General features: G+C 63.9%; 107 protein-coding genes, 2 tRNA genes, 4 pseudogenes and 2 riboswitches (1 of these 115 only partly in view). Of the genes and pseudogenes, 63 read left to right on the forward strand and 50 right to left on the reverse strand.

All coding sequences use genetic code 11. The features are described 5' to 3' along the window. Positions 1–549: pseudogene (locus X728_RS163600) on the forward strand (KUP/HAK/KT family potassium transporter); the annotation flags it as partial. A 35-nt stretch (positions 550–584) separates the two neighbouring features. Next, positions 585–1,625 (forward strand): aldehyde reductase, encoded by a 1,041-nt coding sequence (locus X728_RS163595; RefSeq protein WP_023830484.1) that lies wholly within the window; start codon positions 585–587, stop codon positions 1,623–1,625. A gap of 50 nt (positions 1,626–1,675) precedes the next feature. On the opposite strand, the gene X728_RS163590 is transcribed toward X728_RS163595, so the two are convergent. Next, positions 1,676–2,566, reverse strand: coding sequence for an SDR family oxidoreductase (locus X728_RS163590; protein WP_023714294.1), 891 nt, complete (start codon positions 2,564–2,566; stop codon positions 1,676–1,678). Between the two features lie 138 nt (positions 2,567–2,704). Between X728_RS163590 and X728_RS163585 the strand changes: the two genes are divergently transcribed. Next, positions 2,705–3,112 (forward strand): helix-turn-helix domain-containing protein, encoded by a 408-nt coding sequence (locus tag X728_RS163585; protein WP_023690335.1) that lies wholly within the window; start codon positions 2,705–2,707, stop codon positions 3,110–3,112. Between the two features lie 75 nt (positions 3,113–3,187). Continuing rightward, positions 3,188–4,420, forward strand: a pseudogene (locus X728_RS163580) (NAD(P)/FAD-dependent oxidoreductase); the annotation flags it as partial. On the opposite strand, the gene X728_RS1000000168260 reads toward X728_RS163580, so the two are convergent. Then, entirely contained in the window at positions 4,386–5,144 is a 759-nt protein-coding gene (locus tag X728_RS1000000168260; RefSeq protein WP_155923914.1) for a glutathione S-transferase family protein, read from the reverse strand. The pseudogene X728_RS163580 and the gene X728_RS1000000168260 sit on opposite strands and share 35 nt — an antisense overlap. 1 nt (position 5,145) lies before the next feature. Continuing rightward, a complete protein-coding gene (locus tag X728_RS163575; protein ID WP_023830486.1) occupies positions 5,146–5,451 on the reverse strand; it encodes a Rieske (2Fe-2S) protein in 306 nt (101 codons plus the stop codon). 95 nt (positions 5,452–5,546) lie between these two features. Between X728_RS163575 and X728_RS163570 the strand changes: the two genes are divergently transcribed. The 3 genes from X728_RS163570 (at position 5,547) to ilvC (ending at position 7,857) form a co-directional block, all read left to right on the forward strand. Beyond that, entirely contained in the window at positions 5,547–6,005 is a 459-nt protein-coding gene (locus X728_RS163570) for a MarR family transcriptional regulator (protein WP_023690331.1), read from the forward strand. 155 nt (positions 6,006–6,160) lie between these two features. After that, positions 6,161–6,814: a TetR/AcrR family transcriptional regulator gene (locus X728_RS163565; RefSeq protein WP_023690330.1), complete on the forward strand. Its 654-nt coding sequence runs from the start codon at positions 6,161–6,163 to the stop codon at positions 6,812–6,814. A 23-nt stretch (positions 6,815–6,837) separates the two neighbouring features. Continuing rightward, entirely contained in the window at positions 6,838–7,857 is a 1,020-nt protein-coding gene (ilvC, locus tag X728_RS163560) for a ketol-acid reductoisomerase (RefSeq protein WP_013531065.1), read from the forward strand. Between the two features lie 80 nt (positions 7,858–7,937). On the opposite strand, the gene X728_RS163555 is transcribed toward ilvC, so the two are convergent. Continuing rightward, positions 7,938–8,222, reverse strand: a complete 285-nt coding sequence (locus tag X728_RS163555) for a PilZ domain-containing protein (protein WP_023685169.1) — start codon at positions 8,220–8,222, stop codon at positions 7,938–7,940. A gap of 169 nt (positions 8,223–8,391) precedes the next feature. Then, on the reverse strand, positions 8,392–8,985 hold the full coding sequence (locus tag X728_RS163550) for a BA14K family protein (protein WP_023830487.1): 594 nt from the start codon (positions 8,983–8,985) through the stop codon (positions 8,392–8,394). Between the two features lie 157 nt (positions 8,986–9,142). Here X728_RS163550 and X728_RS163545 point away from each other — a divergent pair, with 157 nt between their 5' ends. Both X728_RS163545 and X728_RS163540 read left to right on the forward strand, forming a co-directional pair. Next, positions 9,143–10,255, forward strand: coding sequence for an endonuclease/exonuclease/phosphatase family protein (locus X728_RS163545; RefSeq protein ID WP_023830488.1), 1,113 nt, complete (start codon positions 9,143–9,145; stop codon positions 10,253–10,255). Positions 10,256–10,260: 5 nt separating this feature from the next. Next, positions 10,261–10,980 (forward strand): hypothetical protein, encoded by a 720-nt coding sequence (locus X728_RS163540; RefSeq protein WP_023830489.1) that lies wholly within the window; start codon positions 10,261–10,263, stop codon positions 10,978–10,980. On the opposite strand, the gene X728_RS163535 is transcribed toward X728_RS163540, so the two are convergent. The 4 genes from X728_RS163535 to X728_RS163520 form a co-directional block, all read right to left on the reverse strand. Beyond that, complete coding sequence (locus X728_RS163535) at positions 10,977–11,219, reverse strand: hypothetical protein (protein WP_023690325.1); 243 nt, start codon at positions 11,217–11,219, stop codon at positions 10,977–10,979. The two genes, X728_RS163540 and X728_RS163535, sit on opposite strands and share 4 nt — an antisense overlap. Before the next feature lie 68 nt (positions 11,220–11,287). Next, positions 11,288–12,505, reverse strand: a complete 1,218-nt coding sequence (locus X728_RS163530; RefSeq protein WP_023685173.1) for an ABC transporter permease — start codon at positions 12,503–12,505, stop codon at positions 11,288–11,290. Further along, a complete protein-coding gene (locus X728_RS163525) occupies positions 12,502–13,206 on the reverse strand; it encodes an ABC transporter ATP-binding protein (RefSeq protein ID WP_023685174.1) in 705 nt (234 codons plus the stop codon). Before X728_RS163525 ends, X728_RS163530 begins: the two co-directional genes overlap by 4 nt. 4 nt (positions 13,207–13,210) lie before the next feature. Further along, positions 13,211–14,497 (reverse strand): efflux RND transporter periplasmic adaptor subunit, encoded by a 1,287-nt coding sequence (locus X728_RS163520; protein ID WP_023805503.1) that lies wholly within the window; start codon positions 14,495–14,497, stop codon positions 13,211–13,213. Positions 14,498–14,610: 113 nt separating this feature from the next. Between X728_RS163520 and X728_RS163515 the strand changes: the two genes are divergently transcribed. After that, the gene (locus X728_RS163515) at positions 14,611–15,519 is read left to right on the forward strand and encodes a PhzF family phenazine biosynthesis protein (protein WP_023685176.1); all 909 of its coding nucleotides are present in this window, start codon (positions 14,611–14,613) and stop codon (positions 15,517–15,519) included. Positions 15,520–15,625: 106 nt separating this feature from the next. Continuing rightward, a tRNA-Lys gene (locus X728_RS163510) sits at positions 15,626–15,701 on the forward strand. Positions 15,702–15,870: 169 nt separating this feature from the next. Here X728_RS163510 and X728_RS1000000170055 read toward each other — a convergent pair. From X728_RS1000000170055 to X728_RS163475, 8 genes are all read right to left on the reverse strand, one after another. Continuing rightward, positions 15,871–16,143 carry a hypothetical protein gene (locus X728_RS1000000170055; RefSeq protein WP_155923538.1) on the reverse strand — a complete coding sequence of 91 codons (273 nt, stop codon included), beginning with the start codon at positions 16,141–16,143 and terminating at the stop codon, positions 15,871–15,873. 250 nt (positions 16,144–16,393) lie between these two features. Next, positions 16,394–17,404 carry a nicotinate-nucleotide--dimethylbenzimidazole phosphoribosyltransferase gene (gene cobT, locus X728_RS163505; RefSeq protein WP_023830490.1) on the reverse strand — a complete coding sequence of 337 codons (1,011 nt, stop codon included), beginning with the start codon at positions 17,402–17,404 and terminating at the stop codon, positions 16,394–16,396. Between the two features lie 24 nt (positions 17,405–17,428). Continuing rightward, a complete protein-coding gene (cobS, locus tag X728_RS163500; RefSeq protein ID WP_031194701.1) occupies positions 17,429–18,196 on the reverse strand; it encodes an adenosylcobinamide-GDP ribazoletransferase in 768 nt (255 codons plus the stop codon). Next, entirely contained in the window at positions 18,193–19,506 is a 1,314-nt protein-coding gene (locus X728_RS163495; protein WP_023830491.1) for a cobyrinate a,c-diamide synthase, read from the reverse strand. Before X728_RS163495 ends, cobS begins: the two co-directional genes overlap by 4 nt. Continuing rightward, positions 19,503–20,315 carry a uroporphyrinogen-III C-methyltransferase gene (gene cobA / locus X728_RS163490; protein ID WP_023744660.1) on the reverse strand — a complete coding sequence of 271 codons (813 nt, stop codon included), beginning with the start codon at positions 20,313–20,315 and terminating at the stop codon, positions 19,503–19,505. Before cobA ends, X728_RS163495 begins: the two co-directional genes overlap by 4 nt. Next, positions 20,312–21,076: a precorrin-4 C(11)-methyltransferase gene (gene cobM, locus X728_RS163485; RefSeq protein ID WP_023830492.1), complete on the reverse strand. Its 765-nt coding sequence runs from the start codon at positions 21,074–21,076 to the stop codon at positions 20,312–20,314. The genes cobA and cobM overlap by 4 nt, the downstream gene beginning before the upstream one ends. Then, on the reverse strand, positions 21,073–21,459 hold the full coding sequence (locus X728_RS163480) for a cobalamin biosynthesis protein (protein ID WP_023685183.1): 387 nt from the start codon (positions 21,457–21,459) through the stop codon (positions 21,073–21,075). The genes cobM and X728_RS163480 overlap by 4 nt, the downstream gene beginning before the upstream one ends. After that, positions 21,456–22,682 (reverse strand): bifunctional cobalt-precorrin-7 (C(5))-methyltransferase/cobalt-precorrin-6B (C(15))-methyltransferase, encoded by a 1,227-nt coding sequence (locus X728_RS163475; protein WP_023830493.1) that lies wholly within the window; start codon positions 22,680–22,682, stop codon positions 21,456–21,458. Before X728_RS163475 ends, X728_RS163480 begins: the two co-directional genes overlap by 4 nt. Before the next feature lie 208 nt (positions 22,683–22,890). Here X728_RS163475 and X728_RS163470 point away from each other — a divergent pair, with 208 nt between their 5' ends. Then, positions 22,891–23,649, forward strand: a complete 759-nt coding sequence (locus tag X728_RS163470; RefSeq protein ID WP_031247073.1) for a cobalt-precorrin-6A reductase — start codon at positions 22,891–22,893, stop codon at positions 23,647–23,649. On the opposite strand, the gene X728_RS163465 is transcribed toward X728_RS163470, so the two are convergent. The 9 genes from X728_RS163465 to X728_RS163425 all read right to left on the reverse strand — a co-directional run bounded on the left by X728_RS163465 (position 23,613) and on the right by X728_RS163425 (position 34,679). Then, positions 23,613–24,377: a precorrin-3B C(17)-methyltransferase gene (locus tag X728_RS163465; protein WP_023830494.1), complete on the reverse strand. Its 765-nt coding sequence runs from the start codon at positions 24,375–24,377 to the stop codon at positions 23,613–23,615. The genes X728_RS163470 and X728_RS163465 overlap by 37 nt on opposite strands. Continuing rightward, positions 24,374–25,147, reverse strand: coding sequence for a precorrin-2 C(20)-methyltransferase (locus X728_RS163460; protein ID WP_031194705.1), 774 nt, complete (start codon positions 25,145–25,147; stop codon positions 24,374–24,376). The genes X728_RS163465 and X728_RS163460 overlap by 4 nt, the downstream gene beginning before the upstream one ends. Continuing rightward, positions 25,144–25,776, reverse strand: a complete 633-nt coding sequence (locus tag X728_RS163455; protein WP_023830495.1) for a precorrin-8X methylmutase — start codon at positions 25,774–25,776, stop codon at positions 25,144–25,146. The genes X728_RS163460 and X728_RS163455 overlap by 4 nt, the downstream gene beginning before the upstream one ends. A 2-nt stretch (positions 25,777–25,778) precedes the next feature. Then, complete coding sequence (cobG, locus tag X728_RS163450) at positions 25,779–27,266, reverse strand: precorrin-3B synthase (RefSeq protein ID WP_023830496.1); 1,488 nt, start codon at positions 27,264–27,266, stop codon at positions 25,779–25,781. Beyond that, positions 27,263–30,943: a cobaltochelatase subunit CobN gene (gene cobN, locus X728_RS163445; RefSeq protein WP_023830497.1), complete on the reverse strand. Its 3,681-nt coding sequence runs from the start codon at positions 30,941–30,943 to the stop codon at positions 27,263–27,265. Before cobN ends, cobG begins: the two co-directional genes overlap by 4 nt. An 18-nt stretch (positions 30,944–30,961) precedes the next feature. Beyond that, the gene (gene cobW / locus X728_RS163440; protein WP_023830498.1) at positions 30,962–32,014 is read right to left on the reverse strand and encodes a cobalamin biosynthesis protein CobW; all 1,053 of its coding nucleotides are present in this window, start codon (positions 32,012–32,014) and stop codon (positions 30,962–30,964) included. Between the two features lie 2 nt (positions 32,015–32,016). Beyond that, entirely contained in the window at positions 32,017–32,442 is a 426-nt protein-coding gene (locus X728_RS163435; RefSeq protein WP_023700378.1) for a DUF1636 family protein, read from the reverse strand. A gap of 37 nt (positions 32,443–32,479) precedes the next feature. Continuing rightward, positions 32,480–32,687, reverse strand: a riboswitch (cobalamin riboswitch). Between the two features lie 58 nt (positions 32,688–32,745). Further along, a complete protein-coding gene (locus X728_RS163430; RefSeq protein WP_023690307.1) occupies positions 32,746–33,438 on the reverse strand; it encodes a DUF6348 family protein in 693 nt (230 codons plus the stop codon). A 29-nt stretch (positions 33,439–33,467) separates the two neighbouring features. Further along, positions 33,468–34,679: a winged helix-turn-helix domain-containing protein gene (locus X728_RS163425; protein ID WP_023830499.1), complete on the reverse strand. Its 1,212-nt coding sequence runs from the start codon at positions 34,677–34,679 to the stop codon at positions 33,468–33,470. Between the two features lie 327 nt (positions 34,680–35,006). Here X728_RS163425 and X728_RS163420 point away from each other — a divergent pair, with 327 nt between their 5' ends. From X728_RS163420 to X728_RS163320, 23 genes and pseudogenes are all read left to right on the forward strand, one after another. Then, the gene (locus X728_RS163420) at positions 35,007–35,372 is read left to right on the forward strand and encodes an NADH-quinone oxidoreductase subunit A (RefSeq protein ID WP_023670825.1); all 366 of its coding nucleotides are present in this window, start codon (positions 35,007–35,009) and stop codon (positions 35,370–35,372) included. Then, positions 35,363–35,944, forward strand: coding sequence for an NADH-quinone oxidoreductase subunit B (locus tag X728_RS163415; protein WP_023670824.1), 582 nt, complete (start codon positions 35,363–35,365; stop codon positions 35,942–35,944). Before X728_RS163420 ends, X728_RS163415 begins: the two co-directional genes overlap by 10 nt. A gap of 4 nt (positions 35,945–35,948) precedes the next feature. Next, positions 35,949–36,551: an NADH-quinone oxidoreductase subunit C gene (locus tag X728_RS163410; RefSeq protein ID WP_023700377.1), complete on the forward strand. Its 603-nt coding sequence runs from the start codon at positions 35,949–35,951 to the stop codon at positions 36,549–36,551. A 33-nt stretch (positions 36,552–36,584) separates the two neighbouring features. Then, a complete protein-coding gene (locus X728_RS163405; RefSeq protein ID WP_031193090.1) occupies positions 36,585–36,962 on the forward strand; it encodes a four helix bundle protein in 378 nt (125 codons plus the stop codon). A gap of 66 nt (positions 36,963–37,028) precedes the next feature. Next, the gene (locus X728_RS163400; RefSeq protein ID WP_023670822.1) at positions 37,029–38,219 is read left to right on the forward strand and encodes an NADH-quinone oxidoreductase subunit D; all 1,191 of its coding nucleotides are present in this window, start codon (positions 37,029–37,031) and stop codon (positions 38,217–38,219) included. Next, complete coding sequence (locus tag X728_RS1000000167600; protein WP_023700376.1) at positions 38,219–38,731, forward strand: hypothetical protein; 513 nt, start codon at positions 38,219–38,221, stop codon at positions 38,729–38,731. Before X728_RS163400 ends, X728_RS1000000167600 begins: the two co-directional genes overlap by 1 nt. Further along, entirely contained in the window at positions 38,732–40,063 is a 1,332-nt protein-coding gene (locus X728_RS163395; protein ID WP_023830500.1) for an NADH-quinone oxidoreductase subunit E, read from the forward strand. Continuing rightward, a complete protein-coding gene (locus X728_RS163390; protein ID WP_023830501.1) occupies positions 40,063–40,266 on the forward strand; it encodes a hypothetical protein in 204 nt (67 codons plus the stop codon). Before X728_RS163395 ends, X728_RS163390 begins: the two co-directional genes overlap by 1 nt. Positions 40,267–40,269: 3 nt before the next feature. After that, complete coding sequence (gene nuoF / locus X728_RS163385) at positions 40,270–41,574, forward strand: NADH-quinone oxidoreductase subunit NuoF (RefSeq protein WP_023670819.1); 1,305 nt, start codon at positions 40,270–40,272, stop codon at positions 41,572–41,574. A gap of 74 nt (positions 41,575–41,648) precedes the next feature. Further along, positions 41,649–42,341: an NADH-ubiquinone dehydrogenase subunit gene (locus X728_RS163380; protein ID WP_023830502.1), complete on the forward strand. Its 693-nt coding sequence runs from the start codon at positions 41,649–41,651 to the stop codon at positions 42,339–42,341. 11 nt (positions 42,342–42,352) lie between these two features. Beyond that, the gene (locus X728_RS163375) at positions 42,353–42,634 is read left to right on the forward strand and encodes a pentapeptide repeat-containing protein (protein ID WP_023830503.1); all 282 of its coding nucleotides are present in this window, start codon (positions 42,353–42,355) and stop codon (positions 42,632–42,634) included. Beyond that, positions 42,634–44,715 (forward strand): NADH-quinone oxidoreductase subunit NuoG, encoded by a 2,082-nt coding sequence (nuoG, locus tag X728_RS163370; protein WP_023830504.1) that lies wholly within the window; start codon positions 42,634–42,636, stop codon positions 44,713–44,715. Before X728_RS163375 ends, nuoG begins: the two co-directional genes overlap by 1 nt. 2 nt (positions 44,716–44,717) lie before the next feature. Further along, positions 44,718–45,761 (forward strand): NADH-quinone oxidoreductase subunit NuoH, encoded by a 1,044-nt coding sequence (gene nuoH, locus X728_RS163365; RefSeq protein ID WP_023685202.1) that lies wholly within the window; start codon positions 44,718–44,720, stop codon positions 45,759–45,761. Continuing rightward, positions 45,761–46,252: an NADH-quinone oxidoreductase subunit NuoI gene (gene nuoI / locus X728_RS163360; protein WP_023690956.1), complete on the forward strand. Its 492-nt coding sequence runs from the start codon at positions 45,761–45,763 to the stop codon at positions 46,250–46,252. The genes nuoH and nuoI overlap by 1 nt, the downstream gene beginning before the upstream one ends. 123 nt (positions 46,253–46,375) lie before the next feature. After that, entirely contained in the window at positions 46,376–46,996 is a 621-nt protein-coding gene (locus tag X728_RS163355) for an NADH-quinone oxidoreductase subunit J (RefSeq protein WP_023830505.1), read from the forward strand. Between the two features lies 1 nt (position 46,997). After that, the gene (nuoK, locus tag X728_RS163350; protein WP_023670810.1) at positions 46,998–47,306 is read left to right on the forward strand and encodes an NADH-quinone oxidoreductase subunit NuoK; all 309 of its coding nucleotides are present in this window, start codon (positions 46,998–47,000) and stop codon (positions 47,304–47,306) included. Between the two features lie 10 nt (positions 47,307–47,316). After that, on the forward strand, positions 47,317–49,290 hold the full coding sequence (gene nuoL / locus X728_RS163345) for an NADH-quinone oxidoreductase subunit L (RefSeq protein ID WP_023830506.1): 1,974 nt from the start codon (positions 47,317–47,319) through the stop codon (positions 49,288–49,290). Continuing rightward, entirely contained in the window at positions 49,290–50,795 is a 1,506-nt protein-coding gene (locus tag X728_RS163340; protein ID WP_023830507.1) for an NADH-quinone oxidoreductase subunit M, read from the forward strand. Before nuoL ends, X728_RS163340 begins: the two co-directional genes overlap by 1 nt. 18 nt (positions 50,796–50,813) lie before the next feature. Then, positions 50,814–52,250 carry an NADH-quinone oxidoreductase subunit NuoN gene (nuoN, locus tag X728_RS163335; RefSeq protein ID WP_023830508.1) on the forward strand — a complete coding sequence of 479 codons (1,437 nt, stop codon included), beginning with the start codon at positions 50,814–50,816 and terminating at the stop codon, positions 52,248–52,250. Positions 52,251–52,254: 4 nt separating this feature from the next. Next, positions 52,255–53,150 (forward strand): annotated as a pseudogene (locus tag X728_RS01000000166135) (biotin--[acetyl-CoA-carboxylase] ligase). Between the two features lie 32 nt (positions 53,151–53,182). Then, positions 53,183–54,856 (forward strand): ribonuclease J, encoded by a 1,674-nt coding sequence (locus X728_RS163330; protein WP_023753471.1) that lies wholly within the window; start codon positions 53,183–53,185, stop codon positions 54,854–54,856. 97 nt (positions 54,857–54,953) lie between these two features. Beyond that, positions 54,954–55,358, forward strand: a complete 405-nt coding sequence (gene mce / locus X728_RS163325; RefSeq protein WP_023739140.1) for a methylmalonyl-CoA epimerase — start codon at positions 54,954–54,956, stop codon at positions 55,356–55,358. Then, positions 55,355–55,639 (forward strand): DUF1467 family protein, encoded by a 285-nt coding sequence (locus X728_RS163320; protein ID WP_023823104.1) that lies wholly within the window; start codon positions 55,355–55,357, stop codon positions 55,637–55,639. Before mce ends, X728_RS163320 begins: the two co-directional genes overlap by 4 nt. A 536-nt stretch (positions 55,640–56,175) precedes the next feature. Here X728_RS163320 and X728_RS163315 read toward each other — a convergent pair. Further along, entirely contained in the window at positions 56,176–56,370 is a 195-nt protein-coding gene (locus tag X728_RS163315) for a hypothetical protein (protein WP_023830509.1), read from the reverse strand. Between X728_RS163315 and proS the strand changes: the two genes are divergently transcribed. From proS to X728_RS163295, 4 genes are all read left to right on the forward strand, one after another. Then, positions 56,369–57,697 (forward strand): proline--tRNA ligase, encoded by a 1,329-nt coding sequence (proS, locus tag X728_RS163310; protein ID WP_023670802.1) that lies wholly within the window; start codon positions 56,369–56,371, stop codon positions 57,695–57,697. The two genes, X728_RS163315 and proS, sit on opposite strands and share 2 nt — an antisense overlap. Then, a complete protein-coding gene (locus tag X728_RS163305; protein WP_023706133.1) occupies positions 57,694–59,040 on the forward strand; it encodes a lipoprotein-releasing ABC transporter permease subunit in 1,347 nt (448 codons plus the stop codon). Before proS ends, X728_RS163305 begins: the two co-directional genes overlap by 4 nt. Further along, the gene (locus X728_RS163300) at positions 59,037–59,720 is read left to right on the forward strand and encodes an ABC transporter ATP-binding protein (RefSeq protein WP_023685211.1); all 684 of its coding nucleotides are present in this window, start codon (positions 59,037–59,039) and stop codon (positions 59,718–59,720) included. The genes X728_RS163305 and X728_RS163300 overlap by 4 nt, the downstream gene beginning before the upstream one ends. A 459-nt stretch (positions 59,721–60,179) precedes the next feature. Continuing rightward, on the forward strand, positions 60,180–61,430 hold the full coding sequence (locus tag X728_RS163295; protein ID WP_023670799.1) for a peptidase M50: 1,251 nt from the start codon (positions 60,180–60,182) through the stop codon (positions 61,428–61,430). Between the two features lie 19 nt (positions 61,431–61,449). On the opposite strand, the gene lipB is transcribed toward X728_RS163295, so the two are convergent. Continuing rightward, positions 61,450–62,193: a lipoyl(octanoyl) transferase LipB gene (lipB, locus tag X728_RS163290; protein ID WP_023670798.1), complete on the reverse strand. Its 744-nt coding sequence runs from the start codon at positions 62,191–62,193 to the stop codon at positions 61,450–61,452. Positions 62,194–62,531: 338 nt separating this feature from the next. Here lipB and X728_RS163285 point away from each other — a divergent pair. Beyond that, positions 62,532–62,616 (forward strand) — tRNA-Leu (locus tag X728_RS163285). A gap of 667 nt (positions 62,617–63,283) precedes the next feature. Here the strand turns inward: X728_RS163285 and X728_RS163280 are convergent. Then, a complete protein-coding gene (locus X728_RS163280) occupies positions 63,284–64,363 on the reverse strand; it encodes a histidine kinase dimerization/phosphoacceptor domain -containing protein (protein WP_023670797.1) in 1,080 nt (359 codons plus the stop codon). Positions 64,364–64,761: 398 nt separating this feature from the next. Between X728_RS163280 and X728_RS163275 the strand changes: the two genes are divergently transcribed. Beyond that, the gene (locus X728_RS163275; protein ID WP_023698328.1) at positions 64,762–65,694 is read left to right on the forward strand and encodes a TauD/TfdA family dioxygenase; all 933 of its coding nucleotides are present in this window, start codon (positions 64,762–64,764) and stop codon (positions 65,692–65,694) included. Positions 65,695–65,721: 27 nt separating this feature from the next. On the opposite strand, the gene sucD is transcribed toward X728_RS163275, so the two are convergent. The 5 genes from sucD to X728_RS163250 form a co-directional block, all read right to left on the reverse strand. Beyond that, positions 65,722–66,621: a succinate--CoA ligase subunit alpha gene (gene sucD / locus X728_RS163270; RefSeq protein ID WP_023690971.1), complete on the reverse strand. Its 900-nt coding sequence runs from the start codon at positions 66,619–66,621 to the stop codon at positions 65,722–65,724. 14 nt (positions 66,622–66,635) lie between these two features. Continuing rightward, on the reverse strand, positions 66,636–67,820 hold the full coding sequence (locus X728_RS163265; RefSeq protein ID WP_023830510.1) for a malate--CoA ligase subunit beta: 1,185 nt from the start codon (positions 67,818–67,820) through the stop codon (positions 66,636–66,638). Between the two features lie 18 nt (positions 67,821–67,838). Further along, entirely contained in the window at positions 67,839–68,813 is a 975-nt protein-coding gene (locus X728_RS163260) for a CoA ester lyase (RefSeq protein WP_023751633.1), read from the reverse strand. Between the two features lie 12 nt (positions 68,814–68,825). Continuing rightward, on the reverse strand, positions 68,826–70,016 hold the full coding sequence (locus X728_RS163255) for an aminotransferase class V-fold PLP-dependent enzyme (protein WP_023712721.1): 1,191 nt from the start codon (positions 70,014–70,016) through the stop codon (positions 68,826–68,828). 145 nt (positions 70,017–70,161) lie between these two features. Then, entirely contained in the window at positions 70,162–70,827 is a 666-nt protein-coding gene (locus X728_RS163250) for a response regulator transcription factor (RefSeq protein WP_023712722.1), read from the reverse strand. Between the two features lie 267 nt (positions 70,828–71,094). Here X728_RS163250 and mgtE point away from each other — a divergent pair, with 267 nt between their 5' ends. Both mgtE and X728_RS163240 read left to right on the forward strand, forming a co-directional pair. After that, the gene (mgtE, locus tag X728_RS163245) at positions 71,095–72,513 is read left to right on the forward strand and encodes a magnesium transporter (protein ID WP_023753461.1); all 1,419 of its coding nucleotides are present in this window, start codon (positions 71,095–71,097) and stop codon (positions 72,511–72,513) included. A gap of 158 nt (positions 72,514–72,671) precedes the next feature. Next, a complete protein-coding gene (locus X728_RS163240; protein ID WP_006203215.1) occupies positions 72,672–73,058 on the forward strand; it encodes a MerR family DNA-binding transcriptional regulator in 387 nt (128 codons plus the stop codon). A gap of 285 nt (positions 73,059–73,343) precedes the next feature. On the opposite strand, the gene X728_RS163235 is transcribed toward X728_RS163240, so the two are convergent. Beyond that, entirely contained in the window at positions 73,344–73,850 is a 507-nt protein-coding gene (locus tag X728_RS163235; protein ID WP_031194715.1) for an isoprenylcysteine carboxylmethyltransferase family protein, read from the reverse strand. Further along, a complete protein-coding gene (locus X728_RS163230) occupies positions 73,847–74,857 on the reverse strand; it encodes a DUF1624 domain-containing protein (RefSeq protein ID WP_023830512.1) in 1,011 nt (336 codons plus the stop codon). Before X728_RS163230 ends, X728_RS163235 begins: the two co-directional genes overlap by 4 nt. Before the next feature lie 242 nt (positions 74,858–75,099). Between X728_RS163230 and X728_RS163225 the strand changes: the two genes are divergently transcribed. Beyond that, positions 75,100–76,287 carry an MFS transporter gene (locus X728_RS163225; RefSeq protein WP_023830513.1) on the forward strand — a complete coding sequence of 396 codons (1,188 nt, stop codon included), beginning with the start codon at positions 75,100–75,102 and terminating at the stop codon, positions 76,285–76,287. Between the two features lie 7 nt (positions 76,288–76,294). On the opposite strand, the gene X728_RS163220 is transcribed toward X728_RS163225, so the two are convergent. Then, a complete protein-coding gene (locus tag X728_RS163220) occupies positions 76,295–77,470 on the reverse strand; it encodes an aromatic ring-hydroxylating dioxygenase subunit alpha (protein ID WP_023830514.1) in 1,176 nt (391 codons plus the stop codon). Between the two features lie 136 nt (positions 77,471–77,606). Here X728_RS163220 and X728_RS163215 point away from each other — a divergent pair, with 136 nt between their 5' ends. The 5 genes from X728_RS163215 (at position 77,607) to cobO (ending at position 80,717) form a co-directional block, all read left to right on the forward strand. Further along, positions 77,607–78,299: a gamma-glutamylcyclotransferase gene (locus X728_RS163215; protein WP_031203234.1), complete on the forward strand. Its 693-nt coding sequence runs from the start codon at positions 77,607–77,609 to the stop codon at positions 78,297–78,299. Positions 78,300–78,366: 67 nt separating this feature from the next. Next, positions 78,367–78,562, forward strand: a riboswitch (cobalamin riboswitch). Positions 78,563–78,597: 35 nt separating this feature from the next. Beyond that, on the forward strand, positions 78,598–78,777 hold the full coding sequence (locus X728_RS163210; protein WP_023670784.1) for a CbtB domain-containing protein: 180 nt from the start codon (positions 78,598–78,600) through the stop codon (positions 78,775–78,777). Between the two features lie 15 nt (positions 78,778–78,792). Next, positions 78,793–79,596, forward strand: a complete 804-nt coding sequence (locus X728_RS163205) for a CbtA family protein (protein ID WP_023670783.1) — start codon at positions 78,793–78,795, stop codon at positions 79,594–79,596. After that, positions 79,589–80,101, forward strand: coding sequence for a bifunctional adenosylcobinamide kinase/adenosylcobinamide-phosphate guanylyltransferase (gene cobU, locus X728_RS163200; RefSeq protein ID WP_023710812.1), 513 nt, complete (start codon positions 79,589–79,591; stop codon positions 80,099–80,101). The genes X728_RS163205 and cobU overlap by 8 nt, the downstream gene beginning before the upstream one ends. Before the next feature lies 1 nt (position 80,102). Beyond that, complete coding sequence (gene cobO, locus X728_RS163195) at positions 80,103–80,717, forward strand: cob(I)yrinic acid a,c-diamide adenosyltransferase (protein WP_023830515.1); 615 nt, start codon at positions 80,103–80,105, stop codon at positions 80,715–80,717. A 134-nt stretch (positions 80,718–80,851) separates the two neighbouring features. Here cobO and cbiB read toward each other — a convergent pair whose 3' ends face one another. Continuing rightward, positions 80,852–81,829 (reverse strand): adenosylcobinamide-phosphate synthase CbiB, encoded by a 978-nt coding sequence (gene cbiB, locus X728_RS163190; RefSeq protein WP_023830516.1) that lies wholly within the window; start codon positions 81,827–81,829, stop codon positions 80,852–80,854. Here cbiB and cobD point away from each other — a divergent pair. Both cobD and X728_RS163180 read left to right on the forward strand, forming a co-directional pair. Continuing rightward, the gene (cobD, locus tag X728_RS163185) at positions 81,828–82,883 is read left to right on the forward strand and encodes a threonine-phosphate decarboxylase CobD (protein WP_023830517.1); all 1,056 of its coding nucleotides are present in this window, start codon (positions 81,828–81,830) and stop codon (positions 82,881–82,883) included. The genes cbiB and cobD overlap by 2 nt on opposite strands. Then, positions 82,880–83,389, forward strand: coding sequence for a tyrosine phosphatase family protein (locus X728_RS163180; protein ID WP_023746849.1), 510 nt, complete (start codon positions 82,880–82,882; stop codon positions 83,387–83,389). Before cobD ends, X728_RS163180 begins: the two co-directional genes overlap by 4 nt. A gap of 9 nt (positions 83,390–83,398) precedes the next feature. On the opposite strand, the gene X728_RS163175 is transcribed toward X728_RS163180, so the two are convergent. Both X728_RS163175 and X728_RS163170 read right to left on the reverse strand, forming a co-directional pair. Further along, entirely contained in the window at positions 83,399–84,202 is an 804-nt protein-coding gene (locus tag X728_RS163175; protein ID WP_023670776.1) for a creatininase family protein, read from the reverse strand. A 53-nt stretch (positions 84,203–84,255) separates the two neighbouring features. Next, complete coding sequence (locus X728_RS163170; protein WP_023731928.1) at positions 84,256–84,639, reverse strand: RidA family protein; 384 nt, start codon at positions 84,637–84,639, stop codon at positions 84,256–84,258. A 255-nt stretch (positions 84,640–84,894) separates the two neighbouring features. On the opposite strand from X728_RS163170, the gene X728_RS163165 reads away from it, so the two are divergent. The 7 genes from X728_RS163165 to X728_RS163135 all read left to right on the forward strand — a co-directional run bounded on the left by X728_RS163165 (position 84,895) and on the right by X728_RS163135 (position 91,917). Then, a complete protein-coding gene (locus X728_RS163165; RefSeq protein ID WP_023670774.1) occupies positions 84,895–85,899 on the forward strand; it encodes an ABC transporter substrate-binding protein in 1,005 nt (334 codons plus the stop codon). A 2-nt stretch (positions 85,900–85,901) separates the two neighbouring features. Continuing rightward, entirely contained in the window at positions 85,902–86,726 is an 825-nt protein-coding gene (locus X728_RS163160) for an ABC transporter ATP-binding protein (RefSeq protein WP_023830518.1), read from the forward strand. Continuing rightward, positions 86,713–87,564, forward strand: a complete 852-nt coding sequence (locus X728_RS163155; protein ID WP_023690276.1) for an ABC transporter permease — start codon at positions 86,713–86,715, stop codon at positions 87,562–87,564. Before X728_RS163160 ends, X728_RS163155 begins: the two co-directional genes overlap by 14 nt. Positions 87,565–87,763: 199 nt before the next feature. Continuing rightward, on the forward strand, positions 87,764–89,065 hold the full coding sequence (locus tag X728_RS163150; RefSeq protein WP_023731930.1) for a cytosine deaminase: 1,302 nt from the start codon (positions 87,764–87,766) through the stop codon (positions 89,063–89,065). Continuing rightward, positions 89,065–90,468, forward strand: a complete 1,404-nt coding sequence (locus X728_RS163145) for an FAD-binding oxidoreductase (RefSeq protein WP_031194723.1) — start codon at positions 89,065–89,067, stop codon at positions 90,466–90,468. Before X728_RS163150 ends, X728_RS163145 begins: the two co-directional genes overlap by 1 nt. A 286-nt stretch (positions 90,469–90,754) precedes the next feature. Next, the gene (locus tag X728_RS163140) at positions 90,755–91,336 is read left to right on the forward strand and encodes an NAD(P)H-dependent oxidoreductase (protein WP_023700354.1); all 582 of its coding nucleotides are present in this window, start codon (positions 90,755–90,757) and stop codon (positions 91,334–91,336) included. Further along, complete coding sequence (locus X728_RS163135; RefSeq protein WP_023690990.1) at positions 91,336–91,917, forward strand: NAD(P)H-dependent oxidoreductase; 582 nt, start codon at positions 91,336–91,338, stop codon at positions 91,915–91,917. Before X728_RS163140 ends, X728_RS163135 begins: the two co-directional genes overlap by 1 nt. A gap of 170 nt (positions 91,918–92,087) precedes the next feature. Here the strand turns inward: X728_RS163135 and X728_RS163130 are convergent, their stop codons facing one another. The 5 genes from X728_RS163130 to X728_RS163110 form a co-directional block, all read right to left on the reverse strand. After that, positions 92,088–94,535: an FAD-dependent oxidoreductase gene (locus tag X728_RS163130; RefSeq protein WP_023830520.1), complete on the reverse strand. Its 2,448-nt coding sequence runs from the start codon at positions 94,533–94,535 to the stop codon at positions 92,088–92,090. Continuing rightward, on the reverse strand, positions 94,532–95,713 hold the full coding sequence (locus X728_RS163125; protein ID WP_023830521.1) for a pyridoxal phosphate-dependent aminotransferase: 1,182 nt from the start codon (positions 95,711–95,713) through the stop codon (positions 94,532–94,534). The genes X728_RS163130 and X728_RS163125 overlap by 4 nt, the downstream gene beginning before the upstream one ends. Then, a complete protein-coding gene (locus X728_RS163120) occupies positions 95,713–96,612 on the reverse strand; it encodes a homocysteine S-methyltransferase family protein (protein ID WP_023830522.1) in 900 nt (299 codons plus the stop codon). Before X728_RS163120 ends, X728_RS163125 begins: the two co-directional genes overlap by 1 nt. Further along, a complete protein-coding gene (locus X728_RS163115; RefSeq protein WP_023830523.1) occupies positions 96,609–99,062 on the reverse strand; it encodes an FAD-dependent oxidoreductase in 2,454 nt (817 codons plus the stop codon). Before X728_RS163115 ends, X728_RS163120 begins: the two co-directional genes overlap by 4 nt. Positions 99,063–99,156: 94 nt before the next feature. Continuing rightward, the gene (locus tag X728_RS163110) at positions 99,157–99,699 is read right to left on the reverse strand and encodes an XRE family transcriptional regulator (protein ID WP_023714342.1); all 543 of its coding nucleotides are present in this window, start codon (positions 99,697–99,699) and stop codon (positions 99,157–99,159) included. A 281-nt stretch (positions 99,700–99,980) separates the two neighbouring features. Here X728_RS163110 and X728_RS163105 point away from each other — a divergent pair, with 281 nt between their 5' ends. After that, on the forward strand, positions 99,981–100,685 hold the full coding sequence (locus X728_RS163105) for a nitroreductase (RefSeq protein ID WP_023830525.1): 705 nt from the start codon (positions 99,981–99,983) through the stop codon (positions 100,683–100,685). Positions 100,686–100,703: 18 nt separating this feature from the next. Here the strand turns inward: X728_RS163105 and X728_RS163100 are convergent, their stop codons facing one another. The 5 genes and pseudogenes from X728_RS163100 to X728_RS163090 form a co-directional block, all read right to left on the reverse strand. Continuing rightward, positions 100,704–102,146, reverse strand: a complete 1,443-nt coding sequence (locus X728_RS163100; protein WP_023830526.1) for an MFS transporter — start codon at positions 102,144–102,146, stop codon at positions 100,704–100,706. Positions 102,147–102,299: 153 nt separating this feature from the next. Further along, positions 102,300–102,917, reverse strand: coding sequence for a sarcosine oxidase subunit gamma (locus X728_RS0134010; protein WP_050589843.1), 618 nt, complete (start codon positions 102,915–102,917; stop codon positions 102,300–102,302). Continuing rightward, positions 102,910–105,997 (reverse strand): annotated as a pseudogene (locus tag X728_RS01000000166140) (sarcosine oxidase subunit alpha). The gene X728_RS0134010 and the pseudogene X728_RS01000000166140 overlap by 8 nt, the downstream one beginning before the upstream one ends. After that, entirely contained in the window at positions 105,994–106,290 is a 297-nt protein-coding gene (locus X728_RS163095; RefSeq protein WP_023830528.1) for a sarcosine oxidase subunit delta, read from the reverse strand. Before X728_RS163095 ends, X728_RS01000000166140 begins: the two are co-directional and overlap by 4 nt. 11 nt (positions 106,291–106,301) lie before the next feature. Continuing rightward, positions 106,302–107,561, reverse strand: coding sequence for a sarcosine oxidase subunit beta family protein (locus X728_RS163090; RefSeq protein ID WP_023830529.1), 1,260 nt, complete (start codon positions 107,559–107,561; stop codon positions 106,302–106,304). Positions 107,562–107,879: 318 nt separating this feature from the next. Between X728_RS163090 and X728_RS163085 the strand changes: the two genes are divergently transcribed. The 4 genes from X728_RS163085 to X728_RS163070 form a co-directional block, all read left to right on the forward strand. Further along, the gene (locus X728_RS163085; protein ID WP_023830530.1) at positions 107,880–110,369 is read left to right on the forward strand and encodes a mechanosensitive ion channel family protein; all 2,490 of its coding nucleotides are present in this window, start codon (positions 107,880–107,882) and stop codon (positions 110,367–110,369) included. 145 nt (positions 110,370–110,514) lie between these two features. Continuing rightward, positions 110,515–110,778, forward strand: a complete 264-nt coding sequence (locus X728_RS163080) for a hypothetical protein (RefSeq protein ID WP_023670370.1) — start codon at positions 110,515–110,517, stop codon at positions 110,776–110,778. 203 nt (positions 110,779–110,981) lie between these two features. Beyond that, positions 110,982–112,415 carry a UbiA family prenyltransferase gene (locus tag X728_RS163075; RefSeq protein WP_023699267.1) on the forward strand — a complete coding sequence of 478 codons (1,434 nt, stop codon included), beginning with the start codon at positions 110,982–110,984 and terminating at the stop codon, positions 112,413–112,415. A 3-nt stretch (positions 112,416–112,418) separates the two neighbouring features. Beyond that, positions 112,419–112,668, forward strand: partial view of an FAD-binding oxidoreductase gene (locus tag X728_RS163070; RefSeq protein ID WP_023830531.1) — the 5' end (the start) only. Its footprint extends 1,103 nt past the window's final position; 250 of the gene's 1,353 nt are visible here — the first part of the coding sequence; its start codon is at positions 112,419–112,421; its stop codon lies beyond the right edge, outside the window.

A 112,668-nucleotide genomic window follows, 5' to 3' on the forward strand; every position in this document is an offset into this window, starting at 1 on the left:
TGAAGAAGAAGCCGCAGCTGGTGTCCGGCACCGCCGTGTTCCTGACCAGCGATCCGCAAAGCGCGCCGACAGCGCTGATGCACAGCCTGAAACACTACAAGGTGCTGCACGAGCAGAACGTCATTCTGTCGGTGGTCACCGCACCGCAGCCGCTGGTGCCCGACAGCGAGCGGGTCAAGATGGAGACAGTCAACGAGTTGTTCATGCGGGTGACGCTGACCTTCGGCTATATGGAGCAGCCCAACATTCCGCGCGCGCTGGCGATCTGCCGCAAGCAGGGCTGGAAGTTCGACATCATGACGACGTCGTTCTTCCTGTCGCGGCGCTCGCTCAAGGCATCGCCCAATTCCGGCATGCCGGTGTGGCAGGACAAGCTGTTCATCGGGCTCGCCCGCTCGGCGGCCGATGCGNGCATCGCCCAATTCCGGCATGCCGGTGTGGCAGGACAAGCTGTTCATCGGGCTCGCCCGCTCGGCGGCCGATGCGACGGAGTATTTCCAGATCCCGACCGGACGTGTGGTCGAGATCGGCACGCAGGTGGCGATCTGAGGGTCTCGAACGGATAAATCGTCGAGGAGGCTAATATGAGCGGCGAATTGGTGCTGGTCACGGGCGGGTCCGGCTTCCTCGGCGCTCACTGCATCCTCGAACTGTTGAAGGCCGGCTACCGCGTCCGCACCTCCGTGCGATCGGCCAGGCGCGAAGCCGATGTGCTCGCCATGCTCAAGGCAGGTAGCACGGAGCCCGGTGACGCCCTTTCATTCGCCCATGCCGATCTGATGGCCGACGCAGGCTGGCCGGCGGCGGTGGCCGGCTGCGATTACGTGCTGCATGTCGCATCGCCTTTTCCGCCCGGCGTGCCCACGCATGAGGATGACCTGATCCTTCCGGCGCGCGAGGGCGCGTTGCGCGTGCTGCGGGCGGCGCGGGATGCCGGGGTCAGGCGCGTCGTGCTCACCTCATCCTTCGCGGCCGTCGGCTATGGCAAGATGCGCGCGGATGGGCAGCCTTTCAACGAGGAAAACTGGACCGATCCGGCAGGCAAGGTCAGCGCCTATGTGAAGTCCAAGACGCTCGCCGAGCGCGCGGCCTGGGATTTCATCGCCGAGCAGGGCGGCGCGCTGGAGCTTGCGGTCGTCAATCCCGTTGGCATCTTTGGACCGGTGCTCGGCGCGGACCATTCGACCTCGACCGAATTTGTCCAGCGCATGCTGAACGGCGCCGTGCCTGGGCTGCCGCGCCTGTCCTTCGGCGTCGTCGACGCGCGCGACGTGGCGGATCTGCATGTTCGCGCCATGACCCACCCCGCCGCCAAGGGCGAACGGTTCCTGGCTGTCGCCGGCGATTTCATGACGGTGCGCGAGATCGCGCAGACCCTGAAGACGCGGCTCGGGCCGGCGGCGTCGCGCGTCTCGACGCGGGAGTTTCCCGATTGGCTGGTGCGCATCATCGGGCTGTTCGATCCGGAAGCGGCACAACTCGCAACGGAACTGGGCAAGATCAAGAACGCCACCAACGCCAAGGCGGTGCGCGTGCTCGGCTGGGCGCCACGCTCGCGCGAAGATGCTTTGATTGCCACGGGCGAAAGCCTGATCCGGCTGGGACTGGTCAAGCGACGTAAGTAATTGTGCGGGAGGCCGAACCTTAAGGGCTCGGCGTCCCGCAATGGCAGCTTTCAGCCGGCCAGTGCAGCCTTGTTCGTCTCCAGAAACTGCTTCAGCGGCACCGACTTTCGGCCGGAGAGTTTTTCGACCGCGTCGGTCACCATGCCGAGGTCACCGGCGCGGGCGGCGGCGTCGAATGAAACCAGCACCTTGGCGAAGGGTTCAGGCAGGCCGGCCGACTTCATTCCCTCGGTCAGGGCTTCGTCGGAAAGCTGGATGACCTTGATCGGCTTGCTGGTGACCTCGGTGACCAACGCCGCCACTTCGGCAGCCGTATACGCACTGGGGCCGGTGAGCGTGTAAGTCGCGCTTTCGCTGCTGTCCGAGGCGAGCCCCGCTGCGATCGCCGCCGCGAAATCGTCACGCGTGCCGTAGGAAATGGCGCCGTCGCCGGCAGAGGTGTACCACTGACCCGACGCCAGAACCTGCGGCAACGCCATGAACAGGTTCTCGTTATACCAGCCATTGCGGAATATCGTGTAGGGGATCCCGCTCGCCTTGACCGCCTGTTCGGTGTCGTAGTGGTCGGGCGCGAAAACAACCGGCGAACCAGGCTCGGGGTTGGGCATCGAGGTGTACAGCAGGTGGCCGACGCCAGCCTGTTTGGCCGCCGTCACCGCCGCAAGCTGCTGCTCGCGCCGCTTCCCCTGTACCTCAAGTTCGTTGGTCGAGATGACGAGTGCCCGGTCGGCTCCCGCGAAGGCCTCGGCAAGCGATTGCGGGTCGTTGAAGTCAGCGGCTCTGACGACGACGCCGCGCGCCGCCAGATCGGCAAGGTTGGCGGGTGTACGGGTGGTGGCGATGATGCGGTTTGCGGGGATCTTTAATGTGTCCAGCAGGTGGTTGATGACGCCGCGGCCAAGCTGGCCGGAAGCGCCGGTGACGAGAAGGGTTGCGGTCATGGGGGATCCTGAAATTGCGCCGGGTGGCGGGTGCTTCTGACAGTCTCAAAAAGAGACCAGCACTAAAATAAGAATTGACCGGCCACCGTAAAGAAGGCAGTTTTTAGGGAGGTAGGCACCGCCAGGGAACCAGCAGCCATGGACGGCAAGGTCGTCAATCTGAGAACCAAGCTCAATATATTCAAAGCCACCAGCGATGGCGCAAACATTGCCGATTGCCCGGTTCGCGACGTGATGCAGGGCGTGAACGGCAAATGGAGTTCGCTGCTGATGGCGGCGCTCGCAGAGCAACCCTATCGTTTCGGCGAGTTGCGGCGCCTGGTGCCCGACATCTCGCAGCGCATGCTCACCCAGACGCTCCACGATCTGCAGCGCGACGGCTTTGTTCATCGCGAAGTGTTCCCGACCAAGCCGCCAAGCGTCGAATACAGCCTGACCGATCTCGGCCGTTCGATGTTCGGCGCCTTGCATCAATTGATCCTGTGGGCCGAACTCAACCATGGTGCGGTGCGCAAGGCGCGCGCTGCCTTCGACGCCGGTGGCTGATATTTTGGTCCATGCAGCAAAGGCTTGATTTGACAATGGCGCTGAAGGATTGTCCGGCCAGTAGTTGGGCGGGCAATGGAAAAATCTCTCGACATCGCGATTGCGGGCGCCGGCCCGGCGGGGCTCGCCACCGCGCTCTATCTCAAGCGCGCGGGCCACAACGTCACCATCTTCGAACGTTTCGAGGAACCCAAGCCCGTCGGTTCCGGACTGATCCTGCAGCCGACCGGGCTGAGCGTGCTCGCCGATCTCGGCCTGCTCGACGACATTCTGGCGCTGGGGAGCCGCATCGAGCGTCTGCATGGCGCCGATGCCTCGAGCGGCCGCACCGTGCTCGCCGTGCGCTACGACGCGCAGCCTGGCGGCCGTTTCGGGCTGGCGGTGCACCGGGCGGCGTTGTTCAACATATTGTTTCGCGCCGCGCAGCGCCAAGGCATCGCCATCGAAACCGGTGTCGAGATCGAGACGCTGGACGTCGGTGAGCGGGCGATCCTGATCTTCGACAAGAGCCGAACGGTGGGGGGCCGCAGGGCAGGGCCGTTCGACCTCGTGGTCGACGCCAGCGGCTCGCGTTCGAAGCTGCGCCGGTGCCTCAACGATCCGGCCCAGCCGCGGCAGCTCACTTACGGCGCGTTCTGGGCCTCGCTCGGCTGGCGCCAAGGCTTCGACGAAAATGCGCTGCTGCAGCGCTACGACAAGGCCAGCGTGATGATCGGCGTCCTGCCGATCGGCCGACCGGAACCGGGCGGGGAAAAGATGGCGGCGTTCTTCTGGAGCCTGAAGCCGGCGGATGCCGAAAACGTGCGCGCGGCAGGGCTCGACGCATGGAAGGCGAGACTGGTCTCGCTGTGGCCGCAGTGCGAGGCGTTCACCAGCCAGATCGACAGCTTCGACCAGCTGTCGCTGGCGCGCTACGGCCACCACACGATGAAGCTGCCGGCTGGCCGCAGGCTGGCCGTGATCGGTGATGCCGCGCATTCGACCAGCCCGCAGCTCGGGCAAGGCGCCAACATGGCGCTGCTCGACGCGGCAGCACTCAGCCATGCCTTGGCACAAACGGGCAACGTCGAGGCAGCGCTGGAAAGCTACGCCCGGGCGCGGCGATGGCATGTTTGGATCTTCCAGCTGCTGTCGCTGGCGCTGACGCCGTTCTACCAGTCGGACGGCACGATGCTGCCCTTCTTCCGCGACAGGCTGGTGGCAACCATCGCCAAAATCCCGCCAGTGCCAAGCGTGCTTGCCTCGATGGTGGCCGGCACGCTGATCGATCCGTTCAGGCGGATCGGGCTAGAGGAGGTGCACTGGCCAGATCATCGGGCGGGATCAGGGTCGAGAGAAACGAATTTCTCGCACGCAGGAATAGACGCAGCCGCTGCGGATAGTCCGGCGCCACGGCACCCTTGATCGAGGCGCGTTCGCTCAACGCCTTGCGCCAGGCCTGGACCAATGGCTTGCCGTCCAGAATGCCGAAATTGCCGATCCGGTCGAAGGCGTCGAGATAGCGGAAGACCGGGCCGTAGACGGCGTCGACGAGGCAAAAGCGCTGGCCGCTGAACCACGGTCCGGCCTGGTCGGCCAATTCGTTCTCGACACGATCGAACATGGCTGACAGCGCTGCGGATTCCGCCAGGAAGGCGGCCTCCGTCGAAGCCGTGTAGAACCGGCCGATGGTGTTCAATGTCGCCGAGCCGAACTCGATCCAGGCGCGATGCCGGGCACGGGCGTAGGCGTCGGCCGGATGCAGAGGATTGGCTTGCGTCTCCTCGAGGAATTCGAGAATGACGGCGGATTCGAAGATCACCGTCTCCTCGCCATTTGCCTGGACGATCAGCAGCGGCACCTTGCCCAGCGGCGAAATCGCCTTGAACCAGTCCGGCTTGTTGGCGAGGTCGATGGTGACACGCTCAAACGGCACGCCTTTCTCGGCCAGCGAGATCGCCGCGCGCTGCACATAGGGGCATAGATGATGGCTGACGAGAATGAGCTTGCCAGTCATTTCATTCTTCTCAGGCATTTCATTCTTCTCAGGCATGTCACTCTCCCCAGACATAGTTCAACGCGCCGTCCTCGACGCGCGTCGACAGGAACATCAGTCGCGACGCTTTTGGCGCCGGACCTTCGATCCGGTCGCCTGATGTCATGTCGAAGGCGGCGCCGTGCCATTGGCAGACCAGCTTGCCGTCCTTGCAGTCGAGCGGCCCGCCGAAATGCAGGCAGACATTGGCGGCGGCGCGGATGCGCTCACCGCTGCGCCAAATATGGACCTCGCGGCCGAAGAATGGCGCGATCAGGCTGCCCGTCTGTGGGACGTCGGCGACTTTGCAGGTTTCGTGTTTCATGGATCTTTCCCGGATTGATGCAATTGCATGCATATAGATGCAAGTGCATCGATCGTCAAGCTTGATGCAACTGCATCTATCGCCTAGGATGGGTCATGACCAAAACAACCACGCCTTCGCCCGAAGCCGTCAAGGCCTGGGCCCGCCTAATGCGGGTTTCGCGCCAGCTCATCGAAAAGGCGGAAGAGGCTTTGAAGACCAGCGGCTTGCCGCCGCTCGACTGGTATGACGTGCTGCATGAACTCGCCGAGGCGGGTGAGGGCGGGCTGCGGCCATTCCAGCTGACCGAGCGCACACTGTTTGCGCAGTATAACATCTCGCGGCTTCTGGCGCGGCTCGAGGCCGAAGGACTGGTCGAGAAACTCAGGGTTGCCGATGACGGCCGCGGCCAGACCATCCGCATCTCGGCCAAGGGCCGTCAGACGCGGCGACGGATGTGGGCTGTCTATGGACGGTCGATTGCGGAATTGGTCGGCGCAAAACTCTCCGCGGAGGAGCTGAAGATACTGGCGAGCCTGCTTGGAGAGCTGCGCCATCCGCCCGCCGATGATTGATCCGTCAGAATCTCGTGGTTTGCTCGGCGGCTCTCACGTCGACGATTTTTCTACCTAACCCCTTGCGTCGAGCACAGGATTGCGCAATATGCCGAACCGTAACGTACGGTACGCCGTTTGAGGCGACCCGGCGACCTCATCGAATGGGCAGGAAATTGTTGCAGGCGAGTGCCGAGATCGATACCAGCGAAGTGCTGACAGAGCGGCAAACGGCCGTCCTGGACGCGGCTTTGCGGCTGCTGGTCGAGGAGGGCGACAATCTGACCATGACGGCGGTGGCGCGGCGCGCCAGCTGCTCGAAGGAAACGCTCTACAAATGGTTCGGCGACCGCGACGGATTGCTGACGGCGACCGTGCAGTGGCAGGCATCGAAAGTGCGCGTGGTGCCGGTCGACGGTGAGCGGCTCGATCTTGCCTCGATGACGGCAAGCCTGGAAGGCTTCGCCTCGGACTGGCTAAAGGTGATTTCGAGCGATACCTCGATCGCGCTGAACCGCGTCGCGGTCGGCCATGCCGGATCCGGAAAGGACGATCTCGGCGCCATCGTGCTGGAGAATGGCCGTTTCGCGCTGGCCAGACGGCTGAAGCCGGTGCTGCTTGCCGGCAAGCAGGCCGGGCTGCTCGACTTTACGGACGCCGAAATGGCGTTCCGGACCTTTTTCGGGCTGGTCGCCCGCGACGTGCAGATCCGTCTCCTGCTCGGCGACCGGCTGGAATTGACTGAAGCGGCGATCGGCGGCGATGCCGCCCGGGCGACGCAGCAGTTTCTCGCTCTTTATGGAGCAAAAACCGGGCCGCAAGGCCTCTAATCTCTGTGGGAAGGAAGCAAAAGATGCGTGTCTATTACGATCGCGACGCCGATCTCAATCTGATCAAGGGCAAGAAGGTCGCCATTATCGGCTATGGCAGCCAAGGCCGGGCGCACGCGCTCAACCTCAAGGATTCCGGCGCCAAGGAAATCGCCATCGGCCTCAAGGCGGGATCGGCGACCGCCAAGAAGGTCGAGGCTGATGGCCTGAAAGTGATGAGCGTGGCGGACGCTGCCAAATGGGCCGATTTGATGATGATGGCGACGCCTGACGAATTGCAGGCCGACATCTACAAAAACGAAATCGCGCCAAACATTCGTGACGGCGCCGCGATTGCCTTCGCGCACGGCCTCAACGTGCATTTCGGCCTCATCGAGCCGAAGTCGACCGTCGATGTCGTCATGATCGCGCCGAAAGGCCCCGGCCACACGGTGCGCGGCGAATACCAGAAGGGCGGCGGCGTGCCGTGCCTGGTCGCCGTCAACCAGGATGCTTCCGGCAATGCGCTCGATCTCGCTCTGTCCTACGCCTGCGGCGTCGGCGGCGGCCGTTCGGGCATCATCGAGACCAATTTCCGCGAGGAATGCGAGACCGATCTATTCGGCGAGCAGGTCGTGCTCTGCGGCGGCCTGGTCGAACTGATCCGCGCCGGTTTCGAGACGCTGGTGGAAGCCGGCTATGCGCCCGAAATGGCCTATTTCGAGTGCCTGCACGAGGTCAAGCTGATCGTCGACCTGATCTATGAAGGGGGCATCGCCAACATGAACTACTCGATCTCGAACACAGCCGAATGGGGCGAATATGTCTCTGGCCCGCGCATTATCACCGCCGAGACCAAGGCCGAGATGAAGCGCGTGCTGAAGGACATCCAGACCGGAAAATTCACCTCGGAGTGGATGCAGGAATACCGCGCCGGCATGTCGCGCTTCAAGGGCATCCGCCGCAACAATGACAGCCACCAGATCGAGGAAGTCGGCGCCAAGCTGCGCGCCATGATGCCCTGGATTTCCAAGAACAAGCTGGTCGACAAGGCCAAGAACTAACCCGCAGTCGTCGGGATTGGGAGCAAAGAGCCGGCGGAGCGATCCGCCGGCTTTTGATGCCGGTTTATCGATCAGGATACTCAGCCATAGTGCCAATGCGGCTTCGGCTCGGTGCCGGTGAACTCGACGCCGATGCGGTCGTCGCGGCGCCAGCGCACGATGGCCTTGTAGCCGATGCCGTCGACCGGCACATAGAGCAGGAACTCGTCCGGCACGCGCGCGTCTATAGACACTTTCAGCTCGGCGCCGCCGGCATGCATGTTGCGGACCGTGCACTTGACCTCGGAATTGGTGAGGCCGGTCAGAATCGTCGCGCCTTTCAGCACGCGCTGCCGGTGTTTGTTTCGCAATTCGTTGTCGGCCATGACGGCACGTCCTTCGCGACCGGATCGGCGCGATCGTCAGATGGGGCACGATATCACGGATAGGCTGAGCCGATAAACATATGGTTAGCGGTGACCGAGACCAGCCGTCTTTCCTAAATGAAAACGGCGCCGCGATGGGGCGGCGCCGTCGTGTATTGTCGTTTATAGTTCAGCTGTAGGGCGACCAGCATTGCTGGCGCGGGCCACCATAGGGCTGGAACGTGTTGTCCCAGGCCCGGTAGGACCGATAGCGGTCGTAGCACCACTGTACATGGGCGCTGGACAGACGCTGCGTGCGGTAATAGCGGCGGGGCGCCGGCTGCACGTAATAGCCGTCATTGTAATAGCCGTTGTTGTAGTAGCCGTTGTTGTAGATGCTGCCGAGGCCGAGACCCAGGCCGAGGCCGAGAACTGCTGCGGCGCCGGTGTCAAAATCACGGCCGCGATGGTGGCGGTGATGGCGCCAGCGCCAGTTGTCGCCGCCGTTCCAGTTGTGCCGGCTCCAGTTGCCGCGATCCCAGTTGCCCGACCTGGCGAAGCGACGGCCTTCACCACGGCGCCACTGCCAGTTGTTCATGCCCTGACGGTTGTTGCCGCCTCCCATGAATTCGCCGACTGGTGTAATTTTCGGGACTATGGTGCTTGCCGGCACCGACAAATCCGGCTGCAGGATCGGGCCCGCGGCGGATGGCGCCGTGAGACCCGAGAAAAGACCGAGCGCTAACAGCCCGGATTTGACTGTGGACGAAAAGAGCGAGCTCATTGCACTCTCCAAGAGATACAGGCCCCACGCCCGGATACCCCAGGGAAGTGGCCTATTGATGGACCTTGGCGTCTGAACGGAGGATGAACAGAAAGGTTCCATCAGCCATGACGAGCAGCCCTTGTTTTCATTGGCGCTTGCAGGCAAAGGTCAGTCCATGTCGCTGCGCCTCGCCACTTTCAATGTCGAAAACCTGATGAACAGGTTCGATTACTCGGGCTTCCGCAACCAGCTCAACGAAGACCGCACGCTGGCGCTTTTCGACATCCAGAGCGAAGCCGAATACCGGATGCTGGAGCAGGCGCGCGCCATCGCGCAATCCGACGATACGCGCCAGTTGACCGCGCTCGCCATTGCCGCCACCCGTGCGGACATCATCTGCATGCAGGAGGTCGACAACATCGAGGCGCTGAAGGCCTTCGAGTACGGCTATCTCTTCAAGATGGTGGGCGAGGGTTACCGGCAGAAATACACCACCGCCGGCAATGATTCGCGCGGCATCGACGTTGCCGTGATGATGCGCAACGAGACCGCGCAAGGTCAGCCGATCGAGTTCGTGCGCATGACCAGCCATGCCTATGTCACGTTCGAGCAGTTCGGATTGCAAACGCCTGAACTCGAGGCGCTCGGCAACCTGGCCAATGAACGCATCTTCCGGCGCGACTGCCTGGAGGTCGACATCAAGGTCGGCGGCGTGCCGCTGACGCTGTATCTCGTCCATTTCAAATCGATGGGCTCGCCGCGCAACGGGCTCGACGGACGCGAGGCGACGATGCCGGTGCGCATCGCCGAGGCGCAAGCGGTGCGCCGCATCATCGAGGAGCGCTTCGGCAAAGAGCACGCAGCCGATAAAAACTGGGCGATCTGCGGCGACATGAACGACTACCGCCAGCGGGTGAAGATCGAGGGCGACGCCGTCGACGGCTACCGCTTCCAGGTGATCGACGACAGCCAGTCCTGTATCGATGTGCTCACCGCCGGCGGCTTTTGCGAGAATGTCGTCGAACGCCGGCCGGAGATGGACCGCTGGAGTTTCTACCACACGCGCGGGCCGAAGGAGCGGCATCTGTGCCAGCTCGACTACATCCTGCTGTCGAAAGGGCTGGCGGCGAAGAATGCGACGGCGGTTCCCGACATCATCCGCAACGGCCAGCCCTGGCGCACCATCTTTCCGGCCGGACAGGCGGTGGAGCGCTTTCCGCGCGCCGGCTGGGACCGGCCGAAGGCGTCGGACCATTGTCCCGTCGCAATTACCCTGGACATGGCTTGAGCACGGTGAGCTTCGACCTGCCGCGCAACGTCATCCTGCCCGTCGACGAAATCGACGTCCGGCTCGACCCCGGCCCGCATCCGTTCGAGCGCGACAACGCGCAGGCGATCACTGACAACTGGCGGCGCGAGCTCACGGCCAATCCGGCGTTGTTCGACGGCACGGTGGTGCTGCTCTCGGCGCTCGCCTGGCGCGACAACCGGATCGTCGGGCGTTGTCACGCGGTGAAGTACTCGACCTTCCTGCTGTGGCGAAAGAACCGGCAGGGGACGGGCGCCGAGCATGCCTATGGCCACGCCATGCTGGTCGCCGGCGACAACGCCCTGGTGGCGATCCGCATGGGCGCGCACACGGTCCCGGCCGGCAGTGTCTACTTCGCTGCCGGCTCGTTCGAGCCGATCGATTTTCGCGATGGCCGCGTCGATGTCGATTTCAACATGATCCGTGAAGTGCGCGAGGAGACCGGGCTTGACCTGACAGGCGCTGCGCGCGGCAAGCGCTACCATGCGCTGTCGACATCGACCGGCACGGTCCTCTTCCGCCGCTACCACGTCGATGCGCCGGCCGACGAGATTGCGCGGCGCATCGGCGCCTTCGTCGCGACCGAGACCGAGCCGGAGATCGAGGGGCCGGTGATCATCCGCCACGCCGCCGACCTGCCGGAAGGGCTGGCACCGCATATGAAGCCGCTGGTCGAGTGGCATTTTGGCGGTGGCGGGGGCTAACGGCGCGGATTGTTCTGCGCCGCCTTGCGGTCGTTGCGGGCGGCGACGAGGAACAGGATAACGCCGATGCCCAGTAATCCACCCATGACCATGCCCATCGTCTGGCCGACGACTGCCTGAAAATCGGCGGTGACACGATCGGGATTGGCCATGCCGTAGCGGGCGAGATACCACCAAAGTCCCGCAAGGGCGCCTTCGATGATCACCATCGTCAGAATCAGCCGCGCCTTCTTGCTCATTGCAACTCCTTGACCAGATGCTTTGCTCTAAAATTAGCATCGCAGACCGGATGACAACAAGTATTGCCTTATTCGTGGCGCAGCGCGTCGATCGGGTCGAGCCTGGCGCCGCGCAGCGCCGGGAAGAAGCCGAACACCATGCCGATCAGCGCCGAAAAACCGACGGCGAGCAGGATGACCGCCGGGCTCGGCGCAAACGGTATGGCCAGCGTTGCCGAGGCGAGGCCGGCCAGCGCCAGGCCGATCAGGATGCCGATAATGCCGCCGAGCAGCGACAGCACCGTCGCCTCGACCAGGAACTGGATGAGGATGTGCTTTTCATGCGCGCCGATGGCGAGCCTGATGCCGATCTCGCGGGTGCGCTCGGTGACCGAGACCAGCATGATGTTCATGATGCCGATGCCGCCGACCAGCAGGCTGACGCCCGCGACGGCGCCCAGCATGCCGGTCATGGTGGTGGTGGCGCTGGCCATGGCGTCGGCGATCTGGGTCATGTCGCGGATCGAGAAATCGTCTTCGCGGTCCGGCGTGATGCGGCGGGTGTCGCGCAAAATGTCCTCGACTCGCGGCTGCAATTCGGTGGTCGGGGTGCGGTCGTCGGCGGCGACGTAGATGTTGTCGATGTCGCGGTTGCCGGCGATGCGGCGCTGATAGGCGGCAAGCGGCATCAAGACGACATTGTCCTGGTCCTGGCCGAAGCCGGTATAGCCCTTGGGTTCGAGCAGGCCGATGATCTTGCACGAGGTGCGGTTGACGCGGATGATCTCGCCCTCCGGTTCGCCGGCGCCGAAGAATTGCTGGCGCACCGTTTCGCCGATCAGGCAGACGCCGGTGCCGGAGCGTGTTTCCGAATCCGAGAACGGGCGGCCCGACACCAGCTTCCAGTCGCGGGCGTCGAGATAGGCGCTGTCGGTGCCGGTGACGCCCGAGGTCAGGCTCTCGGTGCCGAAAATGACGCGGACTTGTTTCTGCGACGCCGGCGCAATGGCGCGCGCTCCGGTCAGGTGGGCTACGAGGGCGGCTACATCCTTGTCGGCCAGAGGCCGTACCGCCTGGTCGAGCCCGCCTGGTCCGCCGGTGCCTGCCGGGCGGCCGGAACGGACGACGAGCAGGTTCGAGCCGAGCTTGGCGATGTCCGACTTGACCTTGGCCGTGGTGCCCGAACCGATGGTCAGCATGGCGATGACGGCGGCGACACCGATGACGATGCCGAGCAGCGTCAGGAACGAGCGCAGCACATTGCGGCGGATGGAGCGCAGAGAGAGGCGGACGGTTTCCCAGATCATGACGCCAACTCCGACTTGGCCGTGTCGGACGCGACGTGGCCGTCGAGGAAGCGGATGGTGCGCTCGGCATAATCGGCGACATCGGCCTCGTGGGTGACCATGGCGATGGTCAAGCCGAGCTCCCGGTTCAGCCGCGTCAACAACTCCATGATCTCATGCGTGCGGGCGGTGTCGAGATTGCCGGTCGGCTCGTCGGCGACGAGCAGCGTCGGCCTGGTGACGATGGCGCGCGCGATCGCCACGCGCTGTTGCTGACCACCGGAGAGTTCGGCCGGCGTGTGATGTTCGCGCCCGACCAGGCCGACCTCCGCCAGCGCCTGCATGGCAAGATCGCGGCGCTCGCGGGCCGGCGCGCCGCGATAGATCAGCGGCAGCTCGACATTTTCCGCCGCCGTGGTGCGCGGCAACAGATTGTAACCCTGGAAGACGAAGCCGATATAGAGATTGCGCAGAAGCGCCCGGCGGTTGCGGTCGAGCCGCCCGGCGTCGATGCCCATGAAGGAGTAGGTTCCGGCCGTCGGCGTGTCGAGGCAACCGATGATGTTCATCGCGGTCGATTTGCCCGAACCGGACGGGCCCATGATGGCGACGAATTCGCCACGCTGGATGGCGAGGTCGACGCCGGCCAGCGCATGGACCTTGGCTTCGCCCTGGCCATAGCTCTTCCAGACCGTGTCGAAACCGATGAGGCCCGCGGCCATGGCGTCAGCTCCGCAGCTGCGAGGTCGTGATAACCTCTGCACCTTCATCCAGCCCGGAGGTGATCTCGGTCAGTTCGCCGTCGGTGGAGCCGATCTTCACGTTGACCGGGTGCGGCCGGCCGTTCTCCAGCACATAGAGCGTGCGTGAGCCGTCGGTGGGCGCCTTCACCGGCTGGCGGCGGTTGCCGCCACGACCCATGCGGCCGGTGAACAGATCGCTGAGGCTCCACGCGCGGGCAGCAGGTGCCGATGGCCGATAGCGAAACGCTGTTGAAGGCACGGTGAGCACGCCCTTGGCCTGCCTGGTGACGACCGAAACCGTGGCGGTCATGCCGGGCCGCAGCAAAAGCTCGTTATTGTCGACTTCCAACCGTGCATTGTAGGTGACGACGCCGTCGGTGGTGACCGAGGCGTAGGAGATGTCGCGGATCTCGGCGTCGAACGGCCGCTCGGGAAAGGCATCGACGGTGAAGCGTGCATGCTGGCCTGGTTTGACCGCGCCGATATCGGCCTCGTCGACCGCCGCCACCAATTCCATGTTCCTCAAATCGGCGGCGATGATGAACAGAACCGGCGCCTGCAGCGAGGAGGCGACCGTCTGGCCGGGGTCGACGGAACGCGTCAAGACGATGCCGTCAATCGGCGCATAGATGGTGCTCTTGGCAAGGTCGGTCTGCTGCGCCTTGAGATCGGCCTGGGCGATGGCGAGATTGGCCTGCGCACTATCGAGCGCCGCCTTGGAGCGGTCGCGCGTGGCAGTCGCCGCCTCGAGCGACTGATCGGTCGCCATGCCACGCCTGGTCAGTTCGGCCGCGCGGGTGAGGGCGCTTTCGTTCTCCTTCAGGGTTACCGTGGCGTCCTCGACATTGGCGGCAGCGGCCTTGGCCGAGGCTTCGGCGCGTTCGATCTGGACCTCGAGTTTCACCGTGTCGAGCGTCGCCAGCACGTCGCCCTTCTTGACCTGCTGGTTCTCTTCGGCCGAGACCGAGCGGATGATACCGGACAGCTCGCTTGAAATGTCGACCTGGGTGAGGGGCTGCAGCGTGCCGGTCGCCGAAACCGCGACGGTGAGGTCGGCAATGGTAGCCGGCGTGGTGGTGTAGTCGATCTTGGCCGGGGAGCCGGCAAACCACTGGTAGCCTGCCAACCCGGCGGCAAGTGCGATCAGCGCCAGCAGCGCGTAAAGCCAGCCCCGGCGGCGCGTCTTGCGCACGCCGCTCTGATCAAGCCCGAGCGCCGCCTCGATGGCGGAATCCGATTCCGTCTTTGGCAGATTGACAAGCTGGTCCACGCCGGACCCCTATGAAAGCGTAATGTCCCTAGTTGTGCACAGATCAGGCTTGGTGGTTCGAATATCAAATTAAATTTCGGCCATGTTCGGATTGAGGCGGAAGGTTTTTCAAGATGCAGACCCGCAATTACTTGCTCTACGATGTGTTTACGACGGAGCGGCTGGCCGGCAATCCGCTGGCTGTCGTGCTCGACAGCCAAGGGCTGGATACAGCCGCCATGCAGGCCATTGCGCGCGAGTTCAACCTGTCCGAATCGGTCTTCGTGCTGCCGCCGGACAATCCAAAACATCGCAACCGCATCCGCATTTTCACGCCCGACTATGAGATGCCGTTCGCCGGACATCCGACAGTTGGCGCCGCGATCGCGCTGGCCGAACTGACAGGCGAGGGCGAAGCCGGCATCTTCGTGCTGGAGGAGAATATCGGCCCGGTGCGCTGCGCCGTCAGCCGGCACGATGGCGCCACCTTTGCCGAGTTCGACCTGGCGAAGCTGCCGGAGCCGCTGAAGCTCGATGCCGACCCGGAGGCGATCGGCGCCGCCCTCGGGCTGGCGCCGCACGAGATCGGCTTCGAGAATCACCTGGTGTCGTTCTGGTCGGCAGGCGTGCCTTACGTCACCATTCCGGTTGCCAATCTGGAGGCTGCCGGCCGGATCAAGCTCGACAACCAGGCCTGGTCGGAACTGGCGCCGCGCAAGAGCGAATGGGCCTTCGCCAGCCCGTATGTCTATTGCCGCCAGACGGTGAACCATGACAGCGCCTTCCATGTCCGCATGATCGTGCCGGGCACGCCGTCCTATGAAGACCCGGCGACCGGGTCGGCGGCGGCGGCCTTTGCCGGCGCCATCATGCATTTCGATGCGCCCACCGACGGCATTTCGCAGCTGTGGATCGAGCAGGGGCTGGAGATGGGCCGCCCGTCACGTATCCGCTTGGAACTCACTGTCGAAGGCGGAAAACTGGCCTCCGCGCGCATCGGCGGCCATGCCATCAAGGTGGCGGAAGGCAGGCTGTTCGTGTGACCGCCTGCGGCAGTTCAGCGATTTGTCGGGAAATGATTCCGGCAGGGCTGGACAGGACCGGTATCGGCGGCTATATGCCCGCCAACGCCGGTTTTACCGGTCGAGTGGGTGCGTAGCTCAGTTGGTAGAGCAGCTGACTCTTAATCAGCGGGTCCACAGTTCAATCCTGTGCGCACCCACCAAATTTCTAGAAGAGTTGGTGGAAGACCTTGGAATGCCGGACGCGTTGACGCGCCTCGACATGCTGGGGCAGGTTTGCCTTAAACTCGGCGGCCGGTAAGCCGGTGCGCTATTTGGCGAAGGAGTGAAGGCCGCGCTGGATTAAGAAAAGCCCGGAAGCCGAAGCCGCCATCAATTAAAGCCAGTTTGAAACCACGGACTGGTGTCATACCCTAAGCGCGGATTATAATGATCCAGGAAGTTTTCGGCCCTATTTGACGGTCGCGCAACCACGGTGCCTGTCGATTTGCAATCCGGTTTCGCGGTCGGCTTGCTGCCAGCCTTCTTATGAGCTGTAGAACACGAGGTTGTAGCCTGAGCGGTGGCCACCTTTTTCTTCTCTTTCGCAGCAGCTGCTCCGGTAGCGGCCAATACTATTGCTACGCCAAAGACAACGAGTTTCATTGAAAACGCCCTCACCCTGCCCAATCCGTAATGATTGCGCCTGGTCACCGTTACGTCAATCACATTTTGTCGGCAACGGCGGCGAATAGTGCCAGTAAAAAGAGCCCACCACAGAAGCAGCGGGCCAACCCCCAGGTGGGGAATCTTTCAGCGGCCGTGCTGTTCGAGCCACCAGCCCGGAATGCCAGTGATCGGCCCGACGATGGTCAGTGAAGGTTCGGGCCGGCGCCCTCCCGTCAAATCGCTCTAGCTACTTCTCCGAAACACCAGCCTCGGCAAAGCTCGCCATGCCCGTGTGGCACTCCAGCGCCGAGCGGACGATGTTGACGGCTAGGCAGGCGCCGGAGCCTTCGCCGAGCCGCATGCCGAGGTCGAGCAGCGGCGGCAGGCCGAGCGCTTCGAGCAGGCGGCGGTGGCCGGATTCGGCCGAGACATGGGCGGCGATGGTGTGGGCGAGGCCAGACGGGTGCAGCCGCGCCAAGGGCGCTGCCGCGGCCGTGCAGACGAAGCCATCGAGCAGCACCGGGACATTGTTGCGGCGGGCGGCGAGCGTGGCGCCGAAGGTGGCGGCGAGTTCTCGTCCGCCAAGGGCGGCGGCGATCTTCAGCGGGTCGGACAGCGCGTCGGCATGGCGCTTGAGGCCGGATTCAATGGCGATGACCTTGCGCTTCAGCCCGGCATCGTCGACGCCGGTGCCGCGCCCGGTCCATTTTTCAGCGCCGCCGCCGAACAGGGCGGTCGAGATGGCGGCCGCCGGCGTGGTGTTGCCGATGCCCATCTCGCCGAAACAGACGAGGTCGAGGTCTTTCGTCACCGCGTCATAGCCAGCCGAGACGGCGGCGAGGAAGTTTTTTTCGTCCATTGCCGGCACGTCAGTGAAGTCGCCGGTCGGATGATCGAGATCGAGCGGGATGACGTCGAGTTCCGCGCCGGCGATGCGGGCAAGCTGGTTGATGGCGGCGCCGCCGCCGGCGAAATTCGCCACCATCTGCACCGTCACTTCCGAGGGAAAGGCTGAAACGCCTTGCGCCGTCACACCGTGGTTGCCGGCGAACACGAAGACTTTGACGCGGTCGAGTTTCGGCATGTCGCGACCCTGCCAGCGCGCCAGCCAGGCGGCGAGAGTTTCCAGCCGGCCCAGGCTGCCTTGAGGCTTGGTCAGCGTGTCCTGGCGGCGGGCGACGGCGTTGGCGGCGGTATCGCTGCCGGCAGGCAGATCGAGACAGGCGGCGCGCAGTTCGTCGAATGATTTGAATGGCATGGGGAAGGAATCTCCGGGGAAGAATCAGGACAGGGAAACGGAAGCGACGAGCAGGACAGTGATCTCGCCCAGCTGCTGCAGGGCGCCGATCGTGTCACCGGTGTGGCCGCCAATCTGGTTGAGGCAGAGCGCGCGCAAGGCGCTGAACACGAGAGCGAGCAGGATCAGTGCGGCAAAGGCGCCGCCGAGCCCCAGAGTCAGAAGCGGGATGGCCCCGAGCACGGCGCCGAGAACAGCTGTCTGGGTCGAGACGGTCCCGGCGCCGGCAGACAGGCCGTCACTGCGCGCCGCCGGCGCCAGATGCATGAACGCGCCGAGCAGGCCTCGCGAGGCGGCATGGGCGGCGATCAGCGCGAAGAGAACGCTTGTCGGATCGGCCAGTTGCGACAGCGCGCTCCAGCGAATGAGCATCGACAGGCCAAGCGCCGAAGCGCCATAGGCGCCGATACGGCTGTCGCGCATGATCTCGAGTTTTTTATCGCGCGTCTTGCCGCCGCCAAAGCCATCTGCGACATCCGACAGCCCATCCTCATGCAGGCAGCCGGTGGCGAGCAGGGTTGCTGCAAGCGCAAGTGCGGCCGCCGGCCCAGCGGCGAGACCGAGCTTTACCCCGATGGCGTAGACGACGGCGCCGACCAAAGCGACCGCGAGGCCGGCGGCAGGCGCCGCCCAGATCGCATCGGCCAGGCTGCGGCCACGAAAGTCGAAGACCGGCAGCGGCAGCCGGGTGAAGAAGACGAGGCAAAGCGCGACGTCGTCGAGCGCTTGCCGGGGTGAGGGCACGGCGGTCATGCACTCCTCGCAATGGCGTGGAAGAAGGTGCCGCTGACAAGGCCGCGGCGATAGCCGGAGGCGCCGAGCGGATTGCCCTGGCCATCGGCTAGGTCGGCCAGCGGCTCGTCATTGCCGGTGGCGATCATCTGCGCATAGTGGAATTCATGGCCACGGATCAGCGCGCCTTGCGGCCCCAGCGGACAGGCGGCGCGCAGGCGTGCCTCGCGGTAGCCGAGGTTCATCTTGCGCTTGGCAAAGCTGGTGGAATGGCCGAGCAGGCCAAGCATGGCGTGCGTCTCGCCGGCCGCGTCCTCCAGCGCTTCGCCCAGCACCATGAAGCCGCCGCACTCGCCATGGATGGGTTTGGTCTCGGCAAACCTTGCCATGCCAGCTCGGAAATTGGTCGCCGCCGCGAGGCGGCCGGCGTGAAGCTCGGGATAGCCGCCGGGCAGCCAGCAGACATCGCAATCCTGCGCCGGTGCTTCGTCGGCGAGCGGCGAGAACGGCACGATCTCGGCGCCGGCCTGACGCCAGTGGGCGGCGACGTGCGGATAGAGGAAGGTGAAAGCGGCATCTTCGGCGAGTGCGATGCGCTGGCCGGGCGGCTGCAAGGCATTTTCGAAACTGCCTGATGCCGGCGAAAACGGCGCGGCCAGCGCCATGATGGCGTCAAGGTCGAGGGATTTCTCGACCATGTCGGCGAGGCGGTCGAGATGCGTCATCAGGTCGGCATATTCGCCGGCCTGGACGAGGCCGAGATGGCGCTCCGGCAAATTGAGCGTGGGATCGCGCAGGATGGCGCCGACGACCGGCAGGCCGAGCGTTTCGATCGCCTCGCTGCACAGCTTGCGGTGGCGCTCGCTGCCGAGACGGTTGAGCACGATTCCGGCCATGCGCACATCCGGGTCGTAGGTGGCAAATCCCTTCGCGACGGCGGCCGCCGTCGTCGACTGTCCCGAGACGTCGAGCACCAAAAGCACCGGCAGGTGGTAGAGCCGCGCCAGATCGGCGGCCGAGCCGGTGCGGCCTTGTCCGGCCGGGATGCCGTCGAACAGGCCCATGGCGCTTTCGAGGAAGATAAAATCGGCGTCCTCGGTGGCATTGCCGGCCAACGCGTTGAGCAGGTCAGGCGACATCGCCCAGCTGTCCAGGTTGACGCCGGACAGGCCAGTGGCGGCGGTATGAAAACCCGGATCGATATAGTCGGGGCCGGACTTGGCGCCGCGCACCTTGATGCCGCGCCGGGCGAGCGCGCGCAAAATGCCGATGGTGACGCTGGTCTTGCCGGAGCCGGAACGCGGCGCGCCGATGATGATGGCGCGGGTCATGCGTTACCCGCCAGTGCTGCGCGCATGGCGACGATGCCGCCGACGACAATGAGGGCCGGCGAGGCCAATTCCGCCGCGGCGGCCGCTTCGGAAATGGTGGCGAGTGTCGCGACGACGGTCCGCTCCTGCGGTGTCGTCGCCGAAACGATGACAGCCGCCGGCGTCGACGGCGCCAGCCCGCCTTCGAGCAGCGACGCGGCGATAACAGGCAGATTGGCCATGCCCATATAGATGACCACCGGCTGGCCGGTGCGGGCGATCGCGCCCCAGTCGAGATCGTCATCTGTGCCGGCGGCATGACCTGTCGCCAGGATGATCGCCTTGTTGATGCCGCGCATGGTTGCGGGAATGCCGGTGGCGGCCAGCGCGCTCAGCCCCGATGTCAGGCCGGGCATGACGCGGAAAGGGATTTTTTCGCGCGCCAGCGCCAGCGCCTCTTCGCCGCCGCGGCCGAAAATATAGGGATCGCCGCCCTTCAGCCGGACGACGCGGCGGCCCTCGCGTGCCAGCCGCACCAGCAAAGCGGTGATATCGTCCTGCCTCATGGACGGTTTGCCGCCGCGTTTTCCTGCAAAGAACAGCTGGGCATTGTCCGCAACGGCGACAACGTCAGAGGAGACCAGCGCGTCATAGACCACAGCGTCGGCCTCGGCCAATGCCGCCAGCACTTCCAGCGTCAGGCAGCCGGGATCGCCGGGGCCGGCGCCGGCCAGCCAGACATGGCCCGGCTCAAGCCGGCGCGGCTTGAAGTTCAGCCGGGCAAGGGCCTGTTCGAGCGTGGTGTTTTCGCTTTTGGTCTTGCCGCTCACAATCCGTCCCGCCCGCGAAAACGCCGCTGGTAGTGGGCGTCGTACAATGAACTCTCGCCAAAACCTTCCGCTGCCAGCGAGCGGCCGACGAAGATGATCGCCGTGCGCTCCATCGGGTCGGCGGCGAGCAGTGCCTCGATCGTGGCGAGCGTGCCGGTCAGCACGTGCTCGTCCCGCCATGAAGCGCGAAAGACGATCGCCACCGGGCAATCGCCGCCATAATGCGGCGACAATTCGGCGACGACTCGGTCGATGGCGTGGATGGCGAGATGAATGGCCAGTGTGGCGCCGGTGCGGCCGAAGCCGGCCAGCGTTTCGCCCGGCGGCATTTTCGAGGCGCGGCCGGAGACGCGGGTCAGCACCAGGCTTTGCGCCACCTCGGGAATGGTCAGTTCGCGGCGAAGGGCTGCGGCTGCGGCGGCGAAAGAGGGAACGCCCGGCGTCAGCGTGTAAGGAATGCCGTGTTTTTCCAGCCGGCGGATCTGCTCGGCCACGGCGCTCCACACCGAGAGGTCGCCGGAATGCAGGCGGGCGACATCGTGGCCGGCCTGGTGGGCTGTCACATATTCGACCTCGATTTCGTCGAGTGACATCGGCGCCGTATCGATCAGTTTGGTCCCCGGTGCGCAGTGTTGCAGCAATTCCGGCGCGACGATCGAGCCGGCATGCAGACAGACCGGGCAGCTTGCCAGCAGCTTGGCGCCGCGCAGTGTGATGAGGTCGGCGGCGCCGGGACCGGCGCCGATGAAATGCACGGTCATGGCGCGTCTCCGCTGATGGCGATGGCGCAGGTGACCGGGCCGAGCACGGTGCGTGGACCAAGCAGCTTTGCACCGGGGCCGGCAACGGTAAGGGCGGAGGCTTCTGAGACGGAGGGTGTGCCGGCGAGATCCTGCGAGAGATCGGATTTGCTGAGTGCCTCCGACGAGACGGCCTGAAGTGCTGCGTCATCAACGATGATGACGGGAAGGTTGAGCGTGCGGCCAGCGGCAGAGATCGCTTCTTCGTCTTTCTTGAGCGCGGCGGTCGCCAAGGCCGACAGCGCCGTTATCGCCAGCCCGTGCGCTTCGAGGGCGGTTTCGATCGCCGCGAGCACGTCTTCGACGCTCACGCCCTTCCGGCTGCCGATGCCCGCCACCATCATGGCTTCACCCAGCTCCACTGGGTGACCGGCATGGCCGGGCGCCAGGCCTGCATCGAACCGACAGGAGAAGCGCGGGAAATGGTGATGCGGGTAAGGTCGCCGCCGCGCTTGATGTGCTCCGCGAGAAGCAGCGCCTCCATCTCCAGCGTCACCGCATTGGCAACGAGACGGCCACGGGATGGCAGCGCCTTGATGGCGGCGTTCAGTACGCCGGCGTCGCTGCCACCTCCGCCGATGAAGATCGCATCCGGCGTGTCCAGCCCGGCCAGTGCCTTGGGCGCCGACCCTTCCACCACGACAAGACCGGGCACGCCGCAATGCGCGGCGTTGCGGACGATGCGGGCGGCGCGGTCGCTGTTGGCCTCGATGGCGATGGCGCGCATCGAGGGGTGAGCGAGCATCCATTCGATGCCGATGGAGCCGGAACCGGCGCCGATGTCCCACAGCAATTCGCCACGCCTCGGCGCCAGCGCCGCAAGCGTGATGGCGCGGATGTCGTGCTTGGTGATCTGGCCGTCGTGCTCGAACAGATGGTCGGCGCGGCCAACGGTCAGCGGCAGGATGCGGGCCCCTTGTGTCGATTCAAGCTCAAGCGCCAGCACGTTGAGCGGATTGATGTCTCTGAGATCGAAAGCGTCGGCACGTGCCGAGCGAAGCTTCTCGTTCGGTCCGCCCAGCGCTTCCAGAACGGTCAGCCGCGAACCGCCGAAGTCGAGCTCTACGAGCAGGCGCGCTATTGTCGCTGGTGCGTCGCCGTCCGATGTCAGCGCCAGGATGCGCGCCCTGGGATGCAGCAGCGGCCGGATCAGGTCGAGCGGCCTTCCATGCAGCGAGATCGTCTCGATGTCCTGCAACGCCCAGCCGAGCCGGGCGGCAGCCAGCGAAATCGCCGATGGCGCGGGGATGACATGCATCTCTTCAGGCTTGACCTTGCGGGCAAGGGTGGCGCCGACCCCGTGGAAGAATGGATCACCGGAGGCGAGCACGCAGACGCGCCGGCCGGCCAGCGCCAGCACGTCTGCCATGCCGGCATCGAATGGCACCGGCCATGGGCGCTGCTCACCCTTGATGAGCGAAGCCACCAGCGCCAGATGCCGCTTGCCGCCGAAGACGGTCTCGGCGTCAGCGATCTGCCGCTTGGCCTCGTCGCCGAGACTCGCTAAACCGTCCTCGCCGATGCCGACGATTGTAAGCCATTTTGGCGTGGGCTGTTTTTTTGACATGTCGCGCCGCCCCTCATCCGCCTGAGGCGTTCGTCGTTCGAAAAGTCAAGCAATTGACTTTTCGTCTGCCAGCCAGACCACTCCTCACCTCCCCGTGTAGTGACGGGGAGAAGGGAGACGCTCCGGCGCTGACGCCTCCCTCTCCCCGTTCTTCAGGGGGAGAGGGTAGGGGTGAGGGGCAGCGCAGACGCTGTTCAACATGGTGCTCATGAAGAAGATTCTGATCCTTGGCGGCACGACAGAAGCGCGCCAATTGGCCGGAAAACTGGTGGAAGATTTCCTCGTCACTCTGTCGCTGGCCGGCCGTACCGAAAGCCCGGTCGCGCAAGGCGTGCCGGTGCGCAGCGGCGGCTTTGGCGGCGCCGACGGGCTGGCGGCCTATCTCAAGGAGACGCGAACCGATCTGCTGATCGACGCGACGCATCCCTATGCCGCGCGAATTTCCGCCAATGCGGCGCAAGCCGCGCGCACTTCGGTTGTGCCGATCCTTGCTTTGCGCCGCCCTGGCTGGGAGCCAATAGATGGCGACCGCTGGACGCAGATCGATACGACAGGCGATGCGGTGCACGCGCTTGGGTCGCCGCCGCGCCGTGCCTTCCTGGCGCTCGGCCGGCAGGAGGTCGCGGCTTTCGAGGCGGCGCCGCAGCATCATTACCTTGTCCGCAGCGTCGATCCGGTCGAGCCGAAACTGGCGGTGCCTGATGCGACCTACCTGCTGGCGCGTGGGCCGTTTCGCGAGGCGGATGAACGCGCGCTGCTCGAGGAGCACCGCATCGATGTCGTCGTATCCAAGAACAGCGGCGGCGAGGCCACCTACGGCAAGATCGCGGCGGCGCGGGCGCTCGGTATCGAGGTGGTGATGGTGCGCAGGCCCATCCTGCCGGAGGTGCCGTCGGCCGAAACTGTCGAAGCATTGGCCGCGATGATCGATCATGGTCTCGACCCCGTCGCGGAACGCGGTGTGTAGACCAGCGCCGGTTTGTCACCGCGCTTGATGATCCTTGTCTCCGGCGAGCCGATGATGATGCAGGTCGCCATGTCGGCCCTTTCCGCCTCGACATCGGCCAACAGAAAAACCTCGATGCGCTCGTCCGGGCGGCCGGCGGCGCGGCCGAAGATGACCGGCGTGGTGCCGGGCAGGATGGCGCGCAGGCATTCGAAGGCACGGCCGAGCTGCCAAGGGCGCGCCTTGCTGATCGGATTGTAGAGCGCGATGACGAAGCCGGCGCCGGCGGCCGCCAAAAGGCGCAGCTCGATCAGATCCCACGGTTTGAGATTGTCGGACAGCGAGATGGCGCAGAAATCATGGCCGAGCGGCGCGCCGATGCGGGCGGCAACCGCCAACATGGCGGTGACGCCGGGCACGACAGTGACATCGACGGTTCGCCATTCGGCCGGGCCGGCCTCGATCGCCTCACAGACCGCGGCGGCCATGGCAAAGACGCCGGGATCGCCGCCGGAAACGACGGCGACGTCATGGCCCTCGGCAGCCCTGACCAGCGCGTCCTTGGAGCGGGCGAGTTCCTCGCGATTGTCCGAGGCGACGCGGGTTTGGTCGGTGCGAAGATCAAGCCGGTCGAGATAAGGTTTGTAGCCATAGAAGAATTTTGCCTGCGCCACGGCCCGGCTCGCCTCCGGCGTCACCTGATCGGCATTGCCTGGCCCAAGGCCGATGACGGTGAGCCGGCCGCTCATGGCTTGGCTTCCATAACGCCAGGCCGGCCGGACCAGCCGGCGACCAGCACGATGGCGAAATAAGGCGCCTTGTCGTCCGGCTTGTCGGCAAGCTTCATCGAGATGCTACCGGCCATGGTGCCGCGCTCGACATAAACGGCGCGGGCGAGCTTGCCGGTGGCCTCCAGCGCCCGCCTGATCTTGGGCAGATTGCGGCCGACCTTCATGATGACGGCGGCGTCGGTGTCTGCGAGACGGCGCGTCAGCTCGAACTCGCTCATCGTGCCGGGCAAAACCGTCAGCACATCGTCGCCCTGGACGATCGGCACGCCGGTCTGCGACCAGCAGCCCGACATGGCGGTGACGCCGGGGATGACTTCGGTCGGGAAGCGATGGGCGAGGCGGACATGCAGGTGCATGTAGGAGCCGTAGAACAGCGGGTCGCCTTCAGAGAGCACGGCGACCATGCGGCCGGCTTCGAGGTGTTCGGCGACCTTCTCGGCCGACTCCTCGTAGAAATCGGTGATCTGCGAACGGTAGTCGTCATGATCCTTGTCGATCTCGGTGGTGACGGGGTAGAGCAGCGGCAATTCCAGCATATCCGGCCGGAAGCGCGCCTCGACGATGGCGCGCGCATTGCTGTTGTTGCCGCGCTTGGCGAAGTAGGCGACGACATCGGCCTCGGCCAGAACGCGCGCGGCCTTCAGCGTCAGCAGCTCGGGGTCGCCAGGCCCCGTGCCCACGCCGACAAGACGGCCTTTTGCCAGATCTTCTTTGACGGCTGCGTTCACAGGCCGGGCCTCGCCAGCGAATTGAGGGCGGCTGCAGTCATGGCGCTGCCGCCAAGCCTGCCGCGCACGATGGCGTAGGGCACGCCGTAGGAGTTTTCAGCCAGCGCATCCTTGGATTCGGCGGCACCGACGAAGCCGACCGGCATGCCGATGATGGCGGCCGGTTTCGGCGCGACATCGCGCAGCTTTTCCAGGAGATAGAAGAGCGCTGTCGGCGCATTGCCGATGGCCACGACCGAACCGGCCATGCGTTCGCCCCAGAGGTCGATCGCGGCGGCCGAGCGGGTGTTGCCGATCTGCTTGGCGATGTCGTGCGTGCGCGGGTCGCGCAAGGTGCAGATCACCTCATTGCCGGCCGGCAGCCTGGCGCGGGTGACGCCATGCGAGACCATTTCGGCATCGCAGAAGATCGGTGCGCCGGCCGCCAAAGCGCTGCGGGCGGCGGCGACGAAATCGCTGGAGAAGACAAAATGACTTGATGCTTCGACCTGGCCGCAGGCATGGATCATGCGGATGGCGACGTCGGCTTCCGCCTCGGAGAACCGGGACAGGTCGGCCTCGGCGCGGATGATGGCGAAGGAACGTTCATAGATCGCGTTGCCGTCATGGATGTAGTCGTAGGCGGCCATGCTCATTTCCGTTGTTCAGTTTGTCGGTAAGCCTTGGCGATTGCCGCCGGTCCGAGCCTTGTCAGGCAGGCGGCGGCGGTTTCACCTGGATATCGAGCGCTGCGGACCATCGCTGCGACGCGACCGATGCCGCGCGCGGCGTCATAGCCCGGCCTGTAGCCCGCAGGAAGGGCCTTTGCCGTCGCGTTCACGACAAGTCCGGCTCCGTTTTCGCCGCCGACCAATGTCAGCGCCGCCGGACCGGGGTGCGCGCAGCCCTTGGCGCAGCCGGAAATGTGCAGTGTGAAGTCGAGACTATCGGTCATTTCGGCGGCGATTGTCTCGGCAATATCGCGCGTGGCGATTTGTCCGGATGCGCAGGCAGGAGTGCCGGGGCAGGCGGCGATGCGGGTGCGCGGGTCGGCGGCGGTGGTAACGAAGCCAAGGGCGGCGGCGGTGGCTCGCAGGGGGTGGTTTGCGGACGACGGTTGGCCGAGGAACAGCAAGGCGCGGCCGGGGGCGAGGCGGATTTCGGCGGTGCCGAGGTTCGACGCTCGGCTGGCAAGCTCGATAAGGTTTTGCGCTGGCATGCTGCCGAAGGGCAGGCCGATGCCGAGGGTGAAGATGTTGCCGGTTAAGGGGAAAAGGCCGATAGGCCGGCGCGAGGCACCCCCCTCTGTCCTGCCGGACATCTCCCCCTCAAGGGGGGAGATCGGCAGCTTCGACGCCGGCTTTTCCTTAACAACACCGGAGATTAGTGAAATCATCGGTGAAAGCGTAATCTCCCCCCTTGAGGGGGAGATGTCCGGCAGGACAGAGGGGGGCGCCTCGCGCAAACTTGTCAAACATAGCCAATCGGCAAGAGATGCCAATTGCCTCTCCGACAAATCCCGAGAATGTGCGTCACGCCCCTTCTCGGCAACCATCCTCAGCACAGCAACCGCAATATCGCGCGCTGCATCCTCATCGGCCGTCGCAAGCGGCCTCGCGCTTTGGCCATCGCCGGCAACAGACAAAGCCCACAGAACGTTACCGCCGTCCCGCACCGCCTTCAGCCTGACATCGGCCGTTACCCCATCCATCGTCAGCTGCCCACCACCATCGACAACCACCGAAACCTTCGGTCCGAGCCTTGGCGTCAGCCCAGCTTCCTCGACCGCAGCCCTAACCCGCTCAGCCAAAGCTCGCGGATCGGCAATCTTCCGCGGATCGATGCCGGCCAGCGGCCCGGTCTCGACCGGCACGCCGGTGCGCACGGCGATGCCCAGCGCATCCACCTCCGCCGCCAGCAGCCCAGCACTTTCCGCCGTCAGGCCGCGTATCTGCAGGCTACCTCGTGCGGTCACTTCCATGATGCCGTTGCCGTGCTTCAAGGCGGATTCGCAGAGTCCGATCAGCGATCTGGGGGAAAGCCCTCCCGCAACCGGGTTGAGCCGCATCAGCAGGCCATCGCCGGTCTGCATCGGCGCCGAGAGAGCCGGACAGGCGCCGCGGCGCGAGAAGGCGTTCATGCCGCGACTCCGAGCGCCTCGGCCTCGGCGATCAACGCCGCGAGATCGTCGTCGATCGCGTTGCGCAAGGGATGCCACAGCCCGCGCCGGCGCGCCGACAGGAAGCGTTCGGCGATGACTTTGGCTGCGGCCGGGTTTTCGCGCAGGATGAAAGCGCGAACATTGGCGTCGCCGACATAGGCGTCATGCACAGCCTCGATCACCGCGCCTGAAATGGCGTGGGTGGTTTCGGCGAAACCGATGAGACGGTCGACGGTCTCGGCGAATTCCGAGGCGCCGCGTGGGCCGTGCCGCATCTGGCCGGCGATGAAACGCGCATTGACGGCTCGCGCCCGCACAACCCGCGACACAGCCTCGCCGACCGAGCGCGGCTTCGGCTTTTGCGGGTCGGTGGTGTCGAGCACGATGACGTCGGCATTTCGGCCCAGTGCCGCCAGCGCCGCCGAAAAGCCGCCGATGAAGGCGACGTCGGCGGAGCCCTCGAGAATATCGCGGCCGGGATCGTCGCCGGTGTGGACGAGCAGATCGGCCTCGGCGATGCGGGTCTCGAAAGCGCCGGGGGAGGCAATGCCTTCGCCCTCGGCGCCGCCATAAGCATGTGATGTCGCATCGAGATAGGCGCGGCCGATTTCTTCGCGCGCGGCCCAGTCGCCACTCGACAACAGGTCCTCGACGCCGGCGCCATAGGTGCCGGGCGAGGTGCCGAAGATGCGCGGGCCGATCTTGCCATCGGCACGGGTTCTGGCGGCGAGCGGGTTTTCCGAATCCTCCTCGTCGCGGGCGGCAACGGCGTTGGCGGCGGCGTCGATCAGCGCGATCTGGGTCGGGAACATGTCGCGGAACAGGCCCGAAATCCGCCAGGTGACATCGACGCGCGGGCGACCGAGCGTGGCCGGCGGCAGCACTTCGATGCCGGTGATGCGGCCGGTGGCCGAATCCCATTGCGGCCGGCAGCCCATCAGCGCCAGGCCTTGCGCGATCTCCTCGCCGCCGGTGCGCAGCGAGGCCGAGCCCCAGAGGTCGATGACCAGCGAGCGCGGCCAGTCGCCATGCGACTGCATATAGCCGCGCACGACTTCTTCCGCAGCCGCCTTGCCCAATTCATAGGCGGTCGGCGTCGGCATGGTGCGCGGATCGGATGTGAACAGGTTGCGGCCGGTGGGCAGCACATCGGAGCGGCCACGCGCCGGTGCGCCCGCCGGACCCGCCTTGATGTGACGGCCGTCGAGCGCGGCAAGAAGTGCTGCTTTCTCGGCCTCCGCGCTTTGCACGCGCATGGCGTCGGGCTCGTCGTCGGAAGCGCGGCCATAGATGTGCAGGCCGTCCTTGATGGCGAAATCCTTGAGGTCGCAGAGCCAGGCGTCGATGCGGCGCAGCGCCTCGTCGGGCGCGTCGGTTTTGGCGACGCCGGCTTCGGAGGCGAGGCCGGTCTTCTGCGCGGTGTCGACGATCAGCTTGGCCAGACGGTCGCGGCGGCGGCGGTCGAGGCCGTCGGCCTGGGCATATTCGTCGACCAGCCGTTCGAGCTTGTGCTGCTCTTCGTCAAGGCCGGCGCCGGTCAGCGGCGGCGGCAGATGGCCAAGCGTGACGGCTGCTATGCGCCGCTTGGCTTGCGCCGCCTCGCCGGGATTTGAGACGATGAAGGGATAGATGACGGGCAGCGAGCCGGTGACGATCTCGGGGAAGCAGTTTTGTGAGAGCGCTACCGTCTTGCCGGGCAGCCATTCCAGCGTGCCATGGGCGCCGACATGGATGAGAGCATGGATGCGGAGCGATTTGCGCAGCCACAGGCCGAAGGCGAGCAGGGCGTGGCGCGGCGGGAGCGTCGGGTCGTGGTAGTCGGCGCGGCGGTCGGCGGAGCGGCCGCGATCGGGGGCGAGGGCGACGGTGACATTGCCGAAGGTGGCGGCGCGGAAGGGGAAGCCGCTCTTACCCTCCCCCTTGTGGGGAGGGTGGCCCGCAGGGCCGGGTGGGGGTGGTGCACCGCTACCCCCACCCCGTTTCGCGCCATCCGCTTCGCGAATGTCGCGAACCGACCCTCCCCACAAGGGGGAGGGTGAAGGGGCGCCCCATGCCGCCTCGACTGCAGCCAGTGCGTCAGCCGGCAAATCCTTTGAGAAGTCCAGATACTCTTCCAGCCCCAGCCCACCATCGCCCCGCTCCAACGAATCCAGCAACCCATGCGGCGTTTGCGGAATCCCTTCAACGCCATAGCCCTGCTCCTTCAGGTCATGCAGCATCGCCAGCACGCTCGACGGCACATCCAAACCCACGGCGTAACCGGTGCGGCCGGGCGCACTCGGGTAATCCGGTATGAGGATCGCCAAGTTGCGCGTCGCCCGGGGCGTCTGCTGCAGCTTGATGAACGCCGCCACGCGCTCCGCCACCTGTGCCACGCGGTCCGGTTCCGGCCGGTTGGCGAAGGCGCGGTGGCCGAGCGCCGGGTCGGTTTCGCTCTCGCCCTTGAAGGAAATTGCGCCGGCGAGGATGCGACCGTCGAGTTCGGGCAGCACGACATGCATGGCGAGGTCGGCGGGCGCCAGGCCGCGCTGGTTGTTGTCCCAGACGTGGCGGCGGGTGGTGGCGACGATGACCTGGAAGACCGGCACGCCGGCACGGTCGAACAGGGTTTGGACGCCGGGTTCGGCGCCGGAGGCGAAGGCGGTTGCGGTGATGATGGCGGCGGGGTTGAGCGCGGCCAGAGCAGTTTCGACGAAGGCCAGGGAGGTCGGGTCTTTGAGGCTGGAGACGAAGATCGGGACCGGTCTCATGCCGCGCTGGCGGAGTGCATCAAAGAGGGCATCGATTGGCGCGACATCGGCGGCCAGCAGCATCGAGCGGTAGAAGAGGATGGGGATGATGGGAGGGTTGATGTTGTCTGCGCCGAGTTCCCGCCCACCCCCCTCTGTCCTGCCGGACATCTCCCCCGCAAGGGGGGAGATTGCGCTGTCATCGAAGCTTTCGCCAATCGGGGATGTTGCAGAGGAATCTATTATCGGCTGGGCAGAAAAAGTGCCGAGGTCCGCGCCGGCTGATCTCCCCCCTTGCGGGGGAGATGTCCGGCAGGACAGAGGGGGGTGTGAAGGAACGCCGACATCGGCCAAATCCAACTTGCCTACGACGCCGCGGCCTGGCTCGTAGTAGCCAGCTTTCGGCACGCTGACCGGCTCAGCCGCCGCCACATCGGACCCAGCCAACCCCGCTAGCCGCTGCACCAGCGCCGTCATATTCTCCGGGCCACCCTCGCGGAAATAGCCAAGCAGGCCGTCCAACTCCTCGCGCGGCAGCGTCGAGGCTTCGATCAGCCTGAGATCCTCGTCGTGGCTTTCACCAGGCAGCAGCGCCAGCTTGATGCCGTTCGCACGGGCAGTCGCGGCAAGCTGGTCGCAGCCATAGCGCCACCAGTCATAGCCACCGAGGATGCGCACCAGGATGATCTTGGCGTGGCGGGCGACGCTGTCGACCCAGAGGTCGACGGACATCGGGTGGCGCAAGTCGCGCAGTGCCGCCAGCCGCATCGAGGGCAGGCGGCCGGCGTCCGCCTTCCACGCCGCCGCCAGTCCGGCAAGGTCGCTGTCGGTAAAGGACAGCGCCACGATATCCGCCGGCGTCTGCCGGAGATCAACTGGCTCGGCGAGATCGTCGAGCGAGGCGGAGGTCGTGGCGAGTATATGCATCGCGGCTCGTGCCTGAGATCAACCGGCGAGTATACGCTCGATCGCCGGACGGTTCAGCCCCTTCAGGCCAATGACGACGAGCCGCGAGCGGCGATCGTCCTCGGCCGTCCAGGCGCGGTCATAGTAATGGTTGACGCGTGGGCCGACGGCCTGCAGCAAAAGCCGCATCGGCTTGCCGCCGACATCGACGAAGCCTTTTACACGCAACACGTTTTCCTGTTCGGCGGCGGTGGCGACGCGCTTGGCCAGGTCGTCGGGATTGGCGATCGAGGGGATGTCGACGATGAAGGTGTCGAAATCGTCATGCTCATGATCGAAAGCGCCGTCGTGATGCGACTTGCGGTTCTCGATGTCGTCTTCGACGGCGAGACCGAGGCCAAGCAGCACCGACGGGTCGACCTTGCCATGCGCAGTCGGCACGATTTTTACCGCGCGAGCGGAATGCTCATTGATGATGGCGTTGGCGCGGGCCGAACCGGCTGAATCCATCAAATCGCTTTTCGACAGGATGATCAGGTCGGCGCAGGCGATCTGGTCCTCGAAGACTTCTTCGACCGGATCGTCGTGGTCGAGCGTTTCGTCCTGAGCGCGCTGAGCCTGCAGGGCGTCCATATCGTGGGCAACGCGTCCCTCAGCCAGCGCCGGGCCGTCGACCACGGCGATGACGCCGTCGACGGTTACCCGGCTTTTCACACTCGGCCACTGGAATGCCTGGACCAGCGGCTTGGGCAGAGCCAGGCCCGAGGTCTCGATCAGGATGTGGTCGACCTTCGGCGTCAGTGCGAGGATCTTGTCGAGCGCGGGCACGAAATCGTCGGCGACGGTGCAGCAGATGCAGCCATTGGCCAGTTCCACGATGTTTTCCTCCGGGCAGGTGTCGATGCCGCAGCCCTTGAGAATCTCGCCGTCGATGCCGATGTCGCCGAACTCGTTGACGATGATGGCGATGCGCTTGCCGCCGGCATTTTCCAGGAGATGGCGGACCAGCGTCGTCTTGCCGGCGCCGAGGAAGCCTGTAACGACAGTGCAGGGAACACGGGAGAGGTTGGCGGCCGGGTTTGAAGCGTTCATCGTCAGTCCTTCAGCATGTCGAGGGGTGGGATGCGGGCAACGAGGCCGCGCTTGAGGCTATCGGGCCGGCCGCGCCACGGGATGAGGCCGTCGGCCGAAGTCGCGAAGAGCTTTGCGCCGGTAACGAGGTCGGCGCCGCTGGTTGCGGTCAGATCGCCGAAGACATAGCTCCAGCAGCCATCGCGCAGGATCGCGGCGCTGAGGCGGCGCTTGCAATTGCCGAGACATTCGGCGGTGCGGACCCGGATATCGCCGGCAGCGGCGCGGCGTGTGTCCTCAGCCAGCAATTCGCCGGCGCGCGGATGGGCGTCGGAACCGGTCTCATCGCGGCAGGAGGCGCAGACGATGACGGTCACGCCGGTCAGGGCGTCGTTGTCGCCGGACGCAATGTCCGCTGTGCCAGCCGAAAAACTGCTGTTCTGGTCCAAAAACCGTGCTCCTTGCCCGGAAACCCGCCAGGCGATCGGATACTTTGTCTCAGACGGCAGGTCTCCTGGCTCGCGAGTCATTGCCTTGGTTAGCCGCCTTCCCGGTGTTACCCAGTGGCTTTCGGCCTTGGCTCTTCGCTTACAGTTGCGGGGACAGCCGCGGATTTGGGATTTTTTCGTCCCGCACCGCATTCCCTCTTGGCCCTTGCCGTTGCGGGCAGGGGACCGTCTGGAGCGGATTTAGGCTTTTGCAGGCAGCGGTGTCAACGCACGGCTACGACATGGCGATGTCGGCAGGGGCTGTCATGTCCCGGCTTCCGGCAGTGCCAGGATGACCTGTCGGATAGCTTGATAGCCATCGCTATAGTCCCAGTCATGACCGACAGCCAGATTCTGTCCCTCATGCCAAACCGCGTTGTCCAGAAGGACTTCGGCACTAATCAGCGTGCCCTTCAAGCCTGCCAGAAAGGTCCGGACAAAATGGCTTCCGGGGGGTACCGAAGCTGTGAACAGCTTTTCCAGCTTGGCATAGAATGCTGGATAGCCTGGTGTCAGCGAGCATAGCTCGGTTGTGGCCTGGGAAATGACCGGGCCGCTATAGATTTTCCAGCGGGCATCTTTTCGCCAGATCTTCCAACTGGCGCTGCTTCGCTGCCAAAGCTCTATTTCGGCCTGCATGTTCTCGCAGACGTGATCGGCCAGTCCCTCAATGGCCACATGGAAAACACCACGGAGAAACTTTTCAAACGCCTGGTTCAGTTCCTGTTCGCGCGTGTCGCCGAAGCCAGCAAAGGATTCAATGACCGGCTGAACATCAAGCAGCGGAGAAAAAATGTAGATTTCCAGGACCAGCCGGTCAGAACTCGTCTCGAACACCTCAGCCTCAAACCGAAGCTGCTTCGATTGGAGCATGACGTCCCTATCTCTGCGGACTGCATCTATTCCATGCGCAATGAGGGCGCCATGGATCATGTCGAGCACTTTGTCCGATGCCATTGCACAACCTACGAGGCTTATTGAGGCGTCTATGACAGACGCTGCAAGGGTTGGCCATCTCTCTCGCTAGCCAATGCCGGCCCCAGATTGCCGGCCGGCGTCACTTCGATGCGCTCAAGGCCAAGCCAGCCCTGCATCGCCTTTAGTTCCTCGAAAAGCTGCGCGGTGGTCTCAGGCGGTGCGCCTGCTTCGGCATAGGCGGCGTGGACGCGTAAGACACTCGCAGGCCGGTCGGCCTTGAGGTCGACGCGGGCGACGATCTTGTCGCCGAGCAAGAAAGGCAGCACGTAATAGCCATATTGCCGCTTGTCGGCCGGGGTGTAGATCTCGATGCGGTAGCGGNGCTCGGTGCGCGCGCGCTCGAAGACCACCGGATCGAAGGGGGCCAGCAAGGCGCGGGCCTCGATCTTTCGCGGCAGGCGGGCGTCCCTATAGAGGTAAGCCGGCTTGTCCCAACCTTCGACGTTTACCGGCAGCAACTCGCCCATCTCGACCAGTTCCTCCAACCGGCCCTTCATGTCGGCCGGCGACAAGCGGAAATAATCGCGCAGGTCACCCGACGTCGCGATGCCGTGGGCGCGGGCGGAAATGCGCAGCAATTCGCGGTGCGCGTCCTCGGCCGCCGGCACCGGCAGGTCGAGGATCGCCTGCGGCAGCACGCGCTCGGGCAGGTCGTAGAAACGCTCGAAGCCACGGCGGTGCGCCGTGGTGATGCGTCCGGCCCAGAAGAGCCATTCGAAGGCGTGCTTGGCGTGGCTCCAGCCCCACCAGCCGCCCGAACCTTTCTGGCCCTCCAGTGCCGAAGCGGCAATCGGGCCGCGCTCGGCGACCGCGCGGTAGATCTCTTCGATATAGGCGGCGTGCTCGCGGCCCCATTTGGCGAGGCCCAGATACATTTCGTCGCCGCTTTCAGCGCGCTGCATGCGCCAGCGCATCAGTGGGTAGGTCTCGACCGGCAGGAACGAGGCCTCATGCGCCCAGTACTCGAACACGGTGCGCTTGCGGGTGATTGCGGCATTGTCGAGCAGGGTGAGCGGGTAGGGGCCAAGGCGCGAATAGAGCGGCATATAGTGGGCGCGCACCACGGCGCTGACGGAATCGATCTGCAGCAGGCCGGTGCGCGACAGCACGCGGGCGAGGTGGCGGCGATCGGGCGTGCCGACCGGGCGGGGATCGAGAAATCCTTGCGCGGCGAGCGCGATGCGCCTGGCCGCGGGGAGTGAGATTTTGTCCTTCGTCAAAGTGTCTTGCCTCGAACCATTTTCCCGACTTTAGCCGGCGATTCCGGTCATGTTAGCAGGCAAATGGCGGGAGATGTGTCAGGAGACAAAAGTGGAGTGAAAGATGAAGGAAATCAAACAGGAGGAGATCGGACCAGTTTTTCCCGGCCTGCCGTCCAGCACTGTCTTTTGAACAAGGTTTGACTTGCTTCGCTGAAAGCCGTGCGCTAACCCTCGCCGCGTTGCAGCAAAGGCACCTAACACGGTTCAGCGGTTAAACTGTCGCGCTTCCGCATTAGGGTTGGTTGCTGTAATCAAAGTGGATTGGCCGCCAACGGAAAGCCGAGCATGAACGTACTCCTCAGTTCATACCTGCCCATCGTCCTCTTCATCGCCGTGGCCGCAGTTGTAGGCCTGGCGCTTATCATCGCGCCGTTCCTGGTGGCTTATCGCAATCCCGATCCGGAGAAGCTTTCCGCCTACGAGTGCGGGTTCAACTCGTTCGACGATGCCCGGATGAAATTCGACATCCGCTTCTACCTAGTGTCGATCCTGTTCATCATCTTCGATCTGGAAGTGGCCTTCCTGTTTCCGTGGGCGGTGTCGTTCTCGAAGATCGGCATGCTCGGTTTCTGGTCGATGATGGTGTTTTTGGCGGTGCTGACCATCGGCTTTGCCTATGAGTGGAAAAAAGGAGCGCTGGAATGGGATTGAACGACAGTTCCGGAACGCTCGTCGCGCCGAAGCCCAAAGGCCTGATCGACCCCAATACCGGACGTCCGGTCGGTTCCGACGATCCGTTCTTCCTCGAGATCAACAATGAACTGGCCGACAAGGGTTTTCTGGTCACCTCGACCGAGGCGCTGATCACCTGGGCACGCAGCGGCTCGCTGATGTTCATGACCTTCGGTCTCGCCTGCTGTGCCGTCGAGATGATCCACACCTCGATGCCGCGCTATGATTCTGAAAGGTTTGGCGTGGCTCCTCGCGCGTCGCCGCGCCAGTCGGACATAATGATCGTGGCGGGAACGCTGACCAACAAGATGGCTCCGGCTTTGCGCAAGGTCTACGACCAGATGCCGGAGCCGCGCTACGTCATCTCGATGGGCTCCTGCGCCAATGGCGGCGGCTATTATCACTATTCCTATTCGGTGGTGCGCGGCTGCGACCGCATCGTGCCGGTCGACATCTATGTGCCCGGCTGCCCGCCAAGCGCCGAAGCGCTGCTCTACGGCATTCTTCTCCTGCAGAAGAAGATCCGCCGCACCGGCACGATCGAACGGTAGACCCATGGCCGCATCCCTGAGCGAACTGTCGACTTATCTCGGCGAAAGGCTGCCGGGCCGCGTCACCGATGCAGTGCTTGCCTATGGCGAACTGACGATCTCGGTTGCTACAGACAATCTGATCGAGGTGACAAGCTTCCTGCGTGACGATTCGGGCTGCCAGTTCATTTCGATCATCGATATCTGCGGCGCCGACTACCCGTCGCGCGTCAAGCGTTTCGATGTCGTCTATCATCTGCTGTCGCCGAAGCAGAATTTGCGCATCCGCATCAAGGTGCAGGCCGACGAAGAGACGCTGGTGCCGTCGCTCACCGCTGTCTATCCCGGCGCCGACTGGTATGAGCGCGAAGCCTACGATCTCTATGGCGTGCTGTTCTCCGGCCATCCGGACCTGCGCCGCATCCTCACGGATTACGGTTTCGAGGGCCATCCCCTGCGAAAGGACTTCCCGCTGACAGGTTTCGTCGAGGTGCGCTACGACGACGAAGCCAAGCGCGTGATCTACGAGCCGGTGGAATTGAAGCAGGAATTCAGGAACTTCGATTTTCTCTCGCCATGGGAAGGGACGGACTACGTCCTGCCAGGCGATGAGAAGGCGAAACAGTGAGTAGGAAGTAGTGAGTAGTCAGTAGCAAAAGATTTGGAGCAACGGATCGAATCTTATCGCGACTTGAAGGTGTGGCAATCGGCGATGACGCTTGCTGAGGATTGCTACCGTTTCACCAAAGAGTTTCCGAGGGATGAGATTTACGGCATGACCTCTCAGATGCGCCGATCGGCGGTTTCGGTCGCAGCGAACGTCGCGGAGGGATACGGTCGGGAGAACAGAGGGTCGTTCGTTCAATTTTTGCGCATGGCGCAAGGCTCGTTGAAGGAACTGGAGACACACATACTGCTGGCATGTCGGGTTGGCCTGCTGCGAAAAGACAATGAGATTGAGCTGCTGCTGCGATGCGAAGAGATTGGAAAAATGATGAGATCTCTTATCCGAACGGTGCAGGCCAAGCAGGCGGAATGAAGCAGGCATTGAGATTGATGATCACTACTCACTACTCACTACTGACTCTTCGCCAGAGGCGCCAGAATGGCTGAAACCTCCGTCCGCAACTTTAACATCAACTTCGGACCGCAGCACCCTGCGGCGCACGGTGTTTTGCGTCTTGTGCTGGAGCTTGACGGCGAGGTGGTCGACCGCGTCGATCCGCATATCGGCTTGCTGCATCGCGGCACTGAAAAGCTGATCGAGCACAAGACCTATCTGCAGGCGGTGCCCTATCTCGACCGGCTCGATTATTGCGCACCGATGAACCAGGAGCATGCCTTCGCGCTCGCCACCGAGCGGTTGCTCGGCATCGAAGTGCCGAAGCGCGGCCAGTTGATCCGCGTGCTCTATTCCGAGCTCAGCCGCATCATGTCGCACATCCTCAATGTGACGACGCAGGCGCTGGATATCGGCGCGCTGACGCCGCCGCTGTGGGGTTTCGTCGAACGCGAAAAGCTGATGGTGTTTTATGAGCGCGCTTCCGGTTCGCGCATGCATGCGGCCTATTTCCGTCCGGGCGGTGTGCACCAGGATCTGCCGGCGAAGCTGGTCGAGGACATCGGCAAGTGGATCGACCCGTTCCTGAAGTCGCTTGACGACCTCGACAAGCTGCTTACCGGCAACCGCATCTTCAAGCAGCGCAATGTCGATATCGGTATCGTGTCGCTGGCCGACGCCTGGGCCTGGGGTTTTTCCGGCGTCATGGTGCGCGGCTCGGGTGCTGCCTGGGATTTGCGCAAGTCGCAGCCCTATGAATGCTATTCCGAGATGGATTTCGACATCCCGATCGGCAAGAACGGCGACTGCTACGACCGTTATCTCGTGCGCATGGAAGAAATGCGCCAGTCGGCCAAGATCATGCGTCAGTGCGTCGACCTTCTGCTCGGCAAGGAGAGCACCGGGCCGGTGTCGAACCTCGACGGCAAGGTGGTGCCGCCCAAGCGCCAGGCGATGAAGCGCTCGATGGAAGCGCTGATCCATCATTTCAAGCTCTATACCGAGGGTTACCGCGTGCCGGCCGGCGAGGTCTATGCCGCGGTCGAGGCGCCGAAGGGCGAGTTCGGCGTCTATCTCGTCTCCGACGGCACCAACAAGCCCTACCGCTGCAAGCTGCGCGCGCCCGGCTTCGCGCATCTGCAAGCCATGGATTTCCTCTGCCGTGGCCACATGCTGGCCGACGTCACCGCCGTGTTGGGCTCACTCGATATCGTCTTCGGGGAGGTTGATCGGTGATGGCGGCAGCCAATCCTACAGTGCGCTCTCAGGTCGGTGTTCGAGGGAATGCGGACGCTGCCCTGCCGCGGTGGCGCGAATTGGCAAAAGCCATGCTGCCAGTCGAGTTCGCCGAGGCTTCTTACAACTCGACTCAGCACTGTTCGATCTATGACTTCTTTTTTACCCTGCTACCCAAGACGCGCCTTGCCCACCGCGACAATGACGTCGACAAGCTGGGTAGAATGCATGGGTTCGCCCAATGGGCTGCCGTTCACCCGAACAAACAGATTTGGAATGCGGCTGGTGTCGCTTTTTACGAGCACTTGTTCGACGATGACATCGACGCTGATGCGGTCATGGCATGGATCTCGCCTCAAGTAAGGCAAACTGTTCTGGGGCTGTGGCAATACATGTTGCCCGCAGAGCGATTTGCGAGTGTTGCTCGATCTGCCGAACGCATTCCGTTTTCTCATCAGAAGGAATGTGAAACCGCAATAGCTCTCGTAGCAGAGCAGGGGCCCGATCGCTAAATGTCAGTCCGCCGTCTCGCAGATGCAAGCGTCCAGCCAGCCACCTTCGCCTTCAACCGGGCGAATGCGGCGGTTGCGAAGCAATGGATCAAGAAATATCCGAAGGGCCGGGAGCAGTCGGCGATCATTCCCTTGCTGATGATTGCGCAGGAGCAGGAAGGCTGGGTCACCAAGGCGGCGATCGAGACGATTTCGGACATGCTCGGCATGCCGCGCATTCGCGGGCTCGAAGTCGCGACCTTCTACACGCAGTACCAGCTCAATCCGGTCGGCACGCGCGCGCATATCCAGGTCTGCGGCACCACGCCCTGCATGCTGCGCGGCTCGGAAGCGCTGATGGATGTGTGCCGCTCGAAAATCCATCACGACCAATTCCACACCAACGACAAGGGCACACTGTCGTGGGAGGAAGTCGAATGCCTCGGCGCCTGCGTCAACGCGCCGATGGTGATGGTCTTCAAGGATACGTTCGAGGATCTCACCCCCGAGCGGCTGGCCGAAATCATCGATCTTTACGATGCGGGCAAGGGCGCCTCGGTTCCCACGGGACCGCAAAATGGCAGAACCGGCTCGGAGCCGGCGCCTGGCCTGACGACGCTGAAGAGCGAAAAGGCGATCCTCAAAGCGACTCGCGACAAGGAAGCCAGGGCGGCGAGCAAGGCTGCCCACGCGGCGCCCGACGCGATCATTGCAGCGCCTGTTCCGGCGCCTGCGGCTCCTGCAGCGGCCGCCCCGGTGGCGCCATCCAACGCCGGCAAGCCGAAAACCGATGCGCCGGAAACCAGCTCGGCGTTGAAGTCGCCCTCCAGGGCCAAGGTTGCACCGGCGGCGGAAAAAGCGGCGAGCGTCCCGGCGCCCCTGCATTCGGCCGCCAACGCCAACACCGCGGCGCCTGAAGTCGAGAAGGTCGCCAAGCAGCGTAATGGCCCGAAGACCACCGCCACGCCGGCAACTGCCTTCACTGCGCCGGAATTCAAGGCGCCAGCGGCCAAGGCCACGGTGGCCCCGGCCGTCAAGGCGCCGGCAGCCAGGCCCGCAAAGCCGTCGCTCGAGGACAAGAACCGTCCGGCCGGAATCGACAGGCCGGCTGCGGTCGACGATCTCAAGCTGATCTCGGGCATCGGCCCGAAGATCGAGGGCATCCTTCACTCGCTTGGCATCTTCACCTTCACACAGGTCGCATCCTGGAATAAGGCCGAGCGCGACTGGGTGGATGGATATCTCGCTTTTCAGGGCCGCATCGAGCGCGACGACTGGAGCAAGCAGGCCAAGGCGCTCGCCAAGGGCGGCGTCGCCGAATACATCCGCGTCTTCGGCAAGGAGCCACGTTGATGGCTGAAGCGCAAAGCACCGGATCTTTGCTGACGCTGCGCAGCATTGTCATCGGCATTGTCTGCATCGCTGCTGCCAACATCCTTCTGGAGGGGCTTCGGCGCCTCGTCGAATTGCCGTTTTCGGATACCCTGGAATCGATGGCCGCGACCGGCATGGGCGTGCTGGTGTGGTTCTCGATCGTCTTGCGGGGAAAGAGGTAAGTCATGCTGGCCGACAAAGACCGCATCTTCAACAACATCTACGGGCTCTTCGACAAGTCACTGGCCGGCGCGATGGCGCGCGGCGCCTGGGACAACACGCCCGGCATCATCGCCAAGGGGCGAGAGTGGATCGTCAATGAGATGAAGGCGTCCGGCCTGCGCGGCCGTGGCGGCGCCGGCTTCCCGACCGGGCTGAAATGGTCGTTCATGCCCAAGCAGAGCGACGGAAGGCCGAGCTATCTCGTTGTCAACGCCGACGAATCCGAGCCCGGCACGTGCAAGGACCGCGATATCCTGCGCAACGATCCGCACACGCTGGTCGAGGGCTCGTTCATCGCCGGCTTCGCCATGGGCGCGGTCGCCGCCTACATCTATGTGCGCGGCGAGTTCATCCGCGAGCGCGAAGCGCTGCAGCGCGCCATCGACGAGGCCTATGAGGCCAGGCTGATCGGCAAGAACAACACGTCCGGCTACGATTTCGACATCTACATGCACCATGGCGCCGGCGCCTACATCTGCGGCGAGGAAACAGCGCTGCTCGAAAGCCTCGAAGGCAAGAAGGGCCAGCCCCGGCTGAAGCCGCCATTCCCGGCCAATGTCGGCTTGTACGGTTGTCCGACAACCGTGAACAATGTCGAGTCCATCGCGGTCGCGCCGACCATTTTGCGCCGTGGCGCCGCCTGGTTCTCGTCCTTCGGCCGGCCCAACAATGTCGGCACCAAGCTGTTTTGCATCTCCGGCCACGTCAACAATCCGTGCACCGTCGAAGAGGCGATGTCGATCCCGTTCCGCGAGCTGATCGAGACGCATTGCGGTGGCATTCGCGGCGGCTGGGACAATCTCCTCGCGGTCATTCCGGGCGGCGCTTCGGTGCCGCTGGTGCCGGCCGAGCAGATCATCGATGCGCCGATGGATTTCGATGCTTTGCGCGACCTGAAATCCGGGCTCGGCACGGCGGCTGTCATCGTCATGGACAAGTCGACCGATATCGTGAAGGCGATTGCCAGGCTGTCCTATTTTTACAAGCATGAGAGCTGCGGCCAGTGCACACCATGCCGCGAAGGCACCGGCTGGATGTGGCGGGTGATGGAGCGGCTGGTGCGCGGCGAGGCGCAGAAGCGCGAGATCGACATGCTGCTCGACGTCACCAAACAGGTGGAGGGTCATACGATCTGCGCGCTGGGCGATGCCGCGGCATGGCCGATCCAGGGCCTGATGCGGCATTTCCGCGGCGAGGTGGAGCGGCGCATCGACGAGTTTTCGCGCAACGCGCACCGGGCCGAACCGGTGATGGTGGCGGCTGAGTAGATTTGAAATACGGGCGCAAGCCCGGGACTGACACAGCGGGGCGGGGCAAGCGAAGAAACGACCAGGAGATGTCTATGGCGCCGTATTCGAACCCTTTGATGCCCAATTTGGACCAGCTTGAAAAGATGAACCAGGATTTGACCAGGATGATGCCGAAGGAGATGGCCAGCGCCGTCAACCTTCTCGCGCATCCTGTCGCGGGTGCCGCCGCGATGTCGGCGCTGGGCTTCGGCCTTGCCAACCATGCATTTGGCGTGTGGCTCGGCGCCTTGTCGGGTGCTGCCGAGGCATCGCAGCGGATTTTCCAGCCGATCATCGACGATTTCGAACAGCGCAGCCAAGGGTTCGCCGAGACCGCCCCCGCCACCAAGGCGCGCGCGGCGACCAGAACCCTGATCGCCGAGGCGCAGAGTTTTGCCCAGGATGTGACCGATATTGCCGCTCTCACCGTCGATGCCGAGCCGGAGAAGACCGAGGCCGTCGCCGAAGGCGCGACGATCGGATTGATGCCGGAGGATTTCAGACAGCCCAAGGCCGTGGCTCGTCCGGCCAAGCCGTCGGATCTCAAGGCGATCACCGGCGTTGGGCCGAAGCTGGAAAAGGTGCTGAACGGCCTCGGCATCTGGACCTTTGCCCAGATCGCCGCCTGGGCGCCAGAAGAGATCGCCTGGGTCGAGGACTACCTGTCGCTCACCGGCCGTATCGGCCGCGACGAGTGGACCCGCCAGGCCGCGGCGCTGACGCTGGCCGCCAAGGCGAAGAAGTAGGGGTGGCAGGCATGGAGATCCACGACAGGAGCGATGTTCTCGATGTGCGCGATGCCATCGTCAGCAACTCCAGATTTGACGATGTGAACTTGTCGAACACGCAGTTTCACAACGTCGACCTGTCGGCGGCCGTTGTGGAGGACGCGAACCTCTCGGACGCGTTTTTCAGCAATGTGAATATGAGCAATTTGAAGATAGAAAACGCTGAAGTCGCCGGCATGATGATCAATGGCATCAGGCTGAGCGATCTGTTTCAGGCATATGAGACGGCGCAGACCGCCAGGGGCAATTGATGGCAAAGCTCAAGGTCGACGGGAAAGAGATCACTGTACCCGACCACTACACGCTGCTACAGGCGGCCGAGGACGCCGGCGCGGAAGTGCCGCGCTTCTGCTTCCATGAGCGGCTGTCGATCGCCGGCAATTGCCGCATGTGCCTGATCGAGGTGAAGGGCGGGCCGCCGAAGCCGCAGGCCTCCTGCGCCATGAATGTGCGCGACCTCCGTCCGGGACCCAATGGCGAGGCGCCTGAAATCTTCACCAACACGCCGATGGTCAAGAAGGCCCGCGAAGGGGTGATGGAATTCCTCTTGATCAACCATCCGCTGGATTGCCCGATCTGCGACCAGGGCGGCGAATGCGACCTGCAGGACCAGGCGATGGCCTTCGGCGTCGATTCCTCGCGCTATCACGAGAACAAGCGCGCGGTCGAAGACAAATATATCGGCCCATTGGTCAAGACGGTGATGAACCGCTGCATCCACTGCACGCGCTGCGTTCGCTTCACCACGGAAGTTGCGGGCATTTCCGAGCTTGGCCTGATCGGCCGCGGCGAGGATGCCGAGATCACCACCTATCTCGAAAGCGCCATGACCTCGGAGCTGCAGGGCAATGTCATCGACCTCTGCCCGGTCGGCGCGCTGACGTCGAAGCCTTTCGCCTTTCAGGCACGGCCGTGGGAGCTGACCAAGACAGAATCCATCGACGTCATGGACGCCGTCGGCTCGGCAATCCGCGTCGACAGCCGCGGCCGCGAGGTGATGCGCATCCTGCCGCGCGTCAATGAAGCGGTGAACGAGGAGTGGATTTCCGACAAGACCCGCTTCATCTGGGACGGATTGCGCACGCAGCGCCTCGACCGCCCCTATGTCCGCAAGGACGGAAAGTTGGCGCCGGCCAGCTGGGCCGAAGCCTTCGTTGCGATCAGGGATGCGGTGTCGAGTGCTGCGCCCCAGAAAATCGGCGCGATTGCGGGCGATCTTGCCGCCGTCGAGGAAATCTACGCACTGAAGCAGCTTATGGCTGCGTTGGGCTCAAGGAACACCGATTGCCGCCAGGACGGCGCCGCACTCGATCCCGCGCTCGGCCGCGCCAGCTACATCTTCAACCCGACCATCGAGGGCATCGAGCAGGCCGACGCGGTGCTGATCATCGGCGCCAATCCGCGCTTCGAGGCCTCGGTGCTAAATGCCCGCATCCGCAAGCGCTGGCGGATCGGCAATCTGCCGGTCGGCATCATCGGCGAGGTCGGCGACACACGCTACGATTATGAACAGCTCGGCGCCGGTCCGGAATCTCTGAAAGATCTGGCCGATGGCAATGGCAAGTTCTTCCAGGTGCTGAAGAAGGCGACGCATCCGCTGATCATCGTCGGCCAGGGCGCGCTGTCGCGTGCCGACGGCGCGGCGGTGCTCGGCCAGGCGGCGAAACTCGCCACCGCCGTCAACGCTGCCCGCGCCGACTGGAACGGCTTTGCCGTGCTGCACACTGCGGCCGCGCGCGTCGGCGGTCTCGATGTCGGCTTCGTGCCTGGCAAGGGCGGCAAGAACGTTGCCGGCATGCTGGGGGAGAGCGAGGTTCTGTTCCTGCTCGGCGCCGACGAGATCGACATGTCCAAGACCGGCGGCGCCTTCGTCGTCTATGTCGGCACGCATGGCGACGCCGGTGCGCACCGCGCCAATGTCATCCTGCCGGGAGCCGCCTACACCGAAAAGTCCGGCACCTATGTCAACACCGAGGGACGCGTGCAGCAGACCAACCGCGCCGGCTTCGCGCCGGGCGATGCGCGCGAAGACTGGGCGATCCTGAGGGCGCTGTCGGATGTGCTCGGCAAGAAACTGCCATTCGATTCGCTGCAGCAGCTGCGCGCCAAACTTTATGGCGAATACCCGCATCTCGCCCGCATCGATCATGTCGAACCCGGCAATGCCGATGACGTCGCCAAGGTGGCGAAGCTCGGCGGGCGGCTGAACAAGGGCACTTTCACCTCGCCGGTCACGGATTTCTATCTGACCAACCCGATCGCGCGGGCCTCCGCTGTCATGGCGGAATGCTCGGCGCTGGCGAAAAACGGCTTCAGGCAGGCGGCAGAGTAGACATGGACACCTTCTTCTCCTTCTACGTGCTACCGACGCTGATCATCCTTTTGAAGTCGGTCGTGCTGATCGTCGTTTTGCTGATCGGGGTCGCCTATCTGCTTTACGCCGACCGCAAGATCTGGGCGGCGGTGCAATTGCGCCGCGGCCCGAACGTCGTCGGCCCGTGGGGCACGCTGCAGGCTTTCGCCGATCTGCTGAAATTCGTCTTCAAGGAACCGGTCATTCCGTCCGGCGCCAACAAGGGCGTGTTCCTGCTGGCGCCGCTGGTGTCGGCCGTGCTGGCAATCTCAGCCTGGGCGGTCATTCCCGTCAATGCGGGCTGGGGGATCGCCAACGTCAATGTCGGCATCCTCTACGTCTTCGCCATCTCCTCGCTCGAGGTCTATGGCGTGATCATGGGCGGCTGGGCGTCCAACTCGAAATACCCGTTCCTCGGCGCGCTGCGCTCGGCGGCGCAAATGGTGTCCTACGAAGTCTCGATCGGCTTCGTCATCGTCACCGTGCTGCTCTGCGTCGGCTCGCTCAACCTGTCGGACATCGTGCTGTCGCAGCAGGACGGTCTGGGCACCAAGCTTGGCCTGCCCAACAGCTTCCTCGACTGGCACTGGCTGGCGCTGTTCCCGATGTTCGTCATTTTCTTCATCTCGGCGCTGGCCGAGACCAACCGCCCGCCCTTCGACCTGGTGGAAGCCGAGTCGGAACTCGTCGCCGGCCATATGGTCGAATACTCCTCGACGCCGTTCCTGTTGTTCTTCCTCGGCGAATACGTCGCCGTGGTGATGATGTGCGCGCTGGCCACCATCCTGTTCCTCGGCGGCTGGCTGCCGCCCTTCGACTTCGCCCCCTTCACCTGGGTGCCCGGCGTGATCTGGTTCGTGCTCAAGATCTGCCTGATGTTCTTCATGTTCTCGATGGTGAAGGCCTTCGTGCCGCGCTACCGATACGACCAGCTGATGCGGCTCGGCTGGAAAGTGTTTTTGCCGATCTCGCTGTTCATGGTCGTTGCCACCGCGGCCTTCCTCAAGATCACGGGGTTTGCGTGATGTCCGCTCTTGGCCAGGCCGCCAAATCGCTGCTGCTGCAGGATTTCGTCAGCGCCTTCTTCCTGTCGATGCGCCAGTTCTTCGCGCCGAAGGAAACGATCAACTATCCGCACGAGAAAGGGCCGACCAGCCCGCGCTTCCGTGGCGAGCACGCGCTGCGCCGCTATCCCAATGGCGAGGAACGCTGCATCGCCTGCAAATTGTGCGAAGCGATCTGTCCGGCGCAGGCGATCACCATCGAGGCCGGCCCGCGCCGCAATGACGGCACGCGCCGCACCGTGCGCTACGACATCGACATGGTGAAGTGCATCTATTGCGGCTTCTGCCAGGAAGCCTGCCCGGTCGACGCCATCGTCGAGGGGCCGAATTTCGAGTTCGCGACGGAGACGCGCGAAGAGCTTTACTACGACAAGGACAGGCTGCTGGCGAATGGCGACCGCTGGGAGCGCGAACTGGCGCGCAACATCTCGCTGGACTCGCCCTACCGCTGACATTTGACGCATGGACGGGGCGAGGGGCCTCGTCTAAGGACAACGCAACTTGCCGGCCGGAGGCGGTCGCAGAAATCAAACAGGACGGATGTCCTGTTTGGACAGGAACCCGGGGGATCCCCAATGCTGAGTGGACTAGAGGCGGCCTTTTTCTACCTCTTCGCCTTTGTCGCGGTGGCGTCGGCCTTCATGGTCATTTCGTCGCGCAACCCCGTGCATTCCGTGCTGTTCCTGATCCTGACCTTCTTCAACGCCGCCGGCCTGTTCATGCTGACCGGCGCCGAGTTCCTGGCGATGATCCTGCTCGTCGTCTATGTCGGCGCGGTCATGGTGCTGTTCCTGTTCGTCGTCATGATGCTCGACGTCGACTTCGCCGAGATGAAGGAAGGCGCCCTGCAATATGCGCCGATCGGCGCGCTGGTCGGGCTGATCCTGGCGGCGGAGCTGATTGTGGTGCTCGGCGGCTACACATTCGCGCCGCAACTGGCTTCGACGGTCTCCAAACCCATCCCGGATCTTGCCGCGCGGACAAACACCGCAGCACTCGGCGACATCCTCTATACCGACTACCTCTACTACTTCCAGATTTCGGGCCTCATCCTGCTGGTCGCCATGATCGGCGCCATCGTCTTGACGCTGCGCCACAAGCCGGGCGTCAAGCGGCAGTCGATCGCCGCCCAGGTCGGCCGCACGCCGGCGACGGGCATGGAAATCCGCAAGGTCAAGTCGGGCGAGGGGCTCTGAGATGGTCGTCGGCATCGCACATTATTTGACCGTATCGGCGATTCTGTTCACGCTCGGCGTGTTCGGCATCTTCCTGAACCGCCGCAACATCATCGTCATCCTGATGTCGATCGAGCTGATCCTTTTGGCGGTCAACATCAATTTCGTCGCCTTCTCGGCGGCATTGGGCGATCTCGTCGGACAGGTGTTTGCGCTGTTCGTGCTGACGGTTGCAGCCGCTGAAGCGGCCATCGGTCTTGCCATTCTCGTCGTCTTCTTCCGCAACCGCGGCTCGATCGCGGTCGAAGACGTGAACCAGATGAAGGGTTGACGGGGCTAACATGTATCAAGCGATCGTCTTCCTTCCGCTGCTCGGCTTCCTGATCGTCGGCCTGTTCGGCAATGCGCTGGGCGCCAAGGCCTCGGAATACATCACCTCCGGCTTCCTGGTGATCTCGGCCGTGCTGTCCTGGGTCGCCTTCTTCTCGGTCGGCTTCGGCGAAGGCGAAGTGTTCACCGTGCCGGTGCTGCGCTGGATCCAGTCGGGCGGGCTCGACGCCAATTGGGCGCTCAGGATCGACACGCTGACCGTGGTGATGCTGGTCGTGGTCAACACGGTGTCGGCGCTGGTCCACATCTATTCGATCGGTTACATGCACCACGACCCTAACCGGCCGCGCTTCTTCGCCTATCTGTCGCTGTTCACCTTCGCCATGCTGATGCTGGTGACGGCCGACAATCTGGTGCAGATGTTCTTCGGCTGGGAAGGGGTGGGTCTCGCCTCTTATTTGCTGATCGGCTTCTGGTACAAGAAGCCGTCGGCCAATGCAGCGGCCATCAAGGCCTTCGTCGTCAACCGCGTCGGCGATTTCGGCTTCGCGCTCGGCATTTTCGGCGTCTTCGTTTTGTTCGGCTCGGTCAATCTCGGCACCATCTTCGCCAATGCCGCGACGTTCATTCCGGCCGAAGGCGCGCCGCAAGGGGCCGCCGTGCTGACCTTCCTCGGCTATGCGCTGGACAAGCAGGCGGCCATGACCATCGTCTGCCTGCTGCTGTTCATGGGCGCCATGGGCAAGTCGGCGCAGGTGCCGCTGCACACCTGGCTGCCGGACGCGATGGAGGGCCCGACGCCGGTTTCCGCGCTGATCCATGCCGCCACCATGGTGACGGCCGGCGTGTTCATGCTGGCGCGGCTGTCGCCGCTCTTCGAACTGTCGCATTCGGCGCTCACGGTGGTGACCTTCATCGGCGCCTTCACCGCCTTCTTCGCGGCGACCGTCGGCCTGGTCCAGAACGACATCAAGCGCGTCATCGCCTATTCGACCTGCTCGCAGCTCGGCTACATGTTCGTCGCGCTCGGCGTCGGCGCCTATGGCGCGGCGATCTTCCATCTGTTCACGCATGCCTTCTTCAAGGCGCTGCTGTTCCTGGGCTCCGGCTCGGTCATCCATGCCGTCTCCGACGAGCAGGACATGCGCAAGATGGGTGGCCTGCGGAAGCTCATTCCGAAGACCTACTGGATGATGGTGATCGGCACGCTGGCGCTGACCGGCGTCGGCATTCCGGTGACCGTCATCGGCACCGCCGGCTTCTTCTCCAAGGATGCCATCATCGAGGCTGCCTTTGCCGACCACAATTCGGTCGCCGGCCTCGCTTTTGTCCTGCTGGTCATCGCCGCCTGCTTCACGTCCTTCTACTCCTGGCGGCTGATCTTCATGACCTTCCACGGCGAGCCGCGGGCGAGCCACGACGTCATGCACCATGTCCATGAATCGCCGCCGGTGATGCTGGTGCCGCTGTTCATCCTGGCCGCGGGCGCGCTGTTTGCCGGCGTTATCTTCCATGGTGCCTTCATCGGCGAAGCCTATGCCGAATTCTGGAAGGCCTCGCTGTTCACGCTGCCGGACAACCACATCCTGCACGATATCCACGAATTGCCGCTGTGGGTCGAGCTGGCACCGTTCGTCGCCATGATCATCGGCTTTGCCGTCGCCTGGAAGTTCTACATCCGCTCGCCGGAACTGCCCCGGAGCGTCGCCGCCAACCATCGGCTGCTCTATGCCTTCCTGCTCAACAAATGGTACTTCGACGAGCTCTACGACGTCCTGTTCGTGCGGCCGGCAAAGGCGCTGGGCAGGTTCTTGTGGAAGACCGGCGACGGCACCATCATCGACGGGCTCGGCCCTGACGGCATTTCGGCGCGCGTCGTCGATGTCACCGACCGCGTCGTCAAGCTGCAGACCGGCTATCTCTATCACTATGCCTTCGCCATGCTGATCGGCGTGGCCGCACTCGTCACCTGGATGATGCTCTGATGACCGCCTGGCCAATCCTCTCGCTGGTCACCTTCCTGCCGCTCGTAGGTGTGCTGATGATCCTGTTCATCAGGGATGACAGCCCGAATGCGCGTCGCAACATCCGCGCCATCGCGTTCACGACGACGGCGGCCACCTTCATCATCTCGCTGTTCATCTGGACCGGCTTCGACAATTCGCAGGCCGGCTTCCAGTTCGTCGAGAAGTTTGCCTGGCTGGATTCCGGCATCTCCTACCATATGGGCGTCGACGGCATTTCGATGCTGTTCGTCATCCTGACGACGTTCCTGATGCCGCTCTGCATCCTGGCGTCGTGGGAAGCGATCGACAAGCGCGTCAAGGCCTACATGATCGCCTTCCTGCTCTTGGAAACGCTGATGATCGGCGTGTTCTGCGCGCTCGACATCGTGCTGTTCTACGTCTTCTTCGAGGCCGGCCTGATCCCGATGTTCATCATCATCGGCGTCTGGGGCGGCAAGCGCCGCGTCTATGCCTCGTTCAAGTTCTTCCTCTACACGTTGGCCGGCTCGGTGCTGATGCTGCTCGCCATCATGGCGATGTTCTTCCAGGCGGGCACCACCGACATCCCGACGCTGCTGACCCACAACTTCCCGGCCCACATGCAGACATGGCTATTTCTGGCCTTCTTCGCCTCCTTCGCGGTGAAGATGCCGATGTGGCCGGTGCACACCTGGCTGCCCGACGCCCACGTCGAAGCGCCGACGGCGGGCTCGGTGATCCTGGCCGGCATCCTGTTGAAAATGGGCGGGTACGGCTTCCTGCGCTTTTCCCTGCCGATGTTCCCGCTGGCCTCGGAAATGTTCGCGCCGCTGGTGTTTACGCTGTCGGTCGTCGCCATCATCTACACCTCCCTGGTGGCGCTGATGCAGGAGGACATGAAGAAGCTGATCGCCTATTCCTCCGTCGCGCATATGGGCTTCGTCACCATGGGCATCTTCGCCATGAACCAGGAAGGCGTGCAGGGCGCGATCTTCCAGATGCTGAGCCACGGCCTCGTCTCGGGCGCGCTGTTCCTGTGCGTCGGCGTCATCTACGACCGCATGCACACGCGCGAGATCGACGCCTATGGCGGCTTGGTCAACAACATGCCGAAATACGCCACGGTGTTCCTGATCTTCACCATGGCCAATGTCGGCTTGCCGGGCACGTCAGGCTTCGTCGGCGAGTTCCTGACCATGCTCGGCGTGTTCCGGGTCAACACCTGGGTGGCTTTCTTCGCCGCCACCGGCGTCATCCTGTCGGCGGCCTACGCGCTCTGGCTCTACCGCCGGGTGATCTTCGGCGCGCTGACCAAGGAAAGCCTGAAGGGCCTGCTCGATCTGTCGACGCGCGAGAAGGCGATCATCTACCCGCTGGTCGTGCTAGTCATCTTCTTCGGCGTCTATCCCGCTCCCGTCTTCGATGCCACGGCCCAGTCGGTCAAGGGGCTCGTCACCAATGTCACCGCATCCATCGGCGCCGCGCAGACCGCGGCGGCGAACTGACCAGAGGTTTTGCGAACCATGACGCCGGACCTTTATTCCAGCCTTTCGCTCTCGACGCCGGAGCTGATCCTCGCCATCGGCGCGCTGGCGCTGTTGATGGTCGGCGCCTATTCGCGCGCCAACACTGCCATTCTGGTGACCGGCCTTGCCGTCGCCGTGCTGGTGATCGCAGGCCTATGGCTGATCTTTCCCACGGGGCAGGGGAGCGCCTACGGCAACGCCTTCATCCAGGATCCGTTCTCCCGCTTCATGAAGGTGCTGTCGCTGATCGGTTCGGCGGTGACGCTGGTGATGTCGATGCGCTTCGCCAGGCAGGAGCATTTCGACAAGTTCGAATACCCGGTGCTGATCCTGCTCTGCACGCTCGGTATGATGCTGATGATCTCGGCCAACGGCATGATCGGGCTCTATCTCGGCCTCGAGCTGCAGTCGCTGGCGATTTACGTGCTGGCGGCGATCAATCGCGACAATCTGCGTTCGACCGAGGCCGGTTTGAAGTATTTTGTGCTCGGCGCGCTATCGTCGGGCATGCTGCTTTACGGAATCAGCCTCATTTACGGCTACACCGGCAATGTAGGCTTCCAGGAAATTTCCTCCGCGCTGGGCAGCGGCGAGCGCCAGCTCGGCCTCGTCGTCGGCCTGGTCTTCGTTTTGGCCGGCCTTGCCTTCAAGATTTCCGCGGTGCCGTTCCATATGTGGACGCCCGATGTCTACGAGGGCGCGCCGACGCCGGTCACCGCTTTCCTGGCGGCTGCCCCCAAAATGGCGGCGATGGCGCTGATCGTGCGCGTCACCATGGGCGCCTTCAAGCCGATCGCTTCCGACTGGCAGCAGATCATCGTCTTCATCTCGATCGCCTCGATGGCGCTCGGCTCCTTTGCCGCCATCGGCCAGACCAACATCAAGCGGCTGATGGCGTACTCCTCGATCGGCCATATGGGCTACGCGCTGGTCGGCCTTGCCGCCAACAGCCAGGCCGGCGTGCGCGGCGTCGCCATCTACATGCTGATCTATCTCGTCATGACGCTCGGCACCTTCGCCTTCATCCTCGCCATGCGGCGCAAGGAAGGCAATGTCGAGCAGATCAGCGATCTCGCCGGTCTGTCGTCGACCAACCCGATCATGGCGACGATCCTGACCATCCTGATGTTCTCGCTGGCCGGCATCCCGCCGCTCGCCGGCTTCTGGGGGAAATGGTACGTGTTCCTCGCCGCCATCAACGCCAACCTCTATGCGCTGGCGATCATCGGCGTGCTGGCCTCCGTCGTGGGCGCTTTCTACTATCTGCGTATCATCAAGATCATGTGGTTCGACGAACCGGCCGGCGGCTTCGTTCCGATGGCGGTTGAGCTGCGCCTCGTGCTTGGTGTCTCCGGCGCTTTCGTGCTGTTCTATGTGCTGATCGGCGGTCCGATCGCGACCTACGCCGAAGCCGCCGCCAAGACATTTTTCTGACCGGATGGCATTTCGGCTGGCTCCGACCTCTGAGACGGAAGGGTTCCGGCTCGAGGCGCATGACAGCGTGGGTTCCACCAACACGCTGGCGCTGGACCATGCAAGGGCAGGCGATCCCGGCAAATTGTGGGTCGTTTCCAAGAAGCAGGAAAGCGGCCGTGGCCGCCGCGGCAGGGCCTGGGTATCGCCCGAGGGCAATCTGGCGGCGACATTGCTGGTCATCGCCGGCGGTGAGTTGCGTCTGGCGGCGACGCTGGGCTTCGTCGCCGGCCTGTCGCTGGCCGACGCGCTCGACGCCGTGGTGCCGAAGGGCAGGATCGCTATCGGCCTCGACGGCGCCAGCCAGGGGCAGAACCGCTTCGAGCTGAAATGGCCGAACGATGTGCTGGCCTCCGGCGCCAAGCTGGCCGGCATCCTGCTGGAATCGGCCATTCTCGATNGAAATGGCCGAACGATGTGCTGGCCTCCGGCGCCAAGCTGGCCGGCATCCTGCTGGAATCGGCCATTCTCGATGGCGGCCGTTTCGCGGTGGCGGTGGGCATCGGCGTCAATGTGGTGGCGCATCCGCCGGATTTGCCGTATCCGGCGACATCGCTTCAGGCACTGGGCGCGACATGCGACGCCGAAACGCTGTTCTTGGCGCTGTCCGATGCCTGGACCGACAATGCCCGGCTGTGGGACGACGGACGCGGGCTCGACGCCATCCGGCGTCGCTGGCTGGCGCGCGCGGCGGGGCTTGGCGGCGAGGTTGCTGTCAGGATTGACGGGAATGTGGTGCGCGGTACCTTCGAGACCATTGACGCGGACTGCCGTTTCGTGATCCGCGATGATGAGGGGTCGGTCGTGACGGTAGCCGCCGGCGACGTGCATTTCGGCGCCGTCGCGTCGGCAAAGATTTAGGGCTGGTCGCAAGGGCCGGGAAGGGAAATTTGATGGCGAAAGCGCAAAACGCCGAACTCGTCTTCGTGCCGCTCGGCGGCGTCGGCGAGATCGGCATGAACTTCGCCCTTTACGGCTATGGGCCGCCTAGCGCGCGCGAGTGGATCGTCGTCGATGTCGGCGTGACCTTTCCCGACGCGGCGCATCCGGGCGTCGACCTGATCCTGCCCGATACGCGCTTCATCGAGGAGAACCTCGCCGGCCTGCGCGGCATCATCATCACCCATGCGCATGAAGACCATTACGGGGCGCTGCTCGACATCTGGCCAAAGCTGAAGGCGCCGGTGTGGATGACACCGTTCAGCGCCGGCCTGTTGGACGCCAAGCGCCAAGGCGAGCAGGGCGCGCCGAAGAAAATTCCGGTGACGATCTACCGGGCAGGCGAGACATTCACCGTCGGCCCGTTCTCGATCGAGGCCATTCCGGTGGCGCACTCCATCCCTGAGCCGATGTCGCTGGCGATCACCTCGCCGGCTGGTACCGTCATCCATACCGGCGACTGGAAGATCGATCCGGAACCGACGATCGGTCCGAAAACCGACGAGGCGCGGTTTCGCGCCTATGGCGACAAGGGCGTGCTGGCGCTGGTCTGCGATTCCACCAATGCGCTACGCGAAGGCGAATCGCCGTCGGAAGTGGCGGTGGGCGAAGGCCTCAGGGGCGTCATCCAGAGCGCTGTCGGCCGTGTCGCCGTCACTACCTTCTCTTCCAATGTCGGGCGCATCGTCTCGATCGCCAAGGCGGCGCGCGATGCCGGCCGCCAGTGCCTGGTGCTCGGCCGCTCGCTGAAGCGGGTCATCGATGTCGCCGGCGAGCTCGGCTACATGGACGGGCTGCCGGAGTTCATCGCCGAGGAGGATTTCGGCTTCATCCCGCGCGAGAACCTGGTCATCATCTGCACCGGCAGCCAGGGCGAGTCGCTGGCGGCGCTGGCAAAACTTTCGCGCGACGAGATGAAGTCGGTGTCGCTTACGGCCGGCGACACGGTGGTGTTTTCCTCACGCACCATTCCCGGCAACGAGAAGGCGATCCTCGAGATCAAGAACCGCCTCATCGACCTCGGCATCAAGATCATCGAGGACGGCGACGCGCTTGTGCATGTCTCCGGCCATCCCCGCCGCAGCGAATTGCGCAGGATGTATGAATGGGTGCGGCCGCAGATCGGCGTTCCCGTGCACGGCGAAGCCGCGCATCTAGTGGCGCAGGGGTCGCTGATGTCGACGTCGGGCATCGGCCAGGTGGCGCAAGTGCGCGACGGCGACATGCTGCGGCTGGCGCCGGGTCCGGCCACGATCATCGACCAGGTGCCGTTCGGCCGCATCTACAAGGACGGCAGGCTGATCGGCACCGACCAGGCGATGGGCATACGCGACCGGCGCAAGCTATCCTTTGCCGGCCATGTCGCGGTCAATGTCGTGCTCGACGACAAATATGAGCTCGCCGGCGATCCCGATCTGGTCGCCATCGGCGTCGCCGAGGCCGATGCCCGTGGCGAAAACATGGAAGATCTGATGCTCGACGCGGCCGTCGGCGCGGTCGACTCGATCCCTCGCCAGCGCCGCAAGGACCTCGATCTGGTGCAGGAAGCGGTGCGCCGCGCCGTGCGCGGCGCCGCCAACGAAGCCTGGGGCAAGAAGCCGCTGGTGACGGTGTTTGTGACGAGGTGAGGGAATAGGCAGTAGGCGGTAGGCAGTGGAGAAAAATGCGGATGTATCACTACTGCCTGCTGCCTATTCCCTACTCCCTTAACTTGTGGAGCACTTCATGCTGGGACGCCTGAACCATGTAGCACTTGCCGTACCGGACCTGGCCGCGGCGATTGCGGCCTATCGCGATACACTTGGCGCGCGGGTGACTGCGCCGCAGGCTTTGCCCGAGCATGGCGTGACGGTGGTGTTCGTCGATGTCGGCAACACCAAGATCGAACTCCTGGAGCCGCTGGGCGAACGGTCGCCGATCGCGGCCTTTCTGGCGAAGAACCCCTCGGGTGGCATGCATCATGTCTGCTACGAGGTCGACGACATCCTTGTCGCGCGCGATCACCTCAAAGCGAGCGGCGCCCGCGTGCTGGGCGACGGCAATCCCAAAACCGGCGCCCACGGCAAGCCGGTGCTGTTCCTGCATCCCAAGGATTTCTTCGGCACGCTGGTCGAACTGGAGCAGGCATGAGCTGGATTTCGTTTGCCGCGCTGTTCTTCATCACCTGGTGGCTGATGCTGTTCATCGTGCTGCCGTTCAGCGTCAAGACGCAGGATGACGACCATGACGTGACGCTGGGCACGGTTGCGAGCGCGCCGCGCGGACCGCATATGCTGCGCGCCGTGATCCGCACCACTATCGTCACGGCTGTCGTCATGGGGGTTTTCTACAGCCTGACGCACGGGCTGGGCTACAGCCTCGACGAAGTCCCGCACATCATCCCCGAAGCCAGCCAGGCACCGGCTAACTAAACACTTTCCGCCGACAGATCGGCTTGGATGTTTGTGCCTGTTTCGGAGCGCCAAACTCGGGTTTTGGCTCACCAGCTTGCGATGCGCAATCGGCGGCCAGGCATGGCCCACCCGCATTAGAATCACGGCTGGGTATCAGGCTGACGCAAGCTCACGTGATTTGGGAACAGGTTGATCTAACCAGATGATCGGGCAAAAAAAATGCAAGGCACAAGGCCTTGCAATTTAAACGCGTTCCGATCTGTTTTCCGGTTTCCGGCGGCAGCGGTTAACCGCGCCTAGATCGCATCCTCCCAAGACTTTGACCGCGTAGGAGAGCAGATTTTTCTCCACCCTCTCGGTTATCGGGGCACACTAGCCTAACCCTGATGAAATTGTCACGCAGAATTTTGCCCGCAATCGGGCAATCTGTGCTGCAGTGCACAATAGTGCGGCAGGCTTTGCTTGCGAAACGAACAACACCGGGGCTGCCGCCTTAATCTGGTCAGGTGTGCCGCGTCGCCCGGACGCGCAAAGCGTGTGTGAGCACTTCGGAGTCAGGTCATCATTTTTGTATCAAAAGCATTATCGTTTTCGGTGCGAAGGTCTTTGGAAGAAGAATCGATTTTTGCGATTTCCGGCCGATGCGGCCGGTCGGGTTTCCATTCCGTCACGAAATAGCTATGAAGCCGGGGCAAACAAGCCAGCCGCGCCGATTCCGGCGCAGCCTCCTCTCTCACGGACCTGTCCATGCGTTTGTCGCAGTTTTTCCTGCCCATCCTGAAAGAAAATCCGCGCGAGGCCGAGATCGTCTCGCACCGGCTGATGCTGCGTGCCGGCATGATCCGCCAGCAGGGGCAGGGCAGCTTTTCCTGGCTGCCGCTGGGCAAGCTGGTGCTCGACAAGGTCTGCCGCATCATCCGCGAGGAGCAGAACCGCGCCGGCGCGCTGGAAATCCTGATGCCGACCATCCAGTCGGCCGATCTGTGGCGCGAAAGCGGCCGCTATGACGACTATGGCAAGGAGATGCTGCGCATCAAGGACCGGCAGGACCGCGACATGCTCTACGGTCCGACCAATGAGGAAGTGGTCACCGAGATCGTGCGCGCCTACGTCAAGTCGTACAAGGATTTGCCGCTCAACCTCTACCACATCCAGTGGAAGTTCCGCGACGAGGTGCGTCCGCGCTTCGGCGTCATGCGTTCACGCGAATTCCTGATGAAGGACGCCTATTCCTTCGACCTCGATTTCGAGGGCGCGAAGGCCGCCTACAACCGCATGTTCGTATCCTATCTCCGAACGTTCACGCGCATGGGGCTGCAGGCCATTCCGATGCGGGCCGACACCGGGCCGATCGGCGGCGATCTCAGCCATGAATTCATCATCCTGGCCGACACCGGCGAGAGCCAGGTCTATTGCGACCGCGAATATCTGTCGCTCCAGGTGCCCGGCGAGAAAACCGACTTCGGCAATGACGGCGAGATCGCCGACATCGTCAAAACGTGGACGACGCCTTACGCCGCCACCGACGAGATGCATGACGAGGCGGCCTGGGACAAGCTTGGCGAAGCCGACCGGGTCTCGGCACGCGGCATCGAGGTCGGCCACATCTTTCATTTCGGCGACAAATATTCCAAGCCCATGGGCGCCAAGGTGACCGGGCCCGACGGCAAGGATCATTTCGTTTCCGGCGGCTCCTACGGTATCGGTCCGTCGCGGCTGGTGGCAGCGATCATCGAGGCCAGCCATGACGATAACGGCATCATCTGGCCGGAAGCGGTGACGCCGTTCGACATCGGCCTGATCAACATGAAGGCCGGCGACGCCGAGTGCGACCGCGTCTGCGGCGAGCTCTACGCCGCCTTCACCAGCGCCGGCAAGGATGTGCTTTACGACGACACCGACCAGCGGCCGGGCGGCAAGTTCGCCACCGCAGACCTGATCGGCCTGCCCTGGCAGGTGATCGTCGGGCCGCGCGGCGTGGCCGCCGGCGAGATCGAGATCAAGAACCGCCGGACCGGCGAGCGCGAGACGCTGCCGGTCGCGGAGGCCAGGAAACGCTTCGGTGCAACCGCATGAGCGAAGCCGCGGCAGCGAAGTCTTCGGTAGCCCAGTCTCCGGTTGGCAAGTCTCCGGTCGCCAAGTCTCCGGTCACCAAGTCTCCGGTCGCCGGCCCGTTCTCCATGTTCGAACGCATGGTCGCCTGGCGTTATTTGCGGTCGCGCCGCAAGGAGACGGTGATCTCGGTCATCGCCTCGATCTCCTTCCTAGGCATCATGCTGGGCGTCGCCACGCTGATCGTCGTCATGGCTGTCATGAACGGGTTTCGAGCCGAACTTCTGACCCGCATCCTCGGCGTCAACGGCCATCTGATCGTGCAGCCGCTGGATTCGCCGCTTGAGGATTATGCGCAGGTCGCAGCCCGCATCAACGGCGTGGCCGGCGTCAAATACGCGATCCCGCTGATCGACGGCCAGGTGCTGGCGCAGGGCAATGTCGGCGGCGGCATGGGCGCGCTGGTGCGCGGTATCAGGGCCGAAGACCTCGGCAAGATCGCCATCGTCGCCCAAAACGTCAAGCAAGGCACGCTTGACGGCTTCGACTCCGGCGAGGGCGTCGCTATCGGCAAGCGCATGGCGGAGAATCTCGGCCTTGTGCTCGGCGACACCATCACGCTGATCTCGCCGGACGGCGATGTGACGCCGATGGGCACGACGCCGCGGCTGAAGGGCTACAAGGTGGCGGCGATCTTCGAGGTCGGCATGTCGGAGTATGACAGCTCCATCGTCTACATGCCGTTTTCCGAAGCGCAGCTCTATTTCAACATGGACGGCAGGGCGCAGACGATCGAGATCTATGTCGACAATCCCGATAATGTCGACGCGCTGAAACCGCTGGTCGATGCGGCGGCGCAACGGCCGATCGACATGGTCGACTGGCGCCAGCGCAACGAGACGTTCTTTTCAGCACTGCAGGTCGAGCGCAACGTCATGTTCATGATCCTGACGCTGATCGTGCTGGTGGCGGCGCTCAACATCATCTCCGGCCTGATCATGCTGGTGAAGGACAAGGGCCACGATATCGCCATCCTGCGCACAATGGGCGCCTCGCGCGGCGCCATCCTGCGCATCTTCCTGATGACGGGCGCTGCGATCGGCGTAACCGGCACGCTCGCCGGCGTGCTGCTCGGGGTGCTCATCTGCACCAACATCGAATCGATCCGCCAGTTCTTCTCCTGGATGACCGGCAAGGTGCTGTTCAATCCGGAACTCTATTTCCTCAGCCAGCTGCCGGCAAAGATGGACCCACGCGAGACCACCTATGTCATCCTGATGGCGCTCGGCCTGTCCTTCCTGGCAACAGTGTTTCCGGCATGGCGCGCCGCACGGCTCGATCCGGTCGAGGCCTTGAGATACGAATGAAGTCCGAGATCATTATCGAGCTGAAGAGCGTCGAGCGGCACTATGTCCAGGGGCCGCGCAAGCTCACCATTTTGAACGGCGCCGACTTTTCGCTGAAGCGCGGCGAGATGGTGGCGCTGGTGGCGCCGTCGGGCACCGGCAAGTCGACGCTGCTCCATACGGCGGGCCTGCTCGAGCGCCCCGACGCCGGTGACGTCATTCTGGCCGGCCGCGCCTGCGGACGGCTCTCCGACGACGAACGCACGGCGATCCGCCGCAACGATGTCGGCTTCGTCTATCAGTTCCATCATCTGCTGCCGGAGTTTTCGGCACTGGAAAACATCATGATGCCGCAGCTGATCAAAGGGCTTTCGCGCAAGGAGGCGTCGGAGCGCGCAGCACAGCTGCTCGACTATATGCAGATCGGCAAGCGCGCGTCGCACCGGCCGTCGGAACTGTCCGGCGGCGAGCAGCAGCGCGTCGCCATTGCCCGCGCGGTCGCCAATGCGCCCTTGCTGCTGCTCGCCGACGAGCCGACCGGCAATCTCGACCCGGTCACCGCCTCCTATGTCTTCGAGGCGCTTGGCGCGCTGGTCAAGCAGTCCGGCCTTGCCGCGCTGATCGCGACCCACAATCACGAACTCGCCTCGCGCATGGACCGCCGGGTGACGTTGGCGGATGGCAAGGTCGTTCCGTTGTAGGCCCCAACTTCCTCATCCTAGGGTCTGCGCCGCGTCGCTGCGCTCCTTGCTCCGCCCTAGGATCACGAAGTGATTGGTGCGTGTCCCGATCGCAAAGGCATGCGATGCGCCCTGCGTCAGCACCGCCGTCACCCCGTCAACCTTTCCTTAACCCTGCCCAAACCGGCTGTCAGGATTCGTCGGCATGCCGCTTTCCGCTCATTGACTTTCGAACAAAGTTAGAACAAAATACGAACATATCAACAACAGGAGAGAGTTATGAGCGATCTTGTTCAGGACGTCGTTTCGTTGGTGTGCATGAGTGCGTTTCTCGTTTCCATGGCGGTCTGGATCGGCGCCATGTGATAAATCTGCGGTTGGCCGCAGTGTTTAGGCGGACAGGAGGGCGTTGTGCCGTTAAGCCTTTCTTGCCGCCGTGCCGCTAGGGTGCCCTGCCAAATACAGGGAGCAAAACCTTAGGTGTCGCCGATCGTGACGGCCCTTCTCGTGGTCGGTAATCTCGGATTGATTTTCCTTTTGATGACCGCGCCGCTCGGTTTGCGCACGGTGAGGCTCAGCCGCGTGGTCGCAATGGACCGGCAGCGCCTCTGGCAGGCGCTGTGGCCGCTCGGCAGCGGTGCCGGCTGGTCCGGCGAGATACTCTCGGCCCAGCCGCTGGACGGGCAGGGCACGGCCCGCATCCTGCTGTCGTGGGAAGGCCGGGACGGCCAGCCGATCGAGCGCAGGTCGCGCTTCGAGGACGTCGTCGAAGGCAGTCGTTTTTCGATGCGGGTCATCGAGGATACCGCGCTCGACGCGTCGTTCTGGAAGGATTTTTACGAGACCACCGAACTCACCTCGGAAGGCGCCGGCACGCGCGTCACGCTCAGCCAGACCGATCGCTATCGCGGCGTCGCCTTCCTGGTGTTCCGCTACTTCGCCATGCGCCGCGAGCTCGGCAAGCTGGAGGTCTGGGCGACGACCGGACAGTATCGCAAGGGCGGCTGGTTCGAGCATCCGCTGAGCCAGGTCGGTTTCGCCGTTCTGTCGGCTTTCATCCTTTGGCCGTTCTTCGGACTCAATCTCGGCGGCCTGGCGCTGGCCGCGATCCTGACCTCGGTGGTCGCCCTGCATGAGCTCGGCCACATGGCGGCCTTCCGGCTGACCGGTCATCGTAAGGCGCGGATGATCTTTATCCCGCTGCTCGGCGGCATCGCCATTGGCGGCCGGCCTTATGACAGCCGCTTCGAGGTCGCCTTCGTGGCGCTGATGGGCGCTGGTTTTTCCGCGTTCCTGGTACCGCTGCTGATCGTCGCCAGCGGGCTCGCATCCGGCGAGGGACATCGGCTCGCCGCGGCCCTTCTGGCGACGCTTGCCGGCTTTGCCGCGCTGTTCAACATCGCCAATCTGGTGCCGGTGTGGAAATTCGACGGCGGTCAGGTGCTGCGCCAGATCTGCCCGGGGCCGGTCGCCCTGGCGCTCGCCTCGTTTTCCCTGCTCTCGGCCTTGCTATGGCTTGGCTGGCTGGCCGGCTTTTCCCAAAGCTTTCTGCTGGTGGCGGGCGCCGTCTTTGCCATCCTCAGCCTGATGACAGTGGGTAGCGGGGTAAAACCGCGCCACGAATTGAAGCCGATCCGCATCTTCGACCGTTTCGCCATGGCCGGCGCGCTGCTGGCCGTCTTCGCCATTCACGGTTTCGGGCTGTTGTGGGCCTCGGCGCGGTTGCTTTGAGCGTTGGTCGAGGCGAGACTCAGCCGGCCTTGCGAGCCGGTTCTGCAGAAGTTGACTCCGCTGCCCCGAAAACATCCTCGAAGGCGGATTTCAGCGCCAGGTCGAAATCGCCCATGGTCACGGGCAGGCCGAGGTCGACGAGGCTGGTGACGCCGTGATCCGGCACGCCGCATGGCACGATGCCGCTGAAATGGCTGAGATCCGGCTCGACATTGACGGCAATGCCATGAAAGCTCACCCAGCGCCGCAGCCGGATGCCGATGGCCGCGATCTTGTCTTCAGCCGGCGAGCCGTCGGGCAGGGACGGGCGCTCGGGCCGCACCACCCAGACTCCGACGCGGTCCTCGCGGCGTTCGCCGCGCACATTGAAGGCGGCAAGCGTGCCGATGATCCACTGCTCGAGCGCGGCGACGAAGGCGCGCACATCCTCGCGCCGGCGCTTCAGGTCAAGCATGACATAGGCAACCCGCTGCCCCGGCCCGTGATAGGTGTATTCGCCGCCGCGCCCCGCGGCAAAGACCGGGAAACGGTCGGGGTCGATCAAGTCCTCGATGCGGGCGCTGGTGCCGGCGGTGTAAAGCGGCGGATGCTCGACCAGCCAGACCATCTCGGCGGCCGCACCCGTGCGGATCGCCTCGGCGCGCGCTTCCATCAGGGCCAGCGCATCGGTGTAGCCGGTCAGGCCGGGCTCGATGCGCCATTCGACCGGCGCCGAACCCGGCAAGGGCAGGAACGACGTGGCGATCTGGCTGCGTTCGGTCATGGCTTTTTCGTTTTTCGCGTGACGCACGCCGGCTTGGCGAAACCGGCTTGCGCTCTGGGGCCAAATGCATTTGCCCTTCATATGGCGGTATCCGGCTGAAACGTCCAGTTCGCCACGCATTTCGGCCTTCGCGCACGACCCCGAAGATAGGAACGATCTTCGGAAAGGATCATGCGCCAAATCAAAGTGCTGCAGCGTCCTTTGCGCGTCCCACAGGACGCGCGGCGCTGTAGAGGCCGATATGCCAACTTGCGGCGATTATTGCGCGCCGCGCCCTTGTTTCGCCGGAAACGATTTGCTACACGCCGCGAGCCGGTTCGTTCCGGCTCCTACCACGGGCGGTCGTGGCGGAATTGGTAGACGCGCAGCGTTGAGGTCGCTGTGGGGCAACCCGTGGAAGTTCGAGTCTTCTCGACCGCACCATAATTTTTCGGCCATTGAAATCATTGCGGCTTCTCAGGCCATCGACGCCAAATCATCGCCTTTGGCGCTTGAACCGGCCGCAGCAGAGTTGCAACAAGAGGTCGCAGAGCCGCACGCGAACGCCGCTTGGCTCGCACCGGCCAGCCTCCTGCACCCGAGTCCCCGGCTTTGCCGGTGGCGGGGCAGGGGATGTGGGTGACCTAAGCGGCGCGTCGTTGCGGGAAATGGAGACCCGGACGGGCTCGACGAGGGTCAACGGCCGTCACGACGGTGTGGTGGTGATCGCAGTAGACGCGATCCGGCGACGTCGGCCCGGCACAAAACCGGTAACCACCGGGTACCGACCGGTCTTCGCTCACCGGGAAGCGGCACTGGTGCAGGCCTAGCTGAATGAGGGGGACGTCTCTCGACGCTGGTCTGATATTTTCACGCATGATGGTTTTCAGTTTCCTGGTTCATAGCCATTGCCGGCTGACGACCGCGGTGCGACCCGTCGGAGCTAGCTTCTCTCGTTTAGGGCTGTGGACCACATATGGTGCTGATCGCACCGTCAAAGAAGCCCGGCGCCCCGCTTCTGCAGCCAAATCGTTTGCGACTTAAGGCCACACCCGCGAGCGCCCGAAGCACCTGTCCGGCCGGGATTTGTCGGGCGCGCCGTTACATAGCCTCAGTCCGTCGCCGCCGATCGCTTGAAGACGATGGTGACCTTGGTTCCCTCGCCGGCACTCGACTTGACGTCGAATTGCGCTTTGGCATTTTCGGTCAGCGACCGCGCGATCAGGGAGCCGAGCTTGCCTGGCCTGGGCCAGGTCTCACCCGTCGGCAGACCGATTCCATCATCGGCGACAGTCACCCGGCAACCATCGCCGCTGACGACGCTGTGCAGCGTGATCGTGCCGCCGTCGCGCCCGACGAATGCATGTTTGAGAGCGTTGGTCAGCAACTCATTGACGACCAGGCCTGTCGGCATGGCAACGTTGATGGATACCGGATAGGTATCCACCTTAAGGTCGAGGCGGATACCTTCGACTGCGTGCGACGCCATGACGGCGGACGCGATCTGGCTAAGATACACACCAAGATCCACCTCATCCTTCTGCTGGTCAGCCGACAAGGTCTGGTAAAGGATTGCCAATGCGTCTACCCGGCCGGCAAGCCTTTCGAAACGCTTCTGGTCCGGTTCGGTGGCGTTGCGGGTTTCCATCCGGATCAAAGCGGTGATCATCTGCAGATTGTTTTTCACCCGGTGCTGCAGTTCGCGCAACAGGGTGTCCTTCTCCCGGATGAGCTCCTCCGCGGGTCGCGTGTCCTCGGTCTCACCGTGTGCCGTGACGTCGACAAGCGCCACCAGCCGGAAGCAGAGCTTGCCGTTGTCGTCCTCGATGACGTTGGAATAAACGTCGACGATTGCCGGCTTGTCCTCGCCGCGCTCAAGACGAAATGTGCCGACGAAATCGGTGTCTTCAACGACAGCCTCGGCGAGCGGCCTGTCCTTCTGCCGATGAAGCCCCCTGCCGGAAAGGGCCGCCCAGTTTTCCCGCGCAAGCTTCGGCGCCTTGAGGTCCGAGAGCTTCTCGAATTCGGGATTGGCGTAGACGACACGCTCCTTCGCGATCAATTCCGAGACGGCGATCGCGATCGGCATCTGGTCGAGAAATTTCTTGAACTGGTCGCTTTCCAGCGCGGTGGCGAGGTCAGGCGTATCGAGCAATTGCTCGACAGCGTCAGCCTTATCGGAGTCTGTCATCTCGGCGCCTGCGTGATGCGTGGAAGCCATCAATATCAGGCATGCAATTCACCCGCCATCTCCAATATCGAAGGGATACGACAGCGTCACTACTGGTGCGGGCCGCGTCGCGCAGGGCTCCACCGCCTGCCGCTCACGAACGAACTGGACAGAAGGCATTTTTCTCAGGGCCGCCGAACTTTGAAAAGAAATGTCTATGGAATTTGTAGAATTACGCTTTGAATGGATCTCGGTACTGCTCGCCAGCCTTGGCGGCCTTCGCCTCCTGAGTTGAGATCAGTGCTCTCGTTACCAGGCAAGTCGGCTCCCGATGAGGGAGTTGCTCCGCCGATCGCTGTGCGGCCGGCAGACGGCGGAGCATTGCCAGCAGCCCCGCGGCTTTAGAGGAAGAGGTTCCCATGACCAGACTTACCCCCGTAGAGCAGATCATCCCGGATGCCGATATTGTCCCGCTTACCGGACGCGTCGGCGCAGAGATCAGGAACATTCGGCTCTCCGGCGACCTGCCGCAGCAGACGGTCGCGGCGATCAACCAGATCCTGTTGCGGCACAAGGTGGTGTTCTTCCGCGACCAGGCGCATCTCGACGATGCCGGGCAGGAGCGCTTTGCCCAGCGTCTCGGCGACCTCGTCCCGCATCCGACCCAAGGTCCCGTCAAGGGAACGGCGTCCATTCTCGAACTCGATTCCAGCCGTGGCGGCGGTCGCGCCGACCAATGGCATACCGATGTCACCTTCGTCGACGCCTATCCGAAATTCTCCGTTCTTCGCGGCATCGTCATACCGCCGGCCGGCGGCGACACCATCTGGTCGAACACCGCGGCCGCCTATCAGGACCTGCCCGAGCCGTTGAAGCTGCTGGCCGACAATCTCTGGGCGGTGCACAGCAACGCCTACGATTACGCCGCGGTGCGGCCGCGTGCGAGTGCTGCGGAAAAGAAGCACTTCGAGGAAATCTTCACCTCGACGATCTACGAGACCGAGCATCCCGTCGTCCGCGTCCATCCCGAAACAGGCGAGCGCACGCTGCTGCTCGGCAATTTCGTGCAACGGCTGATCGGTCTTTCCAAAAGCGATTCGGCGAAGCTTTACGAGGTTTTCCAGTCCTATGTCACCGCGCCGGAGAACACCGTGCGCTGGCGCTGGAAGGCCGGCGATGTGGCGATCTGGGACAACCGCGCGACGCAGCACTACGCCGTCAACGACTATGGCGACCAGCACCGGGTGGTGCGTCGCGCCACGGTCGACGGCGACGTTCCGGTCAGCGTCGACGGCCGCCGCAGCGCCACCCGCACCAAGGTCGCGAAGCCGGCAGCCGACAAGGCGGCATGAGGCGCGGTCGAACGCGAAGGCCGCTGTTCAGGCGGCCTTCTTCATACGTGACAGCGTCTCTGCAACCACCTCACCAAACGACGACGGCGTCGGCACGATGATCACCCCGGCGTCCTTGAGGATCTCCACCTTTTCCTGCGCGGACTCGCCGAAGGCCGAGATGATGGCGCCGGCGTGGCCCATGCGGCGGCCTTTGGGGGCGGAGAGGCCGGCGATGTAGGCGATCAGGGGCTTGCGCATATTATCGCGCGCCCAGATCGCGGCTTCGGCTTCCTGCGGTCCGCCGATCTCGCCGATCATCACCACCGCGTCGGTGTCGTCATCCTGTTCGAACAGTTTCAGCATGTCCTTGAAGGACGAGCCGTTGATCGGGTCGCCGCCAATGCCAACGCTGGTCGACACGCCGATGCCGAGCGACTTCATCTGCGACGCCGCCTCGTAGCCGAGCGTTCCGGAGCGGCCGACGATGCCGACGCGGCCAGGCAGATAGATGCTGCCGGGCATGATGCCGATCAGCGCCTGTCCGGGCGTGATGACGCCGGCGCAGTTCGGGCCGATCAGCCGCATGCGGTCCTCGTAGCGGTAGCGCAGCATGTAGCGCTTGACCTGCATCATGTCCTGCGACGGGATGCCGTCGGTGATGCAGACGCAGAGTTTAATGCCGGCGTCCGCCGCTTCCATGATCGAATCGGCGGCAAAGGGCGGCGGCACGAAGACGATGCTGGCCTCGGCGCGGGTCTCGCGCACCGCGCCCTTGACCGTGTTGAAGACAGGCAGGCCGAGATGCTTCTGGCCGCCTTTGCCGGGGGTGACGCCGCCGACCAGCTTGGTGCCATAGCGTTTCATGTCGTCGGCATGGAAGCTGCCGATCTTGCCGGTGAACCCCTGGACGATGACGCGGGTGCTGCGGTTGAGCAGGATTGCCATTTTCTCGACCTCCCTCAGGCTGCTTTTTTCTTGGTGGCCGCGCGCCAGGCAGCGACGGCTTTTTCGGCGGCTTCTGCAAGCGTGTCGGCAACGATTACCGCCTCGCCGGAATCGGCCAGGATGCGGCGTCCTTCCTCGGCCTTGGTGCCGGAGAGACGGACCACCAGCGGCACGTTCACGCCGACCTCGCGTATTGCCTTGATGATGCCTTCGGCGACCCAGTCGCAGCGGTTGATGCCGGCAAAGATGTTGACCAGGATGGTCTCGACATTCTTGTCGCCGAGCACGGCCCGGAAGGATTTCGCCACCCGCTCGGGCGAGGCGCCGCCACCGATGTCGAGGAAGTTGGCCGGCTCGCCGCCGGCGATCTTGATCATGTCCATGGTCGCCATGGCGAGGCCGGCGCCGTTGATGATGCAGCCGATGTTGCCGTCGAGCCCGACATAGGACAGGCCGCGATCGCTGGCGAAGGTTTCGCGCGGGTCTTCCTGGCTCTTGTCGCGCAGCTCGGAAATTTCCGGCCGCCGGAACAACGCGTTCTCGTCGAACGACATTTTGGCGTCGAGCGCGATCAGATTGCCGTCGCGCGTCACCACCAGCGGATTGATCTCCAGCATCGAGGCGTCGTAGTCGCGAAACACCTGGTAGCAGCTGAAGATGGTCTCGGTCGCCTTGCCGATCAGATTGTGGTCGAGGCCGAGGCCGAAGGCGATCTCGCGGGCCTGGAAACGCTGCATGCCGACACCGGGATCGACCGATGTGCGCAGGATGGAATTCGGCGCCTTCTCGACGATGTCCTCGATCTCCATGCCGCCGGCGGCCGAGGCCACGATCATGACGCGCTCTTCCTTGCGGTCGAGGACGAAGCCGACATAGAGCTCCTGCGCGATGTCGACGGCTTCCTCGAGATAGAGGCGCGAAATCAGCTTGCCGCGCGGGCCGGTCTGGTGGGTCACCAGCTTGCGGCCGAGCATGGCCTCGGCGGCGTTGGAGATCTCCTCGTCATCGGCGCAGAGCTTGATGCCACCGGCCTTGCCTCGGGCGCCCGAATGCACCTGCGCCTTCAGCACCCATTTGCTGCCGCCGATCTCGCGCGCCCTGTAGGTTGCCTGCTCGGGGCTGTAGGCCAGCCCGCCGCGCGGCACATGCACGCCGTGGCGTGCCAGCAGTTCCTTGGCCTGATATTCGTGGATGTCCATTTTGTCCTCCCTGAACGGTCAATGCGTGGCGACGCGCGGCTCACTAGAGAATTGACCGGCGCGTTCGATTGCCTCGTTGACCACCAGAACATTGCGCGCCATGCGTTCCGACGCTGCGTCGATCATCTTGCCGTCGAGTGCGGCCGCTCCCTTGCCCTGCGCCTCCGCCTCCTTCAGCACTTCGAGGACTCGCCTGGCACGGGTCACCTCTTTTTCCGGTGGAGAGAATACGCCGTTGGCGAGCGCGATCTGCGAGGGATGGATTGCCCATTTGCCTTCGATACCGAGGGCCGCCGCGCGCCTGGCCCCGGCGACGTAGCCCTCCGGATCGGAGAAGTCGCCGAACGGTCCGTCAATGGCGCGCAAGCCATAGGCGCGGCAGGCGACGGTCATCCGCGACAAAGCGAAATGCCACTGGTCGCCGGGATAGTCGGGGTTGAGGCCACCGATGTTGACGGTGCGCGCCTTGCAGCTTGCCGCATAGTCGGCGACGCCGAAATGCATGGCTTCCAGCCGGCCGGGTGTCGCGGCAATCGCCTCGACATTGGCCATGCCGAGCGCGGTCTCGATCAGCGCTTCGAGGCCGACGCGGGTCTTGAAACCTTTGGCCATTTCGATCTGGTTGACCATGGCCTCGACCATGTAGAGGTCGGCCGGCACGCCGACTTTCGGCACCAGGATCGTGTCCAGCCTGTCGCCTGCCTGTTCCATGACGTCGACCACGTCGCGATACATGTAATGGGTGTCGAGGCCGTTGATGCGCACCGAGACGGTCTTGCCCTTGGCGCGCCAGTCGATGTCGTTGAGCGCCTGGATGATGTTCTTGCGGGCGCGCTCCTTGTCGGGTGGGGCAACGGCGTCCTCGATGTCGAGGAAGATGAAGTCGGCGGCGCTGTTGGCGGCCTTGTCGATCATCTCCGGGCTGGAGCCCGGAACGGCCAGCTCGCTGCGCTGCAGCCGCAGTTTTTTCAGATGGTTGATGGTGTGGCTCATCGTCGGCTCCCCTCAAGCGGCTTCGGCGACCGGCACGGCGGCCGAGGCGCGGAAGTGCTGGATGGCGGCGCCGACGCCGGAGCCGGGCGCCAGCCGTACGCCGCAGTCGAGCAGCGCCATTTCGGCGGCCGAGAGCGAGGCCAGCACCATCACCTCGTTCAGCCAGCCGAGATGGCCGATGCGGAAGACCTTGCCGATCACCTTGTTGAGGCCGCCGCCGAGCGCGGTCTGGTATTTCTGGTAGGCGCGCTTGACCACATCGCCGCTGTCGACGCCGTCCGGCACCAGGATGGCGCTGACCGTATCGGAGTGCCATTTCGGCGCCTTGGCGCAGAGCTTCAGGCCCCAGGCGTCGACTGCCTTGCGCACGCCTTCGGCGAGACGATGGTGGCGGGCGAAGATGTTTTCCAGCCCTTCCTCGGCGATCAGGTCGAGCGAGGCGCGCAGACCGCGCAGCAGCTGTGTAGCCGGCGTATAAGGGAAGTAGCCGGCATCGTTGGCGCGGATCATGTCCTCGAAGGAGAAGAAGCAGCGGCGGTGCGTGGCGCTCCGCGAGGCCACCAGCGCCTTCTTGCTGACGGAGAGGAAACCGAGGCCGGCGGGCAGCATGAAACCCTTCTGCGAGCCGCTGACGGCGCAATCGACGCCCCATTCCTCCTGGCGGAAGTCGATCGAGCCGATCGACGAGACGCCGTCGACGAAGAGCAAAGCAGGGTGGTTGGCGTCGTCGAGCGCGGCGCGGCAGCCGGCGACGTCGCTGGTCACGCCGGTCGCCGTCTCGTTCTGCGTGCAGAAGATTGCCTTGATGCGATGCGCCTTGTCGTCGCTGAGCCGCTCGGCATAGAGCTCGAGCGGCACGCCGGTCCCCCAGTCGCAATCGATGACATCGACCTCGAAGCCGAGGCGCTCGGCCATGTCGACCCACAGATGCGAGAACTGTCCGAAGCGCGACATCAGCACGCGGTCACCGGGGCTGAGCACATTGGTCATCGCCGCTTCCCAGGCGCCGGTGCCGGAGGAGGGATAGATGAAGACGCGGCCGGTCTCGTTCTTGAACACCGTCTTGATGTCTTCGAACAGCGGTAGCGTGAGATCGGGGAAGGATGCTGCACGCATGTCTTCCATCGGCAGGTTCATCGCCTGCCGGACCTGTTCGGGGATGTTGGTCGGTCCGGGAATGAAAAGATGGGTGAAACCGGCCATGTCGCGAACTCCTCCTGATCCAGCAAAGCGGTGAGGGGAGTTTCGTCTCGACGGCTAAAGGCAACAACACCTCAAGGGGTAACATCTTGCCGCGCGCGGGTGGGGGTTGCCTACCCGGGTGACCTACCCGCGGCCAGTCGCTCGCCTACCCCAACGGCTGCTTCTGGGTACGCCTCTCCCGCGCGTAGAGCGCGACTGCCATCGCCCGGTTGCGGACGTCGAGCTTGTCGTAGAGATTCTTGAGGTGGTATTTCACCGTGTTCTCCGAAATCCCGGTGCGCGTCGCGATCTGCAGATTGGTCCAGCCGTCGGACAGCACCGCCAGCAGCTCGCGCTCGCGCACGGTGAGCAGCGACAAGGGTGTGTCGTTGACCTTGTTGATGTCGATGTAGGGGATGCAGATGCGGCCATGCGCGACGGCCAGGATGGTCTCGAAGATGATCGCCGGATCGTCGAACTGGAAGCAGTAGCCCTGGGCGCCGAGCCGCACGCACTGCTTCAGGATGCCGATGTCGTGGTCGTTGGAAAACACCGCGATGCGCACGCCCAGCTTGCGGCTGTGAACCTCGGCCAGCACATCGGCGCCGTCCATGTCGGAGAGCTTCCAGCCGATAACGGCGACGTCGAATTCGCCTTCCGCTGCCAATTCCAGAAAATGCCTGCCGCTTTGCACGCAGGCCCTGAGATCGAAGCGCCCGTCGCAGTCCAGCATGTCGCGCACCGCCGATATGACGAGCGGATTGCGTTCGGCGACGACCACGCGCACGCGCCGTTCCTCGATTGCCTTCTGCGTCTGTGACCTGATCTTCAAGGGCTTCCGGCTGTTCTGGTTCCTGGCCTGGGCGGGTCCGGCAGATGGCAGGACCTGCACCATGACAATTCTGCCCCAACCGTGCTCGGGTGCTCTTTCCCCAGCGACATGTGCTGTCGCGCCGCCTGAATCCTGGGCGGCGTCATATCCTGATGAAATCACTCTCGCCCATATGCAGGGCGGGGCGCATTTCGTTTGATATTCCCGTGCGTTGCGCGCTAGACCTGACAGGCACCTTTTCCGAAATTCCCATGGCGGGAGCCGCTGGTGGAACGCCAGGACGACCAGAAGACCGGCGCCAAAGCCGCTGACGATGCCCACGCCGACATCTATGGCGAGGACGGCGCCGTTCTGTCATCATTCCTCGCCCAGATCGGCGCGGCGATCGCCGATCGCGATACGCTGACGCTGAAGCGCGAAGTCGACGACCTGCACCAGTCGGAACTTGGCGATCTGCTGGAGGCCCTGCACCCCGAACAGCGTCGCGCCCTTGTCGAACTGCTCGGCGCCGACTTCGACTTCTCGTCGCTGACCGAGGTCGACGAGGCGATCCGCCGCGATATCGTCGACAATATGCCCAATGAGCAAATTGCCCAGGGTATGCAGGACCTCGATTCCGACGACGCGGTCTACATTCTCGAAGACCTTGAAAAGGAAGACCAGGACGAGATCCTGTCGCAGCTGCCGTTCACCGAGCGGATCAGGCTGCGCCGCTCGCTCGACTACCCGGAAGAGACCGCCGGTCGCCGCATGCAGACCGAGTTCGTCGCCGTGCCGCCGTTCTGGACCATAGGCCAGACCATCGACTACATGCGCGAAGACAAGAACCTGCCCGAGCGGTTCAGCCAGATCTTCGTCATCGATCCAAGCTTCAAGTTGCTCGGCGCCATCGACCTCGACCAGATCCTGCGCACCAAGCGCACGACCAAGGTCGGAGACGTGATGCACGAGACGAGGCACGCCATTCCGGCCACCATGGACCAGGAAGAGGCGGCGCGGGACTTCGAGCAATACGATCTTCTGTCCGCCGCCGTCGTCGACGAGAACGAGCGGCTGGTCGGCGTGCTCACCATCGACGACGTCGTCGACGTCATCCAGCAGGAGGCCGAGGAAGATCTGCTGCGCATGGGCGGCGTCGGCGACGAAGAGTTGTCCGACAGCATTCTTTCGACCTCGCGCTCGCGCGTTCCCTGGCTGCTGGTCAACCTGTTGACGGCGTTCCTGGCGGCTTCGGTGATCGGCCTGTTCGACCGCACCATCGAGCATATTGTAGCACTGGCCGTGCTGATGCCGATCGTGGCCGGCATGGGCGGCAATGCCGGTTCGCAGACCATGACCGTCACGGTGCGCGCGCTGGCGACCAGGGATCTCGACATCTACAATGCCGGCCGCATCATCCGCCGCGAAATGGGCGTGGGTTCCATCAACGGCATCATCTTCGCCGTGCTGATCGGCATCGTCGCGGCCGTCTGGTTCCGCGATGCCAATCTGGGCGGCATCATAGCGGCGGCGATGATCATCAACATGTTCGTGGCAGCCCTTGCCGGTATCCTGATCCCGCTATTGCTCGACCGGTTCAAGATCGACCCGGCGGTGGCGTCGGCGGTTTTCGTCACTACGGTCACCGACGTCGTTGGCTTCTTTGCCTTCCTCGGGCTGGCCACCTGGTGGTTCGCTATCCCTTGAGAAAGAGGCGTTGCGGGTTCAATTGACTTTTACGTAAATGTGGTGCGAGGCTTGCGCGGGGTTCCATGCCGAGTCCGGCTTGGAACGGGGTTGATCGGAATGCGTTGGAAATCCCGGGCGACCGGGCGTTTTCCGATGTTCCGACATTTGGAGCAAAGATGCGGGAATATTATTCGATCACCGAACTGACCCGCGAATTCGACGTGTCGACGCGGACGCTGCGCTTCTACGAGGATGAGGGGCTGGTGCAACCCGTGCGGCGGGGCCGCACAAGGCTGTTTCGTCCGTCGGACCGGCATCTGATCCGCCAGATCATGCGCGGGAAAAGGCTCGGCTTCTCGATCAACGAGATCCGCGAAATCATCCAGATGTACAAGGAACCGCCAGGCGAGGTCGGTCAACTCAAGCTGATGATCAAGCGCATCGAGGAGAAGCGCGAGGATCTCAGGCAGAAGCGCCGCGATCTCGAGGAGACGCTGGCGGAGCTCGACCAGGCCGAGGAGTCATGTGTTGAGCGGCTGGTGGAGCTGGGGGTTAATACCTGAGCGGACTCATCGCGCGTTGAGCGGCGATCGCTACAGAACTTCGTCATTCTAGGGCGGAGCAGGAGCGAAGCTCCGTCGCGGAGACCCTAGAATCCATTCCGTGACATTGGCCGTGGAGTGCAGCGGTGCAGAATTCTGGACCGTGGCAACTGCTGTACGTCGCGGCATGGATCCTCGGGTCTGCGCTGCGCCGCTACGCTTCTTGCTTCGCCCGTGGATGACGAAGAGATGGGCGTTTCGGCTAGTCGCCAAGGCATGCGAACCCTGCCAGCGATCACACCCGCCTCAAATCCAGCGCCTGACCCGCTTCGCATAGTCGCGGTACTTCTTGCCGAATTTGGCGAACAGCACCTTCTCCTCGCTCTCGATGGCGACCTTCTGCGTTGCAAATGCCGCGATCAAAGCCAGCGGCAGGAACCATACGATCCCCGAGACGAAGGCAACGCCGATCAAAAGCAGCGTGTTGGCCAGATACATCGGGTTGCGCGTGACGCCGAACGGGCCAGACGTCACCAGATGCTCCGGCACGCCATTGGGGTTCATCGTCGTTTTGGCCCGGATCATGGTGCGGATAGCGGTGAACCAGAGGGCTGCGACGGCAAACAGCACCACAAAGCCGGCGGCAAACAAAAGGTCGCCCAAGAGGTCGCCGATCCAGGGCAGGGGATAGAACAGGCCGAGCACGATGCTGATGGCGATGGCGGCGATGTAGATCAGCGGCGGCCACGGGATCAGCCGTGGTCTCGGTAGATCGGGTTTTGCCAGCCCGGGTTTTGCTAGCTTGTCGGTCATTGTTGCCCTCCCTGCGTCATCGGACTCTCCTCCGTCCTTGCGGTGCAGATGCCGGCGAGTTCACCGAGATGCGCTTTGAACTCCGGGGTCTGGTCACCATTGTAGAGCCGGTCGAATGCCGCTTCGCTTTGCAGCGTGTCCAGCATGCACACACAATAGCTGGTGCAGAACTCCGTGTCGCGCTGCTGTTCGCAGGATACCTGGCATTCCTTGAGGAAGACCACTTCCCGTGTCTCGACCGGCGCCGGCGCGATCTGCGAGAACAGCCAGACGCACCCGAACAGCAGCGGCTGGTGGATCAGGTAGAAAGCCAGGCTGTGGCGGCCGATGAAGGTGAGCGGCCTGGTCCAGCTTCCCGATGCCAGCGTGGCCAGCCGCGCCAGCAGGCCGGTGGTGGACGCAAACTTTGCCGCGGCGATGCCGAGAAGCACGGCGCCGAACCAGGGAAACAGCGGCACGTAATCGTTGGAGCGCGGGTTGATCGCCGACAGGCCGACCCACCACAGCGCCGGATGATCGAAGGCTTCGGATCGGAAATAGAGGGGGACTGCGATCACCAAAGCTGCCACGAAAAGCGTCAGCAAGGACGGCAGCCGCAAGAACAAAAGGCCGAGCAGGCTGGCCAGCGCGATCTCGTGCAGGATGCCGAAGAAGATGAAGCTGTCCGGCGTGATGAAGTACGTGACCGCCGATATAGCGGCGGCCGCGACGGCGACCATGGCAAAGCGTTTCCAGAAGCCGGTCCAGCGGATCTGCCTGCCATGCGCGAGAAACAGGCTGACGCCGACCAGGAACAGGAAGGTCGAGGCGATGCAGCGCGCATAGATCTTCCACCAGCCGACGGCGGTGAGGCCGGGATCGGTGTAGTGGAAATTTTCGAGATCCCAGGTGAAGTGGTAGCTCGCCATGGCGATCAGCGCGATGCCGCGTACGACATCGATGGCGACGATGCGCTTCGGTTGATCTCGCTTCAGTTGATCTCCAGGGGGTGCGGTATGGATGCTCATGGTCTCGCGATCTGATTCAGCCCCAAAGACGACTATCACGGTTGCACCGGACAAAAGAAGGCCGCCCTCTACGCTCCGGGTCGCGCCGTGCGGCTGCATCGGGCGGCGCTTTAGGCCAGAGCCGGAAAGCCTTTGGCCGAATTCGCTTTTTGCCGGGAAGGGGTCGGTTTCCTGTTACCGGCGGAGGAAGCGCCAGCGCAGATTTGACGCCGCGAGTCTGATTTGGGATCAAATGTACCCCTGTGAGCCATCCGATCTGGCTTCCGGCCCTGCGTCCGGCGGATGCGCGCACCTTTGCCTCGCTCTATGCGGTCGAATCCTTCGCCCGTGCCACGGTGTCGAGCGTCATCCCGATCCAGGCTTATGAGATTCTGCACAACGAGCAGATCGTCTCGATCCTCTACACCATCGTGGCGCTGCTCGGCCTGTCGGTGACCTTGTTCATGCCGATGTTGATCCGCAGGTTTGCCCGGCGCTGGGTCTATACCGCCGGCGCCTGCCTGCTGGCGATAGGCTCGCTGTTCTTCGTCACCCACACGCTTGCCGGGCAACTGACAGGCATGCTGTGCCGCGTCATGGGGGCGAGCGCGCTGTCGATCACGCTCAACCTCTACATCATGGACCACATCCGCAAGACCGATTTCATGCATGCCGAATCGCTGCGCATGGCGTGGTCGATGCTGGCCTGGACCGGCGGGCCGACACTCGGCATCTTCCTCTACACACGCTACGGCATCTATGCCGCGCATGGCGCGGTCGCGGTGTTTGCGTTGGCCTTGCTGGCGCTGTTCTGGACCTACAGGCTGGGCGACAACCGGTCGATCCGGCCGGGCAAGACACGGCCGGCCAATCCGCTGGCCAATATCGGCCGCTTCGTAGCACAACCCAGGCTCAGGCTGGCCTGGCTGATCGCCTTCGGCCGCTCCTGCTTCTGGACGACGTTCTTCGTCTACGGGCCGCTGTTCATGGTGATTACCGGCGAGGGCAAGCTTGCCGGCGGCCTGCTGGTTTCGGCCGGCAATGCGCTGTTGTTCATGGCGATCTTCTGGGGCAAAGCGGGAAAACGCTTCGGCGGCCGGCGCACCATGACCTTCGCCTATTTCGCGATGTCGGCGACGCTGCTTGCGGCGGGCGCGGTCGGCACTACCGCGCCGCTGCTTACGGGCTTTTTCCTGCTCTGCGGCGCCTTCTTCACCATCGCGCTCGATGCACTGGGCTCGACCGCCTTCATGCGCTCGGTGCGGTCCTATGAGCGGGCGCAGATGGCCGCGGTCTACCGCACCTATCTCGACTTTTCCGAGCTGACGCCGCCGCTGGTCTATTCGGTGGTGCTGGCGTTTTTCGGCCTCGGCTCGGTGTTCGTGACGCTGGGCATTCTGGCCGCTGTTTGCGGCTTTATCACCTGGCGCTATCTGCCGAAGTCGCTTTAGTCGCCGATCAGGCGGTTGCCTCAAGCGCTGCATGCCGCTCGCGCACCCAGTTGTGGAAGCGGTGCAGATCGTACTCCTCCGGCATCAGCACGCCGGCCTGGTGGCGCATCGAGCGCAGGCCTTTCTGATTGATCTCACAGATCGCGGCATCCTCCTCCAGCACCTGGGTGCCGAAGGCGACGACATTGTCGATGTCGGTCTCGGCGAGCGCCTCGGGCGCGAACAGCCACTCGGCGGTGAGTTCGGTCTGTTCGGGACCGAGCGGCATCAGTCGCACCGTCCTGACATAATCGACATGGCCGACGATGAACATCGAGGGCAGGCTGGTGGCATAGGTCTGTCCGGCCGCACGCTCGGCCGGCGTCAGGCCCGGGAAGACCGGGCCATGGGCATGTCCGTCGCGCGACCAGGTCTCGGCGCCGGCGCGCAGGCCACCCGAAAACTCCGGTGCGTCATTGTCGGCATGGCGGACCCAGTCGGGGTCGTCGTGCCGGCTCATCAGGCCGCGGCCGTACATCGGCACCAGCCGAGACAGGTCCTTGTGGACGCCTGGGCAATGCAGGCACTCGTTGAAGTTCTCCCAGAAGATCTTCCAGTTGCAGTTCATCACCTTGCGCAGGACATGGCCTGATACCAGCGTTTCCAGCGGCCAGTTGGCGAGGTCGCCGGATGCGGGATCGAAGGAGGTCTCGGCGGAGCCGGCCGTCGCCTGCTGAGGGTTCACAAAGACAAAGCCGCGCCACACCGACAGCGCCACCCGGTAGAGCGGATGATCTGCCTTGTCGAAACCATCTGGCAGCGATTTCGAGGGAACGCGCACGAGATCGCCGCGCAGCGAGTAGGACCAGGCATGGTAGGGGCAAGTGATGAGCCGCGCTTTCAGCCGGCCCTCGCTTTCCTGGCAAAGCTGCGAGCCGCGATGCCGGCAGGTGTTGTGGAAGGCGCGCAACTCGCCGGTGTCGTCGCGCAGCACGACGATTTCCTGTGTGCCAACGCGGAATGTCCTGAATGCCAAAGGCTGGGCAAGATCGGCCTCGCGGCAGACGAGCAGCCAGCTTTTGTACCAGATGGCGTCGAGATCGCGCTGGTAAGCCTCGCTATCCCAATAGGCCGATGACGGTAGCGTCGGTTCGGCCCGGCTCAGGCCGTTATAGGGGTCGCGCTCGCTCGGGTTGGGATGCATGGCTGGCTTCCTATGAAGCGTCAGCCGACACCCCGGCAGATAGTTTGTCAATCAGAGTGCCGCATTGCCGGTTGCAGGCGCGGCGCATAATCATGTCGTGGACATGGGACATTCGGAAATTGGGGGGATTCGGAAATTGGCCGCACGACAGATGTCGCTTACGCCGGAGCTGGTCGCGCGCTGCTGGCGCGAGATCAGGGACCCCGGGCCGGATCCGGACGCGATGCATCTCGATGACGCCGACTATGACGCGCTGCTGGATGAATTGCAGGTCGAACTCCCGGATAGCGAACCGCTATGGCTGTTCGGCTATGGATCGCTGATCTGGAAACCGGAAATAGATTATGTCGAGGACCGCGTTGCGCTGGCGCGCGGCTGGCATCGGTCCTTTTGCATGAACATGACGCGCTGGCGCGGCACCAAGGACAGCCCCGGCCTGATGATGGCGCTGGACCGTGGCGGACAATGCAAGGGCGTCGCCTTCCGGCTGACCGAAAGTAACCGGCGCGGGCAGTTGGGCCGGCTTTTCCGGCGCGAAGTCACGCTGAAGCCGACAAGCTACCGGCCGCGCATGCTGAAGCTTGCAAGCGAGGCCGGACCGCTCAGGGCATTGGCCTTCGTCATCAACCGCAACGGCCTGACCTATTCAGGGCCGCTCGACGAGGGCAAGGTCGTCGAAAGGCTGGCAACGTCCTGCGGGCACTGGGGGTCGGGCGCCGACTATCTCTACAACACGGTGAAAAACCTTGAAGAGCGCGGCATTCACGATCGCCATCTGTGGCGGCTGCAGCGGCTGGTTGCCGAGCGGATCACCGCGTTGAACCCGTAACGCCGCATGGCGCATTCGCGCTGTTGGCCGGCGGAATTTGGTTTGCCGGATGCGGCCGTTTCAGCCTATAGTCATGCATGTCGTCGGTTCCGTTAGGGACCAAGAGGGAATGCGGTGAGGGCTGACTTGTTGCCCAATGCCGTGGCTGCCCCCGCAACTGTGTGCGGTAGTCCTCTCCAAGCCACTGAGGATTTTTCCTCGGGAAGGTGGGGAAGGGCGCTGATCCGCGAGCCAGGAGACCTGCCGGCGACAGGGAACTGACTTCGATGCCCTCGGGTGGAGGGCGAAAGGACAAGATATGAATACCGCTTCCGTCTCCCTCGGCGCATCCGTCTCCTCGCAGTCGCGCTTCATGCAGCTCGTGCTTAGCGCGTTTCTGGGCATTTTCGTCGTCGGCGTTGTCGGTTTCTCGCATATCGATGCGGTCCACAATGCGGCGCACGACTATCGCCATTCGATGGCGTTTCCCTGCCACTGACGAGGATCTGACATCATGAACCTGTTTCGCAACGTCGTGTTCATCGCGGCGATCGCAGGGCTCGTGGCGGGTGTCGCTCTCGCCTGCATGCAGGCCTACGCCACCGTGCCGCTGATCCTCAAGGCGGAGGTCTACGAAAAGGCTGGTGGCGGCCATGAGCATCAGCATGCCGCGGCGCCCGCCGCCAACGCTGCGGACACCGATGCCATGAGCACCGCCGCGCCGGCGGAAAATGCGGTGAGCAGCGCAGCACCGGCTGAAGCAGCCGCGCCGGCGGAGGACGAAGGCTGGGCGCCGGCCGACGGCTTCGAGCGTTTCGCCTTCAGTGTCGTCGCCAATATCGTCACCGGCATCGGCTTCGCGCTGGTCCTGGTGGCGGTTTCCGAGTTCGCCGGCGGCATCGGCAGCTGGCGCCAGGGCGTGTTCTGGGGCTTGGCCGGCTTTGCCGTGTTCACGCTGGCGCCGGGCCTCGGCCTGCCGCCGGAACTGCCGGCAATGCCGGCGGCCGATCTCATGCAGCGCCAGATCTGGTGGTGGGCAACGGTGATGACAACGGCGATCGGTCTTGCCCTTATCACCTTCCGCACGTCGGCGCCCCTGACCGTGCTCGCCGTCGTCCTGATCGTCGCCCCGCATATTGTCGGCGCGCCGCAGCCTGACAGTTTCGTAACGCCGATCCCGGAGGGCCTGCATCATCAGTTCGTGGTGGCGGTGACGCTGACCAATCTGGTGTTCTGGCTGGTGCTCGGCGCAGTTGTCGGTGTAGTGCGCGCGCGCTTCGCCGGCACCGCGACCAGCCTGCGCGACAGCTTTGCCTGATCGCAGTTTGACCTTCATCATCGGCGGTGCGCGCTCCGGCAAGAGCGCGCATGCCGAAACTTTGGCGACGGCGTTGCTGCCGCCATGGGCTTATATCGCCACCGCGCTAGCCTATGACGGCGAAATGCGCGAGCGCATCGCGCAGCACCGCTCGCGCCGTGGCGAGGGGTGGGCGACCATCGACGCCCCGCTTGATCTTGCCGGTGCGCTCGAGGCATTGCCGGACAACCAGCCGGTGCTTGTCGACTGCCTGACGCTGTGGCTGACCAATCATATGCTGGCCGATCATGATCTGGAGGGGGAGTGCCGGCGGCTGGCCGATGTGCTTTCGCGGCCGCGCGGACCGTGGTTCGTGGTCTCCAACGAAGTCGGACAAGGCATCGTGCCCGACAATGCGCTGGCACGCCGGTTCCGCGATGCCGCCGGCCGGCTCAACCAGCAGATCGCGGTCGTAGCTGATATGGTGCTTCTGATGGTGGCGGGGCTGCCGCTCAAGGTGAAATGAGATGACCGATATCGACACAAAAGACGAAGAGCGCCATCGCGCCAAGATGGCCAAGCGCAAGGCGGTGCAGGACGCCGAGGTCGCGGAAAAGACGGTCGAGAAGGGGCTGCTGATCGTCAACACCGGACCCGGCAAGGGCAAGACCACGGCTGCCTTCGGGCTGGCGCTGCGCATGCTCGGCTATGGCAAGCGCGTCGGAATCGTCCAGTTCATCAAGGGCAAATGGCACACCGGCGAGAAGGATGCCTTCGCGGCGTTTGGCGACCGCGTCGTCTGGCACACGATGGGCGAGGGTTTCACCTGGGAGACGCAGGATCTGAAGCGCGACATTAAGGCGGCCGAAGCCGCCTGGGCCAAGGCGCTGGAACTGATCGCCGATCCCTCGATCAGCCTCGTCGTGCTGGACGAACTGAACATCGCGCTGCGTTACGACTATCTCGATCTCTACAGAGTGGTGGCGGCGCTGAAAGCGCGGCGCGAAGGTCTGCATGTCGTCGTCACCGGCCGCAACGCCAAGCCGGCGCTGGTCGAGGCGGCGGATCTGGTGACGGAGATGGGCGTGACGAAGCATCATTTTTCGGCCGGCGTGAAGGCGCAGCAGGGGATCGAGTTTTGAGGGGTTTCGTGGGGAGGGTCGATCCGCGAAGCGGATCGGGGTGGGGGTTCTCGTAGGTCGCAGTCCCCCACCCCGGCGCTTCGCGCCGACCCTCCCCACAAGGGGGAGGGTAAAGGAAGGGCGACGGTAAGCTCTCAGAACGTCACCGCGATAAGCACAGCCGACAGCAACCCGAACAGCCCAATCAGCAGATAGTCCGCCACCTGGTACAATTTCAGCGCCTGCCTGATGTCCTGGCTTTCCGCCGCGCGCCTACCGCCTTCGCCCATATAGGCGTCCTCGACGATGACGCCGCCATAGCTGCGCGGGCCGGCGAGCGCCAGGCCGAGTGCGCCGGCCATTGCTGCTTCCGGCCAACCGGCATTGGGTGAGCGGTGCTTTTTGGCATCGCGCCGCATTGCTTGCCAAGCGTTGCGGGGATCGGCGCCGTGAACGAGAAAGGCGGCGGCAACGATCAGCAACGCGGTCAGCCGGGACGCCGGCAGGTTGATCCAGTCGTCGAAGAGTGCCGCCGCGCGGCCGAAGGCCTCGTGGTGCGGGGTGCGGTGGCCGATCATCGAATCGGCGGTGTTGGCGGCCTTGTAGGCGACGCCGCCGGCCAGACCGCAGACACCTGTCCAGAAGGCGGGCGCAACGATGCCGTCGGAGAAATTCTCGGCCAGGCTTTCGATGGCGGCGCGGCTGACGCCGGCATGGTCGAGCTTCTCTGGATCGCGGCCGACGATGCGCGCAACCGCAATGCGGCCGAGCGCCAGCCCGCCGGTATCCAGCGAATCGGCCACCGCCTCGACATGTTCGGTAAGGCTCTTTTGCGACAGCAGCGACGAGGCCAGGATTGCCGTGATGATCATGCCGGCAGGAAAGAGCTGCCAGAGCAGGATTTGCACGATGAAGGCGATTGCCGCCGGCACCAGCACGATCACCAGCAGCGCCTGCGCGCCGCGGCGGCGACGCAGCGCGTCGGAATCAGTGTCGCGGTTGAGCCTGAGGTCGAGAAAGGCTATCAGCCTGCCGAACCAGGTGACGGGATGGCCGACGGCACGGAACAGCCAGTCCGGGTAACCCAGGATGCGTTCGATGGCCAGCGACAGGAAAGCGATCAGGATCGACATGAAGCTTTCTGATGGAGCGATTACTGTGGTGGATCACGGTGGATCCCTTGGCCGGGCGAGGGCGCTCTTCCCTCACGCGCCACAACCTTTCGTCGATCTCTCGACAGGTATCAATCCGCACTCCTACCCGCTTTTCGAGCTGCCCGCCACCGCCCTGTCACGATTGCCGGAGGCCGCGCGCCTGCGTGAGCTGGCCAGGGTCGCGGCCGGCGCCTATGGCGCGGCTTCGGCCGAGAATGTGGTGGTCGCCCCGGGCACGCAGATCCTGCTGCCGCGCGTCGCCTCGCTGGTCAGCCCCGGCAAGGCGCTGGTGCTCGGGCCGACCTATGCCGAGCATGCCAAGGCCGCCGCGATTGCCGGCCATGCGGTGGCGGAGGTCGACGATTTCGAGGCGCTTGCCGGAGCCGAAATTGCCATCGTCGTCAATCCCAACAATCCCGACGGGCGAGTCGTGTCGCGGGAAAGGCTGCTTCGGCTTGCCGAGACATTGCGCGCCATAGGCGGTCTGCTGGTCGTCGACGAAGCCTTCATGGATGTCGGCCCGCACGCGGAAAGCCTGGCCGGCGATGTCGGGCGGGGCGGCATCGTCGTGCTGCGCTCGTTTGGCAAGTTCTTCGGTCTCGCCGGCCTGCGGCTCGGCTTCGCACTTTCCGATGCAGCGACGGTCGAAAGGCTTGAAACGCAATTCGGCCCTTGGGCGGTCGCCGGCCCAGCGCTCGAATACGGCATCCGCGCGCTTGCCGACAGCGGCTGGCAGGCCGACATGCGGCGGCGGCTGGCGCAGGATGCGGCGCGGCTCGATGCGCTGCTTTCGCGCTTTGGCGTTGCTGTCGCCGGCGGCACGACGCTGTTTCGCTATCTCCGGCTTGCCGATGCACCGGGGCTGTTTTCGACGCTCGGCGAGCGCGGCATATTGCTCAGGCATTTTTCCGAGCGTCCCCAGGTGCTCCGCGCGGGGCTGCCTGGAAGTCAGGAGGAATGGCAGCGGCTTGAATCGGCGCTTGCCGACTGGGGCGCACGGCGCGACGATGGGTCGAAGGAGATCGCGCCATGATCCATATCTGTTCGCTGGCAAAGCTTGAGGAGACGGTGGCCAAAAGCGGCGCCGAGCGCGTGCTGTCGCTGCTCGCTGCCGGCACCGAGGTGACGCGGCCGGCCTCAATCGCGAGGGAAAACCACCTGCATCTGGTCATGCACGACATCGCGGTGGCGCAGGACGGCATGACCATGCCCGGCGAAGACCATGTGCGCAGTCTGCTCGATTTTGCCCGGAAATGGGACCGCGCCAAACCCATGGTCGTCCATTGCTATGCCGGCATCAGCCGCTCGACCGCCTCGGCCTATATCATTGCGGCGGCGCTCGCCCCGAAGCGCGACGAAGTCGAACTTGCGCAGACATTGCGGAAGCTTTCGCCCTCGGCGACACCCAATCCACGGTTGATCGCCGTCGCGGATGCTCTGCTCTCACGACAAGGCCGCATGATCGAAGCGATCGAAGCGATCGGGCGGGGCGCCGATGCTTTTGAGGGTACGCCTTTCGTGTTGAAGATCGACGGCTAAGGCGGCCCGCTATGCCAGCCAGTCGGCAAGCTTCGCCTTGCGCACATCCTTCAACAGGGTGATGAAGCCGTCGGCCTGATGCTCCGCCGTCAGTCGGCCTTTCTCGGCCGTGGCAATGCTGGCATCGCCGACCACGCCGTTGGGGTTGAGATCCCCAGCGATCCAGGCGAAAGCGTGCGTTCCGGTGTGGCGCAGCAGCGCAAATTCGGTTTCGGCGCGGGCGACCTTGGAGGCGAAATTGTCGGCCTTGGCCATGTCGACTAACTCCGGGCGAAAATGCAGCATCAACGAGGTCTCGACGTCGCCGCCATGGATGCCATGGCGGTCTTCCAGCTCGGTGTACATGCCGGCGGGGCGGCCGAAGCGCTGCCAGCTGGTCTTCACCGCCAGCATCCTCTCACGCACGCGCAGCTCGCGCGTGACGATGCCCATGATCTCTTCATTGCCGCCATGCGAGTTGACGACGATCAGTTTCCTTACGCCTGCGCGGGCAACGGACAGGCCAAGCTCGGTCCAGGCATCGACCAGGGTGGCCGCCGGCAGGGTGAGCGTGCCCGGCGCCTGCAGATGCTCGTTCGACTTGCCGACCGTTTGGACCGGCAGGATGCGGATGTCGAGATCGCCGGGCAGGCGGGCGATGACCGTCTCCAGCATGCCGTTCATGATCGAGGTATCGGTTGATACAGGCAGATGCGGGCCGTGCTGCTCGATCGCCGCCACCGGCAGCACGGCAATCGTCGCCTCCGGATCGATCGCGGCGTATTCGGTGGTCCGGTAGTCGCCCCACCACACGCGTCTGTTTGCAACGGTCATGTCATGCCTCTTGACTGTGAGGGAGACCTAGCGCGCCAAACGTCGCCTGTCGATCACCCAGCCGCAATCGCCTCGACCTCGACCTTGAACTCCGGCCGCGCAAAGCCTGACACGATCATCAGCGTCGAGGCGGGCGCGGGGCTGGCAAACAAGCGGTCGCGGACGTCCATATAGGGCCGCAGAAAGGCGCGGTCGGTGACGTAGGCGTTTATGCGCACGATGTCGCCTAGCCCCAGCCCGGCTTCAGCCAGAATCGCCGCTATGTTTTGAAAGCAGAGCTCGGCCTGCGCGCCGGCATCCTCGGGGATCTGGCCGTCCGCCGTGATGGCGACCTGGCCGGAGCACAGAACCAGCCGCTTGCCTGGCGGCACCTCGACGCCGTGGCTGTAGCGGGCGAAAGGCGGCTTGATCGACTTCGGCGCGAGGTATCTGAACATGGCAATCTCCTGTCTGCGAGACCAGCCTAAGACGTGACCGATAGTACGTTCAAGATGTGGTGCATGGCACAAGGGCGATTGTGGACAGGCGTCCAAAAAATAGGCACGATGCCTCCCGCACAGCATGACCCGTCCGGTGTTGGCAGTGACTGCCGCGCAAGCAGGCGGCCCGGGCGGTGGCATGTGTCTTGCTTCTTGGATCAATGGTGTCGAGCCCGGCGCGTGACGCTCCGGAGCCAACAAAGGGTGGTGTCGATGTACGGAAAACAGAAGATTTCAGCGCTTGCGGTCGCGCTGCTTGGAGCCGGCACGTTCGGCGCGGCAGCAAACGAGAAGGTCACCTTCGGCACCAACTGGCTGGCCGAGCCCGAGCATGGCGGCTACTACCAGGCCGTCGCCGACGGCACCTACGCTGCATGTGGCCTCGACGTGACGATTTCGCAGGGAGGTCCGCAGGTCAGCGGGCGGCCGCTGCTGCTGGCCGGCAAGCTCGATTTCTACATGGGCGGCAATCTGCTGTCGGCTTTCGACGCCGTCCAGCAGGGCATCCCGATGCGCGTCGTCGCCGCCGATTTCCAGAAGGACCCTCAAGTCATCATGTCCCACCCGGGGCAGGGGCTGGACAAGTGGGAGGATTTGAAGAACGCCGACCAGTACATTCTGGGCGACGAGGGCGTCCAGACCTTCTTCCAGTGGATGGTCATCGAACTCGGTTTCGATGCCGCCAAGCGCGTGCCCTACACCTACAACACCGCTCCATTCCTGGCCAACAAGAAGTCGATCCAGCAGGGTTACGTCACCTCGGAACCTTTTGCGGTCAAGAAGGAAGGCGGCTTCGTGCCCAACCAGTTCCTGCTCGCCGACTATGGCTGGGACACCTATTCGACGACGATCGAGGTGATGCAGGACACGATCGACAAGCGGCCGGAGGTGGTCCAGTGCTTCGTCGATGGCTCGGCCAAGGGCTGGTACAACTACCTCTACGGCGACAACAAGGCCGCCAACGAGATGATCAAGAAAGACAATCCCGACATGAGCGACGAGCAGATTGCCTTCTCGATCGAGCAGATGAAGAAGTTCGGCCTGGCCGATTCCGGCGACACCGAAAAGCTCGGCATCGGCGCCATGAACGAAGACCGGATCAAGAGCTTCTATGACAAGATGGTCAAGGCCAAGGTCACGCCCGAGGGCATCGATATCAAGAAGGCCTATACGCTGGCCTTCATCAACAAAGGTGTCGGAATCGAGCTGAAGAAGTAATCGTGAAGCTGGAAAAGATGGCGCAGGCGCCCATGACGGCATCGGGTGAAGGCCCGATGCTGCTGACGCTGCGCCATGTCGGCAAGGTGTTTTCCAATGGCGTGACTGCATTGAGCGACGTCGATCTCGCCATCCGCGAGGGCGATTTTGTCAGCCTGCTCGGGCCGTCCGGCTGCGGCAAGTCGACGGCGTTGAGGCTGATCGCGGGCCTGTCGACGCCGACATCCGGTCAGCTCGACTGGGGCGGTTCGATCGACCGCGCCAATATCGGCTTCGTCTTCCAGGAACCGACGCTGCTGCCTTGGGCCGATGTCTTCGACAATGTCTGGCTGCCGCTCAGGCTGAAAGGCGTGTCGCGTGCCAAGGCGGCGCCGGTGGTGACGGAGATGCTGGAGCGGGTGCACCTGACCGGTTTCGAAAACGCCGTGCCGCGCGAGCTTTCCGGCGGCATGAAGATGCGCGTCTCGATCGCACGCGCCATGGTGACGAAGCCGCGCATTCTGTTGATGGACGAGCCGTTCGCGGCACTCGACGAGATCACCCGCTTCAAGCTCAACAACGACCTTCTGGAGCTGTGGCAGGACGAGCGCTTCACCGTCGTCTTCGTCACCCACAGCGTCTTCGAAAGCGTGTTCCTGTCAAACCGCGTCGTCGTCATGGCGGCGCGGCCGGGCCGCGTCCATGCCGAGTTGGCAATCGATGCCGCCTATCCACGCGACGAGGTGTTTCGCACCTCGCCCGACTATGCCGCGCTCTGCCGCCAGGCCTCGGACATCCTGGTCAACGCCATCAACACATCAGCCGGACCGCACCATGACGGCCATTGACCAGAATGCCGCAACGCTCGACGCGGAAGAGGCCGGCCGCGTACGCCAGGAGCGGCTGGAGCGGATCGGCCGGTGGGTCTTGCCTTTGGCGATCATGATCCTGGCGATCTGGCTGTGGGACCGCATCTGCGTGTGGAACGCGATCCCGCAATATATTCTGCCGCGCCCCGGCGTGGTGCTGTGGACGCTCTATAGCGATGCCGGGCTCCTGTTCTCCGCGCTGCTGGTCACGTTGCGCATAACCTTTCTCAGCCTGCTGCTCGCGGTCGTCGGCGGCGTCGGACTGGCGGTGCTGTTTGCGCAATCGAAATGGGTGGAGATGTCGTTCTTTCCCTTCGCCATCGTGCTGCAGGTAACGCCGATCGTGGCGGTCTTCCCGCTCATCAACATCTATGTGGACAACCAGACGGTGAAGCTTTTGCTTTGCGCCTGGATCGTCGCGTTCTTCCCGATCCTGTCCAACACCACGCTCGGCCTCAATTCGGTCGACCGCAATCTGCGCGACATGTTCAAGCTCAACGGCGCGACGCGCTGGCAGCAATTGCGCTATCTCAGACTGCCGGCGGCCATGCCGTATTTTCTAGGAGGCTTGAAGATCGCCGGCGGTCTGTCGCTGATCGGCGCCGTGGTGGCCGAGTTCGTCGCCGGCGCGCAGGGACAATCCTCAGGGCTCGCCTCGCGCATCATCGAGGCCGGCTACCGCCTCAACGCGCCAAGGCTTTTCGCGGCGCTGATCCTGATCTCGCTCACCGGCATATTGATCTTCCTGGTGCTGTCGCTCGTGTCGCATCTCATCCTGCGCCGCTGGCACGAGAGCGCGCTGAAGCATGAGCGGTAGGGGGGTTGGGTGACGTGATTGAGATGCTGGCGCGAAACACCCCCCTCTGGCCTGCCGGCCATCTCCCCCTCAAGGGGGGAGATTGGACGTCATCCGGGATTTCGCCAATTATCGACGTTGGAAGACGGGTGCTGTCGGAAAAGCTGCCAATCTCCCCCCTTGAGGGGGAGATGCCCGGCAGGGCAGAGGGGGGCGGTCCTTGATACCGACCTCTGGCTCGTACCATCTCACCAACGTCCGCCTTCACCGGTCGCTGACATCAGGTCTTGCCCCCACTTACGACACCGACGGTTTCGCGCTGGCCGACATCGCCGTCGCCGACGGTAAGCTCTCCAGCATCGCCGCGCACAAGAAATCAAAAGCGCCAGCCACCGCCATCGACCTTGCCGGCCGCATCATCCTGCCGTGCTTCGTCGACTGCCACACCCATATCGACAAGGGCCAGATCTGGCCGCGCAAACCCAATCCCGACGGCAGTTTCATGGGCGCGCTCAATGCCACCGGCGCCGACCGTGCAGCGCGCTGGAGCGCCGAGGACGTGGCGCGGCGCATGGATTTCTCTTTGCGCTCGGCCTACGCGCACGGCACCAAGGCCTTGCGCACTCATCTCGACAGCGTGCCGCCACAGGAGGAAATCTCCTGGCCGGTGTTCGAGGCGATGCGGGAGAAATGGCGCGGCCGCATCGAGCTGCAGGCGGCCTGCCTGCTCGGCATCGAAGGCGTGCGCGACAGAAAGTGGTTCGAGAGGCTGGCCAAGCGTGTGGCTGCGGCCAAGGGCGTGCTCGGCGTCGTCACCTATATGGTGCCGGATCTCGAAGAGCTTCTCGACAAGGTGTTCGCCGAGGCGAACAAGCACGGGCTCGATCTCGATTTCCACGCCGACGAGACCGACGACATCGCGGCGATCTCGCTGAAGAAGATTGCCGAGGCTGCACTCTGGAACGGTTTTGAGGGCAACATGCTGGTGGGACATTGCTGCTCGCTGGCGCGCCAGCCGGATCTCGACGTGCTCGACACGCTGGACAAGGTCGCCAAGGCCAAGCTTGCCGTGGTGTCGCTGCCGATGTGCAATCTCTATCTGCAGGACCGGCGCGCCGACCAGACCACGCCACGCTGGCGCGGCGTGACCTTGCTGCACGAGATGAAGGCGAGGGGCATTGCGGTCGCGGTCGCCTCCGACAACACCCGCGATCCTTTCTATGCCTATGGCGATCTCGACATGCTGGAGGTCTACCGCATGGCGACGCGCATCCTGCATTTCGACCATCCGGTCGGCGACTGGCCGCAGACGGTGGCGGCGACGCCGGCCAAGGTGATGCGGCTCGATGGTGTCGGGACACTGGCAGCTGGTGGCAGCGCCGATTTCATCGTCTTCAAAGGGCGGAGCTGGACGGAATTGCTGTCGCGGCCCGAATCGGATCGCATCGTCGTGCGCAACGGCCGAGCGATCGACAGGCAATTGCCCGACTATGCCGAGCTCGACGAACTGATGGTGGAATGATGGATGTTTCGGCGCTCAAACGTGATCTCGACGGGATAAAGCTCGACGACAATCCGGCCATCGTCCAGCAGAAGAGCCGCGACTTCTACTGGTACAGCCCGGTGCTGAAGCAGCAGCTCGACCACGTCACCGGCGACCTGATCGTGACGCCCAGGAACGAGGCCGAACTGATCCGCGTGCTTACCGCTTGCCACCGTCATGGCGTTCCGGTGACGCCGCGCGGCAGCGGCACCGGCAATTACGGTCAGGCGATGCCGCTATCGGGCGGCGTGGTTTTGAACCTTGCCGAGATGAACGAGATCAAGGCCATAGCGCCGGGCCGCGTCGTCACCGGGCCGGGCGCGATCCTCGCCGACATCGACAGAGCGACGCGCGCGCATTCCGGGCAGGAACTGCGGCTGTCGCCGTCGACCTACAACACCGCCTCGATCGGCGGCTTCATCGCCGGCGGCTCGGGCGGCGTTGGCTCGATCAATTTCGGCGGTCTGCGTGATTTCGGCAATGTGCTGCGCCTGCGCGTCGTCACTATGGAGGCGAAGCCGAAGGCGCTCGAACTCGCCGGCGAGGACCTGCACAAGGTCACCCACGCCTATGGCACCAACGGCATCATCACCGAGGTCGAGATGCCGCTGACTGCAGCCTATGAATGGATCGACGTGATCGTCGGCTTCGACGCTTTCATGCCGGCAGCCCGCTACGGCAACGCGCTGGCACGCCAGGACGGCATCCTGACCAAGCTGATCACGCCGATCGCCGCGCCCGTGCCGCAGCTCTATTTCAAGCGCCACCAGAAGTTCTTCCGGGACGGGCAAAGCATCTGCGTCGTCATGGTTGCCCGGCATGGGCTAGACGCGTTCCTCGCCTTCACCCGCCGCGCCGGCGGCGAAGTCATCTTCAATGCGGCGACGGCAACGGACGAAGAGAAAAAGGGCCTGCCGCCGGGCTTCGAACTGGCGTGGAACCACACCACGCTCAGGGCACTGCGGGTCGATCCCGCGATCACCTATCTGCAATCGCTCTATCCGTTTCCCAACCAGCTGGCGCTGGTGGAGAAGATGGACGCGATGTTTCCGAACGAGGTCTTTTCGCATCTCGAATTCGTGCGCCTCGACGGCAACATCACCTGCTTCGGCCTGCCGCTGGTGAAATTCACCACCGAGGCGCGGCTCAACGAAATCATCCGGCTGCATGAGGAGAACGGCTGCCCGATCTTCAACCCGCACCGCTACACGCTGGAAGAGGGCGGCATGAAGCAGACGGATGAAATCCAGCTCGCCTTCAAGCGCGAGACCGATCCGCAAGGCCTGCTCAATCCCGGCAAGATGATCGCCTGGGAAAATCCGGATTACGACTATCGCTCGGGCCGGACTTTTTTGTTCAAGGGTTTGCAGAAAGCAGAATGAGCAGAGGTTTGAGCTTGAGCACCCCCCTCTGTCCTGCCGGCACAGGCCCTACGCTGCCGCTTCGGGCGTTCGTCGTTTGGAAAGCCAAGCAATTGGCTTCCCATCGGCTTCGCCGACCACTTCTCACCCCCCGCAAGGGGGGAGATTGGCAGCCTGAACGCCGCGGCCAATCTGACACGCTGACAATTAGTGAAAGCGATGCGGCAGTCCGATCTCCCCCCTTGCGGGGGAGATGCCCGGCAGGGCAGAGGGGGGTGCCTCGCGCCCACCTCGCAAGCATTTCCCCATGAAAGTCCTCGTCCTCTACGCACACCCGGTGGAGACCAGCTTCAATGCAGGCCTGCACCGCACGATCGTCGAGCGGCTGACGGCCGCCGGCCATGAGGTCGACGATTGCGATCTCTATGCAGAGGATTTCGACCCCAGGCTGACGCGCGGGGAGAGGCTGGATTATCATAACCAACGCAGCCCTGCGGACCCGGCCGCGCCCTATGTCGAGCGGCTGCTCAAGGCCGAGGCGCTGGTGCTGTCATATCCCGTCTGGAACTACGGCTTCCCGGCCATCCTGAAAGGCTTTTTCGACCGCGTGTTTCTGCCCGGCGTGTCGTTCAAATTGGTCGACGGCAAGGCGCAGCCTTCGCTCCACAACATCCGCAAGCTGACCGCCGTCACCACCTATGGCGGCAGCCGCTTCCGCGCCATGCTGATGGGCGATCCGCCACGCAGATTGGTCAAGCGGATGCTGCGCGCGACGATCAGGCCCGGCGCCTCGGTGTCCTACCTCGCTCATTATTCGATGAACCTGTCGACCGACGAGACGCGGGCAGCCTTCATGGCCAAGGTCGCGGCCGGGATGGATGAATTCTGATGCGCGTGCTGGTGGTCTATTGCCATCCGGTGCCCGAAAGCTTTTGCGCCGCCATCAGAGATGCCGCAGTCGATGTGCTGAAGGCACGCGGCTGGGAGGTGCGGCTGCTCGACCTCTATGCGGAGAAATTCGATCCGGTGATGGGCTGCGAAGAGCGACGCGCCTACAATGAGCGGGCGCCGGAGGATCCGGCCCTAAAACCGCATTTCGAGCATCTCGCCTGGGCTGAGGCGATCCTGTTCATCTATCCGACCTGGTGGTACGGGCTGCCGGCCATGCTGAAGGGCTGGCTCGACCGGGTCTGGGCGACCGATGTCGCCTTCAAGCTGGGCAAGGGGCGCATCACGTCGCTGATGACACATGTCACCAGGGTCGGCGTCATTACCACCTGCGGCGCGCCGACCTGGTGGAGCGTCGTCGTCGGCCAGCCCGGCCGCAAGACCTTGCTGCGCGGTATGCGCGCGCTGTGCGCCCGCCGCTGCCGGACGTTTTTCCTGGCGCACTACCTGATGGACGCCTCGACGCCAAGGACGAGGGCGGCGTTTCTGGTGAAAGTGCGGGCGAAGCTGGAGCGGTTTTGAGCTTCTTCACCCTCGCCCTTGTGGGGAGGGTCGCGCAGCAAATGCCGCAAGGCGGCATTTGCGAAGCGGGGTGGGGGGTCTCGTAGGGCGCACCCCCACCCCGGCTCGCAATCGCCGCTTCGCTCCGACTGCGAGCCGACCCTCCCGACAAGGGGGAGGGTAAAAAGGTGCTACATCCTCGTCCGTTCCGCCTTGGGATCGTACATCGGCTTCAGCGATGCTTCCGCCGCAAAACGCTCGCCGGCGATCTCGATCTCGTAGGACGAGGCCAGCACATCCGCCTCGCTCTCGCCCTGGCAGGGCACATAGCCCAGTCCGATCGCGCCGCCGAGATGGTGGCCGTAATTCCCCGATGTGATCGGGCCGACGATCTTGCCGTCGCGCAGGATCGCCTCGTTGTGGAAGAGCAGGGGTTCAGGGTCTTTCAAACGGAACTGCACCAGCCGGCGCGACAGGCCGGCTTCTTTTCTCTTCAGCACCGCATCGCGGCCGATGAACTCGCCCTTGGCGGTTTTGACCGCAAAGCCGAGGCCGGCCTCCAGCACATTGTCCTCGTCGGTGATGTCGTGGCCGAAATGCCGAAACGCCTTTTCGAGGCGACAGGAATCCAGCGTGTGCAGGCCGCAAAGTTTCAGGCCGACATCGCCGCCGGCCTCGTCGATCGCCTCGAAGACATGAGCCGCCTGGTCGGTCGAGACATAAAGTTCCCAGCCGAGTTCGCCGACATAGGTGACGCGGTGGGCACGGGCGAGGCCCATGCCGATCTCGATCTCCTGGAAGGTGCCGAATGGATTGTTGTCGTTGGAGAAATCGTTGGGGCTGACTTTCTGGATCAGCTTTCGCGCATCCGGACCCATCAGGCAGAGCACGGCCTCAGCTGCCGTGACATCGGTGATGACTACGAATTCATCCCCGACATGCCGGCGCAGCCAGGCGAGGTCGCGTTGCAGCGTCGCGCCCGGCACGACGAGGAAGTAGGCGGTCTCAGATAGCCGCGACACCGTGAGGTCGCTTTCGATACCGCCGCGCTGGTTGAGCATCTGGGTGTAGACGATCTTGCCCGGCGCCACGTCCATATCGTTGGCGCACAGCCTTTGCAGGAAGGCACAGGCGTCGCGGCCTTCGACACGGATCTTGCCGAACGAGGTCATGTCGAACAGGCCGACCTTGTTGCGGACCGCCAGGTGCTCCTCGCGCTGGTTGTCGAACCAGTTCTGCCGCTTCCAGGAATAGCGGTATTCGCGCTCCTGCCCCTCTCGCGCAAACCAGTTGGCGCGCTCCCAGCCGGCGACTTCGCCGAACACGGCGCCGCGCGCCTTCAGGTGTTCGTGCAGGGGCGAGCGCCTGACATTTCTGGACGTTGCCATCTGCCGGTAGGGGAAGTGATCCGCATAGAGCAGGCCGAGTGTTTCGGAGACACGCTCCTTGAGATACCTACGGTTCTTCTGGAATGGCTGGGCGCGGCGGATGTCGACTTCCCAGAGGTCGAAGGGCGCTTCGCCGTCATTGATCCACTGCGCCAGCGCCATGCCGGCGCCGCCGGACGAGACGATGCCGATGGAATTGTAGCCGGTCGCCATCCAGTAGCCCGACAGCTCCGGCGCTTCGCCGAGATAGTAGCGGTCGTCGGGGGTAAAGCTTTCGGGGCCGTTGAAGAAGGTGTGAATGCCGGCGGTTGCCAGCATCGGCATGCGGTTGACGCCCATTTCGAGGATCGGCTCGAAATGCTCCATGTCCTCCGGCAACTGGTCGAAGCAGAAATCCTCGCTTATGCCGTCCATGCCCCAGGGCTTGGCCACAGGCTCGAAAGCGCCGAGCATCATCTTGCCGGCATCTTCCTTGTAGTAGGCGCATTCATCGGGAACGCGCAGCACCGGTAGACGACCGAGCCCGGGGATCGGCTCGGTGACGAGATAAAAATGTTCGCAGGCATGCAGCGGGATGGTGACGCCGTTCTGGGCGCCGAGCTCGCGCGCCCACATGCCGGCGCAGTTGACGACGATGTCGGCCTTGATCGTTCCCTGATCCTCGCCTTGCGCCCACGACACGCCGGTGACGCGACCGGCCTTGGTGTGGACCTTGGTGACCTTCACATTCTCGACGACTGTGGCGCCGCGCTGGCGGGCGCCCTTGGCCAGCGCCATGGCGATGTTGGCGGGATCGCACTGGCCGTCGAGTGGCAGATGCACGGCGCCGACCACATCGGACACGTTGATATGCGGGTACATCTCCTTGACTTCACCAGGCGAAATCTCGCGCACATCGACATCGAAGGCGCGGGCGAGCGAGGCCTGCCGGTAAATCTCGTGCTTGCGCTCCTCGGTCAGCGCCACGGTGATCGAGCCGACCTGACGCATGCCGGTGCCGACTTCGGTTTCGGCCTCCAGTTTGACGTAGAGGTCGGCCGAATATTTCGCCAGCCGCGTCATGTTCTGCGAGCCGCGCAGCTGGCCGATCAGGCCGGCGGCGTGCCAGGTCGTCCCCGAGGTCAGCTGCTTGCGTTCCAGCAGCACGATGTCGGTCCAGCCGAGCTTGGCCAGGTGGTAGGCGACCGAACAGCCGGAGACACCGCCGCCGATAATAACCGCGCGGGCCTTGGTGGGAATGCTTCTGGTCATGCGGCCTCGCGGCGATAGCCGGATGCGAAGCGGCGCAGGCGTTTTGCGGCTTCCTGAAGCACCGGTTCCGGTTGGCAAAGGCTGATGCGGATGTGGCCGGCAGCGGCCTTGCCGAAGCTGGAACCCGGCATGACGCCGACACTCTCCTGGTCGAGAAAGGCCCAGGCGAATTTCTCGTCGTCGGGCTCGACGGCGGTGATGTCGAGCATGACATACATGCCGCCCTCCGAGCCGTGCACGCTGATATTGTTCATGCCGCGCACGGCGTCGAGCAGGACGGTGCGGCGCGCCGCATAGCGCTCGGCGATTTCCTTGACGCCATAGCGGTTCTCCAGCGCCTCGGCGCAGGCGATCGAGATGAAGGCCGGCAGGCCGTAGGTCGTCACCAGATTGAGATTGGTCAACAGCGTAATCATCTGCGTCGGGCCGGTCAGCCAGCCCATGCGCCAGCCGGTCATGCCGTGGCTCTTGGACATCGAATTGATGACCAGCGTGCGCTCGGCCATGCCGGGCAGGCCGCGCGGCGAGATGTGCTCGCCGCCGCCGAGCGTCCAGTAGACCTCGTCCGACAGCAGCCAGAGATCGTGCTCGCGGCAGATCTCGGCCAGCTCTTCCAGACGCTCACGCGAATAGACGGCGCCGGTCGGGTTGTTCGGCGTGTTGATCAAAATGGCGCGCGTGTTGGGCTTGAGCGCCGCGCGGATCATCTCGGCGTGCGGCTGGAAACCGTCTTCGGCCGGTGTCTCGACGACGGTGAAGCTGGCGCCGGCGGCGCTGAACGTGTTGGGATAAGTCGCGTAGTAGGGCGCCACCACGATAGCGTGGTCGCCCTGGTCGAGAACGGCCTGCACGGCCGCGTAAAGGGCAGCCTGGCCGCCCGGCGTGGCGATGACTTGGTCAGGTGCCGTCTCGACCCCGGTGCAAGCGGTCGAGGCCGCCGCCATCGCCCTGCGAAGGCGCGGAACGCCGGACAGCGGGGTGTAGTGATGGTTGCTGCCGCGAACCGCCGTCACGCAGGCTTCGATCGTCTGGCTCGGCGTATCGAAATCATGGTCGCCGACCGACAGCATGATGATGTCCTGGCCGGCCTCCTTGCGGGCCCAGGCCTCGGTGTGGACCTCCCAGCCATCCTTGCCCGAAGGCACGATGCCGGAAATGCGCGATGACGGTCTTGGCATCAGGATACTCCCGAGATTTCGTAGCCGGCCTGTTCCAGCTGGTCGCGCAACGCGGCGATGTGGGCAGGGCCGACTTCGCAGCAGCCGCCGACGATGGTGGCGCCAGCGGCGACCCAGCCTAGCGCCTGGTCGGCATAGGCATCCGGATCAAGGTCGTGGCGTGCGTGCAGCACTTCCACCGTTCCGCCATGCTTGAGCGCTTCGACAGAGGTGAAGCCATTGGCATAGGCGCCGACCGGGCCGCCGAGAGCAATCAATTCGGGCAGTGCCGCGGCGATAGCTTCTGGCCGGCAGCAATTCACCAGGCGCGCTGCAACCGTCAGGCCGTCGAGGGCGTCCGCCGCTGCCGCTATTGTTTCGCCGCTGCGCAGCCGCGGCGCGCCGTGATCGGCGAGAGTCCAAGACACCCAGACAGGTTTGCCGCTTTCCGACGCAGCGGTAACGGCCGCACGGCCTTCCTCGGCCGAGGCCATGGTCTCGCACAGGAACAGGTCGACGCCATCGGCCTGCTCGGCGACGATGCGGCGATAGATGTCCAGCGTCTCCTCGAACGATATGGTCAGCGCCGGCGCATAGCTGCCGAACAGCGGTGACAGGCAGCCGGCGATCGCTGCATCGCCTGCCTCGTCGCGTGCCTGTCTTGCCAATTCGATGCCGCGCTTCTGCAAGGGCTTGAAGAGGTCTTCTGCTCCTTCCCGCGCGAGCCGCTCCGGCGTTGCCGAATAGGTGTTGATGGTGATGACGCGAGCGCCGGCCCGGATGAATTCGGCATGCAGGTCACGCACCAGATCCGGCTCGTCGATCAGCACCCTGGCCGACCAGAGCGGCGTCGGCTCGGAGCTGCTGCGGAGGACCAGTTCCTGGCCCATGCCGCCATCGGTGAGAATGACTTTCTTCATGCTCTCAGTCTTTCGTTTTTCGGATCCCACAGCGGCTCGTCTTTCTGCACGACCGCCCTGAAACGATCGCCAAAAATTTCAATCTCGATCGCGGTATCGGGTTCAGCCAGGTCGGCGCGCAGCATGCCGAGCGCGATCGATTTGTCGATGCGATGCCCCCAGCCGCCGGACGTCGTCTCGCCGACGATCTTGCCTTCATGCCAGAGCGTCGACACGGACGGCGCGTCGCAATCGCCTGGGTTTTCGACCACCAGCGTGACGAAGCGCTTCTTCACGCCTTGCTGCTTTTCGTTCTGCAGGGCTGCCTTGCCGCGGAAGTCGGGCTTGTCCCATTTGACGAAGCGCTCGAGCCCGCCCTGCAGGAACGTATAGTCGGTCGACAGGTCGCCCTTCCAGGTCCGGTAGCCCTTTTCGAGGCGCAGCGAATCCAGCGCGTACATGCCGAACGGTTTCAGACCGTGTTTTTGTCCCGCCGTCCAGACGGCGTCGAAGATGGCGGCGGTGTCTCCCACCTTGGTGTGGATTTCCCAGCCGAGTTCGCCGGCGAAGGATACCCGCACCAGCTTCGCCCAGCGGCCGGCGATGGTGGTTTCCTGATGCGTCAGCCAGGGCAGCGAGAGATCCGCGCCACAGACATCGGCCAGGATCCTGCGCGAATTGGGGCCGGCGAGGATTTGCGTCGAATAGTCTTCGGTCCTGTCGGTGAGGGTGAAGGCTGCGTCCTTCGGCAGGCGCGACTTCAGCCATTCGAAATCGTGCCACTGCGCTACCGCCGCGGTGATCAGAGTCATCTGCTCTTCGCCATGGCGCACCACCGACATCTCGGTGACGATGCGGCCTTTGTCGTCGGCGAAATAGGCGAGGCCGATTCGGCCGGGCTTGGGCACCAGGCCGGTGACCTGCAGCGCCAGCCATTCGGCTGCGCCAGGACCTTCGAGGTTGAAGCGCGAGAAGCCGGGCAGGTCCAGAATGCCGGCGGCGTCGCGCACCGCCAGGCATTCTTCGCGCACGCGGTGCTGCCACGGCCCGTCGCGGCGGAAGGTGAGTGTTGCTTCTTCCGACGTGTCGTCACCGGGTTGCGCATACCAGGTGGCACGCTCCCAGCCATTATAGGCGTCGAACTGGGCGCCGAGCGCCTTGATGCGATCGTGGATCGGCGACAGCTTGCGGTCGCGCCCGGCCGGCCAGGCATGCCGCGGAAACTGGATGGCGTATTCGTTGCCGTAGATCTCCATGCCCTTGGCGACGCTATAGTCGGGGGCGGCCGCAAAGCTGGTGAAGCGGCGCGGATCGCAGGACCACATGTCCCATTCGGTCTGGCCCTCGGTGATCCACTCGGCCAGCACCTTGCCGGCGCCGCCGCCCTGGGCGATGCCGAAGGTGAAGACACAGGCCTCGAACGCGTTGGGAACGCCGGGCATCGGACCGATCAGCGGATTGCCGTCCGGCGCGTAAGGGATCGGCCCGTTGATCACCTTGGACAGGCCGGCAGTGCCCAGGATCGGCACGCGGGCTACGGCATCGGCAAGGTAGTGCTCGAGACGGTCGAGATCGTCAGGGAAGAGCTGGAAGGAAAAGTCCTCCGGCATCGGGTCGTTGTGGGTTGCCCAATGCGCGCGGCAATTGCGCTCATAGGGACCGAGATTCATGCCGTTCTTTTCCTGGCGCAGATAGTAGGAGGTGTCGACGTCGCGCAGCAGCGGCAGCTTCTTGCCCTGCTCCTTCGACCACGCCACCAGTTCGGGTATCTCCTCGAACAAGATGTACTGATGGCTCATCACCATCATCGGGACGTCGCGGCCGAACATTTTGCCGACTTCGGCGGCACGGTAGCCGGCGGCATTGACGACGATCTCGCAACGGATCTCGCCTTGCGGCGTCTCGACAACCCATTCGTCGTTGTCGCGACGCACACCTGACACCGGACAGAAGCGGACGATCTTGGCGCCCATGTCGCGCGCACCCTTGGCCAGTGCCTGCGTCAGCTGCGCGGGGTCGATGTCGCCGTCGTTTGGATCGTAGAGCGCACCTTTGAGGTCATGCGTCTCGATGAAGGGATAGCGGCGCTTGATCTCGTCGGGGCCGACAATGTCGATGTCCATGCCCTGGTAGCGGCCCATGCCCTTGGCGCGCTGGAACTCCTGCATGCGCTCCTTGGTGTGGGCGAGCCGCAGCGAGCCGGTAACGTGGTAGTTCATGGGATAGTCGACGGCATCAGCCAAGCCGCGATAGAGCTCGGTCGAATAGCGCTGCATGTTCATCAGCGACCAGGACGACGAGAAGGTCGGCACATTGCCGGCGGCATGCCAGGTCGAGCCCGATGTCAGCTCGTTCTTTTCAAGCAGCACGCAATCGGTCCAGCCCGCCTTGCAAAGGTGGTAGAGCGAGGAGGTGCCGACGACACCGCCTCCGATGATCACCACGCGTGCCGTGGTCGGCAAACCGGCCATATTCTTCTCCCAAACCTGAAGCGCGCTGCGCTTCTATCTTTTTGCTTGATGCATGTCGTTTCCCAAACCGCTGCACACTTTGGGCGACATGCATTCAATAAACAGGCGGCGAAACCACCCAGATGACCACGGCCGGCTCGCTGCCGGGATTGCGCCAGCGGTACGGCTTGCGCTCGAAGCGGAAAGAATCGCCTTCGCCGAGCCGGTGCCAGACGCCGGCTATCTCGATCTCGAAAATGCCAGAGGCGATGTAGCCGGCTTCCTCGGTCGGCCGCAGCTGCTCGCTCTTCATCTCGGCGCCCGGCGCGAAGATCGAACGCACCATCTCGAAACTACCGCCGAGATCGGGCGACAGAAGCTCCTCCACTAGGCCGGATTCGCTTGTGCCAAGCGTGCGCCGGCTGCCGGCGCGCACGATGACGCCGCGCTCCTTCTCGATAGGCACGTCGTGGCTGAAGAACAGGCTGAGCGGCACGCCGAATAAATCGGCGAAGGCCCTGAGGTCGCCGAGCGAAGGAATCGACAGGCCGCGCTCGACCTGGCTGACCCAGCCGACAGAGCGGCCAAGCTTCAGCGCGATCTCAGCCAGCGTCAGCCCACGCGCCTTGCGCAGCGCACGGATGTCGCTCGCCAGCAGGCGCTCGTCAGGTCCCTGCAATGTTTTGGGGATAGCTGGGGGCAAAACGCTCACTTGATGAAAATCTGGAAATGAATTTCATGAGAGCTCATGTCGGTGAAAAAATCAAGCGAATTTTCATAGACACACAAGATTTGCTTGCGCCATTTTGGAGGTTCATGCAAAGGCTCTGCACGAGCGGCGGGTGTGGGAATGCGGGTCGGCGACCAAGGATTGAAATCTGCGCAAGGTCTTTTCCGATAGCCGGTTCGGCTTTCGAAGTGTGCGCAAAGGGACGGCCCATGCTGGAAAAAAATGGCCTGGCAGCGCATAACGCGGCTGTTGTCGACGAGGCGATCATCTCGCGCCGTTCAGTGCGCGCCTTCCTGCCCGACATGGTCGATGACGAGACGATCCGAGCCATTCTTGGCGTCGCCGCGCGCGCGCCTTCGGGCACCAATATGCAGCCCTGGCGGGTCTATGTCGTCAAGGGCGAGGTCAAGCAGCAGATCACCGATGCCATCCTGAATTCCGGTATCCGCGCCGAAAAGGCCGATTGGGACGAGTATCGCTATTACCCCACCCAGTTCTTCGAGCCGTATCTCACCCGCCGCCGCGCCAACGGTTTCGGGCTCTATGGGGCACTCGGCATCGGCCGCCGCGAGGTCGACAAGATGCGCGCCCAGCACGACCGCAACTTCGTCTTCTTCGACGCGCCGGTCGGCATGATCTTCACCATCGACCGGCGGCTGAACCAAGGCTCGTGGATCGACTACGGAATGTTCCTGCAGAACATCATGGTGGCGGCGCGAGGCAGGGGCCTGCACACCTGCCCGCAGGCCGCCTTCGCGCCCTATCACCGGCAGATCCGGCAGGTGCTCAACATCCCCGACGAGGAGATCGTCGTCTGCGGCATGGCGCTAGGCCTCGAGGACACCTCCAAGCCCGAAAACAACTTCCGCACCGACCGCGTGCCGCTGGAAGAGTGGGTGACGTTCAGCGAATAGGGCTCGGCTAACGGCGCCTTATTCCACGTTCATCTGCGCGCCATGGCCGCTGACATGGGCGCCATCCTGCGGTGTCAGTCTGAGATAGGCGATCAGCGCGCACAACGTGATGACGCCCTCGACCACGAACAGGATGCGGAAATCGTTGGTCACCGCCGGCCTGCCGCCAGCCAGGAACGACAACAGCGCCGCCGCCAGGCCGACGCTGATCGCCACCCCCAACTGCCACAGTATGTAGTAGAGCGCGCTGAAGCGGGCGAGCTGGTCGGGCGCGATGTCGGAATAGGCGAGATTGCCGGTCGAAGCCCACTGCGCCGAGCGCAGAACGCCGAAGGCAAAGATATAGACGAGCACGATCCAGACCGGCGTTGTCGCGTCAATCAAGGCGAAGCCCGCTACCATGGCAGCAACGATCGGCGTGTTGACGACCAGCACGCGGCGAAAGCCGAAACGGTTGAGCAGGCGCGGCATGAAGACACGCATGATCAGCGAGCCGATTGCGGCGACGAAAGTCAGCGATCCCGCCTGCACCGCGCTCATGTCGAAGCCGAGCTGGAACATCAGCGGCAAAAGGAAAACGACCGAGCTCAGGCCGATCGTGTCCAGCCCACCACCGGTGAGGAATGAGATGCGAAAGGTGCGGATGTGCAGGAGTTTCAGGTCAAGCAAGGGGTTGCGGGCGCGCAGGCAGTAGAAGGAGGCAAGCGTCAGGATGACGATCGCCAGCGCCAGCTCGGCCGCGATCATGCTGCCGGCAGCGTCTTTGGCCGCAAGCGAATCCATGCCGAAGACCAGCAGGACCATGCCGCCGCCGACCAGCAGGAAGCCCGGAAAATCGAACTGCGTGCGCACCGGTTTGGTAACCGTCGGAAACAGCGAGGCGGCAAGAACGGCCGCCGCCAGCGCGAACGGCACGTTGATGAAGAAGATCCAGCGCCATGAAATGTAAGTCGTCAGCGCGCCGCCGACGAGCGGGCCGACCAGCGGTCCGGACTGGCCGGCCAGTGAGATATACATGTTGATTTTCAGCGTGCGGCTGCGCGGGAAGGTCGACAGGATGACGACCTGGCCGAGCGTCCCCATCAAGGCGCCGCCGAAGCCTTGCAGCGCGCGGGCGCCGACCAGCGTCCAGATGTCGTTGGACAATCCGCACAGCGCCGATGACGCGGCGAACACCAGCAAGGCGAAGCAGTAAACGTTGCGCAGGCCGAAGCGGTCGGCGGCCCAGCCGCCGAGCGGCATCGAGATGATCAGGCTGGCGACATAGACGGTGATCAACAGACCGAGCTGGCTCGGCGGCCGGCCGAGGCTGTCGCTGATGCCGGGCAGGGCGGTGACCACGACATTCTGGTCGAGGCTGGTCATGAACACGCCGCAGGCAACCGTCAGCGGCAGCAGGAGCAAGGCTCTGGCCGACACATCGGCGCGATCCGTGGCGCCGGCGGATAGTTCTGCGGTCATGGGGATGTTCGAACCAATCGACGATGCCGACTATGAGACGGGATCTTTTTAATCCCCTGGGCCGGTTGGGCCACGTTCCCCACCATGGGCTTCCATTGGAGCATTCTCTAGCGGCAGAACCGGCTGGCCTTGAGGCCAGAACGGCTGTCGGCCCTACTGAACCTCGTAGCCGACCTCCTCGCTGGCATGGCAGAGCGCCTTCCAGAACGAGCGGGCGAAGGAGCGGAAGACATAGATGTCGAACTGGTCGGCGCCGGTGCGCTGGATCTGCGCAAAGACGTCGTGATGGGTAGTCGAACGGCCGGAGCCCATAGGGAAGGCGGGCAGCGCAAAGTCGATGGCGAAGAATTTCGCCAGCACCCATTCGGCCTTAGGGCCGGCGATGCGGATAGCGGTGCGGCCATGCGACAGGTCGGTGATCGTGCCGATTGCCGGGGTTACGTCCCCGGCAAAACGCGCCGCCAGGCCCTCGGCATCGTCGACGACCGTGAATTTTCCAGGCGCGAAACCGAACACGGCCTTGCCGAACTTGGCAAGACCGCCGCCGGCACCGTCGGGCAAAGCGAGCCCGGTGACCTTGCCGATCGCCTCGATCAGCTGCTTTTCCGCGCCCGGCCATGCGGCCAGTTGCAGGATCGAGCCTGGCCTGATTTCGGTCAGGATGACATCGACGCCATGCTCGAAAATGCCGTGCGAACCCCGATGGAACACGGGCTCAAGCGGCGAGAGGCGCTCGGGTGATTGGCGTTCGGTTGATTGGCGCTCAGCCATGCATGCGGCTCCCGTCCGGGTCGTAGAAATGGTTGGAGACGATTTCGACCGGCCCGAACCGCTTGCGCAGCGGATCGGAGACAAACGCGCGGGTGCCATGGCGCGCCTTGCCGCCTTCGACCAGGGCCAGCGCGATGTGCTTGCCCAGCGCCGGCGAATAGCAGCAGGCGGTGATGTGGCCGATGGAATCGTGCGGATTGGCTTCGTCCAGCTCCTCGACGATGTGGGCGCCGCCATTGAACGGCCGGTTGTCGAGCGAGACCAGGCCGACCAGCTGCAGCCGCTCGGGCGCGATCAGGCCTTCGCGGTCCATCATCGCCGAGCCGATGAACGGCTTCTTCTTCGACAGCATCCAGTCGAGATGCAGGTCCCGCGCCGTGGTGCGCCCGTCGATCTCCGCGCCGGTGACATGGCCCTTTTCGATGCGCATCGTGCCCAACGCCTCCAGCCCGTAGGTGACTAGGCCGAACGGCTTGCCGGCTTCGACAAGGGCTTGCCAGACATGGGTGCCGTAGCCGGCGCCGCAATAGACCTCGAAGGCCATTTCTCCGGAGAAGGACAGCCGGCAAATCATCACCGGCACGCCTGATATCTCGCCGCGCACGATGCCCATGAAGGGCAGGGCTGTGTTGTCGACCGCAGTGCCGGTGACACAGGCGGCGAGGATGGCCCGCGCCTTCGGCCCGCCGATGGCCGCGCCAGCCCATTCGTCGGTTACCGAGGTGACATGCACTTTGAGTTCCGGCCAGATGACGTCGAGGAAATATTCCAGATGCTGCATCACCTTGCCGGCATTGGCCGTGGTGGTCGTCATCAGGAAGTCCTGTTCGCCGACCCGCCATGTGGTGCCGTCGTCGAAGGCCAGGCCATCCTCGCGCAGCATCAGGCCGTAGCGGGCCTTGCCGACGGGGAGGGTGGAAAACATGTTGGTGTAGACGCGGTCGAGGAATTCGCCGGCATCCGGCCCCTGAACGGCGATCTTGCCCAGCGTCGAAACGTCGACGATGCCGGCACTTTCGCGCGTCGCCCTGGCTTCACGGACATAGGCCTGTTCGACCGTCTCGCCGGCAAGGCCGTAGATCATTGGTCGATACCAGAGGCCAGCGGAATACATCGTTGCGCCATTGGCGAGGTGCCAGTCATGCATGGGCGTCAGGCGCTCGGGTTTCAGATCGCCGAAGCGTTCGGCGGCAAGCGAGCCGATCGACACCGCGGAATAGGGCGGGCGGAAGCGCGTCGTTCCGACTTCGGAGATCGGTTTGCCCAACGCCTCGGCCATGATGGCGAGGCCCGGAACGTTGGAGTTCTTGCCCTGGTCGGTCGCCATGCCGAGCGTGGTGTAGCGCTTCAGATGCTCGACGGAGACAAAACCTTCGCGATGCGCCAGCCGCACGTCTTCGGCAGTCACGTCATGCTGGAAGTCGACGAAGCTTTTTCCCTTGGCTTTGATCTCGAACACCGGCGCCGGATCGGGGTTTCCCGGGGCTGCTTCGACATCCGGCAAGGCTGCCGGCGCAGCCGCTCCGCCCGCGGCGGACAGGCCGGCTGCACGGCCCTCGGCAAGGGCTTCGAGCGTGGAAAAGCTGCCGTTGAAGGCGCCCGCACCAATCCATTGCTGATTTGGCCAGCGCTGTTGCGTCGGTTTTGGCGGCAGGAAGGCCTGGCGGGCAGGGTTCCATTCGGCTCTGGCACCGGCCTGGCTGGCGAGATGGATGGTCGGCGACCAGCCGCCCGACATCAGCAGGCAATTGGCATGGATGCTGCGGGCATCACCGCTGAGCGTGCCCGAGTTCATGTCGAAGCGCTGCACCTTGAGGCCGGAGAGCGCCTTGCCGCCCTCGGTGGCGACCACGGCATGGCCGGAGAGGATTTCGGCTTCGGCCTCGGTGGCGAGGCTGCGCATCTCGGCCGAAAGCTCGGGGCGCACGTCGATGATGGCGACAATAGCCGCGCCCGCCTTCCTCAGCGCCAGCGCCGAGCGATAGGCGCTGTCATTGTTGGTGAACAGCGCGACCCTGTCGCCGGGCAGCACGCCATAATCACTAACATAGCGCTCGGCGGCATGCGCCAGCATGACGCCCGGCCGGTCATTGCCGGGGAACACAAGCGGCCGCTCGAAAGAGCCGGTGGCCAGCACCACCGTTTTGGCGCGGATCGCCCAGTAGCGATGGCGAGGCTCGCCCTTGCCGGGCGTCTCCTTATGGTCGGTGACGCGCTCGAGTGCCGCCAGCGTGTTGCCGTCGTAATAGCCCCACACCGTGGTGCGCGGCAGCAGGCGGACCGTGTCATGGCCTTCGAGTTGGCTGACGGTGCGCGCCGCCCAGTCNCCACACCGTGGTGCGCGGCAGCAGGCGGACCGTGTCATGGCCTTCGAGTTGGCTGACGGTGCGCGCCGCCCAGTCGGCGGCCGGCGCGCCGTCGATGGCCTCGCCGGACCAGTTGGCCGAGCCGCCGAAACGCGGCTCGAGTTCGGCCAGGATGACCCGCGCGCCCTGGTCGGCAGCGGCCTTGGCGGCCGACAGGCCGGCCGGGCCGGAGCCGACCACCAGCACGTCGCAAAACGCGTTCATGCGCTCGTAGCGCGAGGTGTCGGCGGCAATACCGGCGCGGCCCAGGCCGGCGGCGCGGCGGATGAAATGCTCGCAGAACATCCAGAAGTGGGTGCCTTTCAAGGGGCCGAAGACAGGGCCCATGAAGGTCTTGTAGTAGAAGCCGGCGGCCAGGATCTTGCCGCCGAGCTGGTTGACGGCGTTGATGTCCCAGGCGAGCGAGGGAAAGCGGTTCTGGCTGACGGCCATCAGCCCGTCATAGATCTCGACCATGGTTGCGGCGATGTTGGGCTCGCGCACTTCGCCGCGCAGCACCGTGACCAGCGCGTTCGGCTCCTCGACGCCGGCCGAGAGCAGGCCGCGCGGGCGGTGGTATTTGAACGAGCGGCCGAAAAGCGTCACGCCGTTGGCAAGCAGTGCCGAGGCCAGCGTGTCGCCGGCATGGCCGGTGTAGAGCGTGCCGTCGAAGGTGAAGCGGATGGTGCGCATGCGGTCGACGCGGCCGCCGGTCTCGGTGCGGCGCGGGCTCACGACTTCCCTCCGGCCTTGTGCCGGGCGGCGGCATTATGGTCGCCGCGCGCAAAACCGGTGCCGGAAATCTCATGCGTGACCGTGTTGCGCACCATCCTCAGATGGGTGCGGCAGCCGCCGGAATGCTGCCAGATCTCATTGTGGTCGCCGGCCGGGTTCAGGCGGTCGTAGACATAGGCGTTCCAGGCGTCGAGGTCCTGCGAGTTGGGCTGCGGGCGCTCGCGGTTGCCATCGCCCTGATAGGTGAACTCGATGACGTCGCGCGGGCCGCAATAGGGACAAGTGATAAGCATTTGTTTGAACCCTAATGCAGCCGGGGCGTTGCGCCCTGGCCCTTGTCGTCGATCACCAGGCCGCGATAAAAACGGTCGAGCGTGAACGGCGCGTTGAGCGCGTGCGGCTCGTTCTTGGCGATGGTGTATGCAAAGCACCAGCCCGAGGCCGGCGTCGCCTTGAAGCCGCCATAGCACCAGCCGCAATTGAGATACATGCCCGGCAGCGGGCCGGTGGTGATGATCGGCGAACCGTCCATCGACATGTCGCAGACGCCGCCCCAGGAGCGCAGCATGCGTACACGCGCAAGGCCGGGAAACAGCGCCAGCATCTCGCTCATCACCTCGTCGACGATGGGCAGATTACCGCGCTGGGCGTAGCTGTTGTAGCCGTCGATATCGCCGCCATAGACAAGGCCGCCCTTGTCGGACTGCGACATATAGAAATGGCCCATGCCGAAGGTCAGGACCGTGTTGCAGAACGGTTTCAGCGACTCTGTCACGAAGGCCTGCAGCACATGGCTCTCGATCGGCATCCTGTCGATGCCGGCAAGCTGCATCACCCGTCCGGTGCTGCCGGCAACGGCCACGGCAACTTTCTTGCCGCGGATCTCTCCGCGCGTCGTCTGCACGCCGGTGATGCGGTCGCCGTCGCGCAGGAAGCCGGTGACCTCGCAATTCTCGACGATGTCGACGCCGCGTCGGTCGGCGCCGCGGGCATAGCCCCAGGCAACCGCATCGTGACGGGCGGTGCCGGCGCGCGGCTGCATCAGGCCGCCGACGATGGGAAAGCGCGCGGAGGCCGACATGTCCAGCGCCGGGACCAGGCGCGCGATCTCGGCGGTGCTCATCAGCTCGGCATCGACGCCGAGATGGCGCATGGCGTTGCCGCGCCTGGCCAAGTCGTCGAACTGGGCCGGCGTGTGAGCCAGGTTCAGGCAGCCGCGCTGCGAGAACATGACGTTGTAGTTGAGGTCGTGCGACAGGTTCTCCCACATCTTCATCGAATGTTCGTAGAAGCGGGTGTTGGACGGCAAAAGGTAGTTGGAGCGCACCGCCGTGGTGTTGCGGCCGACATTGCCGGAACCCAGCCAGCCCTTTTCCAGCACCGCGACATTGTTGATGCCGTGCTCCTTGGCCAGATAATAGGCCGTCGACAGGCCATGACCGCCGCCACCGATGATGATGACATCATAGGAGGCCTTGGGCTCGGGCTTGCGCCAGGCCGGCTTCCAGTCCTTGTTTCCCTTGAGCGCGTTCGCGAGAAGCGAAAGGGCTGAATATTCCGCCATTCTTCATGTCATCCCTAGAGCATGATGCCGAAAAGTGTGAAGCGGTTTTCGGACGACATCATGCTCTATATCTTTAATTTCTAGAGCCGGATGATTTCAGGTCCAACAGACCTGAAGCCATCCGGCTCGGGTGCGATGCGGCAGACTATAGAGCAGGCGGCGGGCGCAAAGCCAAGATTGCGCCATGGCTTTTCGACTGGCCGACTCCCGCAAGGCGCCCAACTGCGATGACTTCGCCACGACTTGCCCCACGGGATGAGCGTCTCTATCAAGGACCGCTTTAGAAGCGGCCTTGCCGCCCTTTGAGTCGCCACCATTATGCTTTTTCGCTTCTTTCGCCTGATCCTGGTCCTCGCGCTCGTTGCCTTGGCGCCGCATTCGTTCGGCGCGATGGCGCAGGGGCTGGGCCAGGCGCCTGCCGGGCTGGTCGCCGACCAGCAGAAAATCCTGCAGGGTTTGACGACGAAAACCGACGCTCTGGAGAAGAAAGTCCAGGAGGACGGCGTCGACGACACCACCCTCGTCGAGATCCGCCTGCAGCTGGAAGAGCTGTCGCGCGCTGCGCTGAACAGCGCGCTGGCGTTCCGGTCCCGGCTGGGGGAGATCAATTCGAGGCTTGAGCAGCTTGGTGCGCCCCCGGCTGCCGGACAGCCGCCTGAACCGGATATCGTGACCGGCGAGCGCCAGGCGCTGGCGTCGGAAAAGGCGGAGATCAACGCCGTCATCGCCGGCGCGCAGAACCTGTCGATCCGCATCAATGCGCTGATCGAGAAGATCGGCAATATGCGCAGCGAGCTGTTTCGCAGCGGCCTAACCAAGCGCTATGTGCTGTCCGATGCACTGAGCCCGCAGGTGTTTTCCGACGCAAGGGACGAATACGCCAACTTCTACAGGGCGGTGTCATCGTGGCTGAGCTTTGCCTTCAAGTTCAAGTTCCAGGCGATGCTCGCGGCGACCCTCATGGCGCTTGCGTTGGCCGTGGTGCTTCTGGTCGGCGGGCGCCGCCTGTTTGGGCGCATCTTCGAGCCCGACGCGTCGGTTGAAGATCCGACATATCTCAGTCGCCTGTCGGTGGCGTTCTGGTCGACTTTGCTGCCGACGCTGGCGGTCAGCGCCTTCCTCGCCTCGACGGTGTTCCTGTACAATTATTACAATGTGCTGCGCGGCGACATAGGCGTGTTCCTCAACGCGCTGGCAGCCGTCATCGCCATAGTGTTCTGTGTCAACCGCCTGACCAATGCGGCGCTGTCGCCTAGCATGCCGAACTGGCGCCTGATCCAGGTCGAGACCGGCCCGGCGCGTTGGCTGGTGCGGCTGACGACGGCCATGGCAGTCGTCATCGGCATCAACAATTTCCTGTCGATCGTCAACGACAAGATGGGCTCGCCCCTGTCGCTGACGGTGGCCAGGAGTTTTGTCGCCACCGTGATCGTCGGGGTCATCCTGATCCTGATGGCGCTGCTGAAGCCTTACAAGGACGCCGACGGGCGCTGGCGCCGCTGGCCGGCCTGGCTGCGCTACACCTGTGTCGCGCTCGGCCTGTTCACGATTGCGGCGGCGCTGTTCGGCTATATCGGTCTTGCCATCTTCGTCTCGTTGCAGGTCGTGGTCACCGGCACCATCCTGCTTACCGCCTATATCGGCTTCCTGTCGGCGCGCGAGATCGGCGAGGAGGGTGGTTTCGCCGGCACCTCGATTGGGCGCTGGCTGAAGACCAATTCCAGCTATGAGGACACCGCGCTCGACCAGCTCGGCCTCGTCGTCAGCGTCGCCATCAACCTGATGATCGTGCTGGTGTTCCTGCCGCTGATCCTGTTGATGTGGGGCTTCCAGCCCGGCGATATCCAGGCCTGGGGCTATAAATTGGCGACAGGCGTCACCGTCGGTTCGGTGACGATTTCGGTCACCGGCATCCTCACCGGCATCGTCGTCTTCATCATCGGCTATTTCCTGACCCGCTGGTTCCAGGGCTGGCTCGACGGCTCGGTAATGGCGCGCGGCAAGGTCGATACCGGCGTGCGCAACTCGATCCGGCTGGCGGTCGGCTATGCCGGCGTCGCGCTCGCTGGGCTCGTCGGCATCTCGGCGGCGGGCATCGATCTCTCCAACCTGGCGCTTGTTGCCGGCGCACTTTCGCTGGGTATCGGCTTTGGCCTGCAGAATGTCGTGTCCAACTTCGTGTCCGGCCTGATCCTGCTCGCCGAGCGGCCGTTCAAGGTCGGCGACTGGATCGTCGCCGGCGACACATCAGGCACGGTCAAGAAGATCAGCGTGCGCGCCACCGAAATCGAGACCTTCCAGCGGCAATCGGTGATCCTGCCCAATTCGAATCTCATCAACAACGCCGTCGGCAACTGGACGCACCGCAACAAGCTCGGACGTGTGGAGATCAAGGTCGGGGTCGCCTATGGCAGCGACGTCAAGCGGGTACACGCGGTCCTGCTTGAGATTGCGCGCGGCCATGCGCTGGTGCTGAAGAACCCGGAACCCTTCGTGCTGTTCACCAATTTCGGGCCGGCAGCACTCGAGTTCGAGATCCGCGTGTTCCTGGCCGATGTGCTGAACGGCGCCATCGTTCAGAACGATATCCGCTTTGCCGTTCTCGATGCTTTTGACGCCGAGCACATAGAAATCCCCTCGACGCCGCGCGCCGAGGTCAAGGTCAAGAAGACCGACGCATGGCCGATCGACGACGACAAGATCGAGGTCGAGTTCGCCGAGAAGGAGCAGGCGGAGGCCAGAGCCGCCGCCAAGGCGAAGCGGCTGGCCAAAACTGGTCGCAAGGCCCGCAAACCCGATCCCAGCTAAGGCCCCAAGCTCCTCCCAAACCAATTGCGGCATGAATGCGGCATTCAGTTGCGGTTCAGCTTGCATCTCATATAAGCTCACATGCAAAGGCGAGAATGCCTTGCGAAATGCAACAGAGGCGGTGTGGAAACACCGATATTGCAAAATGTGGAAGTCGCTCGTCGTCGCCATCGCTCTTACCGCAGCGAGTGGCTCGGCCTTTGCCGCCAGCGCGGTCAACAAGGATGCTGAGACCCGTACGCTGATCGTGACGGAAGGCGGCGGCAAGACGGAGCTGGCGTTGGCCGCCGGCGAAACCGTGGAATTCTGCCCGAACGGCTGTTTCGTCACCTTGCCCAATGGTGACCTCGAGGCCCTGACCGGCTCGGAAACGGTCGAAATCTCGGGTGGCGTTGCCCGCATCAAGTAAGTCGGCAAGCAGATGTAGTAGAGGCCGGGCAATGCCCGGCCTTTTATTGTCCGCGGTAGCGATTGCTTAACAATGACGCGGGAAATATCGTGACGCCTACCGGCTGCAACCGTGCGTTTTAACGTTCACTACGCCGTTCCGCCGCTATACCGATGCGAAGACGCCGAAGCACGGCGCAACGGTTATGAATAGGGCAGAAGGATATGGATGCGCGGTCGGACAAGAACGCAATCCCGCTTGCGGTCGACCTCGACGGCACGCTGATTGCGACCGATCTTCTTTGGGAAGGCCTGTTCATCCTGCTCAAGAAGAATCCGCTCTATGTTTTCCTGGTTCCATTCTGGCTGGCCGCCGGCCCGGCGCGGCTGAAACAAGCGATTGCCGACCGCATCGACATCGATCCGGCCTCGCTGCCCTATCGCGAAGCGCTGCTGCAGCGGCTGCGCGCCGACCATCGCGACGGACGCAAGATCGTGCTGGCGACCGGTACGCCACGCAAGTTCGCCGAGACAATCGCCGCGCATCTGGGCGTCTTCGACTATGTGCTGGCGACCGACGGTCCCCACAACATGACCTCGGGCCGCAAGCGCGACGCGCTCATCGCCGCCTATGGCGACGGCGGTTTCGACTATGCCGGCAACAGCCGGCACGACCTCAAGGTTTTCGGAGCCGCACGCAACGCCATTGTCGTGGCGCCCGACCGCCATGCGAAGCGCTGGCAGGCCGCGCATAGCGCCGAAAGGATGCCGGCGCCGAAAAGGACATTGAAGACATTCGTCAAGATGCTGCGCGTGCATCAGTGGCTGAAGAATTCGCTGATCGCGGTGCCGATGGTGCTGTCGCATGAATACTTCAACATCAACATGATCTGGCAATGCCTGCTGGCGTTCGTCTCCTTCAGCGCCGTGGCTTCCGCCATCTACATTCTCAACGATTTCTTCGACCTTGCGCTCGACCGCAAGCATCCGACCAAACGCAACCGGCCTTTCGCCAGCGGCGCTTTGTCGATCCCGTTCGGTCTCGGCGCGATGGCGGTGCTGCTGGCGATCGGCATTGCCGCCGGGCTTCTGTTGCCGATCGAGTTCCTGGGCGTGCTCGCCGGCTATCTGGTGGTGACCACAGCCTATTCGCTGTCGTTCAAGCGCATGCTCCTGGCCGACGTACTGACGCTGGCGGGGCTATACACTGTGCGTGTGCTGGCAGGTGCTGCGGCGACCGGGGTCGAAGTCTCGTTCTGGCTGCTCGCCTTCTCGATTTTCTTCTTCCTGTCGCTGGCGCTGGTGAAGCGCTATGTCGAACTGCGCACCACAGCCATTCCGGTGGGCGAGCGCATTGCCGGTCGCGGCTACCGCATCGAAGATCAGGAGATCGTCGCCCAGGCAGGAATGGCGTCGGCCTTCTCCTCGGCGCTGGTGCTGGCGCTCTACATGGACAGCGTCGCGGTACGCGAACTCTATCCGCATCCCTGGCTGGTCTGGCCGCTGGCGCCGATCGTGCTGTATTTGACCATGCGGGTCTGGATCCTGGCGCGCCGCAACGAGATGAATGACGATCCGGTCATCTTCATCATTCGCGACTGGCGAAGCCAGATCGTCGTGGTGATCGGCGCCGCCCTTCTGGTCGCGGGAGGCTGGTAGGGCATGGCCGGCGAACGGTACCGGAGTTTTGGCCTCGCCACGCCGGCCGCAAAGCGAGCCATCGCGGCCGACGATGCCATCGCGCTGATGCGAAGCGGCAAGGCGACAAAGAACGCTCTGCTCGCCTATGGCAATGGCCGCTCCTACGGTGATTCCTGCCAGAACGAGCCAGGTGCGGTCGTGGACATGCGGCCGCTGAACCGCATCGGGGCCTTCAATGCCGAGACCGGCCTGCTCGAGGCGGAGGCCGGCG

Origin of the sequence: Mesorhizobium sp. L103C119B0 (genome assembly GCF_000502235.1) — a bacterium.
Taxonomy (GTDB): domain Bacteria; phylum Pseudomonadota; class Alphaproteobacteria; order Rhizobiales; family Rhizobiaceae; genus Mesorhizobium.

What these genes read in the sequence shown, in the direction of transcription:
- cobT (WP_023830490.1), bottom strand. Translation starts at nt 17,404, where the DNA reads ATGCCATTCAAATCATTCGACGAACTGCGCGCCGCCTGTCTCGATCTG.
- X728_RS163135 (WP_023690990.1), top strand. Translation starts at nt 91,336, where the DNA reads ATGCGCGTGCTGGTGGTCTATTGCCATCCGGTGCCCGAAAGCTTTTGC.
- X728_RS163300 (WP_023685211.1), top strand. Translation starts at nt 59,037, where the DNA reads ATGAAGTCCGAGATCATTATCGAGCTGAAGAGCGTCGAGCGGCACTAT.
- cbiB (WP_023830516.1), bottom strand. Translation starts at nt 81,829, where the DNA reads ATGTCGATCCTGATCGCTTTCCTGTCGCTGGCCATCGAACGCATCCTG.
- X728_RS163585 (WP_023690335.1), top strand. Translation starts at nt 2,705, where the DNA reads ATGGACGGCAAGGTCGTCAATCTGAGAACCAAGCTCAATATATTCAAA.
- X728_RS163420 (WP_023670825.1), top strand. Translation starts at nt 35,007, where the DNA reads ATGAACGTACTCCTCAGTTCATACCTGCCCATCGTCCTCTTCATCGCC.
- X728_RS163375 (WP_023830503.1), top strand. Translation starts at nt 42,353, where the DNA reads ATGGAGATCCACGACAGGAGCGATGTTCTCGATGTGCGCGATGCCATC.
- X728_RS163430 (WP_023690307.1), bottom strand. Translation starts at nt 33,438, where the DNA reads ATGGCATCGGACAAAGTGCTCGACATGATCCATGGCGCCCTCATTGCG.
- X728_RS163340 (WP_023830507.1), top strand. Translation starts at nt 49,290, where the DNA reads ATGACCGCCTGGCCAATCCTCTCGCTGGTCACCTTCCTGCCGCTCGTA.
- X728_RS163400 (WP_023670822.1), top strand. Translation starts at nt 37,029, where the DNA reads ATGGCTGAAACCTCCGTCCGCAACTTTAACATCAACTTCGGACCGCAG.
- X728_RS163230 (WP_023830512.1), bottom strand. Translation starts at nt 74,857, where the DNA reads ATGAGCATCCATACCGCACCCCCTGGAGATCAACTGAAGCGAGATCAA.
- X728_RS163260 (WP_023751633.1), bottom strand. Translation starts at nt 68,813, where the DNA reads ATGAGCCACACCATCAACCATCTGAAAAAACTGCGGCTGCAGCGCAGC.
- X728_RS163315 (WP_023830509.1), bottom strand. Translation starts at nt 56,370, where the DNA reads ATGGACAGGTCCGTGAGAGAGGAGGCTGCGCCGGAATCGGCGCGGCTG.
- proS (WP_023670802.1), top strand. Translation starts at nt 56,369, where the DNA reads ATGCGTTTGTCGCAGTTTTTCCTGCCCATCCTGAAAGAAAATCCGCGC.
- X728_RS163555 (WP_023685169.1), bottom strand. Translation starts at nt 8,222, where the DNA reads ATGGCCGACAACGAATTGCGAAACAAACACCGGCAGCGCGTGCTGAAA.
- X728_RS163395 (WP_023830500.1), top strand. Translation starts at nt 38,732, where the DNA reads ATGTCAGTCCGCCGTCTCGCAGATGCAAGCGTCCAGCCAGCCACCTTC.
- X728_RS163255 (WP_023712721.1), bottom strand. Translation starts at nt 70,016, where the DNA reads ATGGCCGGTTTCACCCATCTTTTCATTCCCGGACCGACCAACATCCCC.
- X728_RS163495 (WP_023830491.1), bottom strand. Translation starts at nt 19,506, where the DNA reads ATGACCCGCGCCATCATCATCGGCGCGCCGCGTTCCGGCTCCGGCAAG.
- X728_RS163265 (WP_023830510.1), bottom strand. Translation starts at nt 67,820, where the DNA reads ATGGACATCCACGAATATCAGGCCAAGGAACTGCTGGCACGCCACGGC.
- X728_RS163145 (WP_031194723.1), top strand. Translation starts at nt 89,065, where the DNA reads ATGGATGTTTCGGCGCTCAAACGTGATCTCGACGGGATAAAGCTCGAC.
- X728_RS163550 (WP_023830487.1), bottom strand. Translation starts at nt 8,985, where the DNA reads ATGAGCTCGCTCTTTTCGTCCACAGTCAAATCCGGGCTGTTAGCGCTC.
- X728_RS163085 (WP_023830530.1), top strand. Translation starts at nt 107,880, where the DNA reads ATGCTTTTTCGCTTCTTTCGCCTGATCCTGGTCCTCGCGCTCGTTGCC.
- X728_RS163515 (WP_023685176.1), top strand. Translation starts at nt 14,611, where the DNA reads ATGCAGACCCGCAATTACTTGCTCTACGATGTGTTTACGACGGAGCGG.
- X728_RS163220 (WP_023830514.1), bottom strand. Translation starts at nt 77,470, where the DNA reads ATGCATCCCAACCCGAGCGAGCGCGACCCCTATAACGGCCTGAGCCGG.
- X728_RS163530 (WP_023685173.1), bottom strand. Translation starts at nt 12,505, where the DNA reads ATGATCTGGGAAACCGTCCGCCTCTCTCTGCGCTCCATCCGCCGCAAT.
- X728_RS163320 (WP_023823104.1), top strand. Translation starts at nt 55,355, where the DNA reads ATGAGCTGGATTTCGTTTGCCGCGCTGTTCTTCATCACCTGGTGGCTG.
- cobS (WP_031194701.1), bottom strand. Translation starts at nt 18,196, where the DNA reads ATGACCGCCGTGCCCTCACCCCGGCAAGCGCTCGACGACGTCGCGCTT.
- nuoF (WP_023670819.1), top strand. Translation starts at nt 40,270, where the DNA reads ATGCTGGCCGACAAAGACCGCATCTTCAACAACATCTACGGGCTCTTC.
- X728_RS163115 (WP_023830523.1), bottom strand. Translation starts at nt 99,062, where the DNA reads ATGGCCGGTTTGCCGACCACGGCACGCGTGGTGATCATCGGAGGCGGT.
- cobN (WP_023830497.1), bottom strand. Translation starts at nt 30,943, where the DNA reads ATGCATATACTCGCCACGACCTCCGCCTCGCTCGACGATCTCGCCGAG.
- X728_RS163525 (WP_023685174.1), bottom strand. Translation starts at nt 13,206, where the DNA reads ATGGCCGCGGGCCTCATCGGTTTCGACACGGTCTGGAAGAGCTATGGC.
- cobM (WP_023830492.1), bottom strand. Translation starts at nt 21,076, where the DNA reads ATGACCGTGCATTTCATCGGCGCCGGTCCCGGCGCCGCCGACCTCATC.
- mce (WP_023739140.1), top strand. Translation starts at nt 54,954, where the DNA reads ATGCTGGGACGCCTGAACCATGTAGCACTTGCCGTACCGGACCTGGCC.
- X728_RS163280 (WP_023670797.1), bottom strand. Translation starts at nt 64,363, where the DNA reads ATGACAGACTCCGATAAGGCTGACGCTGTCGAGCAATTGCTCGATACG.
- cobW (WP_023830498.1), bottom strand. Translation starts at nt 32,014, where the DNA reads ATGAACGCTTCAAACCCGGCCGCCAACCTCTCCCGTGTTCCCTGCACT.
- X728_RS1000000170055 (WP_155923538.1), bottom strand. Translation starts at nt 16,143, where the DNA reads ATGAAACTCGTTGTCTTTGGCGTAGCAATAGTATTGGCCGCTACCGGA.
- X728_RS163455 (WP_023830495.1), bottom strand. Translation starts at nt 25,776, where the DNA reads ATGGCCGCCTACGACTACATCCATGACGGCAACGCGATCTATGAACGT.
- X728_RS1000000168260 (WP_155923914.1), bottom strand. Translation starts at nt 5,144, where the DNA reads ATGCCTGAGAAGAATGAAATGCCTGAGAAGAATGAAATGACTGGCAAG.
- X728_RS163170 (WP_023731928.1), bottom strand. Translation starts at nt 84,639, where the DNA reads ATGTTCAGATACCTCGCGCCGAAGTCGATCAAGCCGCCTTTCGCCCGC.
- X728_RS163275 (WP_023698328.1), top strand. Translation starts at nt 64,762, where the DNA reads ATGACCAGACTTACCCCCGTAGAGCAGATCATCCCGGATGCCGATATT.
- X728_RS163545 (WP_023830488.1), top strand. Translation starts at nt 9,143, where the DNA reads ATGTCGCTGCGCCTCGCCACTTTCAATGTCGAAAACCTGATGAACAGG.
- nuoG (WP_023830504.1), top strand. Translation starts at nt 42,634, where the DNA reads ATGGCAAAGCTCAAGGTCGACGGGAAAGAGATCACTGTACCCGACCAC.
- ilvC (WP_013531065.1), top strand. Translation starts at nt 6,838, where the DNA reads ATGCGTGTCTATTACGATCGCGACGCCGATCTCAATCTGATCAAGGGC.
- nuoH (WP_023685202.1), top strand. Translation starts at nt 44,718, where the DNA reads ATGGACACCTTCTTCTCCTTCTACGTGCTACCGACGCTGATCATCCTT.
- X728_RS163480 (WP_023685183.1), bottom strand. Translation starts at nt 21,459, where the DNA reads ATGATGGTGGCGGGCATCGGCAGCCGGAAGGGCGTGAGCGTCGAAGAC.
- X728_RS1000000167600 (WP_023700376.1), top strand. Translation starts at nt 38,219, where the DNA reads ATGGCGGCAGCCAATCCTACAGTGCGCTCTCAGGTCGGTGTTCGAGGG.
- X728_RS163180 (WP_023746849.1), top strand. Translation starts at nt 82,880, where the DNA reads ATGATCCATATCTGTTCGCTGGCAAAGCTTGAGGAGACGGTGGCCAAA.
- X728_RS163090 (WP_023830529.1), bottom strand. Translation starts at nt 107,561, where the DNA reads ATGGCGGAATATTCAGCCCTTTCGCTTCTCGCGAACGCGCTCAAGGGA.
- cobD (WP_023830517.1), top strand. Translation starts at nt 81,828, where the DNA reads ATGAAGCTTTCTGATGGAGCGATTACTGTGGTGGATCACGGTGGATCC.
- cobO (WP_023830515.1), top strand. Translation starts at nt 80,103, where the DNA reads ATGACCGATATCGACACAAAAGACGAAGAGCGCCATCGCGCCAAGATG.
- X728_RS163415 (WP_023670824.1), top strand. Translation starts at nt 35,363, where the DNA reads ATGGGATTGAACGACAGTTCCGGAACGCTCGTCGCGCCGAAGCCCAAA.
- X728_RS163130 (WP_023830520.1), bottom strand. Translation starts at nt 94,535, where the DNA reads ATGACCAGAAGCATTCCCACCAAGGCCCGCGCGGTTATTATCGGCGGC.
- X728_RS163595 (WP_023830484.1), top strand. Translation starts at nt 585, where the DNA reads ATGAGCGGCGAATTGGTGCTGGTCACGGGCGGGTCCGGCTTCCTCGGC.
- X728_RS163390 (WP_023830501.1), top strand. Translation starts at nt 40,063, where the DNA reads ATGGCTGAAGCGCAAAGCACCGGATCTTTGCTGACGCTGCGCAGCATT.
- X728_RS163305 (WP_023706133.1), top strand. Translation starts at nt 57,694, where the DNA reads ATGAGCGAAGCCGCGGCAGCGAAGTCTTCGGTAGCCCAGTCTCCGGTT.
- X728_RS163175 (WP_023670776.1), bottom strand. Translation starts at nt 84,202, where the DNA reads ATGACCGTTGCAAACAGACGCGTGTGGTGGGGCGACTACCGGACCACC.
- X728_RS163465 (WP_023830494.1), bottom strand. Translation starts at nt 24,377, where the DNA reads ATGAGCGGCCGGCTCACCGTCATCGGCCTTGGGCCAGGCAATGCCGAT.
- X728_RS163155 (WP_023690276.1), top strand. Translation starts at nt 86,713, where the DNA reads ATGACGGCCATTGACCAGAATGCCGCAACGCTCGACGCGGAAGAGGCC.
- X728_RS163235 (WP_031194715.1), bottom strand. Translation starts at nt 73,850, where the DNA reads ATGACCGACAAGCTAGCAAAACCCGGGCTGGCAAAACCCGATCTACCG.
- X728_RS163380 (WP_023830502.1), top strand. Translation starts at nt 41,649, where the DNA reads ATGGCGCCGTATTCGAACCCTTTGATGCCCAATTTGGACCAGCTTGAA.
- X728_RS163470 (WP_031247073.1), top strand. Translation starts at nt 22,891, where the DNA reads ATGAAGAAGATTCTGATCCTTGGCGGCACGACAGAAGCGCGCCAATTG.
- X728_RS163075 (WP_023699267.1), top strand. Translation starts at nt 110,982, where the DNA reads ATGGATGCGCGGTCGGACAAGAACGCAATCCCGCTTGCGGTCGACCTC.
- sucD (WP_023690971.1), bottom strand. Translation starts at nt 66,621, where the DNA reads ATGGCAATCCTGCTCAACCGCAGCACCCGCGTCATCGTCCAGGGGTTC.
- X728_RS163240 (WP_006203215.1), top strand. Translation starts at nt 72,672, where the DNA reads ATGCGGGAATATTATTCGATCACCGAACTGACCCGCGAATTCGACGTG.
- X728_RS163535 (WP_023690325.1), bottom strand. Translation starts at nt 11,219, where the DNA reads ATGAGCAAGAAGGCGCGGCTGATTCTGACGATGGTGATCATCGAAGGC.
- lipB (WP_023670798.1), bottom strand. Translation starts at nt 62,193, where the DNA reads ATGACCGAACGCAGCCAGATCGCCACGTCGTTCCTGCCCTTGCCGGGT.
- nuoI (WP_023690956.1), top strand. Translation starts at nt 45,761, where the DNA reads ATGTCCGCTCTTGGCCAGGCCGCCAAATCGCTGCTGCTGCAGGATTTC.
- X728_RS163410 (WP_023700377.1), top strand. Translation starts at nt 35,949, where the DNA reads ATGGCCGCATCCCTGAGCGAACTGTCGACTTATCTCGGCGAAAGGCTG.
- nuoL (WP_023830506.1), top strand. Translation starts at nt 47,317, where the DNA reads ATGTATCAAGCGATCGTCTTCCTTCCGCTGCTCGGCTTCCTGATCGTC.
- X728_RS163140 (WP_023700354.1), top strand. Translation starts at nt 90,755, where the DNA reads ATGAAAGTCCTCGTCCTCTACGCACACCCGGTGGAGACCAGCTTCAAT.
- cobG (WP_023830496.1), bottom strand. Translation starts at nt 27,266, where the DNA reads ATGAACGCCTTCTCGCGCCGCGGCGCCTGTCCGGCTCTCTCGGCGCCG.
- X728_RS163475 (WP_023830493.1), bottom strand. Translation starts at nt 22,682, where the DNA reads ATGTCAAAAAAACAGCCCACGCCAAAATGGCTTACAATCGTCGGCATC.
- X728_RS0134010 (WP_050589843.1), bottom strand. Translation starts at nt 102,917, where the DNA reads ATGGCTGAGCGCCAATCAACCGAACGCCAATCACCCGAGCGCCTCTCG.
- nuoK (WP_023670810.1), top strand. Translation starts at nt 46,998, where the DNA reads ATGGTCGTCGGCATCGCACATTATTTGACCGTATCGGCGATTCTGTTC.
- X728_RS163575 (WP_023830486.1), bottom strand. Translation starts at nt 5,451, where the DNA reads ATGAAACACGAAACCTGCAAAGTCGCCGACGTCCCACAGACGGGCAGC.
- X728_RS163210 (WP_023670784.1), top strand. Translation starts at nt 78,598, where the DNA reads ATGAATACCGCTTCCGTCTCCCTCGGCGCATCCGTCTCCTCGCAGTCG.
- X728_RS163080 (WP_023670370.1), top strand. Translation starts at nt 110,515, where the DNA reads ATGTGGAAGTCGCTCGTCGTCGCCATCGCTCTTACCGCAGCGAGTGGC.
- X728_RS163355 (WP_023830505.1), top strand. Translation starts at nt 46,376, where the DNA reads ATGCTGAGTGGACTAGAGGCGGCCTTTTTCTACCTCTTCGCCTTTGTC.
- X728_RS163105 (WP_023830525.1), top strand. Translation starts at nt 99,981, where the DNA reads ATGCTGGAAAAAAATGGCCTGGCAGCGCATAACGCGGCTGTTGTCGAC.
- X728_RS163100 (WP_023830526.1), bottom strand. Translation starts at nt 102,146, where the DNA reads ATGACCGCAGAACTATCCGCCGGCGCCACGGATCGCGCCGATGTGTCG.
- X728_RS163125 (WP_023830521.1), bottom strand. Translation starts at nt 95,713, where the DNA reads ATGCCAAGACCGTCATCGCGCATTTCCGGCATCGTGCCTTCGGGCAAG.
- X728_RS163330 (WP_023753471.1), top strand. Translation starts at nt 53,183, where the DNA reads ATGGCGAAAGCGCAAAACGCCGAACTCGTCTTCGTGCCGCTCGGCGGC.
- X728_RS163095 (WP_023830528.1), bottom strand. Translation starts at nt 106,290, where the DNA reads ATGCTTATCACTTGTCCCTATTGCGGCCCGCGCGACGTCATCGAGTTC.
- X728_RS163205 (WP_023670783.1), top strand. Translation starts at nt 78,793, where the DNA reads ATGAACCTGTTTCGCAACGTCGTGTTCATCGCGGCGATCGCAGGGCTC.
- X728_RS163570 (WP_023690331.1), top strand. Translation starts at nt 5,547, where the DNA reads ATGACCAAAACAACCACGCCTTCGCCCGAAGCCGTCAAGGCCTGGGCC.
- nuoN (WP_023830508.1), top strand. Translation starts at nt 50,814, where the DNA reads ATGACGCCGGACCTTTATTCCAGCCTTTCGCTCTCGACGCCGGAGCTG.
- X728_RS163165 (WP_023670774.1), top strand. Translation starts at nt 84,895, where the DNA reads ATGTACGGAAAACAGAAGATTTCAGCGCTTGCGGTCGCGCTGCTTGGA.
- X728_RS163120 (WP_023830522.1), bottom strand. Translation starts at nt 96,612, where the DNA reads ATGAAGAAAGTCATTCTCACCGATGGCGGCATGGGCCAGGAACTGGTC.
- X728_RS163590 (WP_023714294.1), bottom strand. Translation starts at nt 2,566, where the DNA reads ATGACCGCAACCCTTCTCGTCACCGGCGCTTCCGGCCAGCTTGGCCGC.